Origin of the sequence: Streptomyces sp. NRRL F-2580 (assembly GCF_000720115.1) — a bacterium.
Lineage (GTDB): Bacteria > Actinomycetota > Actinomycetes > Streptomycetales > Streptomycetaceae > Streptomyces.
The window spans coordinates 1-115,343 of the sequence record NZ_JOIR01000033.1; the positions used below are offsets into that span (position 1 = coordinate 1).

Below are 115,343 nucleotides of genomic sequence, written 5' to 3' on the forward strand. Positions count from 1 at the left end.
TCCTCCAACACCTACTCGCCACCTGGACCGGCACCTGCCCAACCTGCCGACAACCCACCTGGCAGCCCTACGACACCACCTAACAAAGCCCTACTAGAGCGTGTCCGGGCGATCTTGTAGGGCCTTGGAGATGAGGTCGTGGATGAGGTATTCGCCGGGGGCCCGGTTTTCCTTGAGGCGGGGCAGGTTGTCGGGGCCGAACCAGTCGTAGGCGGTGTGCTTGGACCATTCCAGGGCGGGGTGGTCCAGGTCGCCGTCGACCTCGATGAGGTAGTCGGCCTCGTGCCGCTTTCCGGCCCCGTCGTCGCCGGTCCAAGTGGTGATCCCGAGGAGGCGCCGGATGCGGCGCAGGCGCCAGCCGGTCTCTTCCTCGACCTCGCGGGCGAGGGTGTCCAGCAGGGACTCTCCGGGCTCGACGTGGCCGCCGACGATGTCCCAGCAGTCGGGGAAGAGCCGCCGGTGGGGGCCACGCTTCTGAGCGAAGGCTTTGCCGTCCTGGTTGAGGATGACCGCGCCGACCGCCCAGATCTCGCCGTCGGCGGGGACCGGGATCTCGACGTCGGCCTCCACGGCCACGTAGTGCTGATCGTCTGGCATGTCCTCCACTGTAGGGCCGTGTCCAGCCGCTGACCTGGAGCGTTGTCCGGAGCATGGCGGGGCGGGGAGACCTTTCGGACGGGCAGAGGGAGCGACTCGAGCCGCTGCTGCCGGTGAGCAACAACCAGTGCGGGCGGTGGCGAGACCACCGGCAGGTGATCAACGGGATACTGCACCGGGTACGGACCGGAGTGCCGTGGCGAGACCTGCCGGAACGGTTCGGCCCGTGGAAGACCGCGTATGAGAGGCACAGGCTCTGGTCAGCCGACGGCACCTGGGAACGGCTGTTCCAGCAGGTCCAGGCCGCTGCCGACGCGGACGGCGAGATCGACTGGGACATCTCGGTGGACTCCACGGTGATGCGGGCCCACCAGCACGCCGCCGGCGCCCGCCGCCGACGCCGAGTTTCCCAAAAGGGGCTACCGCAGCAGAACACCAGAGCGAGAGGCCGTGGTTGAGGCTGCTCAGCCGCCTGATGGCGGGGGCGCGGCGGGCGAGGGCCTGGGCCGCTCCCGCGGCGGGTTCACCACCAAAGTCCACCTGAGCGCCGACGGCCGCTGACGCCCGCTGTCCCTCACCGTCACCCCGGGACAGCGAGCGGACTGCACCCAGTTCGAGCCGGTCATGGACAAGATTCGCGACCCCCGGGCCGGAGTCGGCCGTCCCGCCGCACACCGGACAGCCTCAGCGCGGACAAGGCGTACAGCAACAGCACCATCCGCGCCTACCTCCGCAGACGCGGCATCCGCCACGTCATCCCCGAGAAGAAGGACCACAAGGCCGCCCGCCTGCGCCGAGGTTCACGCGGCGGACGACCACCCGGCTTCGACAAAGAACGCTACAAAAAGCGCAACACGGTCGAACGCGCCATCAATAAACTCAAGGCCCATCGAGCTGTCGCGACACGCTTCGATAAACGCGGCTACGTCTTCCTCGGCACCGTCACCGTCGCAGCCCTGGTCATCTGGCTCCGCTCATGATCGCCCGGACAGGGTCCTTTTCAAAGACCTCGTACGGTCGGAGGTGTCGTCTCATCACTAACGAATGGGAGGTGGCTGAACTGATCAAGACCAGACGGCGGGGCGCCCGCTAGTGCCGCTGGGCGGGCCCGAAGGCGGGTGGGCTCTGGTCGTCCCCGGCAGGGCCGACGTCGCCGCTCTTCCACTCCGGATCGTAGGCGCAGGGCATGCTGACGCCGCCGGTGAAGTACTCCCGGTCCGGGTACCAGGTGAAGGACATCCGCTCGTCGCCGCCGGCCCGCTGGACGAACAACTCCCAGTCCCTGCCCTGCTCGCCCTCGCCGTAGGACGTGATCTTCCAGCCGTTGTCCTTGAAGAACTCGTGCAGTCGGCGGAAGCCGGGGACCGCCTGGCTCGCCGGCACGTGGTCCAGGGCCCAGTTGTGGCTCATCGAGTAGGCGCCGTCGACGGTCTTGTCGTCCAGCCCCAGCAGGCCCCCGTCGTGGCAGAAGCTGGAGCCGAACGTGTTCTGCGTGCTGACGCCGATGTCCTCGACTCCGGGTTCTATGGTGCGCTTGAACCCCACGACCTCGTAGGCCTTCTGGGAACGCTGGAGGGCGCGGTCCGCCATCTCCTCGGGTGCGACACGTGGGAAGTCCGTGTCCGTCGAACCCCATGCGAGCGTGGCGAGCAGAACGAGTACACCGACGAGCGCCGCGCCGCCGCATCCCAGGGCGCCGAGGAGGCACGAGGAGGCCTGGGACCGGCTCGGGTCAGGGAGGGCGGCGCTTGGCACGGTCTCGTAGGGCATGCGAGGACGCTATGCGAGCGGGATGCGCGGCGGATGGGTGCGGTGACCGGTCTCGGAGTGAGTACGCGTACTCACATGACCTGCGCCATCGAGGGTGTCAGGTGGGTGTGTGGGCGGCTTTGTTCGTTGTGGTGCCGTCTTCGTCCTGGGCCTGCGAAGCCGCAGGCTGCTGCGGAGCGGGCGGGGTGCGGATCAGCAACGCGACCAGCACGGCCAGGGCGCCGAGCGCGGCGCCGACGCCGAATCCCCACCGGATGCCCGTGGCGAGGGCGCCGGTGGCGTCGGCGCCGTCGGCTGCTGCCGTGGCGGCGTGTCCCGACATGACGCTGATGACCAGGGCGGTGCCGGCGGCGGCCGCGACCTGTTGGAGCGAGCCCAGGATGGCGGAGCCGTGGGGGTAGAGGTGCGGAGGCAGTACGGACAGGCCGGAGGTGAAGACGGGGGTGAAGACGAACGCCATGCCCGCACTCAGGGCCACGTGAAGGACGAGCACCAGCCAGGGCGGGGTCTGTTCGCCCGTCAGGGCGAACAGCGCGAGGCAAAGCGCGGTGAGTACGGCTCCGGGTACGACCAGGCGTGGTGCGCCGAGCCGGTCGTAGAGCTTGCCGACCTGTGGTCCGAGCAGGCCCATGGTCAGGCCGCCGGGGATGAGGAGCAGCCCGGTCTGCAGTGAGGTCAGACCGCACACCTCCTGCAGATAGATCGGCAGCAGGATGAACGCACCCATGAGGGCCATGAAGGACAGGCACATCAGGCCCAGTGCCACGGAGAAGTGACGGAACGTCAGGGCGCGCAGGTCCAGCAGCGGTGAGGACGAGCGCTGCAGTGCCAGCTGTCGCCATACGAACAGGCCTACGAGCACGGCGCCGGCCAGGGTGGTGGCCTCCGGGGGCACGAGGGCCCGGGCCGCGTTCTCGGCACCGAGCCCGCTCAGGCCGTAGACCAGGGCACCGAAGCCCGCTGCCGCCAGGGGAACGGACATCCAGTCGATGGGGGCGGCCTGCGGCTCGCCGATGTTGACCAGTTTCCGCCGACCGAATACGGCCATGGCTCCGGCGATGGGAAGCACGGCCAGGAACAGCAGGCGCCATGACCCCAGCTGGAGCAGCACACCGGAGACGGCGGGGCCGAGGGCGGGTGCGACGGAGATGACGAGGGTGATGTTGCCCATGACACGGCCGCGGTCGTGCGGGGGCACGAGGGTCATCAGCGTCGTCATGAGCAGCGGCATCATGACGGCGGTGCCGCCGGCCTGGACGACGCGGGCTGCCAGCAGTACGGGGAAGGTGGGCGCGGCCGCGGCCAGAGCCGTGCCGGCGAGGAACAGCGCCATGGCGAGACCGAAGGCGGTTCGGGTCGTCACGCGCTGGAGGAACCACCCTGTCACCGGGATGACGACGGCCATGGTGAGCATGAAGGCCGTGGACAGCCACCCTGCTGCGGCTGCGGTGACCTCGAACTCGCGCATGAGCCGCGGGATCGCGTTGACCATGATCGTCTCGTTGAGGAGGACGACGAACGTGGACAGCACGAGAATCCGCAGCACGGCGTTGACCCGGGCGGGCGAGGGGACGGGTGTTTCGTGTGGTGCGGGCATGGCGCCTTCCGTCATGTGAGTGTCCTCCGCGCGTGGCGGTCACACTGACAGACTGCGGCGCCGGGAAGAACTCATCGGTCTTCCCCCATCCTTTCGGTGCCGCCGCCCAAGCTCAAACCATTTTGCCGACCCGGAACGCCAAGAGCGGCTTCCGGAGCAGGCCGGCGCCGAGCCGGGCCCCCGCCGGGCGGGGAACCAGGCTCATCCGTCGTTAGTCGCAGCAGTCGCAGCAGCACTTGCACGGATTGCAGCAGCCACCACCACCACCGCAGCAGCCGTCGCCCGAGCCACCTCCGGAACCACCAGGGCCGCCGGATCCCTGACCCCCGCCCCAACCACCGGAGGAGCCGCCCGAGTTGCCGCCGCCCTGACCGCCGCCCTGGCCGCCGAACCAGCCGTCACCCCCGGAACCGTCCCGGCTCGAACCGCCGTTGCGGTTGTCGTCGCCGAACTGCCAGGGCTCTCCGTCATCCTGGCCGGAGTCTTCGTTGCAGCGGCAGCATGTGGAGCACAACCTGCAATCGCCGCACAACCGGCCCCACTCGCGGCACCGCCGACACTGCCCCTCCGACGGCCTGCCCGACGCCATCAACCCGCCCTCCGGGGCCGCGCCCGCAAGGTTCCCTATGCCGCAGGCCGTGCCCGTCCCGGTCCCCGAGGGCGTTTCCACCTCCGCACGACGTCCCAGCCAGGGCAGCATGCGCAGGCCCCGTACCCGGCGGGGGCGCTGATGGTGACGATGCCGAGGGTCGAAGACCCGATCGACGGCACGCTCCAACTCGCCGCCCAGGAGCGCCCGCACCAGCCGACCGTCGACGAACTCGGCATCGGACAGGGCGAGCCGGATTCCACGGACGGCGTCGTCGCAGAGCCGGCGCACCTCGGCGCGGTCCGCGCCGGTCACGGCGATCGGGTTCCACGCGCCGGACGCCTCGTCCGCGTCCAGGTCCTCCACCGCGTCCAGCAGATGCGCCAGCCGACCGAACAGACGGCCGGCTTCCGCCAGCGGTTCGGCGTTGTCCGGGCGGTCCGTGAGCACCGCGGTGTACGCGAAGGCGGCTGCGGTCGCCGTCTCCGCGGGCTCCGTGACCGTCAGCAGCGAGCCACCGGGGCCGGTCGACCGCTCGATGTCCGGCTGGCGCTCGACCGCCTCGAGCAGCAGTGCGGTGTCGAAGCCGAGCCGTTCGCCGCCTGCGACGCCCGCACGGTCCCAGTTGCGGGCGATCCGGCGTGCCGCCAGCGCCACCGGGCGACGCCCCATCAGGCCGTCGCCATCGGCCACATGGTCACGCATCTTCGCTGCGGCCAGCACCAGTGACACCGCCGCCGCCAGCCGCGCACCCTCGCCCTGCGCCACGTCCGCCGACCGCATCCCGCGCAGCGGGCACGGACCGGCGCCCCGCCGCCAGTCCCCGGTACGCTCCGACTGCGCTTCGGTCAGCACCGAGACGATCAGGCCGTCATAGTTGGTGGCCACCCTCGCGAACTGCCCGTACTCGCTGCGCAAAGCCAGGCAGAGCCCGCACAGATGCGCCATCCACTCGGTACGCAAGCCCTCGCCCAGGCGATGACGGCACGGCCTGATGATTCCGAACACCGAAGTTCTCCCCCGTAGGAACAGCTGCCCGGACGCATCCGGTCGGACGGCTCACGGACGCGAAACTGCACGTGAGGCACGACCCGGCGTGACGTCAACCGCATGTGACATCAACGCGCGGCCGACATCCTAGAGGGTCCCTTCCGAGGGGCGTCCGATGGACCGCCGCGTCCTGCCACCGTGGCGTACCGAAGACGTGGCACGCCCAGTCACGGCGGCCGTGCTCCGTGGGGTTTGATGTACTCCGGTCGATCAGCGTTCTCGGTAGCGTGGTCATCCACTGCATGGAGTGACCATGCGCCCGGCTGGTCCGTACGAGGAATGCCGGCGGAGAGCAATGAGGCTGCGATGAGTGAACTGACGAAGCCCGTGGTCGAACTTCCGGAGGGCGATGCTCCCGAGGAGCTGACGGTCCGGGACCTCGTCGTCGGGGACGGGCCCGAGGCGAAGCCGGGCAGGGTGGTCCGGGTTCACTACGTCGGGGTCACCTTCGAGTCCGGAGTGGAGTTCGACGCCTCCTGGGACCGGGGCCAGCCGTTCAAGTTCGCCGTGGGCGGTGGCAGGGTCATCAAGGGCTGGGACCGGGGACTCAGGGGGATGAAGGTCGGCGGTCGGCGCGAGATCATCGTCCCCCCGCGCCTCGGCTACGGCAACCAGTCCCCCTCGCCGTTGATCCCGGCGGGTTCCACGCTCGTCTTCGTGGTGGACCTGCTCTCCGTGGTCTGAGGAAGGTGCTCAGGCCGCACCGGCACGGCGGTTCCGCTCCCGGTCCGCCAGGACGTGGCTGCGGCGGCGCGGCACCAACTGCCGAAGCCGGCCCGGTGGTCCGGGGCGGGGTGGGCCGGGCATTGGGTACGCTCTCGGTTGACTTCGGGGCGCCGGCAGGTGCTGAATCGCCGCAATCAGAGATGGATCCCATGGGCAGCGCACCTTTCGCCGACTTCTTCCAGCCGCTCAAGGCGGACGACCCGGCCGTCGTGGGCGGTTACCGCCTGGCGGCCGTGCTGGGCGCGGGCGGCATGGGCAAGGTCTACCTCTCGTACACGCCGGGCGGCCGGCCCATCGCCATCAAGGTGATCCGGCCCGAGTTCAGCGAGGACCCCGAGTTCCGGCGGCGCTTCCAACAGGAGGTGCGGGCCGCGGAGCGGGTCCAGGGGCTCTACACCGCACCCGTCATCGACTCGGACACCGAGGGCCCCCAGCCCTGGCTGGCCACGGCCTACGTTCCCGGCCCCTCGCTCGCCCACGCCGTCGCCCGGCACGGCGCGCTGCCGGTGCGCAGCGTGCTGCTGTTGACCGTCGGGGTCGCCGAGGCGCTGCACGTCATCCACGGCGCGGGCATCGTCCACCGGGACCTGAAGCCGGCCAACGTGCTGCTCGCCTCCGACGGCCCGCGCGTCATCGACTTCGGCATCGCCCGGGCCGCCGACTCCACCGCTCTGACCAGTACCGGCGTCAGCGTCGGCACCCCGGCGTTCATGGCGCCCGAACAGGCCTCGGCGGGCACGGTCACCCCGGCCACCGACGTCTTCGCCCTCGGGCAGATCGCGGCCTTCACCGCGATCGGGGCCTCCGTCTTCGGCGACGGGCCCTCGCACGCGGTGCTCTACCGGATCGTGCACGAGGACCCCGACCTCAGCGCCCTGCCCGAGGAGTTGCGGCCGGTGGTGACCCGCTGCCTCAGCCGCGATCCGGCCGACCGCCCGACCCTGACCGAGGTCATCGAGCTGTGCAACGCGGCCTCGGAGGCCCCGCTGCGCCAGGGCGAGGACTGGCTGCCGCAGGCCGTCGCCGGTTCCCTCACCGAGCGGCGGCAGCTGCCCGCGCCGGCGCCCACCCCGCCGCCGCAGCCGCCGACGGCCGCGGCGGCTCCGACTCCGACTCCGACCGAGGTCTCGCCGCAGGCACCCGCCGCCGCGCCCGGATACACGCCGACGGGTGTGGCCGCCGCGCCGACGCAGACCGCTCCGGCGCCGGGGGCTTCGGGGGCTCCAGGGGCCATGCCGCCCGGTTACCCGACGCCGCCCCCGTACGCGCAGGCTTCGTACCCACAGCCGCAGTACAACCAGCCGCAGTACAACCAGCCCCAGCACACGCAGCCCTCGTACGCCCCGGGCCACAGCGCGCCGCAGCCCTTCCACACCCAGGGCTTCGTTCCCGTTCCGCCCGCTCAGCGCCCCAAGCGGACGGGGCTGATCGTCGTCGGGGCGGTGGCGGCGGCGGTCATCGGGCTCGCGGTCATCGGGTCCCTGCTGCCGGACGGCTCCGGCAAGGGCGGGGGCGACAAGCCCTCGGGCGGCTCCAGCGCCTCGCAGAAGGCGCCCGACCCGCAGCCGGTCTCGTACCAGGGCATCGACGTGCCCCAGAACCACCAGGTGATGTTCGCCGACAATCCGCCGCGCCCGGCCGAGGAGCCGACCGGCGCCGGGGTGCTCTACGGGCACGCCGACCTCTTCTTCTACCGGGACACCCTGTTCGGGGACGAGAAGTTCGGTACCACGAACGGCAAGCTCGTCCTGCTGAACAACTCCGAGAAGGGCTCCCTGGAGACCTGCCGCGCCGTGACGCGCTTCACCGAGAAGGTCGGCCTCGACCAGCTCACGGACGGGTCGCAGGTCTGCGTGCTGAGCAAGGCCGGCCACATCGCGCTGGCGACCTTCCGCGGCAGGTCGGGCGGAAAGAACGAGACCGCCTTCATCACCCTCGACCTGACGGTCTGGCGCAACGCCGAGGCCGCGGCGAAGAACTGAGTCGCCGGGCCCCCACCTGCGCGCGCCGGACCGCCTGGCACCGCCGGCCACGGCAAGGGGCCTCTGTTTCCCATGGGTTCGGCCGGCCCGTCGCTCGCGCACTCGACGGCCTTGCGCAGCCCATGTCCTTGCAGGGGCGGTCGAACTCGTCGACGATGCTTTCAAGCCCCGGCCTTCCGGATCCCACCGGGCCCGGCTCGGGCAGGGGAGAACAGGGGAGACAGTGACAACGAACAGCAATCCGAAGAAGCCTCGCTCGATGGTCGCGGCAGCGGTCGTCCCGCTCTTCGTGCTCGCCGGGCTGCTACTGGGCCCTGCGGCAGCCGCCTCGGCAGCCGCTCCGGCCGCCCGTCAGGCTCCTGCCGCCGCGGCGCTGCCGCAGGGCGGTCTCCTCGCCGGCGCCGGCGTGGCAACCGGCCTCCAGGCACCGACGTCGTCCCAGGTCCGGGCCACCACCGGGACCAAGAAGGGCAAGAAGAAGAGCAAGAAGAAGGGCGGCCTGTTCAAGAAGCTCGTGATCGTCGTGATCGTGGTCATCGTGCTGCTCGTCGTCCTGTACGGGGTTCGCCGGGCGCTGCGCCGCAGGTCCGCCTAGGAATCGGCGCCGGGCCGGTGCGTCACCGCCCGGCCCGCCCGAGCAGTCCAGGGCGTCCTGCCCTCGCGGGGGGAGGGACGGCGCGGGCGTTCCTAGGCCGGCGGCTCGTCGGCAGGGGTGGGCAGCCGCCGGAGTTCGAGCAGAGCCACCGCGATCTTCACTCCGGTGGAAATCGTCAGGGCCTGGAGGAACGGCATACCCATCAGCCACAGGGCGACCGTCATGGCCGTGAGCACCAGGAACGCCGGTAGCAGATTGGTCCGCCTGAGCGCGGTCCGCAGGTGTCCGGCTCGGCTGCGACGCCGGGGCGCCGTGCCGATCGGACGGTCGGCGACGCCCTCCTCGTTGGCCTGTGGCATTGCCTGCTGCCCCTTCCTCGCGCTCGCCCCCGGAACCGAGCCTCGGCTGCGCCCCGGCGCAGTGCCACTGCTGCAAGCCGCCCCGCCGCCGTCCGGCGTACAGGTTCACCTCACCGGCCCCGGGTGAAGGCCGTACCGCGCTCGGAGGTGGTGGCTCGCGGCCGGGTCCTGTCCAAGGCCCGGCGGCCGAGCTGCACCGGCCGGGCCGGGCCGGTGGCTCAGGCTGCCGTCGGGGCGTCGGAGATCGGGTGCACCTCGACCGGGTCGTCACCGGGCTTCCCGCCCGGTCCGGGGCAGGCGGACGCCCGTGCGGCGATCTCCAGGGCCCGTTCCTCGCTCTTGACGTCGACGACCCAGTACCCGGCCAGGATGTCTCCCGCCCGGGCCGGCCCGTCTGTCACCTGCGGCCGTCCGTCGCTCCCGGCCCGCACCGTCTTGACCTGCGCGGGGCCTCCGAGGCCCTGCCCGTCCACCCATTCCCCGGCGGAGGTGAGTTCGTTGTTGAGGGCCTCCATGTGGGCGAACATGGCCTGCATGTCCTCGTCGGAGTACGACGACATGACGGCGTCCCACTCGGCTGCCGGTACGTTCATCTGGATCATGTACTTCATGTTCCTCACCCTTCCGGGGGGACCGTTCCGCTCGGCGTGCTGACGAAGGGGTAGACCGGCGGCCGCCGCGTAACTCATCGGTGGCGGCGGATCCGGATCGGTCCGCGGGCCGTGCCCGGATCGACGGGACGCCCGCCCTGGGTGACGTCCACCTCGCCGGCCTCGACCAGCCGCCGGGCCGCGCACCTCGCCGGTTCCATGAGCGCACGCCACCCGTCGTCCTCCCCCGGGTACGCCGCTCGCGCGGCGTCCGAGGGGCAGATCGTCGCGGCGGGCCCGCGACGATCCAGCAGCTCCAGGATGACGCGCTCCAAGCGCTGCTCCGCATGCCGTTCGCTGTCGCCCACTCCGCCAGTGTCGCCCCGGTCGCGCCGGGCCGCCCCTGAGCTACGCGGCGTCTCGCATCGCGTCCGCTTCGGGGGCCACGACGAGGAAGGCGTCCCTGTCCAGGTCCATCACCACGGTCACCCGCTGACCCCGCTCCCGGCACCGGGCCGCGTACTCCTCGGCGGGCCAACTCCCGTACGGATCACCGGCGGGAAAGGAATCCAGAACCTTCGTACCGCGCACCGCCACCACCTCCTGAGACACGAACCGTCCCTACGCCGCGTGCCCCGGCTGCCCGGTCCCCATGCCCCCTCCCCGCAGGGCCGTGCCCACAGTGCGGACGGTCACCTTGACGCCCGTGGATGCTTAGGCCAGCCTTACCTTTGCTTGCTCCTCGCCGGTGTGAGCACACCCCGCAGAAGATCTCTGGAGCAGCAATGTCCGCCGCCGACGCCACCGCGACCCCCCGAAGACCTGGGCGGGAAGCAGAGCTTCTCCGGCTCCCCTCGTGGTGTGGGACCGCGGCGGCGTCCCTCGCGGTGTGTCTCGGGTGGGCGGCCACGACGTGGATCGCCGTGCACCTGCGCGCCGACGTCACCCTGCACACCGCGGCGCTGTTCGTGCACCTCGCCTCCCTCGTCCTGGGCTTCGGCGCCGTACTCGCCATCGACTACTACGGCGCCCTGTGGCTCACGGGCCGCAAGACCCTCCGTGAGGTCCTCGACTCCACCGCTCCCCTGCACATGCCCGTGTGGGCCGGTCTGGGTGGCCTGCTGTTCAGCGGCGCCTTCCTCCACCCCGATCTCGCTTCACCGCTGACGTGCGTCAAGCTCGGTCTCGTCCTGGTGCTCTCGCTCAACGGCGTCCAGGCGTCGGCCCTGCACCACCGGCTGGCTGCCGTCGAAGGCGGCTCCGCCCCCCGCTCGCTGTTGATCCGCGGCGCCGTGACGGCCTCCGTATCGCAGGTTGCCTGGTGGGGCGCGGTCGCGATCGGCTTCTTGAACAGCCGGCACTGATCACCCCGCCGAGGCCTCTCAGCCCGCCTTCCCGCCCTTGACGCCGGACGCGGCGACTGAGCCGGGCCCGAACCCCCTGGCGATCAGCCACCCGGCCAGCCCGAGCTCCCAGGCGAACACCGGGAGCGCGGCGACCGACCCCGCCACGGAAAGCTGCGCGTAGGCCCCGAACATCACGGCGACGGCCGAGAGGCAGATCAGCGGCCCGCCGACCAGCCCGAGGACGGCGATGAAGCGCGGCACGAGCCGTGCGCGGTACGCCAGGTACGCAAGCACGACGGTGTTCAGACCGAGGGCGATGTTGGGCCCGAGCAGGAACGTCCAGTCGTGCAAGGCCGCGAGCGCGGCGTCGGCGCCGGCCGACGCCCCCGCGTCCCGCCGCAGGGTGACGAGTGCCAGGACGGCGACGATCCCCAGGGCGATGACGGCCGCCTCCAGCAGCCGCCCGAAGGCGTACCCGAGCGCCAGCCCCTCGCCGTGACGCCGCAGGACGGGGAACAGCGCCGCCCCGGTGCCGGCCACCGCCACCACCAGCACCACCTCGCAGAGCACCCCGAGCAGCGCCTGCGTGTCGGCGCCCTGCGCGAGCCGGCCGTCCACCGCGCCCAGCAGGGGGCGGTACAGAACGGCCCCGGCTATCGCGGCGACCTCGGTCAGCAGGAACAGCGACCCGGCGGCCACCGCGGTTCTCCGGTCCGGATTCATCTTCTCGGTACCCCTCACTCCATGGTGGTGTACACCGTACACCTGGCGGCAACCATAGGTGTACGACGTACACTCGTCAAGGAGAGGGTGCTGTCGAGGAGAGAAGGGGCCGAACCGGAATGACCCGGCAGGAAGCCGCGCACACGCAACGGATGCCCCTGAGCAAGGACCGCGTCCTGCGCGCCGCCGTCGCGCTCGCCGACGCCACCGGCATCGACGCGCTCAGCATGCGCAGGCTCGCGCAGGAGCTCGACGTCGTACCGATGGCCCTCTACAAGCACGTGGCCAACAAGGAGGAGCTGCTCGACGGCATGGCCGACGCCGTCGTCGGCGAGATCGACCCGCCGGCCGCGGGCCCCGACTGGCGGCACGTGGTCCGCGGGCGGATCCTCTCGGCCCGGCGGGTCCTGCTGCGCCACCCCTGGGCGGCCCGGGTCATCGAGTCCCGGACCGGGCCCACCCCGGCCGTGCTGGGGTACCTGGACTCGATGGCCGGGAGCTTCCGGGCCGGCGGCCTCTCCGCCGACCTCACGCACCACGTCATGCACGCGATGGGCAGCCGCCTGCTCGGCTTCAGCCAGGAACTGTTCGACACCTCCGGCCCCTCCGGCCCGCCGGACCCCGGGCTGGCGGCGCGCTACCCGCACATCGCGGAACTGGCCGCGACCGCGGGACACGACGGGGGCTCCACGGTCGGTGGCGGCTGCGACGACCAGTTCGAGTTCGAATTCGCCCTGGACCTCCTCCTGGACGGATTCGAGAGCCTCCGCCGCCAGGACTGGACCTCCGTGCGGAAGGCGTAGCAGGTGCGCGGGCGGTGCGCGCGGCCGCGTCAGTCGGCGGCCCGGCGCCTGCCCCGTCGGCGGCGCGGGTACGGGAACAGCCGTGGCGAGCGCTTGGCGGCCACGTCCTCGATCCAGCCGAAGGTCAGCACCAGCAGGCCGATCAGCGGGATCGCCACCAGCAGCGTGAACGACGGGCTGGCCAGCAGCCACCGGAAGTTCGTGGCGATGAAGTGGACGCTCCACAGGGGGTCGATCAGCGGGACGGCGAGCACCAGCGCGACCTCGTGCCACAGGTAGACGCTGACGGCGCGTGCGTTGAGCAGGCTGACCAGGCCGTTCCAGCGTTCCAACCGTCTGGGCCACTGCTCCCAGGACGGGCTGACGTGGAGCAGGATGGCGACGAAGCCGAGGGACCACAGGGCCTGGGCGATCGGCCAGGACTCGATGTCGGTCGATTCGGCCGGATCGGACGGCCGCGTCTGCAGGTACCAGAGGCCGGCCACCATGATCAGTGGCGCGATGGACGGCAGTACGTACTGCGGGATCTTCTTGAGCAGCCCTTCCTGGTGGGCCATGCCGAGGATCCAGCAGGCGCCGAAGGTGGCGAAGTCGTTGGCGGTCTCCCAGACCCGGCTGTAGATGAACTCCTGCTCGGCGAAGAACGCGTTCATGACGATCACCAGCGCCAGCGGCGCCGACAGCGTCACCACCGGGAATCGTCGCAGCGCCCGGAGCATCAGCGGTGAGAGCAGGACGTACCACAGGTAGGCCCGGAGGTACCAGAGCGGGACGATGAGCTGCGCGGCCCAGGTGTGTTCCACGTGATGCTGGAAGCCGGCCAGCTCGTCCGCGTACGGCGGAGTGCTCAGCGGCAGGATCCAGAACGCGAGCTTGGCCCACCACCAGGTGGGGTGGCCCTCGGAGTCCGGGCCCCAGCCGTCGAGGATCTGCAGGGCGATCATGATGGCGCCGAACAGCCACATCGGCGGCAGCAACCGGCGCAGTCGGCCGCGGATCACGCCGAGCGCGGGTCGGCTGAGCGAGCGCGCCATCAGCGAGCCGGCCAGCGCGAACATCACGCCCATCGACGGGAAGACGAGGGGCAGCCAGAACCAGCCGAAATTGTGGTAAAGCACCACACGGCCCAGTGCCAGCGCGCGCAGCAGGTCGAGATAGCGGTCCCGGCCGCCCTTGCGCTCGGGCGGCGCCTCCGGCTCCGGCTCCGGTTCCTGTCGCAGAACGGCGGGGATGCGCAGCTGGATGGTGTCCTGCGTGCGCCCGAGCTCGATGGATGCGCTCATGGTCAGGCCTCCACCGGGACAGCGACCTCGCCGGTGCGCCGGAGCTTCTGCCAGCGCAGTCGGCCACCCGTCAGCGCCGTGATCGCGGACTGCAACAGGACGATGTACATCAGCTGCCGGTAGACCAGTTGCTGGATCGGCAGGCTGATCAGATGCCAGGGCTTCTCGCGGTCGAGGCGGAAGGCGTACCAGGACAGAGCAGCCTGGAGCAGGATGAAACCACCCCAGCTGGTGAGGGTGATCGGGGCGTCCGCGAACAGCACGCCGTACAGGAAGAACATGTCGACCAGCGGCGCCAGCAGCGGGGCGACCACACCGAACAGCACGACGAGCGGCAGCCCGAGCCGGCCGAAGCGCCCGGCCGGGCCGCGGGAGGTCACCGCGCCGCGGTGCTTCCACATCGCCTGCATGCTGCCGTAGCTCCAGCGGTACCGCTGGGACCAGAGCTGCTGGAGGCTGGCGGGAGCCTCGGTCCAGGCGCGGGCGTGCTCGGCGTAGACGACCCGCCAGCCCTCGCAGAGCACCGCGATGGTGATGTCGGTGTCCTCGGCGAGGGTGTCGTCGCTCATCCCGCCGACCTGCTGCAGGGCGTCCTTGCGGAAGGCGCCGACCGCGCCGGGGATGGTCGGGATGACGCCCAGCATGTCGTACATCCGGCGGTCCAGGTTGTGGCCGAGGACGTACTCGATGTGCTGCCAGGCGCCGATGAGGCTGTCGCGGTTGCCGACCTTGGCGTTGCCCGCGACCGCGCCGATGGACGGGTCGCCGAAGGGCTGGACCAGTTCGCGCACGGTGGACGGTTCGAAGACGGTGTCGCCGTCCATCATCACGATGATGTCGTACGAGGCGGCCGCGATGCCGGTGTTGAGCGCGCTGGGCTTGCCGCCGTTGACCTGGCGGATCAGCCGGACGAACGGCAGGTCCATCTCCTCGACGATCTCCGCGGTGTCGTCCGAGGAGCCGTCGTCGATGACGATCACCTCGATCGGATGGTCACTCGCGGCGAGGGAGTTGAGGGTGTTGGCGATGCACTCGCGCTCGTTGTAGGCCGGGACCAGTACGGTGACCGGCTCGGTGACGGGCGTGCCCCAGGCGTCCCGCCGCTTGGAGCGGCGGGCGTGCATCGGTGCGAGGACGAGCATCAGCGCGAACCGGCCGAAGTTGAGGAAGCCGACGACGGCCAGCAGCCCGATCAGCACCGGCAGGGTGAGCACGGCGAACTGGGTGGCCCAGATGTATCCCTTGCCCGCCCACAGCTGGAAACCGTGCACCGGCGTGGTGGCGCTGGAGGCGCCGAGTGCCTCGGAGATGGTGGTGAAGCGGTAGCCCTGGGCCTGCAGCTTGTCGATGATCTGGACGAGCGCGGTGAGGGTCTGGCTGCGGTCGCCACCCGCGTCGTGCAGGAGGATCATCTCGCCCGCACCGGGCTCGGACGGCATCGCCGCCTTGACGATCTCCTCGACGCCGGGACGCTTCCAGTCGTCGGTGTCGCGGTCGATGAACGCGGTGAGGTAGCCGCGCGCACCCACGTACTTGATCACCGGATAGGTCCAGTCGTCCAGCGCCGCGGCGTTGGAGGAGTACGGCGGACGGAACAGCGAGCTGTGGACACCCGCGACGCCGGCCAGCGCCAGCTGCGTCTGCGCCAGCTCCCAGCTGATCCGTGCGTGGGACTGGTACACCAGGTCGGGGTGGGTGAAGGTGTGCACGCCGAGTTCGTGGCCGTCCGCGACGATCTGCCGGATCAGCTCGGGATGGCGCGCGGTCATCCCGCCGGTCACGAAGAAGGACGCACGGATGTTACGGGCCTCGAGCAGCTCCAGGATCTTCGGAGTCCACTCCGGCGATGGACCGTCGTCGAAGCTCAGCACCACGGTGCGGTCCGGGATGCGGTAGCTCACGGGGTGCTCGTTCTTGGCGCCGCGTGCGTCGATGACCGGTCCGCCCTTGAGCAGGTCGTCGGGCACGGTCGTCTTGTCGACCGAGCTCGCGACCCGGGAGTCGTGGAACGCCTCGTTGGTGGCGAGGCCGCGCAGGACGAGGAGCGCGAGCAGGCAGGCCAGCAGGGAGAGCGGCATGAAGAAGCGCAGCGGCGGCGCGGCCAGTCGGCGCGGCCTGCGCAGGGACTGCCGGCGGCGCTGGTGGCGGGACAATGACGCTCCTGAAGATGGGTGGTGCGGAAGATCAGCTGCGCTTGGCCGGCCGGCCCGAAGGCGTTGCCCCGCGCGGCGCGGTGGTCGTGGGCTTCGATGTGGTGGTCGCCGGCTTGGATGCGGCGGCTGCCGGTTTCGACGCGTCGGCCGTCGGCTTCGATGTGCCGGCCGAGGTCTTCGCCTGCGGTGCGGCAGACCGTGTGGCCGTCCGAGGTGGGGAAGACGAGGACGGCCCGGACGGCCGGGCCGGCGACAGCGACGGCACGGGTGAGGGCGGCGGGGCGGGCGACCCCGCGGGCTGCGCGGGTATGCCCATCGCCGGGGCGTCCGCCTGCCCACCGATCAGGCTGCTGCCCATGGCGACCGCCAGGATCGCGCCGACCACGGAGACCGGCCAGCCGAAGCCGCGCAGCAGACGGCCGCGCAGACCCGACTGGGAGACGAACACCGGTGCGGGAGCAGGCTCCCCGAAATGTGGCTCAGGCGTGTCGGGGTCTGCCTGGTACGCCGATCCGCGGTCGATGGAGGTGATGACTGGGCGCACCTTGCGGGGGCCTTTCAGAGCAGGGTACGTAGACCGGGGGATGGCAGGGCGAACGCTAGTGCACCGACCTGAATCGAAATTGTCTCGATGTATGCATTTAGCGTGATCTGCTCAGGTGTTGTAATCGGATCGCAATATCAATTGGACGTACCGGCCAGTAGGCGAGATCCCGGGCGCCGCGCCCGCGCACTTCGTTTCGCTAGGATGCCCACCTCGTGTGATCAGTCATTTGATCCTCATGCAAAAAAGGGCGTGTCCAGGTACCGCCTCAACGCCCCAAGGAGCCCGTGTGAGCCAGCCCCGCCGCACCTCTCGTCGCCGCGCGTGGACTGCGCTCACGCTGCCTGCTCTCCTGTGCGCACTCGCCGCGTGCTCCGGCGGCCCCGGTGACGATGCCGCCGCGCCCGGCCCCAGCGCGTCGCCGACGCCGTCCGGACCGCCGGGAACCCTGTTCGACAACTTCCACTACAGCGGGGCCGACGACCCCTCGCTCGCCGCGCACGGCTGGGAGGTCCGCACCGGGGAGGGCGGCCCGGGGATCAAGGACAGCTGGTCCGCCGCGGGTGCCGGCTTCCCCTCCGACACGACCGCCCAGGGGGGCAGGGTCCTGCAGCTGCGGTCCTCCACCGACGGCACCAAGCAGGGCACCAAGCAGGTCGAGGTGCAGAGCACCGGCAGCACCCTCTTCACGGGGACCTTCGCCGCCCGGGTCCACTTCAGCGACAAACCCACGAGCGGTCAGGGCGGCGACCACGTCGTCCAGACCTTCTTCCCGATTTCCGCCTCGGACTCCTCGGCGAACTACAGCGAACTCGACTGCGAGTACCTGCCGAACGGCGGCTGGGGTTCGGTGGGTCCGCGACTCGACAACGTCAGCTGGTACAAGGCCGATCCGCCGGACCGGGTCAGCCACACGCTCAAGCAGCACCTCGAGGGCTGGCACCTCATGATGATCACCGCCGTTGACGGAAAGGTCACTTACTCCATGGACGGCAAGGAGCTGTTCACCAGCTCCGGCAAGTACGTCCCGCGCGAGAAAATGGACGTCCATTTCAGCAATTGGCTCATCGACCTTCCCTTCGCCGGTGGTACGCGCACGTGGGACATGAAGGTCAACTGGTTCTATTACAAAGCCGACGAGGCCGTTTCCCAGGCGGATGTCCAAAAGACGGTGGACGGCTTCTACGGTGCCGGCACCGACTACATCAACACCGTGCCCAAGTCCTGAGCCGGGCTCGGGCCCGCACGTGGGCTCAGGGCCCGATCTCGAACTCGGGTGCCTCCAGGCTGTTCAGGCACGCCGTCTTCGGCGCGGCCGGGTCGTCGAAGAACGAAACGGCGATCTCCTGGGCGCACTTCGAGGTGGCGAACACCACGTGCGGCTCGTACGGGATGGTGACCACCTTGGCGTTGGGCAGCGTGCGGGCGACGTACGGCCCGTTGTCCGCCCCGGTCTGGGAGTCGAACCCGCCCGACAGGGCGAGCGTCGGGATGTCGCCGCGCGTGGCGTCCCGGATCGAGGGCGGCGCCGCGGGAACGTCCCAGGCGGCGCAGTCCGGGTGGAGGAAGGTGAGCTGCGGAGCCTGGGCCTGTACCGAGCGGGGGAACGACGGGAAGGCTTCCTGTCCGCCCTTGAGCGCTGCGGCCCGGCTCTCGTACGGTGTCCACTCGCTGCAGAAGACGCCGTAGACCAGCCCGTGCGCGACCCTTCCCATGGCCTGCGGGCTGAGCTTGCCGCCCGCCCACTGCCGGGCGATCCGCTGCGGTTTGCCGTGCGCCAGCTCGTCGAGGGCGGCGGGAACCTGGGGCGCCACGTGGGTGGCGGAGGTCATCCAGTTCACCAGGGCCCCGCCGTCCAGGACGACCTTCACCGGCTTGTCGCTGCCGGGGAGCGTGACGGTGGTGGTGACCGGCTCGGCTTCGAGTGCGCGGACGAGCCGCTCGAAGGTGGCCGACAGGTTCGGATACCGCTTGTTGCATGCCGGCTGCTCCGCGCAGGCCTTGAAAAGGCCGTCGAAGCCCTGCCGGGCGCTGCTCCAGGTCGCGGCCGACCCGGACCTGGACGGCGGCAGTATGCCGTCGAGGCCCACCGAGCGCAGCCCCTCGGGGTGCAGGCGCATGTAGACCAGCGCCAGGTGTGTGCCGTAGGAGATCCCGTACAGGTTCCACTGCCCGATGCCCAGCGCGCTGCGCAGGTCTTCGTAGTCGGCGGCGCTCTCGATGTCGTTGTAGGCGGCGAGGTCGACGCCGCGGGCCGCCAGTTGGTCGCGGCAGGCCTTCGTGGCCTCGACGTGCAGGCGTTCGGTGGAGGGTGCGTCGTGGACGAGGCCGACCGCGCGTGCGTTGAACTCGTCGATGTTGGGGCAGAGGGCGTTCGGGTCGGCCGAGTACGTACCGCGCTGGGACATGAAGATCACGTCACGGTCGCGGTTCAGGCCGCCGTCGATCGCCATCCTCGCCTCTCCCACGGCGTCGTCGCCGGGTCCGCCCGCGAGCCACACGATGGGGTCGGGTTTCGGGGTGTCGGACGCGGCGGGCACGATCGCGACGCCGAGCCTGATCATCTTGCCCGTCGCCTCGGCGCGGTTCTCGGGCACGGTGAGGGTGCCGCAGCGGGCCCCGTCCAGCTCCTCGATCGGCTCCGGCGTCTTCGGGCAGGGACCCGGTTCGAAGCGGGCGTCGCCCACCGTCCGCGCGACCGTACCGATCGGCGCTCCGGGGCCGGTGGTGGCGTCGGTGCGTGACTGCGCCCCGGCAGGCGCCGCTAGCAGGCCGGTCACGAGGACACCTGTCGCCATGGCGGCCGACGTGGCTGGGAGTCGTCGTACGGTGCGGCGGCGACGGGACGGTTGCCGGCGTGTCATCAGGCCTCCCGGTCACTTCGGGATGATCGTGAACGGTGCGGGCTCGAGGTCGTCCACGCACGCCGTGTCGGGCGCGGTCGGACGAGCGAAGAACGAGGCCAGCACGCGCTGCGCGCAAGGGGACTGCGGGACCACCCAGTGGCCGATTCCGGGAACCTGAATGGCGGTCGAACGGGACAGGTTGTGGGCCACGTCCTTCGCCCAACTCGCCCCGGTCTTCACGTCGAACGTGCCGGAGACGACGAGTGCCGGCACCGAGCTGACCGTGGCCACCCGCTGGACCTCCGCGCGGTCCGGAACGTTCCAGATCCCGCACACCGGGTACTGGAAGGGCAGCTGCGGCACCTGGGCCAGGACCGTGTCCGGCCACCCCGGGAAGGCCTTCTGCCCCGACTCCAGCACGTCGGATTCCGTGTACCCCGGAGCCCACTCGCCGCACGCTATCGAGTTCGTCAGACCGTGTGCGAACTCGCCGACCTTCTGGACCGAACCGGCCGCGCGGGCCTGCGCGAAGCGCTCCGGGTTTCCGCGGCCGAGTTCGTCGAGCGCCGCCGGGATGTCCTTGGGCCGGGGGGTGAAGGCGACGATCAGGTTCAGCAGCGCGCCCCCGTCGAGGACGACCTTGACCGGCTTTCCGCCGCTCGGCGGCGTGACGTTCAGCGTCAGGGGGTGGGCCTCCAGCTTGCGCACCTGCTCCGTCAGCATGCCGGGGAGGTCCGGGTAGCGGTCCTTGCAGGCGGGCTGCGCCGCGCACGCCTCGAAGATGTTGTGGACCCCCTCGGCGGTGCTGGTCCATGTCCACGGCAGGGTCACGACCTGGGGAGGGGTGATCGAGTCGATCGCCAACGCGCGGATTCCCTCGGGGTGCAGGCGCAGGTACGTGAGGGCCAGGTTGCTGCCGTAGGAGTACCCGTAGACGTTCCACCGGGGGATGCCCAGCGCCTTGCGCAGCTCGGCGAAGTCCGCGGCGTTCTCGGTGCTGTTGTAGGCGCTCAGATCGACGCCGTCGGCCGTCAGGCGGGCCCGGCAGTCCGTCACCGCCTTCAGCATGAGCTGCCGCGCCTGCTCCGCGTCATAGCCCAGGCCCACGGCCTGCGCGTTGAACCGGTCGACCTCCGGGCAGGCGAGGTTCGGCTGGTCGTAGAGGTTGCCGCGCTGGGCCATGACGATCAGCTCGCGGTCCTTGTTCAGGCCGGAGTCGACGAGGAAGGGGATGTCGTCGAACGTGTCGGCGCCCGGGCCGCCCGCCAGGAACACCACGGGGTCCTGTGCCGGCTTCGCCGGGTTGACGGCCGGAATGACGGCCACGGCCAGCCTGATGGTCCGGCCGCCGGGGCGGGAGCGGTTCTCGGGGACCTCCAGGAAGCCGCACCGGGCGTTCGCGAGCGCTTCGATCGGTTCGGGCGGCTTCGGACAGGGACCGGGCACGAACCGGGACGGGGCCGCGGTACCGGACCCGCCGGCGGACTGGGCGAGCGATGACGCGGCGCCGCTCGGTGCGGGGCCGAACGCCGCCAGGCAGACCAGAGCCGCCGCGGCGGTCGCCGCGTGGATGCTGTGCTTCTGCATGTGATCCCGTTCCTCTGCCGACATCGGCGGCGGCCCCACCGGGCCGGGCCGCAGCGGTATGGACGGAACGCTCCCTCTCGACGCTACTCGGTGGACCGTACGCACGCACTCGGGGCGATCAGTACCCCGTGGTCGCCGGCCGGCCGTTGGTCAGGCGGCCTCGATTCCTGCCGCGGTCCGCCCCATCGTCAGCGCCAGACGTCGTACGCGGCGCCAGTCCATCGGGGGCGCGGCGCGCGGGACGCCGGACCGGTGGCGTGGCACGCGCACGCGCAGGGCGCCGGGTTCGAGGCGGCAGCGCACCGGGGTGGCCAGCGTCAGGGCCTCGCCGTCGACGCCGACCGGGATGACGGGAGCGTCGGCGTCGACGACGACCTCTCGGGCGGTGGCCTCGGTCAGCCCGCGGCCCTGCCCGCCGCGCAACAGGAGTTCCGTGGCTTCGGCGGCGTTGGCGACGCCGACGCACAGCACCCCCAGCTCGCCGGAGTCGAGCCGCCCTCGGCGTCCCAGTCCGGCCGAGTCGCCCCGCTCGTAAGGGTTGTTGCTCACGAGCACGGCTTGGGGGCCGTCCTTGGTCAGCGCACCGGCACGGACGGTCAGCCGTGCACCGCTGTGGTGGGTCAGCAGGTCCGGCAGCATCTCCAGGATGGTGCGGGCCTTGTCGTCGCGGTAGGCGGGGCTCTGCACGACTTCCGCGTACACGCCGAACGAGGCGTTGTTGAGGAAGACGCGCCGGGCGCTCCGGTCCGCGGGATCTCCCGCGTGGAGATAGCCCACGTCGATGCGGAGTTCGACGCCGTCGGTCAGTGCCTCCAGGCACGTGGAGGGGTCCTGCCGGTCCAGGCCCAGATCCATGGCGAAGTGGTTGCGGGTGCCCGCGCTGACCACCACGAAGGGCAGGCCGTGCTCCACGGCCACACCGGCGACCAGGGCTTGCGTGCCGTCGCCGCCCGCGACGCCGAGCAGGTCGGCGCCGTCCCGTACGGCCTTGCGCGCCAGCTCGGCCACGTCCTGCCGCCGGGCCGGATCCAGTACGACGACCTCGGCGCCCAGGGCCCGGGCGCGCTGTGCCAGGTGGAACTTCTCGACCTTCCCGCCGCCCGAGCGCGGGTTCATGATCAGGAACGGCCGTTGGGCCCGGCCCGCGGAGCGTTCCGGCATGCCGGGCCGGGTGTCGTCGACCAGCGCGGCCCTGCCCGCGGACACGGCCAGCGCCCACAGGGCGAGCGAGACCAGCACGACCCAGAGAAGCCCGGCAGCCGTGTACAGGATCAGGACTCCGAGCGGCGCGGCGACCGCCAGCAGTGCGGCCAGCGCCCGGATCCAGCCGGTGTGGGTGAGCAGCCACCACCCGCCGGCCGCCGTGAGCACCAGCCCCGCCCACCCCACGCCCATGAGCACGAGGCTGCCGAGCCCGGCGAAGACCACCAGCACCGCGATGGCCGCCGTGCCCGCCGCCAGGGCCAGTCGCGCGGCCCAGCGCCTGCTCATGGGGCAACCTCCCACCGCTCGACGGCTGCCGGACAGGACATTCGACGTCCTCTTCAGGCTACGGGCGGTCACCCTGCGCAGCACCTCCGCCCGGGGCGCCCCGGCGCCGACCCGGTGAGGCGGCTGCGGCTTTCTCGTACCAGCGGCCGTACCGCTCGGCGAGGGGTACGTCGGAGACGTCGTGCAGGAGGACGCTGAGGCCGACGGTGATCGCGACCACCCGCCCCAGCAGGCCCACCCCCGGAACGTGTTCCTCCAGCACGAGCAGCGCCAGCACCACGGACGCGAGACCGCGTGGCCCGAACCAGCCGATGTACGCCACCGTGCCGGGGCGCAGTCCGCTGCCGGCGAGCGAGAGGACCACCGGCAGCATCCTGACGACGGGGGGGCTCAGCACCGCGACAGGCAGATCCGCCGGCTCAGGTGCGAGCGCCGCGGGGCGCTAGAAGGCGGAGTGGGCGAACCACTGGGTGAGCAGGTCCTGGTCGCCGTGCAGCCGGAAGGCGTCGTCCCGGCGGTCGAGGCGGCCGTAGAGGAGGAGCAGGAGGTCGGCGGCGGTTCCCCGGACCGTGGCGTCCGCCGCGCGGGGCCCGGCGTCGTCGGACACCAGGGCGAAGCCGTCGGGGCGCAGGCCGACCAGCCAGTCGCCTTCACCGTCGCCGTCGCCCTCCGTGCAGCTGAAGCGGATGGTCCGGTCGGCGGCGCGCAGTTGGGCGGTCAGCGGCGCGAAGGAGGACGCGAACGGCAGGTTGGTCAGGAACTCGTCGATGCCGTCGACGGCCAGCGCGTGGTCGACCTGCGGCGGGAGCCCGAGCGCGAGTTGGGCGTCGACCCGGTGGACGAGGGTCTCGAAGAGCATGCGCCGGACCCAGAACCGGGCGTGCTGGTCCACTCCCCAGGCCCACATGGGCGTGTCCAGGTCGGTGGCGGCGAACACCCCGGCGGCCTCCGCCGCGCTCGCGGCCAGCCAGTCGGGCAGGCCGTCGGGCCGCTCCGGCAGCCGCAGGTCCACCTCGCGGCTGGTCGGCGGCTGCTGGATGCGCCGGCGCAGCAGCTCGGTGAACCAGCGGTGCACGCTGCCGACGTGCCGTGTGAGGTCTTCGAGGGTCCAGCCGGGGCAGGTGGGCACCGGGGTGGAGAGGTCGGCCGCCTTGACCGCGGCGACGAATGCGGCGGTCTCGGCTGCGACGGCCGCTCCGTGCTGGGCGGGGTTCATGTCCGTGCCCTTCCTCTGCTGGTGCTGCCCCACGCGGCAATGCTTAAGGGGGTGGATGGTTTATCTCTTCAAGTAACAGGCGACGGTAATTCTCAACCCTTGAGGATGTCAACTTTCCGCACCCCGGGCCGCACCCCCGCCCGTCAGCGCAGTTGGCGGCGGACCAGGTCGTGGAAGAGGCCGGCCGGGTCGGCGAGCAGTTCGCCCGGTGGGCCCTGCTGGACGACGCGGCCGTCCTTCATGGCGATCACGCGGTCGGCGTCCATGATCGTGCTGAGCCGGTGGGCGATCACGACGCGGGTGGCGTGCAGGGCCCTGGTGGATTCGATGACCACGCGCTGGGCTTCGTTGTCCAGCGCGCTGGTGGCCTCGTCGAAGAACAGGATGCGCGGCTTGCGGATGAGCGCCTGGGCGATCATCAGCCGTTGCCGCTGGCCGCCCGAGACGGTGCCTCCGCCGTCGGACAGCATGGTGTGCATGCCCATCGGCATGGCCTTGATGTCCTCCGCCAGGCCCGCCATCGCGGCAGCCTCCCACGCCTCCTCCGGCGAGAACGTCCCGGCGCCGCAGATGCAGTCGAGGATCGAGCCGGTGAAGGGCTGGGCGTTCTGCAGGACGACACCGCACTGGCGGCGCACGGCCGCCTGGTCGAGCGCGGCCAGGTCCTGCCCGTCGTAGAGCACGCTGCCGGAGAGAGGCTTGTCGAAGCCGATGAGCAGCCGCAGCAGTGTCGACTTGCCGCAGCCACTGGCGCCGACGATCGCGACGAACTCCCCCGGGCGGATGCGGAAGTCGACGCCGTCGAGCACGAGCGGGCCGTCGTCGGCATAGCGGTACGACAGGTTCCTGGCCTCGATGGCGCCGGTCAGCTCCCCCGGCGGCGTGCTGGAGCCGCCCACCTCAGGGATCTCCCGCAGGACCGGCTGGATCTGCTCGAACATCGGCAGCACGGCGGCCGCCGAAATCAGCGCACCGGTCAGCTGCGTGACCGACGACAGCAGCATCGTCAGCGCGGTGCTGAAGGTCAGGAACTCGCCGGCGGACATGGCGCCACGGGCCGGTCCGGCGAGCAGCACGAACATCACCAGCGTGCACAGCGGCAGGTAGACGGCGCCCAGGACCGTGATGACGTTCTGGATCCGGCCGGTGCGCTGGTGCAGGTCGCGGGTACGGGCGAACTCCCGTGCCCAGGCGGCGTACGCGAAGCTCTCGGCCGCGGCGACCCGCAGCTTGGGCAGGCCGCGCAGGGTCTGGAAGGCCTGGTTGTTCAGCCGGTGGCCGAGCTTGATCAGCCGGCGTTCGTAGCGCAGCTGCCACAGTCCCAGGCCGAGGAAGACCCCCGCGATGACGACCAGCATGGCGAGCGCGGCCATCGCCAGCGGCACGCTGTAGACGAGCAGCAGCACGAGGTTCATCGCGCCGACCGCGCCCGCCTGGACGCAGACCGGGCCGATGCCGGACAGGACGCGGCGCATCGCGCTGATGCCCATCGCCGCGCCGGCCAGTTCGCCGGTGGAGCGCCCGGCGAAGAACGTCGCCGGCAGCCGCAGCAGCCGGTCCCACACGGCCGGCTGCAAGGTGGCCTCGATACGGCCCTCCATGCGCAGCAGGGAGGTGTTCTGCAGCAGCATGAACACGGCCGAGACGATGCCGGTCGCGATCAGTGCCAGCCCGGTCTGCACGATGAGGCCGTTCTCGGCCTGCGGGACGTACCGGCCGAGGACCTGTCCGGTGGCGATCGGCACCAGGGCGCCGAGGACCACCGCGACCAGCCCGCCCAGGAGGAGGCTGCGCAGCTCGGGGAAGGTGCCGCGCACGCTGAAGCGGAGCAGGGCCACCAGGCCCACCGGCCCGTCGGGCAGGGGGCGGTAGAGCATGACGCCGTGCGGTTCGAAGGCGGCCTCGTTGGTCTTCGAGACGCGCTCGCGCGTTCCGGTGGCGGGGTCGACCGCCTCGTAGCGACCGCGCCGCCACAGGAGGGCGACGGGCGTGCCGTCCTTCTCCCGCCGGCCCACCAGCGGACCGCTGTTCTCCCGCCACCAGCGCCCGCTGAGCCTGACCACACGGGTGCGGATCCGCGAGGCGAGCGCGATGCGTTCGACGGGATCGAGCTGCCCGGCCGCGGCGCCGGCCCCGCTCGGCTCGGACAGGGTGATGCGGGCCGCGGCGGCGACGGTGCGGCACACGGCGAAGGTCGCGTCGGCGCTCCCGCTCCGGTGGGGGTGCCGGCCGGAGCGGACGATGGACGCCAGCAGCGTGCGGTCCGCCTGGGTGCGCGCGGCCCGGCCCGCCTCGATGCCCGCGGCCGTGCGGTCCTCGTGCGTGCGCTCGAGCTGCTCGATCCAGCCGTCGAGGGCGTACAGCAGCCGGTGCTGCTGGTCGACCATGCCCTGCCACATCGCCGCGTCGACGAGGAGGGTGCCCACCGCCTCCGCCTCGTACACGGCCCCGTACTGGACGCTGCCCGGGGTGATCTGCATCCACAGGATGTCGTCGTCGGCCCCGCCGTGCCCGGTGGTGGCGCTGCCGTCGAGCGGGGCCTGGTAGAGCACGCGCAGGCCGCGGCCGATGCCGCGCGCGAAGGCGTCCTCGAGCGGGCTCAGCCGGCCTCCGTCGGCGGCCCCGTACGGCACGTGGTCGGCGTACCACGTCCCGCCGTCGAACCGGCCGGCCTGGAACTGGTCACCGGGGAACCGGTCCGCGTGGAACGGGTCGCCGTGCTCCGGGCGGTACAGCTCCCGCAGTTCGATGCGGCGCAGCCAACACCCCTCCAGGGGGCGGCCGACCAGGGTGTGGTCGGGGCCGTCGGCCGGGCCCAGCAGCAGCGTGCCCGGCTCCAGCCGGCCCAGGAAGTGCCAGGGGCCGGCCTGCGCCGCGTCGACGGCGAACAGGTCCAGCTCGCCCTGTACGACGAGCCACAGGACGAGCGGGCCCTCCAGGGCCAGGCTGCGCAGGCCCGTACAGTCGACCGGCGAGCCCAGTCCGCCCAGGGCCGCGACCACCGGGTCAGGGGTCCCGCCCCCCTGCCCGGCGCCCGCGAAGCCGACGGTGCCGTGGTGTGCGTACGTCACCTCAGTGCTCCTTGACCAATGCGGCGTACGGGCCCCGGGCGGCGAGCAGCCGCTCGTGCCGGCCGCGTTCCACGACCGTGCCCCGGTCGAGTACGAGGATCTCGTCGCTGTCGCGCACGGTGCTCAGCCGGTGCGCGATGACCACGCAGGCACAGCCACGACGGCGCAGGTTGTCGATGATGACCTGCTCGGTCACCGCGTCCAGGGCGCTGGTCACCTCGTCGAGGACCATGACGCTGGGGCGGCGCACCAGCGCCCGTGCGATCTCCAGCCGTTGGCGCTGGCCGCCGGAGAAGTTGCGGCCGTCCTGTTCGACGCGGCTGTGGATGCCGCCCGGGCGGCGGGCGACCACGTCGTGCACGGCGGCGTCCTGGAGGGCGGCGATGACGGCCTCGTCCTCGATGGTGGGATCCCACAGGGTGACGTTGTCGCGGACGGTGCCCTCGAACAGGAAGACGTCCTGGTCGACGAAGGAGACGGAAGCGGCCAGCGCGCCGCGCGGGATGTCCGCCAGCCGCATCCCGTCGATGCGGACGGCCCCCTCCCAGGGGGTGTAGAGGCCGGAGATCAGCCGGGAGACGGTGGACTTGCCGCTGCCGGAGCCGCCGACGAGCGCGACCTGCTGACCGGGGCCGACCGAGAGCGAGAAGTCCTTGAGCAGCGGGGCGTCCAGCGGGCTGTAGCCGAAGGTGACGTGGTCCAGTTCCACATGGCCCTTGAGACGCCGGGTGCCGCCGGCGGGCTCGCGCCGCGCGTGGACCGGCGCGACGGGAAAGTTCTCCACGTCCTTGAGCCGGGCGACGTCGGCCGCGAAGTCCTGGATCCGGCCGGCGACTGCGCCCAGCCGGGAGATCGGCGCGGTGAAGCTGGTCACCAGGGCCTGGAAGGCGACGAGCAGGCCCACGGTGAGGTGTCCCTCGACCGCCCGCAGGCCGCCGATCATCAGGATCAGCGCGCTGTTGAACGCCGCCAGCGTGGGCGCGACGATCGCCAGCCACGCGCTGGGCACGCCGAGCCGCTGCTGCACGTCGAGGGTGACGGCGTGCTGTCCGGCCCAGCGGCGGAAGAAGCCGTTCTCGGCGCCCGTCGCCTTCATTGTCTCGATGAGCTGGAGACCGCTGTAGGAGGTGTTGGTCAGCCGGGCGCTCTCGGCGCGCAGCTTCTGGGTGCCGGTGGCCCTCAGCCGGATCACGACGCGCATCGCCACGACGTTGAGCAGCGCCACGGCCACGCCGACGAGGGTGAGCTGCGGATCGTACGTCCACAGCAGCACCGCGTAGAGCACGACCACCACGGCGTCCACGCCCGCGGCGGCCAGGTCCCGGGCGAGGGTCTCGGCGACCGCGTCGTTGGACTGCAGGCGCTGGACCAGGTCGGCCGGGTTGCGCTGGGAGTAGAAGGTGACGGGAAGTCTGAGCAGGTGCCGGAAGAAGCGGGCGCTGCCGAGGGTGGAGGAGATGATGCGCCCGCGCAGCAGATTGGCCTGTTGCAGCGCGGTGAGCGTCGCGGTGAGGACGAGGGCGACGGCCATCGAGGCGAACAGCACCCCCAGCAGGGAGGTCTGCTCCCCGATGAGGAACATGTCGATGTACGTGCGGCTCAGCGCCGGCACCGACGCCCCGACGGCGACCAGGAGCAGACTGGAGAGCACGGCGGCGGCCATGGTGCCCGAAGTGCCCCGCAGGCGGGCCGGCATGGCGCCCAGGACGCCCGGCTTGCGGCCGCCGCGCCGGAATCCCTCGCCGGGCTCGAAGGTGAGGACGACACCGGTGAAGCTGGTGTCGAACTCGTCCATGGGGACGAACCGGCGGCCCTTGCCGGGGTCGTTGACGTACACGCCCCGGCGGCCGAGCCGGCGGCCCGTGCCGTCGTAGACGACGTAGTGGTTGAACTCCCAGAAGAGGACGGCCGGGGCGCTCACCTCGGCGAGCGCGGCCAGGTCCATCTGCATGCCCTTGGCCGTCAGCCCGTAACCGCGGGCGGCCTTGAGGAGGTTGCTGGCGCGGGAGCCGTCGCGGGAGACGCCGCAGGCGATGCGCAGTTCTTCGAGGGGGACGAAGCGGCCGTAGTGGCCGAGCACCATGGCCAAGGCGGCGGCGCCGCACTCCACCGCCTCCATCTGCAGCACGGTGGGGGTGCGTACGGGGCGGGGCGTCCTGCCCCTGGGGGTCGCGGGGGCGGTCCTGCGGCGGCTGCCGCCCTTGGGCTCGGGGCGGTGGCGCCGGCGCCCGGGCGGCGGGAGCTGCGGCGGTGCTCCGGTCTGCGGCGCGCTCATGGCAGCAGCCAGTCGACGGGGCGGCGGGCGGCGAGGTGGACGGCCCCGGTGAGCGGCGTCCGCGAGTCGAGGGCGTACGGGGGCCCGCCCGGGGAGGACCACCGGTAGCCGGACTTGGCGGAGGGCGAGCGTTCGAGCCGTACGAGCACGGCGACCGGGTTGCCGTGGCCGGCGAACTGTTCGGCGAGCGCGCTGTCGCCGAGGAAGCCGCCGATCTGCGCCTGGGTCTGGGGTGTACGGCCCACCTCCTGGACGCGGCCGCGCAGCGTGCCGAACTGCTGCCGCGGCACGGACTGGACGCTCAGGTCGACCGCGGCGCCCACGGGGATCGCCGAGCCGTTGTCGGCCGGCACGTACAGAACGGCCACCAACGGGTCCTCCGGACTCTTCACGCGTTCCACGGTCGCCACGTCCGCACCCGTGGCGACGACCGAGCCGACCTTGGCCGCCAGCGCCGCCAGCCGGCCGCCGGTCACCACGCGCACGGGGCGGTCCCCCTGCTCCGTACGGACGTTGAGCAGGGGCGCGCCGGCGTCCAGCAGCTGGCCCTCCTCGGCGAGGACTCCGGTCACCTGTCCCGCGACCGGGGTCTGCAGCACGTAACTGCCCTCGGCCTGGGTGAGGATGCCGGGTGCGCTCAGCTTGGAGGAGACGGTGCCCGTGAAGGCCCAGAAGCCGGCGGCGGCCATGACGACGACCGTGACGGCCAGGACGAGCCGTCCCTGCGGGCGCGCGAAACGGACGGGCAAATCCAGTTCTTCGGGCGATTGCAGCTTGGAAAGAGCCTTTTGGCGAAACTGCACGAACCATTCCTTCCACTGCATTCGCATCGTTCGGGTACGCGGGCAGCCATGAACCCCGGAGCCGCGGGAGGCGCTCCGGGGTTCATGGGGATATCCGGATCAGAGACCGGCGCGCCCGGCGTTCACCGAAACGCCGGTGATGCCCGTGACGAGACCGGGGACGTGGGACACGATGCCCGTCGCGGCCTGGACGGTGTGGAGGGAGCCCACGACGCCCACGACGCCGCTGACATCGCTGGTCACGGCGCCGGCCAGGCCGCCGGAGACGCTGATGATGCCGCCGGAGACGGCGTCCAGCTCGGTGTCGGCGATCTCACGGGTCTCGATGTCGTTACGCATGACGCGCACCTTTCATTGGGGGGAGGAATTCACAGCTGCGGCGGCTGGGCGAGCGAAACTCGACCGCCTTTCCCGGCTGCCGCAATGCGCCGATGAAAGCACGCGAACGGGTCACCCAGCCAATCCCGTTGACCCCCCGTCACGTGCGGATGATCACCTCTGGCGACGAACGTGCAGCTTGATTCACCGAATGGTGACGACTTCTTCACAGGATCGAGTAACAGATATGGGCCGCCCCCTGCTTACACAGAACCAATCGGGACAACCACCCACTAATCGACAGGGGCACATCCCTCACACCGTGAAGCGGAGGAGGTCGGCGGAAGCGCTCGCGAACACGATGTGTAGGTTTCCGTGAGACGCGCGGGGTGACGGACCCGTCACACCCGGTGCGGACGGGGCGTTCCGACCTTCGCGTTCTTCCCTGCGAGGCGCATCCGGTCGGGGTGAAACCGGGGACCCCGCCAGGGAATGGCGCGCAGCGGGAACCGGGCCTGGATGCGTTCGTACGCACCGGGGACCCCAACCGCCCGGCCATGCCGCGCTGGGACCGGTACGACCAGCGGTCGCGCACCACCATGCGGCTTCGACACCGTCACCACGGCCGTTTCACGTCTCACGCCGTACTGAGGGGACCGGCGATGGGCTGCTCCGTCCAGATCGTCTTCCCGGTGCCGGTGAACCGGCAGCCCCAGCGGTCGGTGAGCTGGGCGACGAGGAACAGGCCGCGCCCGCCCTCGTCGGTCTCCCGTGCCCGGCGCAGGCGCGGCTGCGTGCTGCTGGGGTCGGACACCTCGCAGACGAGTACCCGGTCGCGGATCAGCCGGAGCCCGACCGGGCCGCCCGCGTAGCGGATCGCGTTCGTGACGAGCTCGCTGACGACGAGCTCGGTCACGAAGCTCAGTTCGTCCAGCTCCCAGCCGGACAGTCGGCCCACCACCAGTTCACGGGCGTGCGCGACGAGGGACAGGTCGGCTTCGAACTCCCACTCGGCGACCCGGTCCGGCGGGAGGGCGTGGGTGCGGGCGAGCAGCAGGGCGACGTCGTCGGCGGGCTCCTGGGGCAGCACCTTGTCGAACACGCTCTGGCTGACCTCGCCCAGGGGCCGGCCCGATCCGGCGCCGACGAGCGAGCTCCGCAGTCTCTCCATGCCTTCCTCGATGTCGCCGCCGCGGCGCGCCACGAGTCCGTCCGTGAAGAAGGCCAGCGTGCTGTCGGGCCGTACGCCGAACTCCGTCACCTCGAAGGGCATTCCGCCGACGCCGAGCGGCGGTCCCGGCACCATGCCGAGGAAGTGCGGCTCCTCCCCCGGGGGCAGCACGGCCGGCGGCGGATGTCCGGCGGTGGCGGCGACGCACCGGCTCGTCACCGGGTCGTAGACGGCGTACAGGCACGTCGCTCCGAGCACCGCGGGTTCCGTGCGGGATTCGCCGGTCATCTGCTCGCTGGAGAATCCGAGCACCAGGTCGTCCAGGTGCGTGAGCAGCTCGCCGGGGTCCAGGTCGAGGTCGGCCAGGGTCTGCACCGCGGTCCGCAGTCGTGCCATGGCCGCGGTGGCCTCCAGTCCGTGGCCGACGACGTCCCCGACGACGAACGCCACGCGCAACGAGGGCAGGGGGATGACGTCGAACCAGTCCCCGCCGACCCCGGCGCCGCCGCCCGCCGGCTGGTAGATCCCCGACGTGTCCGCGGCCGCCGTGTTCAGGACGGACTGCGGCAGCAGGCTTCGCTGGAGGGCCACCACCGACCGGTGTTCCTTCGTGTAGCGGCGCGCGTTGTCCACGCCGAGTGCGGCCCTGGAAGCGACGTCCTGGAGGAGGGCGGCGTCCTCCTCGCCGAAGGCGGACGGCAGCTGGCTGCGCCAGACCGTGACGCAGCCGAGGATCAGGCCGCGTGCGTACAGGGGTACCGCGACGGTGGAGTGCGCCCCGCTGGGGACGAACAGGCGCAAGGTGTCGGTGTCCACGCCGAGTGCGGCGCGCAGGACGTCGACGTCGGACACGAGCACGGGCCGTCCCGCCATGAGCGGGCGCATCACGTCGGTGTCCGGTACGGGAGGCAGCGCCTCGCCGACCGGCAGGAGGTCCTCCGCGGAGACCCCCGGGCTCTGCACCGCGGCGGTACGGCGCAGGCGGACCTCACCGCTGGTGTCGAGCCGCAGCGGTTCGTCGCCCACCAGCACCGGCTCGGCGAGGTCCACGGTGGCCAGGTCCGCGAAGTCGGGGACGAGCAGGTTCACGAGGACCTGGGCCATGTCCGTGACGTCCAGGGAGGCCCCGATGCTCTCGGCGGCGGTGTGGGACAGCCTCCTCCGGCGTCGCTCCGAGTCGGGCTCGACCGCCTCCACGACGGTCTCCGCCGGGGTGACCAGGACGAGCCACTGGGCTTCGGCGTCGCGATCGCCCGGAGCGCGGGCCGCGAGCCGGACGACCGTGCAGACCAGAGGCACCTTCGTGCCCACATGCTCGCCTGCGGGAAGGGTCACCAGGCGCCGGGCCGGTCCCGCCTCCGCCCCGGCGCTCGGCAGCATCCCCAGCAAGGGGGCACAGGTCTGACCCGGCGGGCAGTCCAGCAGCTTCGCGGCCCACTCGGAACGGGCGACGACCACGCCCGCGTCGTCCAGTACGACCGCTGCCGTCTCGGTCACGGGCACCGAGGCCGACCTCGGGCCACGATGCTCCGGTTCACGCATGTCGCCTCCACGCACCGCAACCTTCAGTATCGACCCCGACGCCGACCCCGGCGACCCGCGGCGGGCGCCCACCGGGCGGCTCCTGCGACCACGGCCGGGTCGCAGCGGTGGGCGCGCTCGCGGGTCGCGGCGTCGTACATGCGCCGCAGCGGCGTCTCGGCCCCGGCCGGCCCGACCTGCAGCGCGCCCGAAAGGCCGGTCCGGTGGTGACCGCGACGGCGTCGATGTCGGAGATCCGCAGGGCGGCCTGGTCCGGGGGCCCGTACGACGGGGTCGAAGGCGTGCAGGTGGGCGCGGGCGGCGATCTCCGGCTCCACCCCGCCGAACCGCGCGTGTTCGTCCATGCTCGACGCCACCACGTGCGCGAGCAGCCGCCCGTCGGACACGATCCCGGCACCGGTCTCGTCACACGACCACTCGATGCCCAATTGCGAACTGGTCGCAATAAGGTACGCCGCCGAACGGATTCCCCGCGTACGGGTCGGGCGGGAACTCGTACCGCACCGCGTACGACTACCTCCCCGGCGGCTCCCGCGCGGACGACCACGACGGGCGCAGCGCCGTACACGTACCCAGGATCTGGAGAGCCGATGACCGGTAGGCAACCCGAGACCCGCACCGACGGCGGCCGGCGGCGTGGGGCGCCGCCACCGGCCCTGGTCGGCTTCGTCGTGCTTCTGGCGGCCCTGTTCGCCCTCTCCTACGGGGTGGGTTCGGCCGCCGGGCCGGTCGCCCCCGGCCTGCACCGCACCGGCACCGGATCCACCGGCGGTTCGCACGGTGGCGGCGGCACGGGCGGCATGAGCGGCACGCATCCGGGGAGCGGCCGATGACCGCGGACACGGCGGGCGGCACCCTGACGACGACCGATCTGATCGTCGGCGGAATGACGTGCGCGGCCTGTGTGAACCGGGTGGAGAAGCGGCTGGCCCGGCTCGACGGGGTGAGCGCGACGGTCAACCTCGCCACCGGGAAGGCGCGGGTGAGCCATCCGCCGGCCGTCACCCCCCAGGACCTGGTCGCGGCGGTGGAACGCGCCGGTTACACCGCCGAACCGCCCCCGCCGGCCGCCGCACCGCGTACGCAGGACCCGCCCGCGGAGCCGTCGGCGGACGGTGAACACCCGGAGCGCGAGCGGCTGTTGATCACCGCTCTGCTCTGCCTGCCGGTCCTCGTGCTGTCGATGGTGCCCGCCCTGCAGTTCCGCAACTGGCAGTGGCTGTGCCTCACTCTGGCCGCTCCGGTCGTCGTGTGGAGCGCCCTGCCGTTCCACCGGCGGGCGGTACGCGGGCTGCGTCATTCGGCGGCCACCATGGACACCCTGGTCTCCCTCGGGGTCCTCGCCTCGTTCTCCTGGTCCCTGTACGCGCTGTTCCTCGGCGGCGCCGGCGATCCGGACATGCGGATGCCGTTCACCTTCCTCCCCTCGGCGGGCGGGGAGGTCGCGCACGTCTACCTGGAAGCAGCCGTCGGAGTTCCCCTGTTCGTCCTGGCCGGCCGTCATCTGGAGGGGAGGGCCCGGCGGAGCACCGGCGCGGCCCTGCGCTCACTGGCCGGGCTCGCCGTCAAGGACGTGACCGTGCGCGAGGACGGCAGGGAGAGGCTGATCCCCGTGGAACAGCTGCGCGTGGGGCAGGAGTTCCTCGTGCGGCCCGGTGAACGGGTCGCCACCGACGGCGTGGTGGTCTCCGGCAGCTCGGCCCTGGACCTGTCCCTGGTCACCGGCGAGAGCGATCCCGTGGAAGTGGGGCCGGGCCGCAAGGTGGTGGGCGCCGCCGTCAACGCCGGTGGACTGCTGCTCGTACGGGCCACCGCGGTCGGTGCGGACACCCAGCTCGCCCGGATCACCCGCATGGTCACCGAAGCCCAGGCGGGCAAGGCCCGGGCCCAGCGGCTCGCCGACCGCGTGGCGGGCGTCTTCGTCCCCGTCATCCTGGCTCTGGCGGTCACCGTGCTCGGTTTCTGGCTCGGCGCCGGGGCGGACCCGCAGGCGGCCGTGACCGCGGCGGTGGCGATCCTCGTCGTCGCCTGTCCGTGCGCGCTGGGGCTGGCGACGCCCACCGCGCTGCTGGCCGCGACCGGCCGGGGAGCGCAGCTCGGCGTGCTGGTCAGCGGTCCGCAGGCGCTGGAAGCCCTGCGGCACGTCGACACCGTGGTCCTGGACAAGACCGGCACCCTCACCACCGGACACATGAGCGTCGTCGAGGTCACCGCGGTCAGCGGCGGCATCGGGCGCGAGGCGGCCCTGCGCCTGGCCGGGGCCGTGGAGCAGGGCTCGGAGCATCCGCTGGGCCGCGCCCTGGCCGCGTACGCGCAGCGCGCGCTGCCCGGGGGCACGCTGCCCCCGGTCACCGACTTCCAGGCGACGGCCGGGACGGGCGTCACGGGGCTCGTGGAGGGCCGGCGCATCGACCTGCTCTCTCCCGACGACGGACTGCCGAAGTCGTTGGCGCAGGCCCTGGCCGAGGCGGAGGCGTCCGTGCTCACGCCCGTCCTGGTCCGGGTGGACGGCTTCGACGAGGCCCTGATCACCCTCGGGGACGTGCTGCGGCCCGGGAGCTACCGGGCCGTGGACCGGATGCGCCGGCTGGGAGTGGAACCGGTGCTGGCCACCGGTGACCGCGATGCCACGGCCCTGGCGGTCGCCGCGCAGCTCGGCATCTCCGCGGTCCACGCCCGCTGCACTCCGGAGGGGAAGGCCGAGCTGGTGGCGCGCCTGAAGGAGGAGGGCCGCCGGGTGGCGGTCATCGGCGACGGGGTGAACGACGCCGCCGCCCTGGCCCGCGCCGATCTCGGCATCGCGATGGGCAGCGGTACGGACGTGGCGATCGGCGCCGCCGACGTGACGCTGGTGCGCGGTGACATCGAGGCGGTGGCCGACGCGATCCGGCTGGCCCGTCGCACTCTGGGGACGATCCGCGCCAACCTCGTGTGGGCGTTCGGCTACAACGCGGTCACCGTGCCCCTGGCCGCGGTCGGCTGGCTCAACCCGATGGTCGCCGCCGCCGCGATGTCCGCCAGCTCCCTGCTGGTGGTCGGCAACAGCCTGCGCCTGCGGGCCTGGGAGCCCGCGCCGAAGCGCCACGGCGGTATGTCACCCCGTCCCCGCCGAAAGGGTTTTCAGCGATGACCGATCCCCTCTCCCCCACGTCCTCGGCCGCGCAGTCGCCCGGCGGCCGCCGGCTGCGCGAAGGGCTGATCGCCGTGCTCGCGCCGGTGACCGCCTGCCTCACGGCCCTGGTCGGGCTGACCGCGTGGACCACGGCGGGGGCCGCCGGCACTCCGGCCCGGATCGAGGTCGGCATCGGGCGGGTCTTCCTGCCGTACGCCGACAGGGAGCGCACCGCCGCGTTCTTCCGGATCACCAACACCGGTGGGTCCGGAGACCAGTTGGTCTCCGTGACCTCCCCCGTCGTCGAGTCGGTGATGCTGAGCCGGCACGAGAGGGGCGCCGGGGCGGATTCCATGCGCATGGCCCCCTCGGCGGAGATCCCTGCCGGCTCGACGCTGGAGATGACCCCGAGCACGCTGGACGTGATGATGACGGTCAAGGGCCGCTGGCGGGTGGGGGACGCCGTGCCCTTCGTCCTGCACTTCCGCCACAGCGGGCCCGTCCAGGCCGTGGCGTTCGTCGTGCGGCCCGGCAGCTGAGCCGTCCCTCGTCGCGGATCGCGTCGATCTCGCCTGTCTGGTCGATCTCGCCTGTCTCGCCGATTTCGTCCATCTCGCCGATCGCGGGAACCCGGAGCCCGCCCCGGCCGACTACTCCCCCGTACGAGGCGGACACTGCGCCGAAGTCATCCTGCTGCAGAGGATCGAGGGACGAGAGATGGGCGGGCTGGACGTCCACATGCGCGAAGTGGCCTGCCGGCACGGCCGGGTGGAGGCCGTCGCCGATGTGGATCTGGAGATCGCGGCCGGTGAGCGGGTGGCCCTGACCGGAACGAACGGTTCGGGCAAGACCACGCTGCTGCGCGCCGTGCTCGGCCTCCACCGGCAGGTGTCGGGCGCGATCACGGTCGGCGGACGCGGCACCGGTTCGGCCGCGGAGTGGGCCTGGCGGCGCCGGGCCTGCGCCTGGATCCCGCAGAAGCCGGCCGCGGGGCGCTTCCCGCTGCTCGGCGCCGAGCTGCTGGCCAGCAGCGGCGCTGCGGCGGACGCGGCCGAGGCCGCGGACCGGCTCGGGGTGGGTCCGCTGACCGGGCGGCCGCTGCACACCCTCTCCGGGGGGCAGTTGCAGCGCATGTACCTGGCCCGGGCGATCGGCTGCGTCGCCGCAGGGGCGCAGGTGCTCCTGGCCGACGAGCCCACCGCCGCCCTCGATTTCGACGGCCAGGAGGAGGCGGCGGACGTCCTCACCTCCCTGCCGGTGACCCTCGTCGTGGTGACGCACGACCGCGCGCTGGCGCAGCGCTGCGACCGGGTACTGGAGATGGCCGCGGGCCGACTGCGGGAGGTCCGATGACGCTCGCCACCGCCGACCTGGGCGCACTCCTGCAACTCCTGCCCGTGCAGCGGGCGGGCATCGCCCTGCTGCTGGCCGCCGTCGGGCTGCCCGTGATCGGGGTGGTCATCGTCGGGCTCGACATCATGCCGGTCCGGTTCGCGATGATGCACGTCGCCCTGCTCGGCATCGCGGTCGGCCTCCTCACCGGCCTCGACCCCATGCTGTGCGCGCTGGTGGCCTGCGCCCTGGCCGGCGCGGGCGTCGCACCGCTCGCCCGCACCCCGGACGGGCTGTCCGGGGCGATGGGGCTGCTGATGAGCCTGGCCATCGCGGCGGCCCTCCTGCTGCTCGCCGTGTCGGGCGTCAACGCCTCCGGAGCGTTCGCCCTGCTCTGGGGGTCGATCCTGTCGGTGGGCACCGCCGATCTCGTGGTCCTCGGGGTGCTCGCCGTCGTGGTTCCCGGCCTGTTCTGGTGGCGGCGCCGCGAGATCGGCCTGCTCCTCTACGACCGCGAACTCGCCCAGTGCTCCGGGGTGCCCGTGCGGGCGCTGACCGCGGTCCTCCTGGTCCTCGTCGCCGTCGCGGTCGCCGGCGCCATCAAACTCACCGGCGCCCTGCTCGTCGACGCGCTGACGCTGCTGCCCGCGCTCGCGGCCCGCCGCCTCGGCAGCTCGCTGCGGTCGATCACCCTCTGGGCGGTCGGCATCGGCATCGTCGTCAACCTGACGGGGTTCCTGCTGGCCCTGTGGCTGGACTGGCCTCCCGGCCCGGTCCTCGTCCTGACGGCGGGGGCACTCGTCCTCGCCGTGCACTTCATACCCGAACGGAGAATCAGCACATGGCGCGCACCCGCGGCCGTATCCCTTCCCTCCTCGCACTGAGCGCGGCGGTCCTCCTCACGGCCGGCTGCGGAGACGAGGGCGGCGCCGGCTCCGGTGCGGCCGGCGACAGCCCGGCGCCGGCCGGCGCCGAGGCCGCCAAGGACAAGCCCGTGGTGGTCGTGACCACCACCTGGGAGGGTGCCTTCGCCCGGGCCGCCGGTGCCCAGGACGTCAAGGTCATCGTCCCGCAGTCCGTGCACCACGCCCCCGACTACGACCCGAAGCCCTCGGACCTCGCCGCCGTCGCCAAGGCCGACTTCGTGCTCTACGCGCCCTTCGAGCCGTACGCGGCGAAGATCAAGGAGGCCGCGGGCTCCAAGGCGAAGCTGGTCGAGGTCAACCTCGACAACGACCCCGACAAGGTCAAGGCCGAGGTCGCCAAGCTGGGCGCCCTCTTCGGCACGGCGGACGCCGCCACGCAGTGGAAGACCGGCTTCGACACCGAGTACGCGCAGCTGAACAAGGACGTGCAGGCGGCCTGGCCCGGCGGCAAGAGCCCCTCCGTCGTCTCCCAGGTCTTCACCGCCTGGGCCGCGAAGCTCGCCGGGGCCACGCCCGTGGGCACGTTCGGGCCGGAGGCCGTCACCCCGTCGCAGCTCGCGGACCTGTCCGCGAAGAAGCCGGCGCTCGTCCTGGACAACGCCCACATGTCCACCGGCACGGTCCTGCCCGATTCCGGCGCCAAGCAGGTCAAGATCGTCAACTACCCGGGCGACGACCTCGACCTCCTGCCGGTCTACCGCAATGCGGCGGCCGAGCTGAAGAAGGCCATGGGCGCCCCCTGACCCGGCGCCGCAAGGCGTGGCACACACACGGCAGGGCACGCGTGGCACGCGTGCCCTGCCGTGCTGCGGTGTGCGGGGCCCGGCGGCGAGGCGCCGCCGGGCCCCGCCCGCTCATCCCGCCTGGGCGAGCGGGACGCTTCCGGTCTCCGGCAACGGGCGTACGTCGGCCAGGCACGCGCGCAGGGCGGCCCGGTCGGGCTTGCCCGCCGGGGTCAGCGGGAGTTCGGCGACGATCATGAGCCGCTCGGGGAACTTGCGCTGTTCGAGCCCGCGCTCCGCGAGGTGCGCGCCGAGCTCCTCCAGGGAGGGCGCCTGAGCCGTGCGGGGTACGACGCAGGCCGCCAGCCTCTCCCCCATCACCGGGTCCGGAACGCCCACGCACACCACGTCGCGCACCAGCGGGTGGGAGGCCAGCTGGCGTTCGACCTCGGCGGGGCTGATGTTGGCGCCGCCCCGGATGACGATGTCCTTGAGCCGTCCGACGATGTGGAGGGTGCCCGCCTCGTCGAGGAAGCCGAGGTCTCCGGTGCGGACCCAGCCGTCGGGGGTGCGGTAACGGGCGTCGAGGTCCGGGGAGGCCACGTAGCACAGCGGGGTCATCGGGCCGCGCGCGATGATCTCCCCGACCCGGCCGTCCGGCAGCGGCTCGTGCGTCTCGGTGTCGGCGATGCGGATCTCGGCGACCCGGGGGTCGGGGCGCCCGGCCACGACTCCCCGGCCGTCGGCGGGCGGGGTGCCGTGGTGCAGGCCGGTGTGGCAGTTGACGCCGTCGGCCGATCCGTAGAGGTTGACGACCGGGCAGCCGAAGGCGCGGGCGGCGTCCTTGGCCGTGCGCTCGTCGAGCGCGGAGCCGCCCAGGACGAGGGCGGTGGGGGCGGGCAGCGGGTCGTCGTCGCCTTCGAGCCGGTCCAGCATCATCCGCACCATGGTCGGTACGCCGAGGACGTGCGTGGGCGCGTGCTCACGTACCGCGGCGAGGGCCGCTTCCGGGGTGAAGTGGTCGAGGAGGACGAGCGTGCCGCCGTGCCGGGCCAGGGTGACGGCCGTCCCGTTGGAGCCGAAGGCGGAGCCGAGCGGCACCAGGAACAGGCAGCGCGGCGCGGTCCCGTCGGGCATCAGCGAGGCGAGGAAGTTGCCACGACCGCCGGCGAGGGCGTTGTGCGAGTACGCGACCATCTTCGGCTCGGCCTCGGAACCGGAGGAGACGAGGATGCGGGCCGCGCTGTCCGGGTCGGGCCGGGCCGGTACGAAGGCGCTCGCGTCGGAGCGCAGCAGGGCGGAGAAGGCGATCGTTCCCTCGGGGGCCGGTCCGGTTCCGGCGGCGATCACGTGCCGGAGCGCGGGCAGGGCCGGTGCCAGGGTGTGCAGGTCGGCGGCGTGCCGGCTGCCGCGGTGCTCGGTCGCGGCGATGACGGCGACGGCCTCGGCGCGGCGCAGCAGGCATTCCGCTTCCAGGCTGCCGCGGCCGACGGGGAAGGGCAGGGCCACCGCGCCGAGGGCGGCCAGGGCCAGGTCGGCGATGACGGCGTTCCGGTTGTTCGGGAGCTGGACGGCGACCACGTCGCCGGGTCGTATGCCGAGGTCCCGCAGGCCGCTGGCCAGACATCGCACCTTGCGGTCGAGCGCGGTGTAACAGAGGGGGCCCTTGGCGTCGATGACGGCGGTGGCGTGCAGGTCGGCGATCTGCCGGGCCCGGAACAGGCTGTAGAGGTCGAGGTCGGGGCAGGTGCCGTCGACCACCCAGGAGCGACGGAGGTCGGCGGGCAGCAGGTCGTTCAGTACGAGCCTGTTGGCGGTCATGTGAAGCTCCAGGGGTCGGGAACGGCAGGGGCGCCGAGCGCGTCGCGGCTGATCGAGCCGGTGAAGCGCTGGTCGTGGTGCAGGCCGGCCAGTTCGGTGGTGACGGCGGTGGCCGTCAGGCCGTGCTCCCGCAGCTGCTTGAGGGCGTCCGCGGTGGGCAGTTCGCGCAGGTCGTACGCTCCCGCCGCGGGGGCCGCCTCGTCGGTCGGCGCGATCCAGCCGTCGGCCGTGGGCAGGGGGCGCCGGAATCCGGCCGGCCGCCGGGGGTTCTCGCCGCGTGCCGCGCGGCGCAGGGCGGGGGCGGTCAGGGTGTCGGCGGCGCCGAGCAGGGAGGAGTCCACGCGGACGCCGTGGCCGGTGCGTTCGCGCAGGAGGAGGCCGGCGAGGACCGCCTCGGTGCCGTGCAGTCCGCCGAGGACGTCGAGCAGGGTCATCAGTGAGGGGGCCGGGGCCTCGTCCTGGGGGCGGACGGCCTCGCCGACCGCGGTGCGGGCCTGGACCATGAAGTCGGTGCCCATGGGGGCGTCGTCGAGCCGATCGGCCCAGCCGCTGGTGTACGCGTAGACCAGCGCGGGGTTCACCGCCGCGAGGTCGTCGTGGTCCAGGCCGAGTTCGGCGGCCTTGCCCGGGGCCCAGTTGTGCAGGAAGACGTCGGCCTCCGCGGCCATCTCGCGCAGGCGGCGCCGGTCCGCGTCGGCCTTGATGTCGATCTCCACGGCCCGCTTGCCCCGGTTGAGGGCGAGCCAGCGCGCGGAGATCCCGGAGCAGGCGGGCGGCATGCCGCGCAGCGGGTCGCCGCCCGGCGGCTCGATCCGGATCACCTCGGCGCCCAGCAGGCCCAACAGGTGTGCGGCGAGCGGGGCCTGGATGCGCCGGCCGGCCTCCAGCACGGTCAGTCCGGCCAGCGGCCGGGCCGCGGAAGGCCGGCCGCCCCGCCCGTTTCGGCGCCCGTCTTCGCGCCCGGCGCCCCGCCCGTTCCCGCGCTCGGCTGCGGGCACCGGACAGCCCGCTTCCGGCCCGAGGAGCCGGAGCGCCCACGGGGCGGCGCCGTCGTTCTCCAGCGCCCTTTCCCCGAGCGTGCGCAGGACGCACACCTCGGCGCCGGAGAGGGCGGCAGCCCGCCGGATGGCCGTCATGGGGGTGGCCCGGGTGATCTCGTGGAGGGCTGCCGGGAAGGGCGCGCAGGCGGTGGCGTACCGGAACTGGAAGGGCCGCCAGCCTGCCCGCATCGCGTCGGCGGGCGCCTCCAGCACACGCCAGAAGGCGGCCCAGGCACCCGGGTCGAGGGTCTCCAGTTCGAAGAGGACGCCCTCGGCGGAGCGGAAGGGCGGTCCGCCGGCGGCGAGTTCGGCGGCTTCACCCTCGTCGGCTCCGGCGGCGGCGAGGTACTGGGACACCGTCAGCAGGCCCGCCCGGTCCGCGCGGGTGGCGACCTGGGCGGCGGCCCCTCCGCGGGCCTGGCCGATGAGGCCGGCGAGCAGCCCCTGCACGGTCAGGACGGCGGTGGCCGTGGCCGCGTAGTCGGCGGCGAGTCCCCGCGGGGCGCCGTCCCGGCGGCCGTGCACGGCCATGATGCCGGTGGCGGCCTGCACGGTCGCCTCGTCGACGAGCCCGCTCGCGGGGCCCGCCCACGTGGCGACCGCGTGCGCCGGTGCGAAGCCGCCGCCGGTGAGCGTGATGCGGTCCGGCGGAGCCTCCTGGCCGCGATGACCGCCGCTCGCGCCGAGCATGCCGAGGTGGTCGGCGACCACACCTGTGATCTGCGGGGGCCCCGAGGTGTCGAAGCGCAGTGTGTCGAGCGGCCGGACCGTCTGCGTGGTGGCTGGTGACGCCATGCCTCTCCTCTCCCGGCGCGGCGGTGGCCGTCGCCCGGTTCGTGCGATACGCGGGGAACCGGGGGGCGTCCGCGCCCGACCAGTTCCACGGACAGACAGTCGGACAACCGTTCCCACGAGTTCCCGGGAATGAGGAGGAAAACAGTGACGGATCCAGACACGGCCACCCAACCTGCGTTCCACAGAGGCGAGTTGAGGGACCGAATAGCCGCGTTCGTCCGCGGCCGGGTGATCCCTCGGGAGGGCGTGCTGGACGCCGGCGGCCCGGCGGCGGCCGAGGCACTCGCCGAGTTGGGGCGGCAGGCCCGCAAGGACGGGCTCTGGGCGCTCCCGCTCCCGGCCGAACTGGGCGGTGGCGGGCTGTCCTTCGCCGCGTACGCCGCACTGGCCGAGGACGAGGGCGCCAGTGACCACGGCCCCGCCGCGCTCGGCTCCGCTCCCCTGCTCGACGTCACCATGCTGGCCCGCCACGGCACGCCCCCGGTCCGCGAGGAGTACCTGGAACGGCTGGTCGCCGGGGAGATGCGTACCTGCTACGCGATGACGGAGCCGGACGTGCCCGGCACCGACCCGTTCTCGACCGCCACCGGCGCCGAGCGCCTGGCGGACGGCACTTGGCGCGTGAGCGGCCGCAAGTGGTTCACCTCCGGCGCCGCGGGCGCCGACCTGGTGACCGTCATGGCCCGCACCAGCGGAACCACCGGGGACCGCGCGGGCCTCTCCCTGCTGCTGGTGCCGACCTCCTCCCCCGGCTTCCGGGTGGTCCGCGAACTCCCCGTGCTCGGCGGGGCGGGCCAATACGAGATCGCGCTCGACCGGGTCCGGGTGCCCGCCGACCACCTCCTCGGCGAGCCGGGCGACGCCCTCGCCATCGCGGGTGAGCGGCTGCTGCTCGGCCGTACGCTGCGCTGCCTGCGCTGGCTGGGCCAGGCCCGGCGCGCCTTCGACCTCATGTGCGAACGGGCCGCCACCCGCAACGGGTCCCGTGGGCCCCTCGCCGACCAGCAGCTGGTCCAGCAGCACGTCTTCGACGCCCTGCTAGCGCTGCGCACCACCCGGTCCCTCGTCCACGAGGCGGTGGACCTGATCGCATCCGGGCGGGACGCCCGTACGGAGGTCGGGCTCGCCAAGGTCGCCGCCGCGCGGATGCTCCAGCAGGTCACGGACTCGGCCATCCAGGTCCACGGCGCCGCGGGGCTCGGTCCGGACACTCCACTGCCCGCTCTCTTCCGTACGGGCCGCGCCGCCCGCATCCTCGACGGCCCCGACGAACTCCACATCACCACCGTGGCCCGCCGCGTCCTGCGCGACTACGCCCCGGCGCCCACTACGCGCGGGTGATGTCGACGAGGCCGTCCAGGGCGGCCAGGCCGAGCGCCAGGAAGAAGTCGCCCCAGATCAGCTCGTGCCGGACCGCCAGCCCCTTCGCCGCGTCGTAGCAGCCGTCCAGGAGCATCCCCGGCGGGCGGCCGGAGCACGCGCCGGTGAGGTGGGCCCGCGCCAGGCGGTTCAGGATGGCCACGGCCCGGTCCGAGCACGCCTGCGCCCGGGGGCCCGGGGCCCGTGCGAGCTTCAGCAGGGCCACCGCGGTGATCGCGGCGGCCGACGTGTCCAGGGGGCCGGCGGGCCGGGAGGCGTCGGCCGGCGGGACCAGCCGTCCGGCCAGCACCTCCCCCTGCGCCAGCAGCTGTCCGGTCGCCTCGTCGAGCCGGGCGCGGGCACCGCCCACGACGTCGGGCCGCACCAGTGCGTCGGCCACGGCCAGGAGCAGCCAGGCCTGACCGCGGCTCCAGCCCGGCGCGGGATCGTCGCAGGGCTGCCATCCGGTGCTCTCGTCGAACAGCCGGGCCGGCCACAGCCAGGGGTGCCGCTCGGCGCCCGCGCCGAGGCAGAGGTCGAGGTGCCGGTGGAGGTGGGCGGCCGCGGCGGCCGTTCCCCGCGCGTCGGCGTCCGCCAACAGGGGCACCATCCCCGGTACCCCGTCCACGCGGGCCAGCAGGCGGGGCCCGCCGAGCGCGTCGCCCCAGGGAACCAGGCCGAGTTCGGGATCGTAGGCCGACAGGCAGGCCCGGGCGGCCCGTTCCCGCAGCCGGGCGGCTTCGCCGTCGTCTCCGGCGAGCGAGGTCCCGTACCAGAAGATCAGTCCCCGGGTGGCGGTGTCGGCGTCGGCCCACGGAGCGAGCCGGGCCGTGCACGCGGCGGCGGCCCGCCGGTCGGCGTCGGTACCGGTGTGGCGGGCCCGCAGCCACAGCAGCCCCGCCCAGAAGCCTCCGGTCCAGGAACCGCGGCCGGTGGTCGTCCACCGCCCGTCGTCGGGCTGCGCGTAGAGCGGGAAGCGTTCGCCGACCTGGGCCTCGGTCACGCTCACGCGCCCGATGACGGCCGCCAGGGCGTTTTCGGCCCAATCCGTGGGCGCCGCGCCGTTCACGAGGCGGCCTTCCGCCGGTCCCGCGAGGCCCACGCGAAGGCGACCGCTCCCGCCGCCGCGAACTCCGCGGCGACCAGCAGCCACCCGTGGCCGTACCGGCCGCTCCCGGCCAGCAGCCCGAACAGCGGCGGCCCCAGGGCGAATCCGCCGAAGAACCCGGCCGCGACGAGCGCCGAGTCCTGTCCGGCCCGGCCCGGAGCGGCCCGCTGCATGACGAGCACCATGGACACGGCGTTCCCGGACACGGCGAACAATCCGACGGCGACGGCCCCGAGCCACACCAACGGGTTCGCGATGAGCGCGGCGCCCAGGAGGAGAGCCGCCCCCAGCGCGCCACAGGCGAGCCATCCCGGCAGCCACTCGGCCCGCCCGGGCCGGGCCGCCTTCGACCAGCCGATCCGGCCGGCGATCCCGGCCACGCCCAGGACGGCGACCAAGGCGCCGGCCGCGGTCGGACCCATCCCCAGGCGCTGCGCCCCGAAGAGGGCCAGGTAGGTGTTGACCGAGGCGATCCCGGCCCCGAGGAACAGGGAGAAGGCCGCCAGCCAGGCGACCATTCCGCGGGGGACGAGTGAGCCGCGAGGGCCTGTCGGGGGCGGCGCGGGATCGTCGGGCAGCGCCCGCAGCGCCCACCCCCCGGCGAGCAGGGCCGCGCCCGCCGCCGTCCACACCGCGCCCCGCCAGCCGATCCCGCCCGCCAGCAGCACCAGGGGCAGCCCGGCGACGAAGGCGCCCAGCTGGACGCCGGACTGCTTGAGTCCGGTCACCGCGCCCCGCCGGGCCGGCGGGACGACGCGCATGATGGCCTTGTTGGTGGCGGGGTTGGCCAGCGCCTGCGGTACGCCGCCCAGCGCGACGGCGCCCAGCAGCACACCGGTGCCGGATGCGGCGCCGATCAGGGCGAGCGCCACGGCCGAAACCAACAGCAGGACGACCAGTGAGCGGCGCGGACCGATCCGGTCCACGATCCGGCCGCCGGCCGGGGACAGCAGGGCCGCCGTTCCGAAGCCGAGCGTCGTCGTCAGCCCGAGGACCGCGGGCGAGACCCCCAGCTCGTCCACCAGCCGCGGGCCCAGGGCCCCGAGGAGGAACAGCTGGAGCATCGAGAACGCCATGGCGCACGTGAGCAGCGCCGTCAGCGATCTTCCCGTGCCCGCGTCGGCACGCGCCGGCACGGTCCCGGGTTCCTCCACCGCCACTGATGGCTCCCTTCCCCACGCTGCGCGCACATCGCTTCGACCGGCCAGTCAGTCGGCCCGCAAGGGCCTCCGGTTCCCTGCGTGTTGTGTGGTCCGGCTCACACGGGGCGGCCGCTCAAGGTGCGGCCGGGTCGGCCACCAGAACTTGTCCAGAAGTGCGCAGCCTTCTTCGAAGTCCCGGACGCCGGTGCGAGGATGAGCCCCGCCATGAACCCGGGCCGATGTTCACGAGTCGTACGGGCTGCGATGTTCGCAGCCCTCTGCGTGCTGCTCGCGGCCACCGGCCACATCCTCATGTCGGGTACGGCGGTGCCCTGGTGGGCCCTGTCCGCCGCGTTCGCCGGCACGGCGGGAGCGGCCTGGGCCTTCGCCGGCCGCGAGCGCGGGCTGCTCGCCGTCACCGCCGCGGTCGTCACCGTCCAGGCCGGGCTCCACGCGGGGTTCTCCCTGGCCCAGTCCCTGGTCCACCCGTCCCTGCCCACCGGCACCTCGTTCGCCCGCCAGTGGGCGGAGTACCTGACCTGCGGAGACGGGGCGACTTCGGCCGTCTCCCCGCGCGAGGCGCCGAAGGTGGTCAGCGAGGCCGGGGTCGGCGGGCTGGTCTTGCGGCCACCGCCCGGCACCGCGCTCTCCGATGCCGGCGCCCACGGCCACCACGCCCTGCACGAGATGGCCGGCTCCGTGTCCGCGGGGACTCCGATGCCGGGCGCGGGCCACGACATGGGAGGCATGTCGCCGACGGCGATGCTCGCCGCCCACCTCGTGGCCGCGGTGCTGTGCGGCCTGTGGCTCGCCTACGGAGAGCGAGCCGCCTTCCGCATCCTGCGCGCCGTCGCCGGATGGCTCTGGACACCGCTGCGCCTGCTCCTTCGCCCGGCCGGGGCGGCGCACCCGCCGCGCGTCCTCGTACGCCGTGCCCGCCGACGCCACGCGCTGCGCCGGCTCCTCCTCGTCCACGCCATCACCTCACGGGGTCCCCCGACGGGAGCCGCTGTCCTCTGACAGCCGGCTCCCCGAGCACGCGTCGGCACCCGCGTTCGCGCCCGCCCTCCGCGCCTCGGGCCTCGGCCCTGCCCTCCGGCAGGCCGTACACCCTTCACCGGCCCCGCCCCCGCGCGGCGCCGGTCCCCCTTCCCCGAAGGACCTGTGGCGATGACTCCTGCCCTGCCCACCCAGAACCGTCCCGCCGTCGAGCGGCCGGACCGGCACACCGCCGACGCGGCGGTGACCCGACTGGCCCTGGACGCCCGCGACGGCGACCCCGCGAAGGCCGACCGCTTCGTCCGCGCACTGCACCGCGACGTGTGGCGCTACGTCGCCTACCTCAGCGCCGACACCCAGGCCGCCGACGACCTCACCCAGGACGTGTTCCTGCGGGCCCTCGCCGCTCTTCCCCGCTTCGAGGGCCGCTCCTCGGCGCGCACCTGGCTGCTGTCCATCGCCCGGCGCACCGTCGTCGACAGCCTCCGCCACGCCGCGGCCCGGCCCAGGCTCTCGGACCGGTACGACTGGCAGACCGCCGCCGAGCAGACACAGCCGCACGACGTGCCGGGCTTCGACGAGGGCGTCGCGCTGGCCGAACTCCTGGCCACGATCCCGTCCGAACGCCGGGAGGCCTTCGTCCTCACCCAGCTCCTGGGCCTGCCGTACGCCGACGCGGCCGAAGCCATCGGCTGTCCCATCGGCACCGTCCGCTCCCGCGTCGCCCGCGCCCGCACGTCCCTCATCGAACTGCTGACGGGCACCGCCACGGCCGCGCCCGCACGGGAGCACCCGCTGCCGGACCGGGAAATCCGGTTCGTCACACCGGCCGTGCGCGAGGGTGCGCTCACGACGACGCCCGCCTGATCCGGCCGGGGCGCACGGGAGGGGCCGGCGTGAGCGCCGCCCTCCCGCGCCCCGCGCCGGCCGTGTCCGTACGGGGACTCCGCAATCGCGGGCCCGCGCGCTACCCTCCGCCCATGATTGACATGAGCATGTTAAATCGCTGGGTGCGCGGGCGCCGTCGAGGGCGTACCGGCCGGCACGCCTTCGTCGGCCTCGTGCTGCTGGCCCTCCTCGGCACGGCGACCGCCACGGCCGCCTCGGCCCCGGCCCGCGCCCCCTCCCCCGCCGCCGTTGCGGTGGGCACGAGCGCGGCCGACGCCGCGGCCGCCCGCTGGGGCGACCGGCGCCTGGACGAGGCCGCCTTCCTGACCACCCACAACGCCTTCACCAACTACGAGGACTCCCGGTGGAGTTCGGTGAACCAGGCCGAGTCGGTGCGCGCCCAGCTCGACAACGGCGTCCGCGGCCTGAGCCTGGACACGCACTGGTACGAGCGCAGCACCTGGCTGTGCGTCATCAGCTTCGGCAGCGACTGCTACCCCAGCGACGTCTACCTGTGCCACGGCGACTGCAAGACCTTCGCCGGTGCCACGTACGCGCTCCCCCGGCAGTCCTTCCACGGCACGATGCAGACCGTGGTGGACTTCCTCGCCGCCCATCCGCAGGAGGTCGTGACCGTCTTCCTCGAGGACTACGTCAGCGCCGAGCAGCTGGGACAGTCCCTCGGCCGGGTCAGGGGGCTGCCCGAGATGGTGTTCCGGCCCGACGAGTGGGGGGTGCGCGAGCACGGTTGGCCGAAGGTGGCCGATCTCGTCACCGCCGGCAAGCGGCTGCTGATCTTCTCCGACCGCTCCGACCGCGAGCACCTGGGCGTCATGTACGACAAGTCCTGGACGGTGAGCAACTACTGGAGCCTCGGCGACCTGGGCAACGACCTCGGCTGCGTCAGCCGCTGGTCCGACCTGCCCCTGGACCGTCAGGAGCCGGGATTCCGGCGCCTGTTCACCATGAGCCACCACCGCAACGTGCCCACCGTCATGACGGCGGCGCTGGACAACGGCGCCAAACTGAGGGACCGCATCGCCGGGCAGTGCCGGACGGCCACCGGGGGCCGCGATCCGAACTTCGTCTCCGTCGACTTCCACAGGCTGTCGGACGGAAGCGGCCACACCCCCGCCTCGATCGTCGCGGAACTCAACGCGCGCCCCTGAGGGGCGCGCACGCACGACGAAGCGGCCCTCCACGATGTGGGGGGCCGCTCCCGGTCACCGCGCTACCGCAGGGACGCGTTACCGCGTTACGGCGCCACCTTCAGCAGCTTGTTCGCGGTGCCGGAGGACGGGTTCTTGATGGCACCCGTCGTCGCGGCCCCGGTCAGCGCGGCGGCCGTGTCGGCGGGCGTCGCCGACGGGTGGGCCGCCAGGTAGAGAGCGGCGGCGCCCGCCACGTGCGGGGAGGCCATCGACGTCCCGGAGATCGTCTTGACTGCGGTGTCGCTGTCCTTCCAGGCCGACGTGATCTCCGAGCCGGGTGCGTACAGGTCCACGACCGAGCCGAAGTTCGAGAAGTCCGACTGCTGGTCGCCCTCGGTGCTCGACGCCACCGTGAGGGCCTCGGGCACCCGGGCGGGCGAACCCTGGCCGGCGTCCGAGGACTCGTTGCCGGCCGCCACGGCGAAGGTCACGCCGGAGGCGACGGCCCGCTTGACAGCCGCGTCCAGCGCCTCGTCGGCGCCGCCGCCGAGGCTCATGTTGGCGACCGACGGCCCGGAGTGGTTCTTCGTCACCCAGTCGATGCCCGCCACGACCTGCTCGGTGGTGCCGGATCCGTTGGCGTCCAGCACCCGCACCGCGACGACCTTGGCCTTCTTGGCGACGCCGTGTGAGGTGCCGGCGATGGTGCCCGCCACGTGCGTGCCGTGGCCGTTGCCGTCGTCGGCGGTGTCGTCGTTGTCGACCGCGTCGAAACCGTGAGCGGCGCGGCCACCGAAGTCCTTGTGCGAGATCCTGACGCCGGTGTCGATGACGTACGCCGTCACCCCCTCGCCGCCGCCGTCCGGGTACGTGTACTTCTGGTCACCGGCCGTGGCCGCCTGGTCGATCCGGTCCAGGCCCCAGGACGGGGGCTTCTCCTGGGTCTCGTTGATGTGGAAGCGCTTGTTCTGCACGACCGTGCCGACGGCGGGGTCCGCGGCGAGCCGCTTCGCCTCCTTCGGCGTCATACCGGACGCGGAGAATCCGTTGACCTGGGAGCCGTAGGAGCGCTCCAGCTTGCCGCCGTACTTCTTCGCCAAGTCCTCCTTGTTCGCGGATGCGTCGAGGATGACGACGAAGCTGCCGTCCACGGCGTCCGGGGCGCCGAGTCCGTGCACCGTGCCTTCGGCCGGTGTGGCCGCCCCGGCGAGGGGGCTCGCAAACAGGGCCGCCGCAACCGCAGTTGCTGCGCCCGCGGCTATGCCCGTGTTGCGAAGGGCGTTGGATCGCTTGTGAGTTGCCATGTAGAGGGTTCTCCTCGTGTTGACGTGTGGGGCGTCAAACGTTCTGGAGAACCCTGTTCCGATTGACAGGAGCAAATCAAGGGCGAACCAGGGGTAAGGGCTTCTTCAACAAGGTTTCTTAATGATCCCTCCGCACCGCCTCCATCTCGCACACATGTTCTCGTGAGCCTCTTCACCGAATGGCCACATGATCGTTCCCGTGACGGAAGCCGGGGCGCGGTGCGCGTTTGGCGGGGGCCTGAGGGGTTAGGCGCCGGTTGCGGGGAAATCCCGTGAGGAGTGTGAACCGTCATGGGCGCAGACAAGCACCAGACCCCGGACGCGGGCCGCGGGGAGCGGATCCGCGGGCGGCCGCCGGCACCGGACCAGCTGAAGACGGGCGGCCGGCCGCGCAGCCCCGACGAGATCGCGCACGAGCGCGGCCGCGAGGACGCGACGATGCGTGACGTGATGCACGACCTGCATGAGGAGGACCTGGACGACATGCGCGACGACCGCTGACGACCGCTGCCTCGGGCGCCACCGCGGGGACAGGGGGACCGGGGGCCGCGGACAAGTGCGGCTGCGATCGACCAGCCCCGGAGCATCTGCCGGCGCACGACGAGTACGGCCAGGCGGACTCGCCGGTTGATCTCCGCTCGGTACTGGCGCGCGTACTGCCTGCTCCGCGCGTACTGTCGGCTCGCGTACTGCTCCAGCGTCGCGGAGGCGGGCGTCGCGAAGGCCGCGCCGAACCGATGCGGGTGTCCGGCCTCGGTCAGCCGCTCCAGACACGGGATTCGGCCGGAAGCTGTGCAGGTGGCGCGTCGTCATGTCGATGACCATCACCTGCCGGCGTGCCGTTCGCGGCCGATCACTGATGACACGGTCGCTTCCCCGGCCCCAGTGCACACGGGCCACGGCGGCCACCCCATCCGGGCCCGGTGATCAGCAGGCGGGCTTTTTTCAGCCGCTGATCGTGGCCGCATAGGAGGCCAGGCCCTCCGCGGTCGTCCCGGCCCAGCCGACATAGCCGTCGGGGCGGATCAGGAACACCCCGTCCCCGTACGCCTCGTACGAGGGGATCCGGACGGTGCGGACGTCCGCGAGTCCGGGGAGTGCGGACGGGTCCGGCGGACCCGGCACCTCGGCACCGGCACCGGCACCGGCACCGACCGTCAGCAGCGTCCAGTGCGTTCCACGGAGCTCGTCGAAGAGCCGGAGGCCGCCGCGCACCCCGTCCGGTGCGCGGTCACCCGCCCGCAGGGCCTCCTCGGCCAGGCCGTGACGGGTCTCCACCGCGAGGGTCGAGGTCCGGTAGCCGATGCCGAGCTGCCGGGTGGCCTCGCCGCGCCGGGCCTCGCCGCGGTGGATGCGGGTGGACAGGCCGAGCATGGCGGCGGCGACCGGCATGCGCTCCTCCTCGTAGGAGTCGAGCAGCGATGCGCGCGCTTCCCCGCTCAGTACGGCGGCCAGCTTCCAGCCCAGGTTGTACGCGTCCTGGACGCTGGTGTTGAGTCCCTGTCCGCCCGCGGGCGAGTGCACGTGCGCGCTGTCTCCGGCGAGGAACACCCGCCCGTCGCGGAAGCGGTCGGCCATCGCGGCCCGCGGCCGGAAGTCCGAGGCCCACCGCACCTCCGTCACGTCGCCGGGCGCGAGGTGTGAGCGGGCGCCGACGACCTTGCGGATCCCGTCGAGCGAGAGGTCCGGCTCGGTGCCCTCCGGGAACCCCGCCACCACCTGGAACTCGTCGGTCGAGGCCAGGGGCCAGATGGCGAGGTAGCCCCCGCCCTCGGCCGGAGGGAAGACGTGCATGTGGTCGCGGTCGAGGCCCTCTATCCGGACGTCGGCGACCAGCATCGGGCTCGGGTCCACGGTCTCGCCGGTCATGCCGATGCCCAGCGCCCGCCGGACGGTGGACCGGCCGCCGTCCGCTGCCACGGCGTACCGCGCCCGGACGGGCGGCCCGGAGACGAAGGCGGCCGTCACTCCCTCCGGGTCCTGCTCGATGCCGGCCAGCTCCCGGCCGAAGGTGATCTCCCCGCCCAGCTCCGCGAGCCGCGCGGCGAGGATCTCCTGCGTCCGCCACTGCGGCACCATCCAGGGCTCGGCGTACGGGGCGCCCTCGGTCGGCTCGGCCGCGTCGAACATCCGGTGCTCGCCGGTGCGGACGCCGTCCTGCCAGATCACGCCGACCGGGTACGAGGCTCCGGCCGCCCGGATCGCGTCGTGCACGCCGAGGTCGTCGAGCACCTCCAGGGTGCGGGGCTGCAACCCTTTGCCGCGCGATCCTGGGAAGAGGGCACCGGCCCGCTCGACGACGAGGGCATCGACTCCGCGCCGGGCGAGGTCGATGGCCAGCGCGAGCCCGGTGGGGCCGGCTCCGACGATGAGCACGTCGGTGTGCTGTGCGGGGGCATGCGTGTTCACGGCATTCTCCTTAACGTTGTTAAGTGGTGCGATCACCAGCTTGCATTTAACGGTGTTAAACTGTCAAGCGTGGCAACCCGGAAACCCCCCAAGCTGGACAAGAAGCAGGCCGTCGACACCGCGCTGCGGCTGCTGAACGAGGTCGGCCTCGACGGACTGACCCTGCGCGCGATCGCCAAGGAGCTGGACGTCCAGGCGCCCGCCCTCTACTGGCACTTCAAGAACAAGCAGGAACTCCTCGACGAGATGGCCACCGAGATGTACCGCCGGATGGTCGCCGGGCAGCGGATCCCCTCCGGCACCACCTGGCAGGAACAGCTGATGGTCTTCAACGCGGGGCTGCGGGCCGCCCTGCTCGGCTACCGCGACGGCGCCAAGGTCTACAGCGGCTCCCGCTTCACCGGCACCGAGCACGCGGTCCAGCTGGAGGAGAACCTCCGCGCCTTCGTCGAAGCCGGCTTCGAGCCCACCCAGGCCGTACGGGCCCTCACCACGGCCTACTACTTCACGCTGGGCTTCGTCACCGAGGAACAAGGGGTCGAACCCCTGCCGGGTGACCGCCGCGACGGCTTCGACGTCGACGAACGCGCCGCGCGCATGGCGGACTTCCCCCTGGCCGCCGCCGCGGGAGCCGAACTCTTCCAGGACTTCACCACGGGGTTCGAGGAGGGCATGCGCCTGCTCATCGCGGGCATCGAGGCGCGCTACGGCATCGCCTGACCCGTCGTCACGGCCGACGCCGCCCGCACGCGCCGGGGCGGTCCCCGGCGTTCACGCCCCCATCAGACGTCCGTGCCCGGATCCGGGTCCGGGTCCGTGCCTGTGCCTGTACCTGTGTCCGTGCCCGGGGGCGGTGCGGCGACGGCGCCCAGGGCCCGACTGGCGTCCAGCCACACCCCCTCGAACGCCTCGGCCGAGAGCGTCCCGGCGTGCGGAGCCTCCTCCCAACCCGCGAGTCCGGCCTCGGTGACACGGCCGTACCGCTGCTCGTAGCGGCTCACGGTGGCGATGTCCGCGCGCTCCTGGAAGCGGAGGACCTCGTCCAGGGAGGCGGCGGTCACCGGGGTGCCGTCATCGCCCCGCACCTCCACCTGTCGGAGCACGCGCCCCTCGTCGTCACCCTCGAAGTACTGCCACAGACCGCGGCTTTCGTCGTAGGTGCGGATCCACATCACCATGGCACCACGCTCGCACAGGTGCGGGCGTAGGCTTCGCCCATCGGCACGGCGGGGCGGAGCACATGACGATGGAAACGGCAGACACGGCGGGGACGGCAGGGATCTGGGGGGCGACCCTCGATTCGGTCGTGGTCTACGCGCAGGGGGCCCTCTGCCGTCGCCTGGCCCGGGGCAGCGTGCCGCCCGACGGCCGGGTACGGGTGCCGGGGCTGCCCCGCTCGCTGGATCCGGGCTCGCTGCGGGCCCGCGTCCTGGGCGCTCCCGGGGTGCGCGTCACCGAGGCCCGGGTGGAGGTCGAGGCCGAACCGCTCGGCGCGGGCACGCCCGACGCCCTGCGGCGCGAGGTCGAGCGGCTGGCCGACGCGCACGCCGCGGCGCAGGGACGCCGGAACCGGCAGCTCAGCCTGATCGAAGAGGTCCGGTCGCTCCACCCCGTGCCGCCTCCCCGCAAGCGTGACGACCCGCACCGCCGCACCCCCGTCGACGCGTGGCTGGAGCTGGCCGACTTCGTCGACGAGCGGCTGGCGGGACTGCACGCCCGCCTCGCGGAGCTGGAGGAGGCACTGCGCACCGCCGAGCACGAGTTCTCCGTCGCCGCCGACCGGCTCGCGCGCGCCTCCACCGACGCGCCCTCCTCGCACGTGCAGACCACGCTCTGCGCGGCCTTGGCCCTCGTGGGCGCCGGCGAGGACGAGGTGGAACTGGAGCTGGAGTACGGGGTGCCGGGCGCCGTCTGGGTGCCGGCCTACCGGCTCACCCACCGTCAGGGCGACGACAGCGGGCACCTGGTGCTGCGCGCCTCGGTCGCCCAGCGGACCGGCGAGGACTGGACCGGGGTGCGCATCGCCCTGGCCACCGCCGACCTCCGGCGCCGCACCGACCTGCCGAAGCTCCGCTCGGTCCGGATCGGACGCCGTCAGCCCGCCCCCGCGCCCTCCGGCTGGCGTGAGCCTCCCGCGGGGCTCGCCGGCCTGTTCGCCGGGTACGAGGCGGCCGGCCCGCGCCCGGTCACGGCCGCCGGCGGCGCGACTGCCGGGGCCGGTTCCGACCTCCTGGCCGCCGCGGCCCGCCTGCCTTCGGGGGCTTCCACGACTTCGGTGACTTCGGTGACCTCCGTGGGCGGCTCCGCGTACGGTCCCGTTCCGCCACCGCCGCCTCCCCCACCGCCGCCCGCACCGCAGGGCTACGGCGGCGCGATGCCCGACTTCGCGCTGCCGGCCCCCTCGCAGCCCGCCGCCTCGCGGCCGGGCGGCAGGGCACGTTCCGCCGCCCGTTCCTTCGCCGGGGCCCCCGCCGCCATGCCACCCGCCGCCATGGCACCCGCGGCTCCCGCGGCCCCGGGCGGAGCCCCGCCGCCGCCCCGTCCGGAGCCGGTGGCCGGTCCGCCGCAGCCGAGCGGCGCCGAGCTCGACTACGCCGCCCTCGTCCTGTGCGGCCCCGACGAGCCGGGCGGCCGCCGGGGCCGGCTCTTCCCGGCCTCGCCCGTCGACCCGGTGGCGGCCGAGTGCCGACGCCGCGCCGAAACGGTGGCCTCGCTGCCGCTGCCCGGACAGTCCGTGCGGCCCCGCGAGTCGGCGGGGTCCTTCGACCACCGCTTCGACGCCACCGCACGCGCCGACGTCCCGTCGGACGGCACCTGGCACACCGTCACCGTCGCCGAGGTCCCGGTCGGCCTGCGCACCGAGTACCTCTGCGTGCCGTCCGTGGAGCAGACCGTGTACGCCACGCTGGTGCTCTCCAACGCCACCGACCAGGCACTGCTGGCCGGCCCGGTCGAGGTCGTCGTCGACGACGCGTTCCTGCTGACCGCCGCGCTGCCCACGCTCGCCCCCGGCGGGGTCCGCCGGGTCGGGCTCGGGGCCGCCGAAGGCATCCGGGTCACCCGCCGTACGAACCTGCGCGAGTCGACCTCGGGCCTGCGCAACAACACCACCGTGCTCGATCACCGCGTGCACGTGGAGCTGGCCAACCGGCTGGCGCGGCCCGTCGCGGTCGAAGTCCGCGAGCGGGTCCCGGTCACCTCCGAGCCGGACGTCCGCATCGAGGAACGGGCCGACTGGACGGCGCCCGAGGAGGGCACGGGGCCCGAACACCACGCTCCGGGCACCCGCGTCTGGCGGCTGGACCTGCCCGCAGGCGCCACCGCCGCCCTCGACGGCGGCTACGAGATCCGCATCCCGACCGGCAAGGCCCTGGCCGGCGGCAACCGCAGGAGCTGACGCACCCCATGTCCACGGCCCCGAAGCCGATCGCCCTCCCCGTCACCGCCGTCACCTGTCTCGAGGACCGCGCCCATGTCGAGCGCACCGCCGTGCTCGACCTGGAGGCCGGGGTCCAGCGACTGCGGCTCGGCCCGGTCAGTGCGCTGGCCGTCGACCGCACCCTCCATGCCGAGCTGACCGCCGAACACCCGGCGACCGTGCTCGACGTGCGGATCGTCCGCGGCTGGACCCCGCGCGGACCGCTGCCGTCCGCCGACGAGGACTCCGCGCTGCGCCACCGCGTACACGCCCTCGAAGAGGAGCGGCTGGCCGAGGAGCAGCGGCGCGACCGGCTGCGCGCCCGCCTCGACCTGCTCGGCCGCCTCACCGCCGACCTGCTGCGGGACATCGGCGAGGGCGCCGGCTCGGGGGAGGCCGAACGGCCCCGCTGGGCCCGCGAACTGGACCGGCTGGACGCCGAGCGCGACACGTACGGCGAGCGACTGCGCACCGTGGAGGCCCGCCTGGCCGCCCTCGGCACCGAACTCGGGGCCGTTCAGCGGGCCATGGACCTCTCCGAGGAGGAGCCCGCCGAGCTGCTCGGCCATGTCGAGCTGACGGTGGAGACGGCGGCCGCCGGGCCGGTCGGGCTGCGTCTGAGCCACCTCACGCCGTGCGCGCTGTGGCGGCCCGCCTACCGGGCCGTGCTCGAAGGGGACGCCCTCACCCTGGAGACGGACGCGGTCGTCTGGCAGCGCACCGGCGAGGACTGGTCGGACGTCCGGCTGACCCTGTCGACGGCACGTTCCGCGCTGGCCACCGACCCGCCGCGGCTGGACGAGGACCGGCTGACCCTCAAGGACCGCTCCGCGGCGGAGCGCCGCACGGTCGACGTCGAGCTGCGCGAGGAGGAGATCGGGGCCCTCGGCCCGGCCCCGGTGCTCGGCCTGCCCGGGGTGGACGACGGCGGCGAGGCGCGCGTACTGCACTCCCCCGCGCCGGTCTCCGTACCCGGGGACGGCCGCGCCCACCGGGTGCCGGTCTCCGTCTTCACCACGGCCGCGAGCAGCGAGTACGCCTGCTCACCGGAGGTGTCGCCGCTGGTCACCCAGGTGGTGCGGTTCGACAACCTGTCCGGGCACGCGCTGCTCGCCGGGCCGGTGGACCTGGTCCGCGGCAGCGGTTTCAGCGGCCGCGGCACGCTGGACTTCACCACTCCGGGCACCCCCGTCGAGCTCGCCTTCGGCAGCCGCGACGACCACGGGGTGGTGCGGGAGGCCGAGGAGACCCGCGATTCGGCCGGGATCATGCAGCGGACCGTGGTCACCCGCACGGTCCGGCTGCACCTGTCCCGGTTCTCCGCCCCCGGCGAGCGCGGTGACCGGGTGGTCGTGGTCCGGGAGCGGATCCCGGTCTCCGAGGTCTCGGCGGTGGAGGTGCGGCTGCGGAAGGAGGCCTGTTCCCCGCCGCCCGAGGTGGTCGACGCCGACGGGATCGTCCGCTGGGACGTCGCCCTCCCGCCCGGCGGCCGGCGCACGGTCACCCTGGTCTACGAGCTGTCGGCGAGCTCCAAGGTCGCCGGGCTCTGAGCTCACGCGTGCGGCGTGCCTGAAGCGCAGGAGGGGCACAGCCCGCGGTAGGTGACCTCGGCCTCGGACACCGTGTAGCCGAAGCGTTCCTCCGCGGGAAGGCCGACCAGGGGGTCACCGGTCGGGTGGACGTCGCGGATGAGGCCGCAGCCGGAGCACACCAGGTGCTGGTGCGGATGGTGGGCGTTGGGGTCGTAGCGTTTGGCTCGGCCGTGCACGGAGACCTCCACGACCTCACCGAGCGCCACCAGTTCGCCCAGCGTGTTGTAGACGGTGGCCCGGGAGATCTCGGGCAGCCGCTCCGCCGCGCGGACGTGCACCTCGTCGGCCGTGAGGTGCACGTGCTCCCCGTCGAGGACCTCCGCCACGACACGCCGCTGGGACGTCATGCGCCGGCCGCGTCCTCGCAGCCGCTCCGTCAGGTCACTCATGCCGGTCCACCTCTCCCTTGCGCGCCGGGCCGGAAAACAATTCCCGTTCCACTTCCGCTTCCGTCACCCTCTGCGTGTTCTCGTGGCTGCGCGGTCTGCGGTGCGCGACCATACGGACGCCGATACACGCTCGATTATCGGCGCCGTTCGTGAGCAGAGGGAAACACCGAGACAGGAAGAAGGACTGACGTGTCCGGCAGCGAAAGCGAGAACCCGGTCATCCCCGCCCCGACCCCCACGCCGACTCGCCCCCGGGCGAACCGGGACTGGTGGCCGAATCAGCTGGACCTTCAGGTTCTCCACCAGAACTCGCCACTGTCCGATCCGATGGGTGAGGACTTCGACTACGCGGAAGAGTTCGCCTCCCTGGACCTCGACGCGCTGAAGCAGGACGTGTTCGAGCTGATGACGGCCTCGCAGGACTGGTGGCCCGCCGACTACGGCCACTACGGGCCGCTCTTCATCCGGATGAGCTGGCATGCCGCGGGCACCTACCGCATCGAGGACGGCCGGGGCGGTGGCGGCTCCGGCGCCCAGCGCTTCGCCCCGCTCAACAGCTGGCCGGACAACGCGAGCCTCGACAAGGCGCGCCGTCTGCTCTGGCCGGTGAAGCAGAAGTACGGCCGGAAGATCTCATGGGCCGATCTTCTGGTTTTCGCCGGTAACTGCGCGATGGAATCGATGGGGTTCAAGACGTTCGGTTTCGGATTCGGACGAGAGGACATCTGGGAGCCCGAGGAGGTTTTCTGGGGGCCCGAGGACACGTGGCTCGGGGACGAGCGCTACAGCGGCGACCGGGAACTCACCGGTCCTTTCGGCGCCGTGCAGATGGGACTGATCTACGTCAATCCGGAAGGGCCCAACGGCAATCCGGATCCGCTCGCCGCCGCCAGGGACATCCGCGAGACGTTCAAGCGCATGGCGATGAACGACGAGGAGACGGTCGCGCTCATCATCGGCGGCCACACGTTCGGCAAGTGCCACGGCGCGGTCGGTCCCGACTACATCGGTCCGGAACCCGAGGCCTGCCCGATCGAGCAGCAGGGCCTCGGCTGGAAGAACTCGTACGGCAGCGGCAAGGGCGTCGACACGCTCACGAGCGGGCTGGAGGGCGCCTGGACCTCCGAGCCGACGAAGTGGGACAACGGGTACCTGGACAACCTGTACCGCTACGACTGGGAGCTGACGACGAGCCCGGCCGGTGCGCAGCAGTGGACCCCGAAGGACCCCTCGGCCCAGGGCACGGTGCCCGACGCCCACGACCCGTCGAAGCGGCACGCTCCCATGATGCTGACGACGGACCTCTCGCTGAAGCTGGATCCGGTCTACGGACCGATCTCGAAGGCCTTCCACGAGAACCCGGACCGGCTCGCGGAGGCGTTCGCCAAGGCCTGGTACAAGCTGCTGCACCGCGACATGGGCCCTCTCTCGCGTTACCTCGGCCCGTGGATCCCGGAGCCGCAGCTGTGGCAGGACCCCGTACCGGGGGTCGATCACCCGCTGGTCGGGGACGCGGAGATCGCCGACCTCAAGGCCCGGATCCTCGCCTCCGGGCTGTCCGTCGCCCAGCTGGTCACCACCGCCTGGGCGGCGGCTGCGAGCTTCCGCGGCACCGACAAGCGGGGCGGGGCCAACGGCGCCCGGATCCGGCTCGCTCCGCAGAAGGACTGGGAGTCCAACGCCCTGCCGGAGGTGACCGAGACGCTGCGCGCCCTGGAGCGGATCCAGCAGGAGTTCAACGGGTCGCAGGCCGGGGCGGCGAGGGTGTCGCTCGCCGACCTGATCGTCCTGGGCGGGTGCGCGGCCGTGGAGCAGGCCGCGAAGAAGGCCGGGCACACCATCACGGTCCCGTTCGCACCGGGGCGCACGGACGCCTCGCAGGAGCAGACCGACGTGGAGGCGTTCGCCGTACTCGAGCCCAAGGCGGACGGGTTCCGCAACTACCTCCGGGCGGGAGAGAAGCTCGCACCGGAGACCCTGCTGCTGGACCGCGCCAACCTGCTGACTCTGACCGCCCCCGAGATGACGGTCCTGGTCGGCGGCATGCGGGCCCTGAACACCGGCTTCGGCGGGTCCTCCCACGGCGTCCTCACCCAGCGGCCGGAGACGTTGACCAACGACTTCTTCGTCAACCTGCTCGACATGGGTACGGAGTGGAAGGCGTCGGCCACGGCGGAGAACGTGTTCGAGGGCCAGGACGTCGTCACGGGCAAGCCCAAGTGGACCGCCACCGCCGTCGACCTCGTGTTCGGTTCGCACGCCCAGCTCCGGGCCCTCGCGGAGGTCTACGCCTCCAAGGACGCGGGAGAGAAGTTCGTACGCGACTTCGTGGCGGCCTGGGACAAGGTGATGAACCTCGACCGGTTCGACCTCGCCTGAGCCCGAGGTCCCGGCCGGCCCGCACCGGCCGGCCGGGACCTCGCGATCCGACCGGTGCGCGTGGTGGCGCCCGGGCACCGCGCGGTCGCAGGGCTAGGCTCGGCGCATGGCACTGGAGTGGGAGCAGCTCGTCGTCGACGCCGGGGACCCGGCCACCCTCGGACACTGGTGGGCGCAGGCCCTGGGGTGGGTCGTCGTGAACGACGATCCGGACGAGTACGAGATCCGGCCGGCCCCCGACCGGCTGCCGGGGCTGGTCTTCGTACCGGTGCCGGACGCCAAGACGGTGAAGAACCGCCTCCACCTCGACTTCCGCCCCGACGACCAGGAGGCGGAGGTACGCCGCCTGCTGGCGCACGGCGCGCGCCCGGCCGACGTCGGGCAGGGCCCCGACGTGACGTGGGTCGTGCTCGCCGACCCGGAGGGCAACGAGTTCTGCGTCCTGGCCCCACGCCGCACCTGACCGGGCGGACCCACCGCCCGATCAGGCGGGTTTCGGGGCAGGGTTGCGCCCCTGGTCAGACGGACCAGGGGGAGAGAACGCGCGGGTCGCGGACGTACGCGCAGTAGCTTCCCGTGCGGATCGTGCGGTCGAGGCGGTCGGGAGCTCGCGGGCCGCATCCCGTGCCGTCTCCACGTCGCCGCGGGCCAGGGCGATCCGCACCTGGGCGTCCAGCAGTGGTGCCCGGCGCAGCCCGGTGGTGGGGGGCAGCTCCTTCGACGGCACGGGCAGCGGCCGCGCCAGTGCCTCCCGGATCGAGGCGGCCGCCGTGTCGATGTCGTCGGCGGCGGGCCGGACGAGCGAGAGCCCGGGTTCGGGATCCCATCCGAGGCGGTGCGCGGCGAGCAGCGCCTCCTCGGCACCGCTCAGGTCGCCGCCCCGCAGCCGGATCCGGCCCAGGAGCTGTCGGTCAGCGGCCAGCCCAGCTCTCGGCGGAGGTAAGGGCGCAGCTCGTCGCAGGCCCGCAGCACCTGCTGCTCGGCGCCGGCGCACTGGCCGCGCGGGCGCAGAATCTCGGCCCGGTGCACCCGGCACCGGCCGTGCAGGCTGCCGATCGCGTCCCGACCGCCGCGCCCGGCAGGCGGCGTGCCTGCCGGGCGCCGGGGCCGGGCACCGCGGACCGGCTACGGACCGGCTACTGCCAGTCCTCCCACGGCGGTTCCTCGTCCAGGTCGAAGGGCGGCTCTTCGTCGACCAGGCCGGCCGGGACCGGCCGGGCGGATCCGGCCGGCCGCGCGGCGGCGGCAAGCCCGAGCCCGGCGGTGGCGGCAGCGGGGACAGGGGCAGGGGCGGTGGCGGGGGCGGCGGCATCGCACTCCGCCAGGGTGTCCAGGACTCCCTGGGCGTACTTGGCGAGCTTGGCCTCGCCGACCCCGCCGATGGTGCCCAACTCCGCCTCGGTGGCCGGAAGTCGCGTGGCGATCTCCCGCAGCGTCGCGTCGTGGAAGACGACGTACGCCGGTACGCCCTGCTCCCGCGCCGTCGCGGCCCGCCAGGCGCGCAGCGCCAGGAAGAACGGCTCGGCCCCGGCCGGCAGGTCGACCGGGACGCGGGCGCCCTTCCCGGAGCGCGACCCGGACTCCTTCTTCGCCGGGCCGGCCGGCGCCTTCTCCTTGCGCATCGGGACGCTGCGGCGCCCGCCCAACACCTCGCCGCTGTCGTCCGTCAGCACGAGCGTCCCGTAGTCGCCCTCCACCGCCAGCAGCCGCGACGCCAGCAGCTGGCGCACGACCCCGCGCCACTCGGCGGTGCTCAGGTCGGCTCCGATGCCGAACACCGAGAGCGCGTCGTGGTCGAACTGGATGACCTTGGCCGTCTTCTTGCCCTGCAGGATGTCGATGATCTGGCCGGCGCCGAACTTCTGGCGCCGCTCCCGCGCGAGCCGCCACACCGTGGACAGCAGCTTCTGCGCCGGGACCGTCCCGTCCCAGGACTCGGCCGGCGTCAGGCAGGTGTCGCAGTTGCCGCACGGTTCGCCCGACTGCCCGAAGTACTCCAGCAGCCGCGTCCGGCGGCAGTCGACCGTCTCGCAGAGCGCCAGCATGGCGTCCAGGTGCATGCCGAGGGACCGGCGGTGGGCCTCGTCGCCCTCGGAGCCCTCGATGAGCTTGCGCTGCTGGACCACGTCCTGCAGGCCGTAGGCCAGCCACGCCGTGGCCGGCTCTCCGTCGCGGCCTGCGCGGCCGGTCTCCTGGTAGTAGCCCTCGACCGACTTCGGCAGGTCCAGGTGCGCGACGAAGCGCACGTCCGGCTTGTCGATGCCCATGCCGAAGGCGATCGTGGCCACCACCACGACCCCGTCCTCCCGCAGGAAGCGCGCCTGGTTCGCCGCGCGCGCACGGGCGTCCATTCCGGCGTGGTACGCCACGGCGTCGATGCCCTGCTCCGCCAGGAAGGCCGCGGTCTTCTCCACCGAGGCCCGCGAGAGGCAGTAGACGACTCCGGCGTCCCCCTCGTGCTCGGTCCTGATCAGGTCCAGCAGCTGCCGCTGCGGGTTGCTCTTCGGGACGATCCGGTACTGGATGTTCGGCCGGTCGAAGCTGGCGACGAAGTGCCGGGCGTCCTCCAGACCGAGCCGGGCGACGATCTCGGCGTGGGTGGCCTCGGTGGCCGTCGCGGTGAGCGCGATCCGCGGCACCTTCGGCCAGCGCTCGTGCAGCATGGACAGCGCGAGGTAGTCGGGCCGGAAGTCGTGGCCCCACTGGGCGACGCAGTGCGCCTCGTCGATCGCGAAGAGCGACACCTTGCCGCGGTCGAGCAGCCGCTGGGTGCCCTCGGAGCGCAGCCGCTCGGGGGCCAGGTAGAGGAGGTCCAGCTCGTCGGCGAGGAAGGCCTGCTCGACGGCCTGCCGCTCGTGTGGGTCCTGCGTGGAGTTGAGGAACCCGGCCCGCACCCCGAGGGCGGTGAGCGCGTTCACCTGGTCCTGCATCAGTGCGATGAGCGGCGAGATCACCACGCCCGTGCCGTCTCTGACGAGCGCCGGGATCTGGTAGCAGAGCGATTTGCCGCCGCCGGTGGGCATCAGGACGAGGGCGTCGCCGCCGCCGACGACCTGGTCGATGATCTCCTGCTGCTCACCGCGGAAGGAGCTGTAACCGAAGACGCGGTGCAGCACCTGCAGAGCATCGGAGATTTCGTGGGAGGTGTCGGGAGCGGCCATTCGAGAAGCCTAGCGGCACGCGCCGACACCCCTGCTCCGCTCACCGGAACCTGTGGACAACCGGCCGGTCCGGCGACGGGCAGACGGCCGTCGCGCCGACGCTCGGGCCGGCGCCGCCCCCGCCACGCCGGGCCTCCCACCAGGGCCGAGGCGGCTTCGGCGGCCTCCGCGTCAGGGAGGCGTCAAGAGATCCCGTGCCGCCGTATGGAGGCCGTCAAGGCGTGTGAACGCCGTGGTGAAGAGGGGGTTGTCTGGTCATCGGCCATCTGGCCGATTCACTTCACCCACTTCATCCAGGAGCTCACGATGGCCGATCTGGCCTTCGTCGTCACCACGGTCGCGGTGTTCGCGCTGGTGGCTCTCATCGCCCGAGGGGTGACCAAGCCGTGACCGTCGAAAACATCGTCGGCCTCGCGGTCGCCGTCTCCCTGCTCGGCTACCTCGTCCTCGCCCTCGTGTACCCGGAGAGGTTCTGAGCACTGCCATGAGCCCCGTAACCGCTGGTGTGCTCCAGCTGCTCGCCCTGATCGCCGCACTCGCACTGGCCTACCGCCCGCTCGGCGACCACATGGCCCGCGTCTACTCCTCCGAGAAGCACTACACACCGGAGAAGTGGATCTACGAGGCCATCGGCGCGAACCCGTCGGCCGAGATGCGCTGGCCCGCCTACCTCCGCGCCGTCCTCGCCTTCTCCGCCGTCGGCGTCCTCTTCCTCTACCTGCTCCAGCGCGTGCAGGGCGGTCTGCCCGGCTCGCTCGGCTTCACCTCGATCGACCCGGACCAGGCGTTCAACACCGCCGCGTCCTTCGTGGCGAACACGAACTGGCAGTCGTACTCCGGCGAACAGGCCATGGGCCATGTCGTACAGACCGGCGGCCTCGCCGTGCAGAACTTCGTCTCCGCGGCGGTGGGCATGGCCGTCGCGGTCGCCCTCGTACGCGGCTTCTCCCGGTCCCGCACCGGTGAGCTGGGCAACTTCTGGTCCGACCTGGTCCGCGGCACCGTCCGCATCCTGCTGCCCATCTCGGTGATCGGCGCGATCGTCCTGGTCGCCTGCGGCGCCATCCAGAACTTCGCCGGCATCCACGAGGTCGGCCGGTTCCTCGGCGGCCCCCAGCAGTGGAACGGCGGTGCGGTCGCCTCCCAGGAAGTCATCAAGGAGCTCGGCACCAACGGCGGCGGCTACTTCAACGCCAACTCCGCCCACCCCTTCGAGAACCCCACCCCCTTCTCGAACCTCTTCGAGATCTTCCTGATCCTCGTCATCCCGTTCGCGATGACCCGCACCTTCGGCCGCATGGTCGGAAACCTGCGCCAGGGCTACGCGATCCTCGCCACCACGGGTGTCATCTGGATCGGGTTCACCGGCCTGATGATGTGGACCGAGTTCGCGCACCACGGCCCCGCCTTCGACGTCTCCGGCGGCGCGATGGAAGGCAAGGAGACCCGCTTCGGCATCGGCGCCTCCGCGATCTTCTCGGTCGCGACCACTCTCACCTCCACCGGTGCGGTCAACTCCTTCCACTCCTCCTACACCGGGCTCGGCGGCGGCATCCAGCTGCTCGGCATGCAGCTCGGCGAGATCGCACCCGGGGGCGTCGGCTCCGGCCTCTACGGCATGCTGATCATGGCGATCATCGCCGTGTTCATCGCCGGCCTGATGGTCGGCCGCACCCCCGAATACCTGGGCAAGAAGATCGGCACCCGCGAGATCAAGCTCGCCGCCTGCTACATCCTCATCACCCCCGCCCTCGTCCTGTGCTTCACCGCCGCCGCGATGGCCCTGCCCACTCCGGGCAACTCGATGACGAACACGGGCGCGCACGGCTTCTCGGAGATCCTCTACGCCTACACCTCGGGCGCCAACAACAACGGCTCCGCCTTCGCCGGCCTGAACGCCGACACCCAGTGGTTCAACAGCACCATCGGCATCGCCATGCTGCTCGGCCGCTTCCTGCCCATGGTCTTCGTCCTCGCGCTCGCCGGCTCGCTCGCCGAGCAGAAACCCGTACCCGAGACCGCGGGCACCCTCCGTACCGACAAGCCGCTCTACGCGGGCCTCCTCGTCGGAACGATCATCATCGTCACCGGACTCACCTACTTCCCGGCCCTGGCGCTGGGTCCGCTCGCCGAAGGGCTCGCATCATGAGCACCGCCACTCCCACCAGGGCTCCGCACCAGGACGTGCCCACCGGTCACCAGCCTGGCGCCGGGCGCGTCGGCGGGGGCCTGTTCGATCCCAGGCAGCTGCTGAAGTCCTTCCCGGACGCGGTCCGCAAGCTCGACCCCCGGATCATGATCAAGTCCCCGGTCATGTTCGTGGTCCTGATCGGCTCGGTCGTCACCACCGTCCTGGCGGTCAAGAACCCGACGGACTGGTTCGGCTGGGCGATCACCGCCTGGCTGTGGCTGACCACGATCTTCGCCAACCTCGCCGAGGCCGTCGCCGAGGGCCGCGGCAAGGCCCAGGCCGACACTCTGCGCAAGGCCAAGACCGACTCCGTCGCCCGCCGTCTGACTCGGGACGGCAGGAGGGAGGAGCAGGTTCCGGGCATCGGGCTGAAGATCGGTGACCTGGTGGCCTGCGAGGCGGGCGACATCATCCCCGGCGACGGTGACGTCGTCGAGGGTGTGGCCTCCGTCGACGAGTCCGCCATCACCGGCGAGTCCGCGCCCGTCATCCGCGAGTCCGGCGGCGACCGCTCGGCCGTGACCGGTGGTACGAAAGTGCTCTCCGACCGGATCGTCGTCAAGATCACGACGAAGCCCGGCGAGACCTTCATCGACCGCATGATCGCCCTCGTCGAGGGCGCCGCCCGGCAGAAGACGCCCAACGAGATCGCTCTCAACATCCTGCTGGCGTCCCTCACCATCGTCTTTCTGCTGGCCGTGGTGACCCTGCAGCCGTTCGCGATCCACGCGGGCGCCGAGCAGTCGATGATCGTGCTGACGGCCCTGCTGGTCTGTCTGATCCCCACCACGATCGGCGCGCTGCTGTCCGCGATCGGCATCGCCGGCATGGACCGGCTGGTCCAGCGCAACGTCCTCGCCATGTCGGGGCGCGCGGTGGAGGCCGCGGGTGACGTCTCCACGCTGCTCCTGGACAAGACGGGCACGATCACCCTCGGCAACCGCCAGGCCTCGGAGTTCGTCCCGGTCAAGGGGACGACGGAGGCGGAGCTGGCCGACGCCGCCCAGCTGTCGTCGTTGGCCGACGAGACGCCCGAGGGCCGCTCCGTCGTGGTCCTCGCGAAGGAGAAGTACGGCCTGCGCGAACGCCACCAGGGCGAACTCACCCAGGCCGACTGGATCGCCTTCACCGCCCAGACCCGCATGTCGGGCGTCGACGTGGACGGCAGGAAGACCCGCAAGGGGGCGGCCGGCTCCGTCATCACCTGGGTCAAGGAGCAGGGCGGCGAGGTCTCCGACGACGCCGACCTCGTCGCCGACAAGATCTCCGAAGCCGGCGGCACCCCGCTCCTGGTCGCCGTCCACGACGAGAAGGGCGCCCGCGTCCTGGGCGTCATCCACCTGAAGGACGTCGTCAAGGAAGGCATGCGCGAGCGGTTCGGCGAACTGCGCCGCATGGGCATCAAGACCGTCATGATCACCGGCGACAACCCCCTCACCGCCAAGGCCATCGCCGAGGAAGCGGGTGTCGACGACTTCCTCGCGGAGGCAACGCCGGAGGACAAGATGGCCCTCATCAAGCGGGAGCAGGCGGGCGGCAAGCTCGTCGCGATGACCGGCGACGGTACGAACGACGCCCCCGCCCTCGCGCAGGCCGACGTGGGCGTGGCGATGAACACGGGCACCTCGGCCGCCAAGGAGGCCGGGAACATGGTGGACCTGGACTCCAACCCCACCAAACTCATCGAGATCGTCGAGATCGGCAAGCAGCTGCTGATCACGCGCGGTGCCCTGACCACGTTCTCCATCGCCAACGACGTCGCCAAGTACTTCGCGATCATCCCGGCCATGTTCGCCGTGGTCTACCCGGGCCTCGACAAGCTCAACATCATGGGCCTGTCCTCGCCCGAGTCGGCGATCCTCTCCGCCGTCGTCTTCAACGCGCTGATCATCATCGCCCTGGTCCCGCTCGCCCTCAAGGGCGTCCAGTACCGGCCCACCAGCGCCGACAAGATGCTCCGCCGCAACCTCGGCCTCTACGGGGTGGGCGGACTGATCGCCCCGTTCATCGGCATCAAGACCATCGACATGCTCATCTCCCTCATCCCCGGGCTCTCCTGAACCAGGAACGTGCTGATCTGCCATGAACACTTCCGTATCCACCACGGCACGACTGCTCGGGGCCGGGCTGCGCGCCCTCTTCGTCCTGACCGTGATCTGCGGGGTCCTCTACCCCCTCGCCGTCACCGGCATCGCCCAGGTCCTCTTCCACGACAAGGCCAACGGCTCCGGGATCAAGGACGAGAGCGGCCGTGTCGTCGGCTCCTCCCTCATCGGCCAGACCTACCACCTCCCCAAGCAGGCTCCTTCTGATGCCTCTACGGGCGACGACCCGGAGGAAGCCGCCAAGCCGGACCTCAGGTGGTTCCAGCCGCGCCCCTCCAACGGCCTCGGCTCCAACAGCGTCAACACCCAGTACTCGCTCATCCTCTCCGGAGCCACCAACCGCTCCGCCGACAACGGCGCCGTGGGCGGCCACTGCACCAAGGACGCCGAGGAAGGCACTCTCTGCGCCCAGGTCATCGCCGCCAAGGAAGCCGTCATCGCGGACAACTCCACCACCGGCTACCACGTCAGGCCCGAGGACGTACCGGCCGACGCCGTCACCTCCTCCGGCTCCGGCCTCGACCCCGACATCTCCCCCGAGTACGCCGAGCTCCAGATCCACCGTGTCGCCGAACAGAACAAGCTCGACGTCCAGCAGGTAGAAAAGCTCGTCGCCGACCACACCACCGGCCGCACCCTCGGCTTCATGGGCGAACCCCGCGTCAACGTCCTCGCACTCAACATCGCGCTCGCGGCACTGACCCGGAGCTGATGCTCCACGTCGCCCCGACCTGCGGACCGGCGGGCGCGCACTGCGCGCCCTGGTCGAGGACCCGGGCGGCCCGCGGGGTCTACGCCACGCAGATCGTGCTGGGTGTGAGCCGCCGACGCTCCTGGCAGTACGCCTTCAGTCCCGGCGTCAGCGCCACCGTGGCCCGCGAGTCCGGACCCGACCTCGACGTCCGCATCGTCAGCCGAGGACACTCCCGGCGGCGGTCTCACCATGGTGCTCACCCTCCCCGTGGGCCCCGGGCCGGCCACCGGGCGGCTCTGACCGGCCGCCCGCCCACCCGCGTCCCTTTTTGACGGGACATGGTCAAGATGTCGTAGTCGTCGCCTCAGCAGTGCGTCAAGGCGCACGGACCGCGCCGCCGCCCGCCCTAGCGTCGCTCCCATGGACGGACTCGCCGAGGACATCCACTGGGCCGGTGCGCGACGCTCCGCGATCTGCACGGCCGCGCTGTTCCTCGCGGCCCTTCTCGTGCTGGACGCGGGTGCCGGCGAGCTCTGCGTGCTCCGTTGCGCCCTCTGGGGTGGCCTGGCCGCCCTCCTGTTCGTGATCCTGCTGCCACCCCGGATCTCCGTACGCGCCGGCCGGCTGAGCACTCGCGGCGTACTGGTGGGGCACAGCGTCCGTACCGACTCCCTGGCCTCCCTGCAGTGGTGCGACGGCGTGGCCCAGCGCCTGCTGCTCCGGGACACCGACGGAAGCAGCGTCGAGATCGACCCGACCGTGCTGACCCGCAACCCCGCGATGTGGCACCGGCTGGACGCCGACACCCGTACCTCGGTCGAACGCGGCACCCTGCTGCGGGGCGCCACCGCGCTGCGCGAGCTGGCGGAGCACATCGACCGGGAGACCGCCCACACCGTCTTCAGGGTGTCCGGCCTGCGCTGACGCCCGCGGCGACGGCCTCCGCCGGACGCGAAAGCGGGCCCGGCGGCTCCTGTCAAGGTACGAACAGCCGGGGCTACGGCCCCGCCCCTCCTCCGGGCACGGTGGAAATCGACCGTCCTGCGCCAGTGCAGGACCGACACACCACCCGGATCGGAGCCTTCCGTGTCCCGTCGCGCAGGGGTCTTCGTGACCCGTCGCCCCCGACTCGTGCTCTTCGGCGCGCTCGTGTTCCTCGTCCTGTCCGCCGTTTTCGGCGGACAGGCGACCGGCCGGCTGAAGACGCAGGGATACGACGACCCGCGCTCCGAATCCAGCCGCGCCGCCCACCTGGCGGCCGAGGGCCTGGGGGCGTCCCCGAACCTGGTCGTCGTCGCGCAGGCCCGCGGCGGGTCCGTCGACGACGCCGCGGCCCGGAGCGAGGGCGAGGCCCTCACCGGCCGCCTCGCCGCCCGGCCGCACGTCAGCGCCGTGACCTCGTACTGGACGGGCGGCGCCGCCGAACTGCGCGGCCGTGACGGCGACGCCGCCATGCTGGTCGCGCACGTCGACGGCGAGGGGGAGCGACTCGGAGCCCGGGTCAAGGAGCTGAAGCGGGAACTGACCGCCCCGGGCGCCCCCGAGAAGGCCCTGACCCTGCACGTGGGAGGGACGGCGCTCGTCGACGCCGAGCTCCAGGACCTCTCGGAATCCGACCTCAAGCGGGCCGAGTCCGTGGTCCTGCCGGGAACCCTGATCCTGCTGGTCCTGGTCTTCGGCAGTGTCGTGGCCGCCGCGCTGCCGCTGCTGATCGGCGTGCTGGCGATCGCCGGGACGCTGCTGGTCCTGAGCGTCCTCGGCTCCGTCACCGACGTGTCCGTGTTCGCGCTGAACCTCACCACGGCGCTCGGCCTGGGGCTGGGCATCGACTACGGGCTGCTGATCGTCTCGCGGTTCCGCGAGGAGCTCGCCCACGGGTACCGGCCGCGCAACGCCGCCATCCGGACCGTGCGCACCGCCGGCCACACGATCGTCTTCAGTGCCGCCACGGTCTCCGCCGCGCTCGCGACGCTGCTGGTGTTCCCGCCGTACTTCCTGCGTTCCTTCGCCTACGCGGGCATCGCCGTGGTGGTGATCGCGGCGGTGAGCGCCCTGACCGTACTGCCGGCCCTGCTCGCGCTGCTCGGCAAGCGGGTGAACGCCTGGGCCGTGCCGTGGCGCCGCCGGGTCCACGGCGGCTCGCGGTCGCGTCTCTGGGAGAGGCTGGCGCGGATCGTCGTACGCCGCCCGCTGGTCGCGGCGCTGCCGGTGATCGGCCTGCTGCTGGTGCTCGCGGCGCCGTTCGCGCACGCCGGTTTCGCCACTCCCGACGACCGGGCGCTGCCGGTGGGCGCGTCCAGCCGGCAGACCGGGGACCTGGTGCGCGGCTCGTTCGACATGAAGGGCGCCAGCGCGCTCACGGTCGTCGTCACGGGTACGGCGTCCCCGTCGGCGCGGGAGGACTATGCCCGTCGGCTGTCGGCGCTCCCGCAGGTCGCGCAGGTCGTGGGTGCCGAGGGCAGCTTCCGGTCCGGCGAGAGGGCGGCGGTGTCCGGCTCCGCGGCCGGGTCCGCCGGTGCCACGGGTACCTCCGGCGGCGGACCGGTGCGGCTCTCCGTGGTGCCGCTGGCCGACCCCCAGTCACGCGCGGCCCAGCAGCTCGTGCGTGACATCCGCTCCGCTCCCGTCCCGGCGGGCGCCGAGGTCCTCGTCGGCGGACCGAGCGCGGTGCTGGTCGACGCCAAGTCCGCCGTCGGAGACCGGATCCCGCTGGCGCTCGCCTTGATCACCCTGACCACCTTCGCGCTGCTGTTCGGCTTCACGCGCAGTCTGCTCCTGCCGATCAAGGCGATCGCACTGAACGCCCTGAGCCTGGCGGCCGTCCTCGGGGCCATGGTGTGGATCTTCCAGTCGGGCCATCTGCACCACCTGCTCGGTTTCACGCCCGGACCGCTCAGCACGACCATGCCGGTGCTGCTGTTCTGCATCGTCTTCGGCCTGTCGGTGGACTACGAGGTGTTCGTCCTCGCCCGGATCAAGGAGGCGCACGACGCCGGGCAGGACGATGCGACATCGATCGTCTCCGGCATCGCCCGCACGGGCGGGATCGTCACGACCGCCGGCGCCCTGCTCGCCTTCACCCTGCTGAGCTTCGGCACCTCCCAGGTGTCCCTCCTGCAGTTCTTCGGGATCGGCGCGGGCCTCGGCGTCCTGCTCGACGCCACGCTCGTCCGCGGAGTCCTCGTACCGGCGCTCATGCGTCTGGCGGGCGGCCTGAACTGGTGGGCGCCGCGGCTGCCGAGGCCCGGGGCGCCGCGCCCGGTGGCCGCTGCGCCCCCGCCCCGGAGGTGCCCGCCGGGGCGGTGTCCCCCACCCGGCCGTGCCGCGGTCCGTACGCCCGTCCGCCCGCACGCCCGCGCACCCGCGGGCCGCTGACCGAGCGGGGCACAGACCCCGTCCCGCACGTCCCGTTCCCGTACATCCCGTTCCCGCAGACCCCGTTCCCACAGACCCCACCCCCGCCCAGGGGATCACGACAAGGAAGGCCCGTCATGACCGACATCGCCATCACCGGACTCGGCTGCCGCTTCCCCGGCGCCCCCGACATCCGCGCCTACTGGAAGCTCCTGCTGAGCGGGGAACGCCAGTTCACCGCCGTCCCGGCCGAGCGCTGGAACCACGAGACCTTCCACCGGCCCGGCGACCGATCGGCCCCCAACGCCGCGTACACCGACCAGGTCGCGTTCCTGGACGACGTGGACCGCTTCGACGCCCTGCACTACGGGGTGCCGCCCGCACGCGCCCGGTCCATGGACCCCCAGCACCGGCTGATGCTCGACATCGCCCGCGAGGCCCTCGACGACGCGGGGATGGGCCGCGGCGACTTCGACCGGGAGAACACCGGGGTCTTCTTCGCCGTGTCGGTGTCCGACTACAAGGACCTCATGGCGGCCCCCCTGCGGGCCATCACCCTGGCGGAAGAGTCGCAGGGGGCGGACCGCCCCGACACCGAGGCCATCCGGGAGCGTGCCGCCGAGCTCGGCAACATCCACTCCTTCACCCTGCCCGGGAGCCTGCTCAACATGGCGGCCGGCACGGTCAGCCGGCACTTCGGCCTCGGCGGCCCCAGCTTCGCCGTCGACGCCGCCTGCTCCGGTTCGCTGGTCGCCCTCGACCAGGCGATCGCCCAGCTCCGCCAGGGCACCTGCCGGATCGCCGTCGTCGGCGGCGCGTACCTCAACCTGACCCCGGACAGCCTGGTCGGCTTCTCCAGGCTCCGCGCGCTGTCCGCGAGCGGCGTGTGCCGGCCGTTCGACGAGGCGGCCGACGGGTTCGTCCTGGGCGAGGGGGCCGGCGCCGTCGTCGTACGGCCGCTCGCCGACGCCCTCGCCGCCGGCGACCGCGTCTACGCGGTGATCAAGGGCATCGGCTCGGCCAACGACGGAGCCTCCCCCGGCCCGCTGGTCCCCACCGCCGAAGGCCAGCTGCGCGCCATGCGCCGGGCCTACGACGACGCCGGGGTCGCCCCGTCCTCCGTGGGCTTCATCGAGGCCCACGGCACCGGCACCACCACCGGCGACCGTGCCGAGGTGGAGGCACTGTGCAGGCTGCGCACCGAGTACCCCGACGACGACCCCTCGCTGTGCTACCTCGGCTCCGGCAAGGCCCTCATCGGGCACTCGCTGTCCGCGGCGGGCATCGCCGGTCTGATCAAGTCGGCCCTGGTCGTCCACCAGCGCACGATCGTGCCGCAGCCGGTCACCACGCCCCATCCGGACCTGGGCGTCTCCGCCGCGGGCCTGCGCTTCGCCGACACCGTCCGGCCCTGGCCGGGCGCGGCCACGCCTCGGCGGGCCGCCGTCAGCTCCTTCGGTTTCGGCGGCACGAACGTGCACGTGGTGCTCGAGGAGCAGCCGGCCCCCGCCCACGGCGACGTCCCGGCGCGCGCCGAAGGCCCCCGGCCCCAGCTGCTCCTCCTCTCGGCCGGCAGCCCCGAGCTGCTGGAACGGCACATCGACGAGGTGCTCGACATGGTGGAGCAGGCCGCCCCCGTGCCGATCGCGGCGCTGGCCCACACCCTGGGCTCGCGCGAACCGCTGAAGACGCGGCTCGCCGTCGTGGCCGCCGACACGGAGGAGTTCACCCGGCGGCTGCGCCACGCCCGCGGCCAGCTCGCCGAAGGCGCCCGGGGCGACCTCGGCGACGGCGCCTACGCCGCCGACGCCCCCCTGCCGGAGGCCGAGCGCCGCATCGCGTTCCTCTTCCCCGGTCAGGGCAGCCAGCGGCCGCGCATGATGCAGGACCTCTACGAACGGTTCACGGGCTTCCGCACGGACGTCAACGTCCTCAGCGCCGTCGCCCGCCGCGACGCCGGCTTCGACCTCGCGGACCTGCTGTACGGCGAGGCCCCGACCGCTCACGGCGACCCCGAGGAGCTCGGTCGGCGGCTCGCCGGCACCGACGTGTGCCAGCCGCTGCTCGGCACCGTACAGATCGCCGCGACCCGGCTGCTGGGCCACTGCGGCATCGCCCCCGGCCTCGCCCTCGGCCACAGCGTCGGGGAGTTCGCCGCCGCCGCGGCGGCCGGAGCGCTCACCGACGAGGACACCGTCCGGCTGCTGGTCCACCGGGGCGCCGCCCTCCGCCGGGCCGAGACCGGCGCAGGGGGCGGGATGCTCGCCGTACAGACCGACAAGGACACCTGCCACCGGCTCATGTCCGGCATCGACGACGTGTGGCTCGCCTGCTTCAACCAGCCGCGTCAGGTCGTGGTGAGCGGTTCGCCCGAGGGGCTCGCCGCGGTGCGGCAGGCCTGCGCCGGCGCCGGGGTGGTCACGGTGGCGCTCGACGTGTCCAACGCCTTCCACTCGCCGCGGGTGGCCGACGCCGAGAAGGGCGTGCGCGCGGACCTCGCCGCCCTCCGCATCGCCGGCCCGGTCCTGCCGTTCGTCTCGTCCGTGAACGCCGAGGTCTGCACCGACCCCGAGGGGCTGCGCGACGTGTGGGCCCGGCACGCGTCCGCCCCGGTCCGGTTCGGCGACGCCGTCCGGACCGCCTACGACCAGGGGGCGCGCGTCTTTCTCCAGGTGACCGGCGGCAGCTCGCTCCTGGCCTCCGTCCGCCGCAACCTCACCGGCCACGGCGACGTGCACGTCGTACCCGCCGGCGAGGTGGAGCCGGACGGCGGGCGCGGCTTCGTCCGGGCCCTCGCCCGGCTCGCGGTCCTGGGCGTCCCGGTCGACCCGCGCGCCCTGGTGCCCGAGGAGGACCGTCGCCTGCTGGACCTGCCGGTGGCGAAGCTCGACACCCAGTCCTACTGGGTGCCGCGCGGGCGCCCCGCCAAGAACGGGCGCCCCGCCGAGAAGAGGGACGCCTGCGCCACCGTCCTGCCGCCCCGGCCCGTAACCCCCGAGGAGACCTCGATGAACGCCCCGATCGACGCCCCCGTGACCGGCGCCGTGACCGGCGCCGTGGACGCCCCGGCGAACGACCCGATGGGTGAGCTGCTCCAGCTGGTCCGGCAGCAGGTGACGCTGCTCGCCCGGCTCGCCGAGACGCTGCCCGTACGGGACCCGGCCGCCGAGGCGGCCGAGCCGGCCGAGCCGGCGCCGGTGCACGTCGTACCCGCCGCCCCCGCCGCCCCCCCCCCCCCCCCCCACCCCCCCCCTTCCCGTTCGGCGAGGAAGCCGCCGACCGGCCGACCGTCCGGAGGATCGCGGCGATGATCGCGAACGACTGCGGCACGGGCACGGCACCGGCCGCCGTACCCGCCACCGCGCCCGAGGGCTTCCCCGTACAGCGGGCCGGCCACCGCGAGGAGACCCCGCCGACGCCGCCGCCGGCGGCCGACCCGCCCACCACGCCGCTGCCCGAGGAACACACGCGGATCGAGTGCTTCCCGGAAGTCACCGCCCACGGCGAGCGCATCTCCGCCCTCGACGGGCTGGGGCTGCCCAATCCGTACTTCCTCGTCCACGAACGCGGTATGACGGACACGACCGTCATCGACGGCCGGGAACTCCTCTCCTTCTCCAGCTACAACTACCTGGGCCTGGCGACGCACCCCGAGGTGAACGAGGCGGCCCGGGACGCGATCGAGCGCTGCGGCACCTCGGTGTCCGCCAGCCGGCTGCTGTCCGGCAGCCGTCCGCTCCACCTGGAACTCGAGGCGGAGCTCGCCGGCCGGCTCGCGTGCGAGGCCGCGGTCACCCTGGCCAACGGGCACGCCACCAACGTCACCGTGATCGGTCACCTCGTCGGCCCCGGGGACCTCGTCATCCACGACGCGCTCGCCCACGACAGCATCCTCCAGGGATGCAAGCTCTCCGGCGCGACCCGGCGGCCCTTCCCGCACAACGACGCGGCCGCCCTGGACGCGATCCTCACGCAGGTCCGCCACCAGTACCGGCGGGTCCTCGTCGTCGTCGAGGGCGTCTACAGCATGGACGGCGACATCGCCGACCTGCCCGCGCTCATCGAGGTCAAGCGCCGGCACGGCGCGCTGCTGATGATCGACGAGGCACACAGCATGGGGACGATCGGTGCGACGGGACGCGGCATCGGCGAGTACTTCGACATCGACCGCTCGGCGGTCGACCTGTGGTCGGGCACGCTGTCCAAGGCGCTGGCGAGCTGTGGCGGCTACGTCGCCGGGAAGCGCTCGGTCGTCGAGTACCTGCGCTACACCGTTCCGGGCTTCGTCTTCAGCGCCGGCATGACCCCGGCCGACACCGCGGCCTCCCTGGCCGCGCTGCGCCTGCTGCGTGCCGAGCCGCAGCGCGTGGCACGGCTCGCGGAGAACGCCGCGCTGTTCGTCCGCCTCGCCCGCGATGCGGGGATCGACGTCGGGGACAGCCACGACACGCCGGTCGTCCCGTGCATCGTCGGGGACTCGCTGAAGACGCTGCGGCTCGCCGACGCCCTGTTCCAGCAGGGCATCAGCGTCAACCCGATCCTCTATCCGGCCGTACCGGAGGAACTGGCCCGACTGCGCTTCTTCATCACCTGCGAGCACACGCCCGACCAGATCCGGCACGCGGTGACCGCGCTGGAGCACGAGCTGCGGCACCTGACCACGGCCCGCGCGGCCTGACCCGCGGCCGCGAACACCACCGCCGTGGACCCCGCCGTGGACACCGCCTTCCAGCCGATCGCACCGGGTCGCATCCACCGATGGGGCGGCGCCCGCCTCCTCGTGGCCCCGTTCACCGGCCTCCACCGGGCGCCCTTCCTCTCTCCGGCCGAACGGCGGGTGGTCCGGGCGCTGCCGGTCCGGCGGCGGGCCGAGTGGACGGCCGGCCGGCTGCTCGCCAAACGCCTGGTCGCCGACGCCCTCGCCGCGCCGGCCGACGAGGTGGAGGTACTCCCCCGGGACGACGGCAGCCCGTACGTCGTCCTCAGCGGCAGCCCGGTGCCGGCCGTGCACGTCTCCATCAGCCACACCGCCCGCCACGTCGCCGCGGCCCTCGCACCCGAAGCGGTCGGAGTGGACCTGTGCGAGACCGCCTCGGCCGCCGCGGTACGCCGTGTCGCGGGCCACGTCTTCTCCCCCGGGGAGCTCGCCCGCATCGGGACGGACCGGCCCGATGCCCTGGCCGGCGCCTGGGCGCTCAAGGAGGCCGCGGTCAAGGCCGACCGGACCGGCGTCTTCGGCGCCGCCCCGCGCCTCGTCGAAATCCTCGGCCTCCGGCCGCCGGTGCTCAGCGGGCGGCGCCACGCGGCGGTGTGGCGCGCGGGAGACGCGGTTCTCGCCCTCGTCCTCGCGCACTCCCCGGGTCCGACGGGCTGAGCGCACCCCCTCGGCAGCACTGCGTTGGTGCTCCTTGCCCCGCCGGATGATGCTTGTCAGTGGAGCCCCTGGCCGTGCGGGTTGCCGTGGAACCGCGGCGAGGGAACTAGCGAGGGCGAGATGAGCGGCGATGGAGCAACTTCCCACCTCTCCTGGTGAGCGGCCGGCGGAGCCGAACGACCCCGGCGGATCGACCTACACGGCCACGGCCACCCTCAGTGAGCAGGGCATCGTGACCGAGTGGAGCGAGGACGCCCGTCGGCTGCTCGGCTACGCGCCCGCCGAGATCGTGGGACAACCCGCCGCCCGCCTGCTCGCCGACGGCGCCGGGAACGCCGAGGACGTCGACGAGAGCGCGGGGCGGATCCCGTCCGGGCAGGACCGGTGGAGCGGCACCGTGGCACTGCGGCACCGGGACGGCCGGCGGGTGGAGCTGAGGCTGCTCGCACACCGCTGGACGTCCACCGGCGGGAACACCAAGTGGTTCGTGGTGTCCGCCGTGCCGGGTGAGCCCCGTACGCCCTGGGACGAATCGCTGAAGGAGTGGACGTTCACCCAGTCCCCCTGCTTCCTCGCGGTCTTCGACGGGGACCTGCGGCTGGTGCGGGCGAACGCCGGCATGGAGCGCGCGCTGTCCCTCACGGAGGGCGAGATGCGGGGGCTGCGGCTGCCCGAGATCGCCCCGGATCCCGTGAGCGACGAGACCGAGCGCAGGATGCGCCTCGTGGTGGAGACGGGGGAGCCGCAGCACGTCGACGTCTTCGTCCGTCCCACGGGCGCGCCGACCCAGCAGGGCCTGGCGGCCTCGCTGGCCCCGTTGCGGGACGCTGACGGGCAGGTGCGCGCCGTGTGTCTGGCCGCGCACGAGAAGACCGGAACCGCGGGTGAGCGGCCGCAGCTGCTCCTGTCGGACGTCGACACCCCCGGCATCGGCACCACCATGGACAGCTCCCGCACCGCGGAGGAGCTCGCCGACGCGACCGTGCCCCGGATCGCCGACTTCGCGGTCGTCGACCTGCTGGAGCCGCCTCCGCGCGCGGGCGAGGGCTCCTCCAGGCCGGCGGCGGGGCCGGTCACCGTGTCCCACACGGCCGTGCGCTCGCTCCTGGAGGGAAGCCTGGAGTCCCAGGTCCCGGTCGGCGGGACGGCTGTCTATCCGGCGCTGTCACCTCCCGTGGAGTGTCTGGCCGCGGGCCGCGGCGCCGTGTACGCGACCTCGGACCCGGCGGTCGCCCGATGGGTGGCCGAGGACCCCGGGGCCGCCTGGATCGCCCACTCCGGCACCCACTCGATGATGATGGTGCCGCTGCGCGCCGGAGGCACCACGCTGGGTCTGGCCGTCTTCAGCCGGCACCAGCGGCAGGATCCCTTCCACCCGGAGGACCTGTGGCTGGCCGAGGAGCTGACGTCCAAGGCGGCCGTCAGCATCCACAACGCGCGCCGGCAGACCCGCGAGCACACCACCACCATGACGCTGCAGCGCAGCCTGCTCCCGCATTCGCTGCCCGACCACCCGGCCCTGGAGATCGCCTCCCGCTACCTGCCCGCCGGTACCGATGCCGGCGTGGGCGGTGACTGGTTCGACGTGATCCCGCTGTCCGGCGCACGGGTGGCCCTCGTCGTGGGCGACGTCGTCGGCCACGGCATCCGCGCCTCCGCCACCATGGGCCGGCTGCGCACCGCGGTGCGGACGCTGGCCGACGTCGACCTGCCGCCCGACGAGCTGCTGACCCACCTCGACGACCTGATCATCCACCTGTCGGACGACGAGGGCGATGAAGGGGCCGCCGCGGAGGCCGCCGGCGGCATCGGCACCACCTGCCTGTACGTGGTCTACGACCCGGTCACCCGCCGCTGCACGGTCGCCCGGGCCGGTCACCCCCCGCCCGCCGTGGTCTCCCCGGAGGGCTCCGCGTACCTCCTCGACGTCCCGGCGGGACCGCCGCTGGGCCTGGGCGGCCTGCCCTTCGAGACCATCGAGGCCGAGATTCCCGAGGGCAGCCTCCTCGCCCTGTACACCGACGGCCTGCTGCAACCCCGCGAGCGTGACATCGACGAGTCCCTGGACAGCATGTTCGCGGCCCTCGTACGTCCCGCCTCCAGCCTGGACACGGTCTGCGACCGCGTACTGGCGGCCCTGCTGACCCACCGTCCCGACGACGACGTCGCCCTGCTCGTCGCCCGGACCCGGGCCCTGCACGCCGACAAGGTCGTCGTCTGGGAGCTGCCGTCCGATCCGTCCATCGTCGCCCGGGCCCGCCGGTACGCCACCGAGCAGCTGACGGCCTGGGGGCTGGACGAGGCCGCCTTCGTCACCGAGCTCGTGGTGAGCGAACTGGTGACCAACGCCATCCGCTACGGGTCGCCCCCGATCGAGCTGCGGCTGATCCACGACGACAGCACCCTGCTCTGCGAGGTCTCCGACGCGAGCAGTACCGCTCCGCACATGCGGCGGGCCCGGACGTTCGACGAGGGAGGGCGGGGCCTGCTGCTGGTCGCCCAGCTCGCCCAGCGCTGGGGCACCCGGCACTCCACCCTCGGCAAGACCATCTGGGCCGAGCAGTCGCTCATCGGGTTCTGAGGACCGGCGCGTCCGAGGACCACGGTCCCTACGGTCCGCCGGACGGGGCGTGGAAGACCGGCCGGGCCCAGATCGGCGGGTCCGGCGGCGGCTCCAGGGCTTCCACCCGGTGCGACGGGCCGTCCTCCCGTCTGGTGCCGCCGCCGGCGGCGGCGCGCAGGGCCCCCACGAACTCCAGGCAGGAGTCGTAGCGGTCCTCCGGAACCTTCGCCAGGGCCTTGGCCAGGACTTCGTCGGCGGCGGGCGGGATCTCGGGCCGCCGCTCCGTCAGGGGAGTCGGCTGGTCGTACTGGTGCGCCCACAGCAGCGCCACGTCCTCGTCGCGCACGAAGGGGGGCCCGCCGGCGAGGGTTTCGTAGACGACGCAGGCGAGGCTGTAGAGGTCGCACCTGCCGTCGACCGGCCGGCCCGTGATCTGTTCCGGCGCCATGTAGTCGAGGGTGCCCACGAACTCCCCCGCCGTGGTGAACCCGCTGAGCGACAGGGACTTCTTCGTCAGTCCGAAGTCCGTGAGGTAGATGTGTTCCGGGTGGTCGCTGTCGGTGCCCGCGGCGACCAGGATGTTGCCGGGCTTGACGTCCCGGTGGACCAGGTCGTGTTCGTGGGCCGCGTCGAGGGCGGATGCCACCTGGGAGGCGATGCGCAGGGCCTTCGCGACGGGGAGGGGGCCCTCCCGGTCCAGCAGGGCCCGCAGGTCGAGCCCGGAGACGTACCGCATGGCGATGTAGAGGACGCCGTCGGTCTCGCCGGCTTCGAAGATCGGCACGATGTGCGGGTGGTCGATCTTCGCGGCGACCCGCGACTCGTGCGTGAAGCGGCGCCGGAAGGTGTCGTCGCGGGCGCGCTCGGGGGCGATCAGCTTGAGCGCGACCGTACGGTCCAGGCGCAGGTCCTTGGCGGAGTAGACGACGGCCATGCCGCCGCGGCCGATCAGGCGCTCCACCCGGTAGCCCGCGATCTGCTTGCCGATCAGGCCGGAGGGCCGGCCCTTGTACACGCTCAGGTCGGATGCCGAGGCCATCAGGGGCCCGCCTCAGCCGGCCGGCCGGACGACGGCGGGGCGCCGACGCGGTGTCCGTGGGCGAAAGTGCCGATCATGCCGACCCCGTCCTCGATGGAGCGTCGCCCGAAGGACGACATGGCTGAACGGGTCGCGCTCGACGCGACGGTGTCGGCTCCGGCGCGAACGTGACGCGCCAGGCCGCTCTTCCATAGCTCAAGTCTATCCAGTGATCCATACGAGTGCCCCTTCGAAACGGAACGGGTCCCCGGCACGTGGTGCCGGGGACCCGTGGCGTGGCGCCGTTGGTGGGGGTCAGCCCATGCCGCCGGTACCGCCGCGGCCGCCGAACCCGCTGGTCTCGCAGCCGACGCCGACGCAGAGGCCGCCGTCGCCGCCGAAGCCGCCCTCGCCGCCGTCGCCGCCGGGCGACGCCGCCCCGCCGGTGCCGCCGTCGCCGCCGTTGACACTGCCGTGGCAGACGCCGGCGCAGACGCCGCCGTTGCCGCCCGTTCCGCCGGTGCCGCCGCCGGGCCGGCCCGTCACGCCGGTGCCGCCGTTGGCGCTGCCGTTGCAGAGGCCGGCGCAGATGCCGCCCTTGCCGCCCTCGGTGCCGTTGACCGAGCCGTTGCACTTGCCCGCGCAGACCTTGTCGCCGACGCGGACGCTGTCCTTGTCGACCTTGACCTTGCCGACGAGCTGGTCACCGTACTTGCCGATCGCTCCGCCGCGGCCGAACCGGTTCCCGTCCGCCTGGGTGTCACCACCGCCGGGTGCGGGCCCGTGCTGCTGGGTGACGGCCGCCTCGACGGGCTGGCTCGGCAGCGCCGGCGCCGCCGTGGCGGCCGTCGTCATCGCACCGGCGCCGAGCAGGGTCGTCGAGACGAGAAGACCGAGACGGAACTTCCAAGATCGCACGCGCATGAGATTCTCCTTTGCCTGGGAACTGATGTCCGTTGAGCGGTTCGGTTGGTCGGATTCCTCGCCGTGGGCCATTCCGCCGGCGTAAAACGATCGGGGCGCTCCGGCCGCATCGGGCCGGAGCGCCCCGAGGGGGATCGGTGTCTCAGGTCGAGGAGGAGAATCCTTCTCCCATCAGGGCGAACCAGTTGCCCTCCAGGTAGTCGTCCTTCAGGTTGTCGAGCTGCTCCTCGGAGAGGTCGTACTTCTTGGCGATCTTCTCCTTCATCTCGTCCGAGTCGTCGACCAGCAGGATCATCACGATGTGGACCTTGTCGACCATCGAGAGGTCGGACTTCGACTTGTCGGGCAGGTCGTCGAACCGGAAGCAGCCCACTCCGCCGGGCTTGCCGGGCTCGCCCGGCTTACCGGGCTCGCCGCCCCTGCCACCCGCTCCGCCCTTGCCGCCCTTGCCGCCTTCGCCGCCACGGCCACCCAGCGCACAGTGCGAGGGCTGCTCGGCCGCGGCCGAGGAGCTGGTGCCCGTCGGGGCCTTGGACTCCGACGCTTGCGCGGCGCAGGCCGTGCCGGTGACGAGGGCCAGAGAGGCCGCCGCCAGGATGAGCGGACGCTGCCAGGTGCACGTGAACATGGGGTTCTCCGTTTCCAAAGGACAAGAAGGTGTGGATGGGGGGTTGGGGGTGGTGGGGTGGAGGCCCGGAGGCCTCCACCCCGTCGGATCGGTGCGCCTTCTAGAAGATGGAGCCACCACCGGCTCCGGCGTCGCCGCCGAGGCCACCGATCAGGCCGCCGAAGCCACCGTCTCCGGCGTCACCGCCGGCACCGCCCTGGAAGAAGCTGAAGCCGCCCTTCCCGCCGCTGCCGCCCTTGCCGCCGATGAGCCGGCCGTCACCGCCGCCACCGCCGGCGCCACCGCCGCCGCCTTCGAGGATGCCGAAGCCGCCCTTGCCGCCGTCGCCGCCGGCGCCACCGATGCGGCCTTCACCGCCACCGCCGCCGCCACCGCCGCCACCGCCGACGAGGAACCCGTCCCCGCCGTCGCCGCCGAGGCCGCCCTTGCCACCGGTACCGGTGACGCTGCCGCCACCGGCACCGCCGGAACCGCCACCGCCTCCGACGAGGCCGCCGCTCCCGCCCTTGCCGCCCTTTCCTCCGGCGCCTCCGTCGGTCGGGAGGAGGATGGAGTGCACGTGGTCGGGCATCGGGGCCGCCGTCGCGGCGGACGCCGGCAGCAGGATCCCTCCGGTCACCACGGCGGCCGAGGCGATCAGCGTCGCCAGGCGGAAGCCCTTGCGGGTGGGGCGGGCGGTGCTGTTGGTGTGCATCTTGCGGTTCATGACTTTCTCCTACCGATGAAGAGGAATATTGACCCGCCCGGATTTCCGAGACGGTGCGGTGATACTGGCGAGAGGCGGAATCCCTTTTGCGAGGTGTTCCGTCTGTACCTTTCGCTTCGTTTCCTTTCCGCTCCTCAAGTAAGCCCCGGACGGAACCCCCGGGTCATGTTCCGGAATCTCGGGACTTGACACCCCTCTAAGGACCGGGTAAAAGTCCACGCGGCCGGGGATCGAGGGGCAGCCTGTCGGCGACGGACGGGGCCGACCGAGTACCGGGGGGACGACGGTGGTGGTGTCAGCTCCCCCGTGACCGTCCCGGCCCCGGTGCACGCGCACCGGACGCCGGCCGGCGCCCTTCGGCTCCCTCTTGGGGAGCGGCTACGAGTGGCTCGGCCAGCGCACCGTTTCGCGCTCCCGGCCTGTCGGCCCTCCGGCAGCGGAGGATCACGGCGCTGTGGAGCGGGCCGGCGGACCTGGCCTCCCTGAAGCGGGCCGGGGAGCGCCGGCTGGCCGCCGTGGTCCCGGATCCGGAGCTGGACGTGCCCTGCCGGTGCTGCGACCACGCGGCGCTCGCGCGCGAGATGCCGGCGTGGGCCACGGCGGTGGCCGGCAGCGTGGCCCCGGGCGACCCGAATCAGCTCGGAGTCGCCCTCCTCCTCGATGCGCGCGGGATCAACGCCTGCGCCCTGTGGCACCGAAGCGTCCTCGACCGGTGTCCGTCGCTCGGCGCGCGCCACGAGGTGCTGTTCCGCCGCCTCGCGGCCCGGCCGGGGACGTTCACCGCGGGGCTGGACGCCTTCGACGCCCATGTGGCCGGTGGCGACCCGCCGAGTACCACGGCAGACTGCCGCGCCATCAGGGTGAAGGCGAGGGCGCGGGAGACTCCTGGAGGTAGGCGGCGATCATGGCGAGGTCGTTGGCGATGGTCAGCACCCCCGCGGGATCGGTGGTCGGCGTGGCGGCGCCGTTGACCCCCGCGTAGAAGGTGTCGTAGCGGCCGCCGCCCTTGTCCAGGTAGCCGGCGATCGTGATGGCGCCGACGGCCAGCCGGTCGTTGAGCGCGTCTCCTCCGACGGCCGCACCGGTCTTGGCGAAGACCTTCCCGCGCGCCGGGCAGCTGCGGCAGTTGTCGGCCAGCAGCCCGTCGACGCCCAGGATCGGCAGCGCCTCCCGGAAGAGCCGTGCGTCAGGGGTGCGCTGCCAGTACGCCAGCATCTGCACCAGCGCCTGCGGGGTCACGCGGTCGGCGGGGTTGCCGCCCCGGCCGTCCATGAGCTGGGCCTGCTCGCGGTCTACGCCCGCCCGGTCCAGGAAGGCGGCGAGCACCGGAAAGCCGTCCTCGCACTGGCGGCTGCCGGTCGTGACGGCCATCAGGCAGATGCCGAGGTTGGCGCCGAGGTTGTGGCTGACCTTGAGGATCAGCTTGGCGTACTGGGCGTAGGGCGGGGAGGTGTACGCGGCCACCCGCGGCCGCCCCGCGTAGTCGCGCGGCAGCCGGGCGACCGCGTTGGGGCCGGCCGGGTCGGCGGTGACCCGTACGCCGGCCCGGCCGAGCGCCTCGATCAGCGCGGTGCGGCCGAAGGCGGCCGGATCGGTGATCGGCGAGGTGCGCAGCAGGGGCTCGGCGTCCGCCGCGATGGTTCCGGACAGCCGGATCCGGGTGCCGCCGTCGGTGGCGGTCACCGTGACGGCGGTCGGCTTGCCGGCCGCGACGGTCTTCACGGTGGAGGTGACCTGGTAGGGGGCGACCTTCGGCCGCCAGTCCAGCCGGGCGGCCGCGCCGGCCTCGTCCCCGGGGGTGGTCATCAGGTCGATCAGGTTGTCGTTGATGATCAGCGGCGTCGGGGTGGGGTCGAGGACGGGGTCGGGGAGGAAGAGCCGGCTGTCGACGATCACGTCGCCGTCGACGCGGGTGATGCCGGAGTCCCGGACCTGCCGGGCGAGCTGGTCGATCCCGGCGAGGGGGTTCTCCGGGGTGAGGGTCGCGCCGGGGAAGTCGTTGGCGTAGGTGTGGTCGAGGTCGGTGTACGCGACCGTGCCGTCGGGCCTGGTCCTGCCGCCCATGGTGAGGTCGCCCTGGGCGACGAGGTCGAGGTCGCCGGTGAGCGTAGCGCCGCTGCGCTCCCCGACCGCGTGGAGGGGAGTCACGAAGCGGTGGTCCGCGCCGAGCGTCTGCCACGGGCCCGAAACGCTGATCAGCTTGGCGGTGGAGCCGGGGATGAAGAACTGGCCGGGGAACATGCTGTGCACCACGTGCCCGGCGTCCGGTCCGGTCTGCAGCAGGCCCCACTGGGCGTGGCCGTACTGCGGCTTCCGCATGATCTCGGTGATGCGCGGATCGAGCCGGCCCTGCTCCGCGTCGTCCGACGGCCACGGCGACGGCGATGGAGAGGGATCCGCCGCGGCCGCCGTACCCGGGGCCAGTGCCACGAGGAGCAGGGCGGCGCAGGCGGCGGCCAGGCCCCGCCGCAGCGGTGCGGAGCGGACGGAGTGGATCGGACTGCTCACAGCGCGCTCCGTTCGTCGCGGCTGCCTGGTCCCCGAGGCCGTGTGAACAGCGTGGCACGGCCGGATTCGACCCGCATGTCACGGCCTCCCAGGGCCTCGGATGCCGCGCCGTGGCCGGATCTCGGCGCTGGGCCGGGGTGCTCCGGAGGCAGCGCTGACGGGTGTTGCCGGCGGCGGGTACGGTTCCGGCATGAAATCCGCAGCAAGTTCGAACGGCGCCGACGGGGCGCCGTCGAAGGTGATGAAGGTGATCAAGGACTCCGCGCGCCGGCAGTTGGCGGAGCTGGGAGCCGCGGGGCTGTCCCCGGAGGCGGTGGCCCGCGCGGGCGGTCTCGCCGTCAGCGAGGTCGAGGCCGTGTTCCCGCACCGGGACGACCTGTTGACCGCGCTGGTCATCGATGCCTACGACGCGTCCGGCGCCGCGATGGAGGAGGCCGACGAGGCCGCCGTCAAAGCCGGCGCCGCGGCGGGTGCCCGGCTCCTGGCGGTGACGCGCGCGCTGCGCCGGTGGTCCTTCGCCAACCCCGCCGAGTTCACCCTGATCTACGGCTCCCCCGTACCGGGCTACCACGCACCGCAGGACACGGTCCCGCCCGCCTCACGGACCCCCGGGGTGCTCGCCGGCATCGTGCGGTCGGCGCTGCTGGGCGGTGAACTGACCCCGCCCCGGCGGGCGGTGCCCGGTCCGCCGCTGCTCCTGCCCGCCGCCGTAGAGGCGTTCGGCGGCGTGCCCGAGGCTCCGTTCTCGGACATCATCGAGCGGGGCATCGTCCTGTGGAGCAACCTCATCGGGCTCCTGGTGTTCCAGGTCTTCAGCCGTACCCACGACAGCGTCCGGGACGAGGCCGCGTTCTTCGACTACTCCATCGCCGTGGCGGCCGAGAGCATCGGGCTCGTGGTCCCCTCTGGCGAGACCACCGACTGAACCCCCGTCCGCCGCAAGCGCGGCACGTGCAGAAAAGCGGGACGTGAACACCACCAGAACCCTCTGCTTCGTCATAGCCGCGCTGTCCTCGTACGCGGCGCTGGTCTACCGGCTGTGCCAGGCACGCCGCAGTTGGCGGGACAGCGCCTACCGCACGCTGATCGCCACTCTGCTGCTCCAGTGCCTCACCTTCACCATGGGCGCCTTCGCCATGGGCGGCAAGAGCCTCCTGGGCGTCGGCAACCTCGCCATCCTCGTCATGCACCTGGCCGCGGTCGCCTTCTGCGTCAGCGCGCAGATCATCCTGCTCCGGTGGGCGGCCGCGGACGAGGCGACGGTGCGCAGGACGCGCTACTGGCTGGTCTCCGGCATCGTCCTCGACGTGCTGCTGACGGTCCTGTTCTTCGTCGCCGACGGCCCGGGCCGGCCCACCGCGGACTTCGACGGAACCGGCGAGCCGTTGATGCTCACGTACCTCCTGGTCTTCATCGTCTCCCAGGCGGTTCCGTGCGTCACCATCTACCGGCAGTGCGGCCCCTACGCCCGGATGACCGACAACGCCACGCTGCGCCAGGCCCTGCGGCTGCTCTCGGTGGCCGCCGTGGTCCTCTTCCTCTACTGCCTGGCCAGGACGGTCAACATCCTCACGGCCGCGGGCGGTGTCGACATCGGTGCCTGGAAGGTCGCCGCTTCGGTCTTCAGCGCCGCCGGCATCGTCCTGCTCTCGCTCAGCCTGACCAACTCCTCCTGGGGGCCCTCGGCCACCCGGCTCCTGGAGTGGTCCCGGACCTACCGGACCTACCGGGCCCTGTACCCGCTCTGGCGGGACCTGTACGAGGCCTCCCCGGACATCGCCCTGGAGCCGCCGGGCGCTTCGGTCTCGGACCTCGACTACCGCCTCCACCGGCGCGTGGTCGAAATACGCGACGGCTGGCGGGACTTGCGCCCGTACATCGACCGCACGGCCGGCGGGGCGGACCGGGCCGACGGGCCGGGCGGGGAGGCGAGCGAGGAGCTGCGGCAGGCGTTCACGGAGGCGGCGCAGATCAAACAGGCTCTGCTCGCCAAGCGGACCGGTACCGTCCCGCACGACAACAAGGACGCGGGCGACTTCGACGACCGCGACACGGACAACTTCAGTGCGGAAGTGGCCTGGCTCACCCAAGTCGCGGCCGCCTACAGTAAACTCGGCACCGCGAGTTGAGAGCTCCCGCCCGGTTTGCATCCCCCGTCAAACCGGGCGGGCATGCCCGTTCCGCCCGATTCACATCGGGCCGGACGGGTGGACTCCCACCCGGACTGGCCCGGCCCATCCCCCGAGGGCCGGGCCAGTCCGATGTCGCCGGCAGCCGACTCCGTGAAGCCCCCGTGAGTCGACTTAGCTGACAGCTATCGGCGAGACCCCAACGGTGGCGGATTCCCGGCCAATTGTCAACTGACTGCTAATCTGTGAGACTGACAGATAGCCAAGGGCTATGCCGAGGAGGTGACGGGAGGAAGATTCACCATGACCGGGACGGAAAGCGGGTCCGATGACCGGCCCCTGCTCGCAGTGCGCCTCGATGACCTGTTCAAGACGGTTCGCCCCAAGGGCAAGCACTGGACCAATGCCGAGGTGGCGGAGGAGCTGAAGCGCGCCAATCCCGAACTCAAGGTCGGGGGCGTGTACTTGTCGCAGCTGCGGACGGGCAAGCGCTCCAACCCCTCACCCGACCTCCTGGCGGCCCTGGCCCGCTTCTTCGGCGTTTCGGTGGCCTACTTCTTCGACGACAAGGTCGCCGAGTCGGTGCTCAGCCAGATCGCCGCCATCGAGGCGCTGCGCCAGTCCGGGGTCCGCGCGGTGGCGATGCGCGCGGCCGGGATGAAGAAGGAAAACCTCCAGGCCATCACGGCCATCATGGACCAGTACCGGCAGATGCAGGGCCTGCCGCCCGTCACCGACTCCTCCCAGCCCGAATGAGGGCCTCGCGGAAGGAGCGGTCGGCGGACCAGGACCGGCGCAGCGGGCTCAAGAAGCTCCGCAAGGCCGGCGCCCGGCGCATCGCCGAACTCGACCTCCCCGAGGTGACCGACGTGGCCGAACTGTGCCGCCACCTCGGCGAAGTGCGCGACCGTCCGATCACGCTCGTCCCGATGCAGATGCCCTCCACGCATCCGTGCGGCATGTGGGTCGCCGCACGCGACGAGGACCTCATCTTCTACGACGCCAACACGACCAGCGCGCATCAGGAGCACATCATCTTGCACGAGCTGGGCCACATCATCTGCTGCCATCGGGGGGCGGGCGGGCTGGACGAGGCGGCCGCGCGCCTCCTCTTTCCCAACCTCGACCCCCAACTCGTACGGGACATGCTCCTGCGCGCGACGTACGACGACGTCCAGGAGCAGGAGGCGGAGATCATCGCCTATCTGCTCTCCCAGCGCATGGGCGGCGCCGAACAACGGCACGGTGCTCCCCCGGCGGCGGACACGGACGAGGGCGGCGACCCCGGCAGGAGCGCCGTGCTCAGCCGGATCGAGCGCACCCTGTTCTGAGGGAGGCGCTCAGTGCCCGGTGGCGGCCACCTCCTCGGCGAGGACCGAGACGGCCCGCCTGATGTCGTCCTCGCGGTGTTCGCTGGTGAGGAAGAACCGCAGCCTCGACAGCCCGTCCTCCACGGCGGGGTGCACGATCGGGTCCGCGATGATCCCGCGGTCGAACAGAGCGCCCGCGACGCGCAGGGTCCGCGCCGAGTCACCGAGGACGCACGGCACGATCGGGGTGTCGGCGCTGGATCCCGTGGCCAGACCGGCCGAGGCGGCCAGGCCGAGGAAGAGCCGGGCGTTCGCGCGCAGCGCGCGGACCCGGTGCGGCTCCGCCGCGATCAGCTCGGTGGCGGCCAGCGCCGCGGCCGCGTTGGCCGGGGTCAGGCCCACGCTGTAGACGAAGCCCGGGAGCGTGTGGCGCAGCCAGCGCACCATCCGGGCCGAGCCGCCGAGGTAGCCGCCGCAGCTGGCGAAGGCCTTGGAGAGGGTGCCCATCCACAGGTCCACGTCGGACCGCTCGACGCCGAAGAACTCCCCCACGCCCCGGCCGCGTTCGCCGACCGTGCCGATGCTGTGCGCCTCGTCCACCATCAGCAGGGCGCCGTAACGCTTCTTCAGCTCGATCACGGCGGGCAGGTCGACGAGGTCGCCGTCCATGCTGTAGGCGCCCTCGACGGCGATCAGCACCCGGCGGAAGCGGGACCGGTTGAGCCGCAGCATGTGTTCCAGCTGCCCGATGTCGTTGTGGGCGAAAGGGCGTCGCGCCGCCCCGGACAGGGCGCAGCCCTGGAGGATGCTGTCGTGGGCGAGTGCGTCGTGCACCACCAGGTCCTGGGCGCCGACGAGGTGCCCTATGGCGGTGACGTTGGTGGCGTGGCCGCTCACCAGCGTCAGGCAGTCCCCGACGCCGAGGAACTCCGCCAGTGCCCGCTCCAGCCGGATCGTCAGCTCCCGTTCGCCCGACAGCACCCGGCTCGCGGAGACCGAGGTCCCGTACCTGTCGACCGCCCGGTGCGCGGCCTCGTTGACCGCGGGATGTCCGGAGATCCCCAGGTAGTTGTAGCTTCCGAAGGACAGGTACGCACGCCCTCCGATCACCGTGGTGTCGCGGATGTTGCCCTCGTGGACGCGGAAGTACGGGTACTGCGCCCCGCTGTCGGCGATCGCGCCCAGGCGCTGCTCGAAGCGGCCCACCTCGGGGAACTCGTCGACGCTCGCCGTCCCGGCACCCCACTGCGGCGGCGTCTCGCGGGGCGAGGGCCGCGCGGGGGGCGCCGGCTGGGCGCGGTCCGGGTCGACCAGCGTGATCAGCCGGCCGACGGTGAGTCCGGGAGCGAAGAGCTCTTCGGTGCGGAAGCCCGGTACGCGCTTGGCTATGTTGACCTCCAGCTCCTGGAGCATCAGGGAGTCGAAGCCGAGATCGGTCACCAGCGTCATCCGCTCGCTCACGTCGGAGAGGGGGAAGACACCGGTCCGCGACACCTCTTCGAGCACGACGGCGGCGGCGGACGGGCCCTCGGGCCACGGCGAGCGCGCGGGCTCCGCCTCCCCGGGCCGCTCCACCGGTGCGGCGGGGTCCGGCAGGTCGCGCGCCGAGTCGTCCACGACCCAGTGTCGGCGCGGGGCGAGCGGACTCGGCGGGAGGGTGCACGGGGGCATGCGCTCCGTCCCGGTACGGGGCTCCGGTGCGGCCTCCCGGCCCGGGCCGGGGTCTCCGGCGCCGCCCGCCTCGACGGCCGCGGCCGCCGCGGTCAGCCGGGCCACGGCGTCGGCGGCGTCCCGCGCCACGAGGGCGAGGTGTTCCGTGAGGGGGGTCCGGCGGGCCAGGGTGTCCGCCACCGCGGCGAGCGGTGGCCGGTCCTCGGTGAGGGTCCGCGCCAGTTCCCGGGCGTAGCGGGCCAGCCCGGCCCGGTCACGGGCGCTGAGGACGAGCCGGTGCGGCCCCTCGGCGGGCGCGGGGCGGGCGGGCGGGGCGCATTCCTCGACCACCATGTGCACGCCCGTGCCGCCGAAGCCGAAGGCGCTCACCCCCGCCCGGCGCGGCAGGCCGTCGTCCGGCCACGGGGTCGGCGCCGTGGGCACGGTCAGCCGTGCCGCGTCCAGCGCGGAGCGGTCGGCCGGGTCGAACTCCGGCTGGGGCGGTATCACCCCCCGCTGCACGGCCAGGACGGACTTGATGAGCCCGGCCATTCCCGCGGAGTTGAGCGAGTGGCCGATCACCGCCTTCACCGCCCCGAGGTAGGCGGGTGCGGCCCCCTCACCGCGCAGTTCGCGCAGGACGCCGAGCTCGACGGGGTCGCCGACCGTGGTCCCGGTGCCGTGGGCCTCCAGGTAGCCCACCGCGTCGGGGGGCAGGTCCGCGTCCCGGTACGCCCGCCGCAGGGCCCGGAGCTGGCCGGCCGCACGGGGGTACATGCCGCCCTGCACGGTCCCGTCGTTGGCCGTTCCCACACCGCGGATCACCGCGTAGACCCGGTCGCCGGCCGCCCGGGCGTCGGCCAGGGGCCGCAGCACCAGGACGCCGGCTCCCTCTCCCAGGACGAAGCCGTCGGCCCCCGCGCCGAAGGGCAGGCACCTGCCGCTGCGGGAGAGGGCGCCGATCCGGCACAGCCCCACCAGGAGATCGGGCGCGAGTATCAGCTGGGCGCCGCCGGCGAGTGCGATGCGGGACCGGCCCGCGCGCAGGGCGTGCACGGCGTTGGCCACGGCCATGAGGCCACCGGAGCACGCCGAGTCGAGCGCGTAGCTCTCGCCGTGCAGGTCGAAGACCGAACTGATCGTGTTCGGCCCCATGTTGAGCAGCAGTCCGGCCACGGACGTGCCGTGCAGTCCGTCGACCGCGCGGACGGTCTCCGGCCACCGGAGGTCGGCCGCCCGCGCCCCGAACTCGCCGCCGGCCAGCTGGCGCATCCGGATCTGCAGGGTGCTGAGCTCGCGGTAGCCGCTCTCGGTGAGCGCGGTGATCACCGAGGTCTCCTCGCGGTCGAAGCCGTCGGCCTCCCACCCCGCGTCCTGGATCGCCTCGCGGGCGAGGTCGATCAGCAGCCGGTGCTGGGGGTCCATCGCCCTGGCCCGCCGCGGCGGGATGCCGTAGTGCGCGGCGTCGAAGTGGCCCACGTCCGGGAGCAGCGCCATGGTGTCCGTGTAGGCCGACGAGGTGTCACGGGCGTTGTCGCCCAGGAAGGCGGCGGTGCGCCAGCGCGAGTCCGGGATGGCGGAGAACTGCGCCCGAGGGGCCGTCAGGAGCCGCCAGTACTGGTTCACGTCGAGCGCCCCGGGGAACCTGCACGCCATTCCCACGACGGCTATGTCGTCGCGCGCCACGCGCCTCGGGTCCACGGCGGGATCCGTCCCTGTCGCAGCGGTCACCCGGTGGCCGCCAGGCGCTCGCGCCACCAGTCCACGGTCTCCTTGACCTGTTCGTCGAGGGGCGTGGCCCGTCCCCCGAACGCCGCCTCGTACGCATGCGCGTCGACGGTGAACGGGCGGTCGAACTGGTAGCGGACCTCCTTCAGTTCGCGGATCAGCGGGGAGAAGAGCGAGGCCAGGCCCAGCGCGGCCGGCGGGATCCGGCGCACCGCGACCGGCCCCGTACCCGCCTGGGCGGCCAGCCTGTCGACCATCGCCCGGACCGACAGCGCGGGCTCGGTCGGAACGTGCCACGGCCGCCCCCAGGCCCGCTCCTCCCCCGCGACCTCGACCAGGGTCCTCGCCACGTCGGGGAGGTAGGTCCAGCTGTGCGGCACGTCCGGGTCCCCGAGGGTGGAGACCGGCTTGCCCCGCAGCAGCGGTGGCAGGACCCGCCCGGCCAGGTGGCCGCCCTCGGTCACACCGGGCCCGAAGAAGTCCGAGGCCCGTACCTCGACCGCCCTGACCCGGCCCTGCTCGTGCAGCTTCCGCGCCTGCTCCCACACGGCGGCACGCACCCGCCCCTTGGTGCCGGTGGCCGCGAGCGGCAGCTCCTCGGTGAGGGGGCCGTCCACCGGGCCGTAGCCGTAGAGGTTGCCCAGCAGTACCAGGACGGCCCCGGTCGCCTCGGCCGCGGCCAGGACCGAATCGGCCAGGGGCGGCCAGGCGCGGGCCCAGTGGTGGTAGGGAGGCGCGGCGCAGTTGTGGATCGCGGCGGCGCCCCGCGCGGTCTCGGTCAGCCGCGCGCTGTCGGTCGCGTCGAACGCGAAGTGCTGGATTCCGGGTTCCGGTCGTCTGCCCGACGTGGTGACCACCCTTACGGAATGGCCCTGTTCGACCAGAAGCCGGGCGGTGGCCGCGCCGGCAGGTCCAAAACCGATGACGACATGAAAGCTCACGTACGCACACTAGCGCGAGCCGCCCGCGTCACACGGCGTACGGCGGCATCCCCCCTGCCATCCGCCCGGACCGGGCCGATAGTCGCCTACGGGCTGCCGGATCACGACGTTCCGCCCGCCGGAGGCAGGACCCGCGCCCCTCGCCGCCGACCCTCCACATTGTCATTCGTATGACTATTCCGTTTCCCTGGTATCGGCCGTTCGGGCGCGGCACCATGGCTGCTCTCAATGGGCGGGCACGCGGGGGAGCACATGAGGTTCACGGCGTACGACCGCGCTCTCGTCCTGGCGGGGCGCATGGCCCGGGAGCGGAGACTCCCGCTGCGCGGAGGCCTCTCCACCCGCGTCACCCGGTGGACGGCGTCGCGCATCGACGCCTGCCTGGCGCGGCCCGAGGGCCTGCCGGCCCGTCGCCACCGCGAGCTGCTCGAACTCGACGGTTTCCTCGGCGGGCTGAGCATCGCGGACTCGAAGGACCCGGGGAACGCCGGGCATTCCTGGGTACGCGCGATGCTGATCAGGACGACCGACCGCCCCTGGGAGCGGGGCGAACTGCCGCCCGGGGACCGCCATCTCGCCCGGCTCTACGAACTTCTGGGGCGCGAGTACGTGCGCTGTGCGGACTGGTCGACCGCGTCCGAGTGCTTCATCGGCGCCGCCCTCCACTGGGGCGCACCCCGCCACAAGCGGCGCACGTACGCCCAGATGGTCGTCCTCACGATGAAGCAGGGAGACCACGCCGCCGCCCTGGACGGCCTTGAGGTCCTCCAGGGCGCGACGCACCGCCCGTCCGCCGCCTTCCACCGGATCGCGGCCCGGATCCTGGACCCGGCGCCCCTGCTCGACGCGAGCGCGACCGAGGGCATCGAGCGGGTGCGCGAGCTGGGGATCATCCCCTACACCTACCTCGTCTCCTGCCTCGCGCAGCGTCTCGCCGCCGACGCGCAGCCGGAACGCGCCCTCGGCCTCCTCACCACCGCCCTCGCCCGGCTCGCCGCGGACCGGGCCGACGACTGGCTGGTCGGGGAGCTGGAACAGGCCGCCGCGGGCATCTGGACCTCGCTGGAACGGTACGAGGAGGGCCTCTCCCTCGCGCTGGCCGCCTGGGCGAAGCTGGACGCGCAGCGGTACCGGGCGTGTTCGCACACCCAACGCCTGTCCCTCTGGAAGAACTTCGGGCCCACCCGGCGCGCCGGCCTCGTCTCGGCGGTCGCCCTGGGAGACGAACGGACGGTCGCCGAGCTGATCGAGTCGTGCCGGCTCCAGTCGCTGCTCGGCGCCGAGGTCGAGATCGATGACGACGAGAAGCTCGCCGAGAGCGGGATCGAGGCCCGTACGGGCCCCGCGGACGACGGGACGGCGGACCCGGACGGCGGGGGCGCCGGGAGGGCCGTGACGCCCGCCCCGGCCGCGGCGGGCGCGCCCGGCACGGCCGGCGGCAAGGACCTGGTCGTGTCCTCGGCCGTCTTCACCGCGTACGAAGACGCCCTGAACTCGACGCTCCTGCACTTCCCGGAGCCCGTCTCCTACCAGGGCGAGGCCCGCCTCCTGCCCCACTACCGCACCGCACTGCCGCCGAAGGAGGCGCGGCGCCTCACGGCCCAGCCACTGGACGACGCGCTGCCCGAGGGTGTCTTCTGGGCGACCCACATCGAGGACGGTCTCCTCTTCTGGTTCCTCGCACGGGACGGGCGGCCCGCCGGGTTCGGTGTCCAGGACCTGCGGGAGTTCGACCGGATCAAGCCGGTCCTGCTGGGCCTGGCCGGGCACTCCCAGTCCTCCGAACGCAAGACGTGGAGCCTGTTCCCCTACAAGCGCGGCCCCGGGGACTTCTACGAGCCGTTCACGCAGCTCAGGAGCTGGCGGTCGGCCGAGGAGCAGATCATCACCCGCACGATCGGGCAGCTGCTGCCGCCGCCGCTCGTCGACGCGCTGCAGCGGTCCGGCGCGGACGAACCGCTCCGGCTCACGATCTCCGCGGCCCGCGAACTCACCTGTGTGCCCTGGGCGATCACGATGGTCCCCGGCACGGAGGAGCGGCTGATCGAGAAGGCGGTCCTGCGGATGTGGACCTCCACGGCGACCCAGCTCAGGCGCGCGTCCCGCGACCTGCGGCTGCCGCCCGGCGCCCCCGTGCCCTTCCTGCTGGCCTGCGACAACCCGGACGGGTCGCTGCGCGAGCGGAGGGCGGACTCCGTGGTGAACGGGGCGGCCGCGCTCCTGACCGTCTCCGGACCCGACGGCCCCGGGACCAAGGACGCCCTGCTGGCGGCCCTGCACGAGATCGGCCCCTCCACCCACGGGGTCTTCTTCTACCGCGGTCACGGGGTGCACGACAGCGACCCGGCCTGGTCGGCCCTGCCCCTGGCCGAGGAGACGTACGTACAGTCGGGCGAGCTCTTCGGGGCCTTCGACGACGGCACGCCCTTCCTGCCGATGCCCACACGGGTGATCCTGTCGTGCTGTTCCAGCTCCAGCGCATCGGCCCTCGGCGGCGAGGGCATGGGGCTCGCGGCGGGCGTCATCCACTCCGGCGCCGACCAGGTGATCGCCACCTCGCTCGACATCCGCGACGCCTCCTTCACCGAGGCCTTCGAGGACCTCCTCGTCCGCGGGATGCTCGACGGGCAGCGGGCCGGCGACCACGCGGACCTGCTGAGGCGGTTGCAGCTGCGGATGCTCACCGAGTGGAAGGTGTTCTCGGTGCGCGGGGAAGACCTCGACGGCGAGGAGATCCGCGATCCCCACCCCATCATCTGGGCCTCGTTCCAGGCGTACTGAAACCACCGAGAGGACCACCTTCATGATTGCCGTTTCCATGCCGTCGGACATCGCCGATCTGCTGGTCGCCGAGGGGCTGGCCATCCGGCCGGGGGGCCGGGGCAGTGCGGCCGAGTTCACCGTCGTGGGCATCTCGGCCCTGTCCGCCACCGTCAGCCTCCTCCAGGCGCCCGACACCTTCCTGCGGCTCACGGAGCTCGTTCGCACCAACTTCGGGCGGCGGTCCACCGCCGGGGTCACGGTCGAGATCAAGGGGAACGGCGGCAGCGTGACCATCCCGATTCCGGGGGACGCGGACATCGTGACCGTCGCCCGCCGGGTCCAAGAGGCCCTGCTCGGTGACGACGAATAGCGCGGCTTCACGCCGTTGCCGCGGCCGGGAACCTTCTGCAACCATATGACTGCAAGCGGTATCGAACGGGGCGGGGGCTTCGCCGTGGATCCGGCACTCTTGGAACTGGCCAGCATCAGCAGCACGGCCATCTTGGCGGCGGCGGCCACCGACGCCTGGCAGACCATGCGCTCCGGGGTCGCCGGACTCCTGAGGCGGCACGACGAAGGCCGCGACGAGAACGGTGAGCCGCCTCTGCTGGCGGAGCTCGACCAGGACGCGGCCGCCCTGGAAGCCGTCGCCGAGGACGGCCGCCAGGCGGCCCGCGACGAGCTGGCGAACGCCTGGCAGACCCGGTTGGAGGGCTGGCTCGCGGAGCATCCGCAAGCCGCCGCGGACCTGGAAGCCCTCACCACGCGGCGCGCCGGGCAGGCGACGAAGAACGTCATGCAGGTCAACGGCCACGGCCCGGCCCCCACTTACGGCGTGATGTTCGGAACGATGAACATCGACAACCGCAGGCACGACGGAACCGACCGGAGCGACAGGAACGAAGCTTCGTGACGGGGCCACAGGACGCCCCGCACCCGCCCCCGCACACGGATTGAGGCCCCGGAGACGTGTCGGCCGCCGACGAGCCTCGCATGGAGGCGTCCCAGCACATCCATGCCGAGCCGGGCAGTTCCGTGTACGCCGTCCTCCACGGGGACATCCACGTGCGCAACGGCCGGCCCGTCTACCAAGTGGCGCCCTTCGACCTCACGCGCCGGTCCGTGCCGGTGGAGGCCGCGCTTCGACAGCCCAGCAGGCTGCTGGCCGCCGAGAACCGCATTGTGCCCTTCCACGGCCGGGGCGGCGAACTCGATGCCCTGGGCCGGTGGGGGGAGGGCGACACGGCGCGCTCGGTGGCGCTCGTGCACGCCGGCGGCGGCCAGGGCAAGACCCGGCTGGCGGCGCGGCTCGCCGCCGATTCCGCGAAGCGGGGCTGGACGGTGTGGGCCGCCCACCACCGAAGCGACCCCATCGCCGAGCAGGTCGTCGCCCCCGGAGACCCGGGCCGCACCCTGCTGCTGATCGTGGACTACGCCGACCGCTGGCCGGCCGACGACCTGCTGATGCTGTTGTCGAACCCCCTGCTGAACCGCCCCGGGCGGTGCCGCGTGCTGCTCGTCGCCCGTTCGGCGAACCTGTGGTGGCCCGCCCTGCAGAACCGCCTGAGCAAGGCCGGCCTGGACACCGGCCCCACCCTCGAGCTGCCTGCGCTGGCCGGGAGCCACACGGACCGGCAGATCTCCTACCGGGTCGCCCACCGGGCCTTCGCGGACGCGCTCGGGGTCGATGACCCGCCCCTGCCCGCAGTGCCGGCCGGCCTGGACGGCACCGCGTACGACGTGGCCCTCACCCTGCACATGGCCGCGCTCGTCGCGATCGACAGCTTCCGCCTCGACCTCACGGCGCCGCGCGATCCCGTGGGCCTCTCCCGCTACCTGCTGGACCGCGAACACGACTTCTGGCTGAGTCTGCACGACAACGGCCGCGTGTCCACCGGGCCGTCGATCATGCGCCGGGCCGTCTACACGGCCGCGCTGACCGGGACCCTGCCGCACGCCGAGGCCGCCACGGCCCTGGACCGCATCGGCCTGTCCGGCAGTTCTCCGTCGGTCGTCGTCGACGACCACGCCGTGTGCTACCCGCCGCGCGATCCGGCGGCCGGCGCCGTACTCGAACCGCTGTACCCGGACCGGCTCGCGGAGGACTTCCTCGCCCTGTCCACGCCCGGGCACATGTGCGCCGGCTACGTACCGGACCCGTGGGCGGCCAGAGCGGCCGAACGGCTGCTCCGGCCGGAGCAGGCACCGTCCCCGCCCGCCGGGGGCCCGCACTGGTTTCGCCGGAGGGCGCAGCCGCCGCCACCGGAGGCGGTGCCGTACACCCGATCCGCGCTGGCGGTCCTGACGGACACCGCCCGCCGCTGGCCGCACGTCGCCGAGCGCGAGCTGTGGCCGCTCCTGCGGGCGAGGCCGCAGCTGGCCGTCGAAGGCGGCGGCTCCGTGGTGGCCGCCCTGACCGAGATCGGACACGTCGACCTTCCCGCGCTGGAGGCGGTGGAGAAGTGTCTGCCCCGGCATCAGGACATCGACCTCGCACCCGGTGCGGCCGCGCTCAGCCGCGTTCTGACGGAACACCGGCTGCGCCTCAGCGACAGCCCGGCCGAACGCGCCAAGCTCCACGAGGCGCTGGGCACCAGGCTGCTCCAGGCCGGACTCTGGAAGGAGGCGGTGGCCTCGTTCCGTTCCGCGGTGAGCATCCGGAAGAGCCTGCCCGACGGGGGCCCCTCGTCGAACAGGCTGAGCCTCGCCAGTGCGCTGAGCGATCTCGGCATGGCGATGCACCGGATGGGCCGTCAACAACGAGCCGTCGAGCTCATGGGCGAGGGAATCCTGCTCTTTCGCGAGCTGCAGCAGTCCGGGGTCGCCCTGCCCGTCCACGACTTCGCCATGGCCCTCAGCAATCTCGGCATGGCGCTCATGGAAATGGGGAGGGGGCGGGAGGCCGAACCCTACACCGCCGAGGGTCTGCGGCTGCGCCGGCGCACGGCCCGCTCGGGCCGCCCGGAGGCCGAGGCCGAACTCGCGGCGTCCCTGGACAACTACGGCCTCCTCCTCTATCAGCGCGGCCGGCCACGGGAAGCGCTGCCGTACGTCCGTGACGCGGCCGAGCGGTACACGAAGCTGCACGGAACCCACCCGGGCAGGTTCGACGAGGACGTGTCCATCGCCCTCAAGAACCTGGGCATGGTGCTCGACGCGACCGGTGACGCCCCGGGCGCCCTGGACGCGGCCAGGAAGGCGTGCGCCATCGCGGAAGGGCTCGCGCGGCGCAACCCCTCGGCGTACAAGCGCCTGCACGCATACAACCTGCACGGACTGGCGATCCGCCTGCACCACCAGGACCAATTCGAGGAATCCCTGTCGGCGGCCCTCCAGGCCCACGAGATCCGCTCCGCACTGGCCCAGGACGGCACGGCTCCCCACGTGCTGCACCTGGCGGAGACGGCCGGTTTCGTCGACACCGCCCTGGCGACACTCGACCGCCCCGCGGAGGCCGTTCCGTACGCCGGGGAAGCGGTGGGCCTCCTGCGCACGCTGTACGAAGCCGAGGGCCGGATCTACCGCGCGTACTTCGCCGGCCAGCTCGTCGCCCTGGCACAACGGCTGTCCCAGGTGGACGATCCGCGCGCCGCGTGGCCGGTCGCGGCGGAGGCGGCCGGTCATCTCCGCGCCGAACTGCGGGTGGCCCCGGACTCGCCCGTCCGGTCCGTCCTCCTCATGTGTCTCGTCGTGTGGGCCGGCCTCTCGAAGGACCTGGAGTTGTGGTCCGAAGCCCTCGATCAGATCACGGAGGCCGTCGACCTGTACGCGGACCTGCCGGACGGCGGTGAAGACGACGACGCCTGGGGGCAGCTCCTGAGCGCCACACGTGCCGAGATCCTGGACGCCCTGAACGGCGGCGCCCAGGACGCCTAGGCGATCGTCACAACTCCTCGCCCAGTGGCAGCCGGTGGATGCCCGGCAGGTACTCGTCGAGCTCCCCCGGGGTGAACCGGGACATGCCCACGACGTGCCAGAACTCGCCGGCCACATCGCCCTCGTACTTGTAGCCGCCGGAGGGTGTCAGCGCCGCCCAGCCGCCCGCCATGCCCATCAGGGTCGCGCGCGGTGACGGCGGGCTCCCGTCCGCCGGGAGGTTCCACAGCCGTACGGTGCCGTCCTCGGCGCCGCTCGCCAGCGTCGTGCCGTCCGGGGAGAAGGCGAGGGAGAGCACCCGGCCGGTGTGGCCGACGAGGTCGGTGATGTGCTCGCCCGTCCCGGCGTTCCACAGGCAGACGGACCGGTCGTCGCCCCCGACGGCCAGCAGGGGGCGGCTGGGGTGCGCGGCCACGGCCCACAGCCGTCCGCCGCGGCCGCGCAGGCGCGGGCCCGCCTGCCCGTCCCGCCAGACGATGGCGCTGCCGTCCCAGCTCGCGCTGGCCAGCCAGGCGCTCCCGGGTCCGTACGCGACGCCGTACACCCGGTCCGCGTGCCCGCTGCTCCCGCCGAGCTCCTCCATGAGCCGGCCGCTCCTGGCGTCCCACACCCGGACGACGCTGTCGTCGCAGCCGGTGGCCAGGACGTCGGCGTCCGAGCGGAAGGCGATCGAGCGGACCCGGCCCCGGTGGCCGGTCAGGCTCGAGACGGGGGAACCGGTGGGGCGGAACCAGACGCGCACGGAGTCGTCGTCGTTGGCGGTGGCGAGCAGGGAGCCGTCGGTGTTGAAGGCCTCCGCCCAGACGTGCTCGGTCTCGGCGTCGAGCTCCCGCAGGTACTCGCCGCCCGCCGGGTCCCACAGGTACATGTCGCCGTCGTTGCTGGCGGTGGCCAGGAGGGGCCCGACGGGGCTGAACGCCGCCGAGACCAGCCGGTCCCCGCGCCCGGAGAGCTCGTCCGTACGGCGTCCCGTGCGCGTCTCCCAGAGCCGTACGACGCCGTCGTTGCCGGCGGCCGCCAGCTGTGTGCCGTCCGCGCTGAACGCGACGCCGCTGATGCGGCGGCCGTGGCCGCGCAGGATGCGCTTGCCCTGGCCGGTGGCGGAATCCCAGATCTGCGCGCCGCCGTCGTTGCCGACGGTGAGCAGCTGGCTGTCGCCGGGCCGGAAGGCGCACGCCCAGGCGGTGCCCCGGTGCTCGGCGGGCTGCTGGGGGTGGAGGGCGACCGTGTAGCCGTGGGGCCGCCCGGTGGTGACCGTCCACAGCCGGACCGCGCCGTTGCTGTCGCAGGCGGCGAGGAGCCTGCCCTCGTCGCCGAACAGCACCTGGTAGACGGCGCCCGTGCCCCGTTCGAGGATTCCGGCGGGGGTGCCGACGACGGGGTCCCAGAGGCGTACCTGGCCGTCGGTGCAGCCGCTGGCGAGGAGGTTCCCCTCGGGGTGGAAGTCGAGGACGTACACGCGGCCGGTGTGTCCGGTGAACTCGTGGAGCAGCCGTGCGTCGGCCGTGCGCCAGATCCGCACGGTGCCGCCGTTCCCCCCCTCGCCGCGGTCGGCGGTCGCGAAGAGCGTGCCGTCGGGGCTGAACCGGGCGCGGTACACGGCGCCTTGATGGCCGTCCATCTCCCGGACGCAGTGCCCGGTGGCCAGGTCCCAGAGGCGTACCTTCGCGGTGGCGTCGCCGGTGAGCAGTATGCCGCCCGGGCCGTAGACCGCGGTGTAGACGGGCGCGGTGTGGCCCGGCAGCCGGTGCACGGGCGCGCCGGTGGCCACGTCCCACACCGTGACCAGGCCCTCGCGGTCGCCGGTGGCGAGCAGGGTGCCGGCCGCGTCGAACGAGACCGGCCAGACCCCGTCGGGATGGACCTCCAGGCTGTGCCGGCAGGCGCCGGTCACCGGGTCCCAGAGCCGCACCGCGCCGTCGGAGCCGCCGGTGGCGATCACGTCGGGCCGGAACTTCACGGCGTACACGCGTCCTTCGTGCCCCTGGAGGGTGCGGACGGCCCGGCCGTCGTCGGCGCCGCAGACCAGGATGGAGCCGTCCTCGCTGCCGACGGCGAGGAGTTCACCGTCGGCGCTGTACGCGATGGGCTCGGGCAGGCGGCTGGTGCGCATGCCGAAGCCGTACGGGACCCCGACCGCCGACGGCCGGAACCCCGCGTCCACGGGCATTCCGGGGGCGATCGAGGCGGTCCTGAGCTCCGGGGCCGAGCGCACCGTGTCGTCCATCGTCACGTCGATGAGCGCGGCCCGGTGCCAGCGGCTTCCGGTCAGGGACGCGCCGCGCAGGTCGGCCCGGATCAGCCGGGCCCGGCTCAGGTTCGCGCCGGTGAGGTCGGCGCGGCTGAGGTCCGCCCGGTCGAGGCGGGCGCCGGTCAGCCGGGTGCCGCGCAGGCGGGCGCCCGAAAGGTTGGCGCCGATCAGCCGGGCGTCCGTCAGATCGGCGTCGCTGAGGTCGACCCCGGAGAAGTCGCGGTGCGAGAGGTCCTCACCGGCCAGTCGGGCGCCCCGCAGGACGGCGTTGGCGGGCACCCGGAGCCGGTCGCTGATCCGGACGGCGTTGGCGCGGGCGGCGTCGTTGATCCCGCGCCCGGGTGAGTCGAGGGCGTCGCGCACCCATCGGGCGCACTGTTCGTGGTCGGCGAGGTCGCAGAAGAACTCGACGGCGAGCTGGCTGAACGGGCGGGCGTGGAGCAGGGTGTGCCGGCCCCGGGCGAGCTGGCGTGCGGCCTCCCGCGCCACCAGCCATTCGATGACGGAGCCGTGGATGAACTGGAAGACCCCGTCGTCGCTGCGCACCAGCAGGCTGCCCGCGCCGACGGCCTGGGCCCGTTCGGACGGGGTGAGCGGGGACTCGGTGAGCTCGCTGAGGGTGGTGGCCACGGTTTCGGTGAGCTCGTCGAGCCGCAGGGCGCTGCGGCCGCTCTCCCACAGCCGCCAGGCCAGCGCGGTCACCGCGGCCCACAGCTCGTCGACGGTGAGTCCGGGCGGGGCGCCGGGGCCGCCCTGGCCGCGGAGCTCCTCGTAGCCGAGCCAGGAGGTGAACACGTCCTCGTACAGCCGGGCCGGACTGAGGGCGCGGCCCGCTCCGGCGACCGCCCGCAGCTGGTCCTGGCTGAGGTCGGCGACGAAGGAGAGCAGCCGGGGGTTGCGGCAGAGCATCAGCAGGTCGGGGATGTTGCGCAGGAGCTGGAAACGCTGGTCGGCCGCGCGCTCGTCGCCGTAGCCGCGGACCAGGTAGGAGCGGATCTGCGCGGGGGTGAAGCCCTCGACGGACAGGATGCGGCGCTGCGGCAGCAGGCCGACGCGCTCGCCGAGCGCGGTGAGGACCTGGGCGTGCGACTTGAAGTGCTGGGTGCGGCTGCTGACCACGATCTTGGCGTTGTCGACGGCGGCGTCGAGGAGGACTTGGAGGTGGTCGGCGGCCCGGTCGTAGCTGACCCGGTGGACGAGTTCGTCGAAGCCGTCGAAGAGCAGGACCACGCGGCCCTGGGCGAGCATGTAGCGCAGGGCCCGCAGGTCGATGGTGTCGACGTCGTGGCTCGCGAGGTGGGCGGCGACGAGGCCTTCGAGGCTGTGCGCCCGGTCGAGGGTGTTGAGCGGGATCAGCAGCGGCGTCAGGTGCGGGAGCTGCTCGGGGATGCGGCGGGCCAGCTCGCGCAGGGCGAAGGTCTTGCCGTGTCCGAAGTCGCCGAGGAGCAGGACGAAGCGGCCGTGGTCGGACTCCAGCAGTTCCAGCAGCTCCTCGACCAGTCCGTCACGTTCCTGGCCGTCGCTGCGGTCGGCGTCCCGGTAGCGCTGGGGGAGGTAGAGGCCCGGCGGGTACTGTTCGCCGGCCGCGAGCCGGGCGGTCTGCGCGGCGACGTAACCGCGCAGGTCGAGCAGGCCCTGGAACTCGATGAAACTGCGCACCCGTACGCGTACGCCGTGGCCGGCCGCCCGCTGCCGCAGCCCGCTCGCGGGGGCTTCGCCCGCGTACACCAGGACGGCCTCGGAACCGGTGTCGGTCGCGTGCACCTGGGCGATGAAGCGGTCGATCTCGTCCTCGGTGGGGGTGCCGGGGTGGACGGCGATGCGCTGCTGCCGGACGACTCCGTCCTCCTGCTCCCGCCAGGTGGCCATGATCTGCGCCATGTCGGCCGGCTCGCGGCGCGGGACGTCGCGCAGCCGTACGCCCTCCCTGCGCACCCGGCAGATCTCCTTGACCCGCTCGATGAGCGCAGCGGCCGGATCCTCCAGCTGGGCCCTCCCCTGGGTGTGCTCGACGGTGATGACGGCGGGCAGTTCGGGGACGGGGAAGACCCGGCGGGTCTGCCTCCAGTCGCCGGGGAAGTGCTCGCTCGCGGCCGTGATCCGGTCGTCCCAGCGGGTGGCTCCGTCCGCGGTGACCCGCAGGAGCTGGAAACGGGCGGGGGCGGCCGAACCGAAGAGCGGCAGTTCGCCGGCGGCGCCGGGCAGCCGGGTGTGGCTGGGGACCCCGGTGAGGGTGCGCGGGCCGCCGGTCGGGCCGTGCAGCAGCAGGTGCAGCCGCGGGGCGGCGAGCCGGGCGAAGGTGTCGGCGTCCCGGAGGCCGCCGGGGCCGCCGACCGCGTCGCCGGGGCGGCGGCCGTCGGTGAGCGGATGGCGGAGCGCTCCGATGCGCAGCCAGCCCTCCTCCTCGTAGCGGCGCATGGCCTCGGCGAACCAGGCGGCCTGGTCGCGGCCGATGTACCCGTACTGCTCCTCCGGGCGGTGGCTGTAGGCCATGGAGGAGTTGAAGCCGGCGACGACCGTGCTCAGTTCCGGCACCGGGAAGAGGGTCCAGGGCTGATCGCTGTCGAAGACGGTGTCCAGCCCCTGGTAAAGGCCGCGGAAGAGCCGGGTGTAGTGGCGCCACTTGGGCCAGTACGGCGGCTGGGGCGCGACCTCGTCGGCCTCACAGGTGTGGAAGTAGGCCTGGGACGCGGCCTGGTTCACGTCCTGGGCGCCCGGTACCACCATCACGCGCTGGGGCGACAGGTCGAGCTGGGACCGCAGGGCGGTCAGGAAGCTGAGGGCCTGGTCGCACTCGCGCGGACTGCCGGAGGCGGTGAGGTCGCCGGTCACCACCATCAGGTCGGGGGCGGGAGCGCCCGCGTCCCTGAGCATGATCAGGTCGCCGCGGATCTGCCGGCTGAGCGCGTCGGGCTCGCGCCCGCGCCCGAAGTCGGGCCCGGCCAGGTGCAGCACGGTGACCGCGTCCTGGGCCCGGCCGCCGTCGGCCGGGGAGGCCTGCGGGTAGAGCGGCGCCCGGGCGGGGCGCCGGCGGCCCGCCCAGCCGGGGCCGGCGAGGACGCTCGGCTGCGGCCGGGCCGGGTTCGGCTGCTCGGGGTGGCGGACGGGGACGGGGCCGCCACCGGGGTAGCCGGGCCGCCGGCCCGGGCGGGCGTGTCCGTCGACGGCCTGCTCGACGCGGGTCAACAGCAGGGAGCGGGCGGCGTCGATGTCGGCCACGCCCACCAGGTCGACGTAGGTGATGGTGGCGAGCAGTCCCTCGATCGGCATCTCGTCGACGCGTACGGTCAGCAGGCGCCTTTCGGGGGACTCCGGCGATGCGCGGAGCGCGGCCTGCCATTCCATGCGGCCGTAGGTGGAGCGTTCGTAATGGCGGGACAGCACGGCGATCACGGCCCGGGACTCGCTGACACCGCGGTCCATGAAGTCTATGAAATTGGTACCCGGTACGAAGTCCCAGGCCTGCACGACCGTGCGGTAGCCGGCTTCCTCCAGGGTCCAGGCGATCCATGCGGCCCATGGTTCATCGGCCGGCGAGTAGCTGATGAAGAAGTCGAACTCTCTTGCGGGAGCGCCGAATTGCCCATCCGTCATCATGGGAACCATGGTAGGAGTCACCCCGCCCGAACGGGCCTGTCCGGATCCGTCCGGGCCGCCTGACGGCCGACCGCGCGTACGTGCGAATCTGTTCGACGTGTCCCTCCTCAAACGGCTGCATCCACTGGACTGGCTGGCCGGCGGCCTGCTGACCCTCGGCGTCCTGTGCGTCGCCACGGGTCTGCTGCCCGCCGCGCCCGCCGGCGACGTGATGGAGCGCATCGGTCCGCTGCTGGTGTTCCTCGCGACGGTCATCGTCCTCGCCGAGCTGACCGGCAAGGCGGAGGTCTTCGACGTGGTCGCCACGTGGGTGGCGCGGGCGGGCCGGGGGAACTATCCCCTCCTGTTCGGGCTGTGCGTGCTGTTCGCGTCCGTCACCACCATCGCCCTCAACCTGGACACCACGGCGGTGCTGCTCACCCCGGTGATGCTGTCGCTGGCGACCCGGGTGGGCATCGCGGCCGTACCGCTGGCCATGACCACGGTCTGGCTGGCCAACACGGCGAGCCTGCTGCTGCCCGTGTCGAACCTGACGAACCTCCTGGCCGCGGACCGGGTGGCCCTGTCCCCGGCGGAGATGGCCGCCACCATGTGGGCCCCGCAGCTGGCGGCCATCGCGGTCACGATGGCCTGCCTGTGGGGCTTCTACTGGCGCCTGGGACGCCGTGGCGAGCTCCGCTACGAGCCGCCGTCGGCGCCGCGCCCCGCGGACCGGGTCCTGTTCCGGGTGTGCGCGGTGGCGTGTACCGGCTTCCTGCTGGCGATCCTCGCCGACGTGCCGTTGTGGTCGGCCTCGATGACGGCCGCCCTGATCGTGGTGGTGGCCTTCGCGGTGCGCAGCCGGGAGACGCTGCGCCTCTCCCTGGTCCCCTGGCGGCTCCTCGTCCTCGTCCCGGGGATGTTCCTGGTGGTGGAGACCGTCAACGCGCACGGACTGCACGAGATGCTGGCGACCGCGGTGGGGTCCGACAACGGGTTCTTCGGAATGCTGAGGTCCGCGGCGGTCGGAGCGGGCTTCTCCAACGCGCTGAACAACCTTCCGGCCTACATGGCGGCCGAGGCGGCCATCCCCGAGGCCAACCACCACCAGCTGCTCGCACAGCTCATAGGCGTCAACGTGGGACCGGTGATCACCCCGTGGGCCTCCCTGGCCACCCTGCTGTGGTTCGAGCGGTGCCGCTGGCACGGCACGCGGATCGAGCTGGGCCGCTTCCTCGGTACCGGGCTGGTCCTGGCGGTGACGGGCACGCTGGCGGCCACGGTGGCACTCGCGGCCGCCACCTGAGCCGTGCCCGGCGTACCACCCGTAGGTCACGCCACGTGCCGGGACCCGTAGGTCACGCCACGTGCCGGGTCGCCTCGCCCACCTCCCGCAGCAGGTACGCGAGGGTCTCGCCGCGCGCCGCCACATAGCTGCGCCCGCTGTCGTCCCCGGCGAAACCGGGCCGGAACCGCGCCCCGGACAGCGTGCGCAGCTCCACCCCCGTCTCGGCCGCGAGCAGCGCCCCGGTCGGCAGGTCCACGCCCTCGGCCCGGTAGCCGACGAACGCGTCGATCGTGCCGCGCGCCAGCAGGCTCCAGCCGAGCAGCGGTGCCCACAGCTGCAGCACGCGCCGGCAGCTCAGTTCGAGCACGGCCCGCAGCGCCACCGCCGTCGCGTCGCCGCGCCGCACGGCGTACCCCTGGGTCCAGGCGACGACGGGCCCGGGGCGCGGGAGCTCGGGGGCGGGGCCGGGCAGCGCGCCGGACGCCCCGTGGGCCCCGCGGCCCCTGACCGCGTGCCAGGTCTGCCCGGTGACCGGCTCGTGCACCACGCCCATCACCGGGGCGCCGTCCAGGCACAGCCCGATGCCCACGACGTACGCGGGCAGCCCGATCGCGACGTTGTTGCTGCCGTCCAACGGGTCCACCAGCCAGGTGCGTTCGCCCGCCGCGTCGAGCAGCCCCGCCTCCTCGGACAGGATCCGGTCGTGCGGGAAGTGCCCCCGGATCCGGCCGAGCACGAGCCTCTCGGCGGCGAGGTCGAGGTCGACCTGCACGTCCCCGGACTCGTCCTTCGTCCGCACGCAGTGCGCCGTGCCGAAGCGTCGGCGCAGCAGCCCGCCCGCCTCCTCCGCCGCGGCGACGGCGACCCGCCTCTCGCGGTCGAAATCAGGCCCGCTGTTCGGCATCGATCCTCCTGAGGACGGTGTGGACGCTGCGTACGGTCTGCACGGTGTCGCACAGCCGGCGGGTCGTGCGCCGCGGGCGGCCGTCGAGCGGCCCGAGCGAGAGGTCGGCCTGCCCGGGGATCGAGAGCCCGTGCACGAGGGTGGCGGCGGGTTCGGGGCCCTCCAGGGCGGTGGCGTGGAACTCTCCCGCGGCCAGGGAGTAGGTCTCCCCGCCGGAGCTGACCTGCGCGGGTCCGGGCTCGCTGCGCACCACCCGGGGGGTGGGGCGGATCTCGTCGACACCGTCGCTCCCGCTCCACACCTCGAACACGCGGTGGGTCGCGCCCGCTTCGCCGTCGCGCATCGCGGTCGTCCGTACAGGCAGGTTCGCCACCCGCCCGTACAGCACGCGGCTGCGCAGCTCCCAGCTGTGGGCGTGCATGGGCGAGGCGTCCGGCTCGGCCCGGTTGCCGGCGTCGAAAAGATGGACGCAGATCCCGCGCCGGCCCTCTCTCAGCAGCGGCAGGCAGAGGAATCCGAGCGGATGGCGAACGGCACGCAACTCCCTTTCACCGGAGGCGATTTCCTCCAGGGTGACCAGGGTCCTTTCCAACTCGCGGTCCATGGCACGCGCCGCAGCGCATCACCTCCTGTAAGGGTCCTCCGCGTGCAGCGCCTTCTCGATGATCTTGCCGATGTCGCTGTCGGTGAAGAAGCGCGGCAGCGGAAGCCGCAGGTCGTCGAAGAGCGTGCGCACCTCGTCGACGGTTGGCTCCTGGCCGAGGGGCGACGCGACGCGCAGATCGAGCACGGTTGCCTGCTCTCGGCTCTGGTGCAGCTCGGTGACGTAGTAGTCGTAGAGCGGCTGGCCCCGTTCCACGAGCAGGTTCACCCGGGACTGGTCGTCCTGGGTGATGACGAGGCAGGTCTCGGAAAGGTCGAAGCGCAGCGTCGGCACGGCGGACGACAGGTGCACGCTGATCTCGAGCGTCGTCAGCTGCCGCTGGTACCAGCAGGCGGCGAGGACCGTCGCGTACGACTCCCGGCGGACCCGGTCGGTGGTCCACGGGTCGTCGCCGGGGCGCTGCGCGCCGAACATCTGGCGGAAGCGGGCGTAGGCGGCGCAGGCCCGCTCGTCGGCCGGGTTCACGATGTCGATCTTCACGTTGAGCTGTGAGCGCTGTTCCTTCGCCGCGCGCACGCACAGCGGCAGGGTGACGGCCCGCAGGTAGGTGCCGGTACCGCCTTTGAAGTACCAGAGGTTGGTGTGCTGGCGGGCCTTGCGCAGGGCCTCGCCGACCTCGTTGCCCGAGAGCGAGCGCACCATGGCGAGGTCTTCCAGGGCCCGGCGGGTCCCGCTCATCGCCTCCTGGATGCTCGCGGGCCGGCGCACGCGCTCCACGATCGAGCCGGTGGCGAGCAGACCGAGGACGACCAGGGTGGCGCCGGAGGCCACGTCGTCGCTGACGACGTCACCGAAGATGTCCAGGAAGCCGACCGCCATCGCGACCAGCAGGGCCACGACGACATCGGCATTGCGCAGTACCCAGGCCACGAAACGTTCCAGCCGCCCGACGTGCGCCGCCATCCACGCACCCCCCTCCCCACCCCTGCCCCGATGGTAGGAGATGCCCCGGCGGCGCCACCAGAGCGCACTCGGGACGGACGGAGCACCGGAGCGGGCACCGGACGCGCGGGGCCGTGGCCGGACGCCCGTTACGATCTTCCCTCTTGATCAACGAGGGGATGCGAATGTCGAACGCCGACCGCGCCGTGCTGGGCCCGCTGGGACCGAACGATCCGCAGGAGATAGCCGGTTACCGGCTGCTGGCCAAGATCGGCGAAGGCGGTATGGGCTCCGTCTACTTCTCCCGGACCCGGGGGAACCAGCCGGTCGCGCTGAAGGTCATCCGGCGCGAGTTCGCCCAGGAGCCGGACTTCCGGGCCCGGTTCGAGCACGAGGTGCAGGCGGCCCGCCGGGTGCAGGGCTACCACATCGTGCCGGTCCTCGACCACGACACCAGCGGCGAACAGCCCTGGCTGGCCACGGCGTTCGTGCCGGGTCTGCCGCTCGACGAGGCCCTCGCCGCCCACGGTCCGCTGCCGCTGCCCGCCGTGTTCCAGCTGATCGGCTGCACCGCGCAGGCGCTGCACTCCGTACACGCCGCCTCGGTGGTGCACCGCGACCTCAAGCCCAGCAACATCCTGCTCGGTTCGAACGGTCCCTGGGTGATCGACTTCGGGATCGCGCGGGCCACCGACACCACCCAGCTGACCCGCAGCGGCGGGTTCATCGGGACCCCGCAGTACATGTCGCCCGAGCACGCGCTCGGCAAGCAGGTCACTCCGGCCACCGACATCTTCGCGCTGGGTCTGATCGCCGCCGTCGTGGCCACCGGTCGGCACCCGTACGGCGACGGGGCGGGCATCTCGATCGCCGCCTCGATAGCCAACACCCCGCAGCAGGCGCCGGACCTGAGCGGTTACCCGGACGCGCTGCGGCCGCTGCTGGAGCGCTGCCTGGCCGCCGATCCCGAGAAGCGGCCCCTGCCCGCCGAGATCGCCGAGTGGTGCCGGAAGTCCGCGGGCCGCGAGCTGCGCGATTTCACGGACTGGCTGCCCGCACCGGTCGCCGCGGCGATCGCGCGGCGCGAGGAGGCGGCCCGGACGCCCCCGCAGCCGGCGTACACCCCGACCCATGCCCCCGAGCCGGCCCGGCCGGCCTACGCCCCCACGCAGGCCTCCGGACCGGCCCACCCGGCGTACGCTCCGACGCAGGGGCCGGTGGGCGGTCCTGCGCGGTCCCCCGTGTACGGCGCCCCCACGAGCCCCGCCTACGCCGCGCCCGCTGCCGCCGCCCCGGCGGCCCCCGCGCCCACCGGCCGCGGCCGGCTGCCGCTGGCCGTCGGCGCGGGGGTCCTGGCGGTGGCGCTGATCGCCGGCGGCACCTGGTACCTCACGCGGGAGGACGGCGGCGGGGCGACCGCGAACGCCGGCAAGCAGAAGACGGCGGACCAGCCGAAGGACGCCGCCCCGGCCTCGCAGCCGAGCGGCTCCGCGGCGGCGCCCCAGGCCTCGGCCCCGGGTCCTGCCTACACCGCCGTCTTCAAGGACAAGCCGCTGAAGCTGCTGGCGGGCCGGGAGTTCGGCAAGGTCTACGACGTCGACCTGGACTTCCCCAAGGTCGCCTTGACCGGGGAGATCGGCTGGAAGGACCAGGAGCTGGCGATGGGCTTCAGTGACGTCAAGAGCAGCACCCCCTTCGGGAAGAGCAAGGGTGCCACGCCCGAACAGTGCGAGACCGGGGCGGCCACCAATCCGATCCCCGACAGGCTGCCGAGCTCGGACCTCTCCGGCGCGGACAGCGCCATCGTCAAGGGCGACCTGCTGTGCACGGTCACGTCCAAGGGCAACCTGGCCATGGTCAAGATCGTCGCCGTGGAGCCGTCGACCAGCACGCAGTACACCGTCCCCACCTACCTCACCGAAGTGACGCTCTGGAAGCGCCAGTCCTGAGGAGGCGGGACCGGCTACTCAGAGAAGTCTGAGTAGCCGCCCCCGGGTGTGCCGGTCGCCCTCCGCCTAGCCTGCTGCCCATGAGTTCCACGCAGCAGGCCGTCACACCGGCCCACGAGGCACAACCGCGGTCCACAGGCATGGGGTCACTGCTCCTGGGCATCGCCGCGGTCGGGGCGATCGGCTGCCCGTTCCTGCCGGAGGCCGTCCCGCCCCCGATCCGCGTCGTGCCCCTCTACCTCGTTGTGCCCCTCGGCATCTGCGCGATCGTGTGGGGTCTTCCCGACCTGTGGCGTGCGCGGCGGGACGGGGTACCGGCGCCGGTCGGGGCCCGCATCGGGGTCCCGCTCGGTGCGGTGGCCCTCGTGATCGTGGCCGTGGCGCTGGTCTGGGTCACCTTCTTCCTCCACATCGGGTGACCGCGGCCGGCCGGCCTGTCGCTCAGCCGGCCGCGTCGAGCAGCAGCCTCGCGGCGACCATCGCCCCGTCGGCGTGGAACGCGGCGGCCACGGCGGTCGCCCGCGCACGGGTCTCGGGGGCCAGGGCCGTCTTGAGCGCGGCCGAGAGGGACTCGAAGGCCGGGGTCGGACCGTCGTGTGCCGCGCCGATGCCGAGCTCGGCCACCCGGCCGGCGAAATACGGCTGGTCCGCCCCCTGGGGGACCACCACCTGGGGCGCGCCGGCCCAGGTGGCCGTCGTCGTCGTACCCGCGCCGCCGTGGTGCACGACGGCGGCCGTACGGCGGAACAGCGCCTGGTGGTTGACCTCGCCGACGACGAAGCAGTCGTCCTGGTCGTCGGTCAGGGCCAGGTCGGCCCAGCCGCGGGAGAGGACGGCGCGGCAGCCCTGCGCGCGGATCGCCTCGACGGTCGCCCGGGCGACGCCCTCCGGATCACGCATCGGAATGCTGCCGAAGCCCACGTACACCGGGGGCGTGCCGGAGTCGAGGAACGCCACCAGGTCAGCGGGGAGCGGGCGTTCGTCCGGCAGGACCCACGCGCCGGTCTGCACCACGTCGAGGTCCGCCGGCTGCTGCCAGGGGGCCAGGACCGGGTCGGCGGCGAGCCACGGGCGGTCGGTGAAGACGTGGTCGCGGACGTTGTCCACCGGCGGCAGGCCGATCGATGTCCGGTGGGCGTTGATCGCCTCGCCGAACACCGCCTGGGCGTCCTCGATGTCGCGGTCCCACAGCTCCCGGTTGTCGGTCACGTCCTCCGGGAGCGGCCGGCCGGGCCGCGGCATCGGCGGGTGGTGCGGCGACGGCAGGCTCACCGGCTGGTAACTCGCGTACACATAGGGGATGTCCAGTTTCTCGGCGACGGCCTTCACGCCGGCCACGGCGGGCACGAGCCCGGTCGCGACCAGTACGTCGCACCCCTCGGCCGCCGCGCTGACGTTGTCGTAGAACGCGGCGACCAGATCGGCCGCCCGCCGGGGCACGCCACCGGGTGACGGCGGTGTCTTCCCGGTCACCAGTGCGCGCACCGACTGGCCCGTCGGCACCATCTCCACGCCGACCCCGGCCAGCCGCTTGGCGAACTCCTCGTCCGGCGGCGCGCACACCCTCACCTCCGCGCCGAGCTCCTGCAACCGCACCGCGAGACCCACCAGCGGCTCGACGCCGCCGCGCGAATCATAGGCCGACAGCAACACGCGCATTCCGTACTCCCCGTTCCGAAGACACTGACTACGGTGGGAGATTCTGCCCTCATGTTCCGGCGAAGAGGGAAACCACGATCAGGATCCCCAGGGCGGACAGTGCGGGCACCTGCAGCCGCCGGATGCGGGCCGTGGCGACGAGTGCCGGTCCGATCGCACAGATCAGCACGAAGGGCCACGTGAGCTGCAGGCTGGGGCTTCCGGGGGCGTACAGCCAGTCGCCCGAGCGCAGCAGGACGTACGCCATCAGCACGAGGCAGACCGGGACGCTGACCTGCAGGGGGCGGACCTGGGAGATCCACAGGCCCACCGGCACGAGCACGAGGACGATCGCGACGGCCAGGCCGAGGGCGTACAGCGGGTAGTACGTGATGCAGACGCTCGGCGTGTCCTTGCACATTTTCGCGTCTTCACGGAAGCCCCAATTCCATATGCCGGAGACGGTGATTCCGGTCAGCGCCCCGGTGGCCGCCGCACCGGCCGCGCGCGCGAGTTCCCGCATGGGTCCGCCTTTCGAGGGGAAGGTGCCCGAGGCCGAGTGCGGCCCCGGGCACCGGTGGAGCGGGGGGGGCCGTCAGAACGTCACGGCTTCAGAGCGTCGTTGAGGACTCCGGCGTAGATTGCGGCGCCCGTGGTCTTGGGATGGAATCCCTGCGCTGAAACCGGATCGCCCGGCTTGTCGCTCGGCGTCTTGTCGTTGACGATACCGTGGATGGTTTCCGGGGTCCCGCAGATTCCCTTTCCGTTGAAGGCGATTCTGGGATCCGCGAACACCACCCGGACTCCGGCCGCGCGGGCGTCGGCCGCGGCATTGCCCATCTCGGTCGCCATGGTGTTGGTCACGGTCCCGAAATCCGCGTACTCGGCGCTGTTGACGAACGGGGCGCCGGCACAGTTCACACCGTTGGAGAACAACATGGGATATCCCATGAGAACGATCTTCGCGTTGGGTGCCCGCAGTGCGATCTCCTTGAGGGTGGTCACGATGGACGGGCGGACCTTCGTCGCCAGGGTCTTCGGGACGGACGTCCTCATCGCCTCGCTCTCCCCGTCGAGCGGATCGTCGAAGCAGTTGGAGGTCGGGAAGGTCAGGAGCATGCACTTCTTGATCACATCGGAGTACCCCGCGTCGTTGCCGCCGATGGACAGGGTGACGAGCGTGGTGTTGCTGTCGAGGTATCCCTTGTCCAGTTGGGGCAGCTCCCCGTACGAGGACCCGCCCTTCTTCCCCCAGGCGTTCGTGGGACCTTCACCGTTTCCGGACAGGATCTGGTGGGTTCTCGCACCGGAACAGGCGATGAACTGGAGGTCGATGCTGCCCGAGTCCCCCCAGGCGTCGGCCCGCGTCCCGAAGGTCCGCCCGATGCCGGAGTCGTAGGGTGCGCCGGCCTGACGGATCCAGGCGTTCTTCGAGCGGTGGCAGGCGTTGCGCGCCGAGCCCTGGTCGCCGCCGTAGTCGGTCTCCGGGTAGTAGTCGCCGCCACCGGTGACCGAGGCTCCTTCGCCGGAGGAGTAGGAGTCGCCCATCGCCACGATCATGTGCTCGGGCTTGGCCGCCAGCGGCTGGACGGCCACGGCGTCCCAGGCGATGTCCTCGTCCCCGGTTCCGTCCTGGGCGATGGAGTCGAGTTTGA

At 72.7% G+C, this 115,343-nt stretch carries 90 protein-coding genes and 2 pseudogenes (1 of these 92 running past the window's edge); 45 read left to right on the forward strand and 47 right to left on the reverse strand.

What is annotated here, in order from left to right:
• Window positions 1-93 precede the first annotated feature (93 nt).
• Entirely contained in the window at window positions 94-597 is a 504-nt protein-coding gene (locus tag IF88_RS0129285) for an NUDIX hydrolase (protein WP_030719004.1), read from the reverse strand.
• Between the two features lie 53 nt (window positions 598-650).
• Here IF88_RS0129285 and IF88_RS45770 point away from each other — a divergent pair.
• A pseudogene (locus IF88_RS45770) lies at window positions 651-1,577 on the forward strand (IS5 family transposase).
• A gap of 109 nt (window positions 1,578-1,686) precedes the next feature.
• Here the strand turns inward: IF88_RS45770 and IF88_RS0129295 are convergent.
• From IF88_RS0129295 to IF88_RS48380, 3 genes are all read right to left on the reverse strand, one after another.
• Complete coding sequence (locus IF88_RS0129295; RefSeq protein ID WP_030719007.1) at window positions 1,687-2,367, reverse strand: hypothetical protein; 681 nt, start codon at window positions 2,365-2,367, stop codon at window positions 1,687-1,689.
• A 97-nt stretch (window positions 2,368-2,464) separates the two neighbouring features.
• Window positions 2,465-3,964: a DHA2 family efflux MFS transporter permease subunit gene (locus IF88_RS0129300; protein ID WP_030719010.1), complete on the reverse strand. Its 1,500-nt coding sequence runs from the start codon at window positions 3,962-3,964 to the stop codon at window positions 2,465-2,467.
• 211 nt (window positions 3,965-4,175) lie between these two features.
• Window positions 4,176-5,561 carry a DUF5685 family protein gene (locus tag IF88_RS48380; protein WP_030719013.1) on the reverse strand — a complete coding sequence of 462 codons (1,386 nt, stop codon included), beginning with the start codon at window positions 5,559-5,561 and terminating at the stop codon, window positions 4,176-4,178.
• 348 nt (window positions 5,562-5,909) lie between these two features.
• Here IF88_RS48380 and IF88_RS0129310 point away from each other — a divergent pair, with 348 nt between their 5' ends.
• The 3 genes from IF88_RS0129310 to IF88_RS0129320 all read left to right on the forward strand — a co-directional run bounded on the left by IF88_RS0129310 (window position 5,910) and on the right by IF88_RS0129320 (window position 8,906).
• Complete coding sequence (locus IF88_RS0129310; protein WP_030719016.1) at window positions 5,910-6,287, forward strand: FKBP-type peptidyl-prolyl cis-trans isomerase; 378 nt, start codon at window positions 5,910-5,912, stop codon at window positions 6,285-6,287.
• Window positions 6,288-6,478: 191 nt separating this feature from the next.
• Window positions 6,479-8,311 carry a protein kinase domain-containing protein gene (locus IF88_RS0129315; RefSeq protein ID WP_030719019.1) on the forward strand — a complete coding sequence of 611 codons (1,833 nt, stop codon included), beginning with the start codon at window positions 6,479-6,481 and terminating at the stop codon, window positions 8,309-8,311.
• Window positions 8,312-8,570: 259 nt separating this feature from the next.
• The gene (locus IF88_RS0129320; RefSeq protein ID WP_030719021.1) at window positions 8,571-8,906 is read left to right on the forward strand and encodes a hypothetical protein; all 336 of its coding nucleotides are present in this window, start codon (window positions 8,571-8,573) and stop codon (window positions 8,904-8,906) included.
• A 92-nt stretch (window positions 8,907-8,998) separates the two neighbouring features.
• Here the strand turns inward: IF88_RS0129320 and IF88_RS0129325 are convergent, their stop codons facing one another.
• The 4 genes from IF88_RS0129325 to IF88_RS0129340 form a co-directional block, all read right to left on the reverse strand.
• Window positions 8,999-9,265 (reverse strand): hypothetical protein, encoded by a 267-nt coding sequence (locus IF88_RS0129325; RefSeq protein WP_030719025.1) that lies wholly within the window; start codon window positions 9,263-9,265, stop codon window positions 8,999-9,001.
• A 218-nt stretch (window positions 9,266-9,483) separates the two neighbouring features.
• Window positions 9,484-9,876 carry a YciI family protein gene (locus IF88_RS0129330; protein ID WP_030719029.1) on the reverse strand — a complete coding sequence of 131 codons (393 nt, stop codon included), beginning with the start codon at window positions 9,874-9,876 and terminating at the stop codon, window positions 9,484-9,486.
• Between the two features lie 74 nt (window positions 9,877-9,950).
• Complete coding sequence (locus IF88_RS0129335; protein ID WP_030719033.1) at window positions 9,951-10,223, reverse strand: DUF3253 domain-containing protein; 273 nt, start codon at window positions 10,221-10,223, stop codon at window positions 9,951-9,953.
• Between the two features lie 40 nt (window positions 10,224-10,263).
• Window positions 10,264-10,467 (reverse strand): hypothetical protein, encoded by a 204-nt coding sequence (locus IF88_RS0129340; RefSeq protein ID WP_199808154.1) that lies wholly within the window; start codon window positions 10,465-10,467, stop codon window positions 10,264-10,266.
• 311 nt (window positions 10,468-10,778) lie between these two features.
• On the opposite strand from IF88_RS0129340, the gene IF88_RS0129345 reads away from it, so the two are divergent.
• Window positions 10,779-11,219, forward strand: coding sequence for a hypothetical protein (locus IF88_RS0129345; protein ID WP_199808155.1), 441 nt, complete (start codon window positions 10,779-10,781; stop codon window positions 11,217-11,219).
• Window positions 11,220-11,237: 18 nt separating this feature from the next.
• On the opposite strand, the gene IF88_RS0129350 is transcribed toward IF88_RS0129345, so the two are convergent.
• A complete protein-coding gene (locus IF88_RS0129350; RefSeq protein WP_234323739.1) occupies window positions 11,238-11,942 on the reverse strand; it encodes a DUF4386 domain-containing protein in 705 nt (234 codons plus the stop codon).
• Between the two features lie 101 nt (window positions 11,943-12,043).
• Here IF88_RS0129350 and IF88_RS0129355 point away from each other — a divergent pair, with 101 nt between their 5' ends.
• Window positions 12,044-12,727 (forward strand): TetR/AcrR family transcriptional regulator, encoded by a 684-nt coding sequence (locus IF88_RS0129355; protein WP_030719052.1) that lies wholly within the window; start codon window positions 12,044-12,046, stop codon window positions 12,725-12,727.
• A gap of 29 nt (window positions 12,728-12,756) precedes the next feature.
• On the opposite strand, the gene IF88_RS0129360 is transcribed toward IF88_RS0129355, so the two are convergent.
• From IF88_RS0129360 to IF88_RS46790, 3 genes are all read right to left on the reverse strand, one after another.
• Window positions 12,757-14,010 carry an acyltransferase family protein gene (locus IF88_RS0129360; RefSeq protein ID WP_078893215.1) on the reverse strand — a complete coding sequence of 418 codons (1,254 nt, stop codon included), beginning with the start codon at window positions 14,008-14,010 and terminating at the stop codon, window positions 12,757-12,759.
• Window positions 14,011-14,012: 2 nt separating this feature from the next.
• A complete protein-coding gene (locus IF88_RS0129365; protein ID WP_078893222.1) occupies window positions 14,013-16,088 on the reverse strand; it encodes a bifunctional polysaccharide deacetylase/glycosyltransferase family 2 protein in 2,076 nt (691 codons plus the stop codon).
• A gap of 106 nt (window positions 16,089-16,194) precedes the next feature.
• Window positions 16,195-16,707 carry a hypothetical protein gene (locus IF88_RS46790; RefSeq protein ID WP_158754634.1) on the reverse strand — a complete coding sequence of 171 codons (513 nt, stop codon included), beginning with the start codon at window positions 16,705-16,707 and terminating at the stop codon, window positions 16,195-16,197.
• Window positions 16,708-16,996: 289 nt separating this feature from the next.
• On the opposite strand from IF88_RS46790, the gene IF88_RS0129375 reads away from it, so the two are divergent.
• Entirely contained in the window at window positions 16,997-17,935 is a 939-nt protein-coding gene (locus IF88_RS0129375) for a glycoside hydrolase family 16 protein (RefSeq protein ID WP_051837756.1), read from the forward strand.
• A gap of 25 nt (window positions 17,936-17,960) precedes the next feature.
• On the opposite strand, the gene IF88_RS0129380 is transcribed toward IF88_RS0129375, so the two are convergent.
• The 11 genes and pseudogenes from IF88_RS0129380 to IF88_RS0129430 form a co-directional block, all read right to left on the reverse strand.
• Window positions 17,961-19,571 (reverse strand): alpha/beta fold hydrolase, encoded by a 1,611-nt coding sequence (locus IF88_RS0129380; RefSeq protein ID WP_030719073.1) that lies wholly within the window; start codon window positions 19,569-19,571, stop codon window positions 17,961-17,963.
• A gap of 12 nt (window positions 19,572-19,583) precedes the next feature.
• A complete protein-coding gene (locus IF88_RS0129385) occupies window positions 19,584-21,140 on the reverse strand; it encodes an alpha/beta fold hydrolase (RefSeq protein ID WP_030719075.1) in 1,557 nt (518 codons plus the stop codon).
• Between the two features lie 150 nt (window positions 21,141-21,290).
• The gene (locus IF88_RS0129390; RefSeq protein ID WP_037807430.1) at window positions 21,291-22,631 is read right to left on the reverse strand and encodes a diacylglycerol/lipid kinase family protein; all 1,341 of its coding nucleotides are present in this window, start codon (window positions 22,629-22,631) and stop codon (window positions 21,291-21,293) included.
• A 58-nt stretch (window positions 22,632-22,689) separates the two neighbouring features.
• Window positions 22,690-23,028: a hypothetical protein gene (locus tag IF88_RS0129395; protein ID WP_158754635.1), complete on the reverse strand. Its 339-nt coding sequence runs from the start codon at window positions 23,026-23,028 to the stop codon at window positions 22,690-22,692.
• A gap of 45 nt (window positions 23,029-23,073) precedes the next feature.
• The gene (locus tag IF88_RS0129400) at window positions 23,074-23,847 is read right to left on the reverse strand and encodes a maleylpyruvate isomerase family mycothiol-dependent enzyme (protein WP_030719084.1); all 774 of its coding nucleotides are present in this window, start codon (window positions 23,845-23,847) and stop codon (window positions 23,074-23,076) included.
• A 143-nt stretch (window positions 23,848-23,990) separates the two neighbouring features.
• Window positions 23,991-26,918 carry an NHLP bacteriocin export ABC transporter permease/ATPase subunit gene (locus tag IF88_RS0129405; RefSeq protein ID WP_037807432.1) on the reverse strand — a complete coding sequence of 976 codons (2,928 nt, stop codon included), beginning with the start codon at window positions 26,916-26,918 and terminating at the stop codon, window positions 23,991-23,993.
• Between the two features lies 1 nt (window position 26,919).
• Window positions 26,920-29,193, reverse strand: a complete 2,274-nt coding sequence (locus IF88_RS0129410; protein ID WP_030719089.1) for an NHLP family bacteriocin export ABC transporter peptidase/permease/ATPase subunit — start codon at window positions 29,191-29,193, stop codon at window positions 26,920-26,922.
• Window positions 29,190-29,996, reverse strand: a complete 807-nt coding sequence (locus tag IF88_RS0129415; protein WP_030719091.1) for an HlyD family efflux transporter periplasmic adaptor subunit — start codon at window positions 29,994-29,996, stop codon at window positions 29,190-29,192. The genes IF88_RS0129410 and IF88_RS0129415 overlap by 4 nt, the downstream gene beginning before the upstream one ends.
• Before the next feature lie 99 nt (window positions 29,997-30,095).
• Window positions 30,096-30,335: a hypothetical protein gene (locus IF88_RS0129420; protein ID WP_030719094.1), complete on the reverse strand. Its 240-nt coding sequence runs from the start codon at window positions 30,333-30,335 to the stop codon at window positions 30,096-30,098.
• A 616-nt stretch (window positions 30,336-30,951) separates the two neighbouring features.
• A complete protein-coding gene (locus IF88_RS0129425) occupies window positions 30,952-32,982 on the reverse strand; it encodes an ATP-binding SpoIIE family protein phosphatase (protein ID WP_051837759.1) in 2,031 nt (676 codons plus the stop codon).
• 197 nt (window positions 32,983-33,179) lie between these two features.
• Window positions 33,180-33,473 (reverse strand): annotated as a pseudogene (locus IF88_RS0129430) (tRNA (adenosine(37)-N6)-threonylcarbamoyltransferase complex transferase subunit TsaD); the annotation flags it as partial.
• 144 nt (window positions 33,474-33,617) lie between these two features.
• Between IF88_RS0129430 and IF88_RS0129435 the strand changes: the two are divergent.
• The 6 genes from IF88_RS0129435 (at window position 33,618) to IF88_RS0129460 (ending at window position 39,140) form a co-directional block, all read left to right on the forward strand.
• Window positions 33,618-33,860, forward strand: a complete 243-nt coding sequence (locus IF88_RS0129435; protein ID WP_030719101.1) for a hypothetical protein — start codon at window positions 33,618-33,620, stop codon at window positions 33,858-33,860.
• Window positions 33,857-36,157 (forward strand): heavy metal translocating P-type ATPase, encoded by a 2,301-nt coding sequence (locus IF88_RS0129440; RefSeq protein WP_030719104.1) that lies wholly within the window; start codon window positions 33,857-33,859, stop codon window positions 36,155-36,157. The genes IF88_RS0129435 and IF88_RS0129440 overlap by 4 nt, the downstream gene beginning before the upstream one ends.
• Window positions 36,154-36,678, forward strand: coding sequence for a copper chaperone PCu(A)C (locus tag IF88_RS0129445; RefSeq protein ID WP_030719109.1), 525 nt, complete (start codon window positions 36,154-36,156; stop codon window positions 36,676-36,678). Before IF88_RS0129440 ends, IF88_RS0129445 begins: the two co-directional genes overlap by 4 nt.
• Before the next feature lie 178 nt (window positions 36,679-36,856).
• A complete protein-coding gene (locus tag IF88_RS0129450) occupies window positions 36,857-37,492 on the forward strand; it encodes an ABC transporter ATP-binding protein (protein ID WP_030719112.1) in 636 nt (211 codons plus the stop codon).
• Window positions 37,489-38,355, forward strand: a complete 867-nt coding sequence (locus IF88_RS0129455; protein ID WP_030719115.1) for a metal ABC transporter permease — start codon at window positions 37,489-37,491, stop codon at window positions 38,353-38,355. Before IF88_RS0129450 ends, IF88_RS0129455 begins: the two co-directional genes overlap by 4 nt.
• Window positions 38,313-39,140 (forward strand): metal ABC transporter solute-binding protein, Zn/Mn family, encoded by an 828-nt coding sequence (locus IF88_RS0129460; RefSeq protein ID WP_030719117.1) that lies wholly within the window; start codon window positions 38,313-38,315, stop codon window positions 39,138-39,140. Before IF88_RS0129455 ends, IF88_RS0129460 begins: the two co-directional genes overlap by 43 nt.
• Before the next feature lie 111 nt (window positions 39,141-39,251).
• On the opposite strand, the gene IF88_RS0129465 is transcribed toward IF88_RS0129460, so the two are convergent.
• Together IF88_RS0129465 and IF88_RS0129470 are read right to left on the reverse strand one after the other, a co-directional pair.
• The gene (locus IF88_RS0129465) at window positions 39,252-40,940 is read right to left on the reverse strand and encodes a class I adenylate-forming enzyme family protein (protein WP_030719118.1); all 1,689 of its coding nucleotides are present in this window, start codon (window positions 40,938-40,940) and stop codon (window positions 39,252-39,254) included.
• On the reverse strand, window positions 40,937-42,775 hold the full coding sequence (locus tag IF88_RS0129470; RefSeq protein ID WP_030719119.1) for a CoA transferase: 1,839 nt from the start codon (window positions 42,773-42,775) through the stop codon (window positions 40,937-40,939). The genes IF88_RS0129465 and IF88_RS0129470 overlap by 4 nt, the downstream gene beginning before the upstream one ends.
• Window positions 42,776-42,967: 192 nt before the next feature.
• Here IF88_RS0129470 and IF88_RS0129475 point away from each other — a divergent pair, with 192 nt between their 5' ends.
• A complete protein-coding gene (locus IF88_RS0129475) occupies window positions 42,968-44,116 on the forward strand; it encodes an acyl-CoA dehydrogenase family protein (protein ID WP_037807436.1) in 1,149 nt (382 codons plus the stop codon).
• On the opposite strand, the gene IF88_RS0129480 is transcribed toward IF88_RS0129475, so the two are convergent.
• Window positions 44,103-45,143: a sugar ABC transporter permease gene (locus tag IF88_RS0129480; RefSeq protein WP_324617215.1), complete on the reverse strand. Its 1,041-nt coding sequence runs from the start codon at window positions 45,141-45,143 to the stop codon at window positions 44,103-44,105. The genes IF88_RS0129475 and IF88_RS0129480 overlap by 14 nt on opposite strands.
• Before the next feature lie 56 nt (window positions 45,144-45,199).
• Window positions 45,200-46,402 carry an MFS transporter gene (locus IF88_RS0129485; protein WP_030719123.1) on the reverse strand — a complete coding sequence of 401 codons (1,203 nt, stop codon included), beginning with the start codon at window positions 46,400-46,402 and terminating at the stop codon, window positions 45,200-45,202.
• 246 nt (window positions 46,403-46,648) lie between these two features.
• On the opposite strand from IF88_RS0129485, the gene IF88_RS0129490 reads away from it, so the two are divergent.
• The 3 genes from IF88_RS0129490 to IF88_RS0129500 all read left to right on the forward strand — a co-directional run bounded on the left by IF88_RS0129490 (window position 46,649) and on the right by IF88_RS0129500 (window position 49,440).
• Window positions 46,649-47,404 carry a hypothetical protein gene (locus tag IF88_RS0129490; protein ID WP_037807439.1) on the forward strand — a complete coding sequence of 252 codons (756 nt, stop codon included), beginning with the start codon at window positions 46,649-46,651 and terminating at the stop codon, window positions 47,402-47,404.
• Window positions 47,405-47,554: 150 nt separating this feature from the next.
• Complete coding sequence (locus IF88_RS0129495) at window positions 47,555-48,250, forward strand: sigma-70 family RNA polymerase sigma factor (protein ID WP_107050658.1); 696 nt, start codon at window positions 47,555-47,557, stop codon at window positions 48,248-48,250.
• 113 nt (window positions 48,251-48,363) lie between these two features.
• Entirely contained in the window at window positions 48,364-49,440 is a 1,077-nt protein-coding gene (locus IF88_RS0129500) for a PI-PLC domain-containing protein (RefSeq protein ID WP_158754637.1), read from the forward strand.
• A gap of 86 nt (window positions 49,441-49,526) precedes the next feature.
• On the opposite strand, the gene IF88_RS0129505 is transcribed toward IF88_RS0129500, so the two are convergent.
• A complete protein-coding gene (locus tag IF88_RS0129505; protein WP_030719131.1) occupies window positions 49,527-50,726 on the reverse strand; it encodes a S8 family peptidase in 1,200 nt (399 codons plus the stop codon).
• Between the two features lie 291 nt (window positions 50,727-51,017).
• Between IF88_RS0129505 and IF88_RS0129510 the strand changes: the two genes are divergently transcribed.
• Window positions 51,018-51,227, forward strand: coding sequence for a hypothetical protein (locus tag IF88_RS0129510; RefSeq protein WP_030719134.1), 210 nt, complete (start codon window positions 51,018-51,020; stop codon window positions 51,225-51,227).
• 444 nt (window positions 51,228-51,671) lie between these two features.
• Here the strand turns inward: IF88_RS0129510 and IF88_RS0129515 are convergent, their stop codons facing one another.
• Window positions 51,672-53,135 (reverse strand): FAD-dependent oxidoreductase, encoded by a 1,464-nt coding sequence (locus IF88_RS0129515; protein WP_030719137.1) that lies wholly within the window; start codon window positions 53,133-53,135, stop codon window positions 51,672-51,674.
• A 69-nt stretch (window positions 53,136-53,204) separates the two neighbouring features.
• Between IF88_RS0129515 and IF88_RS0129520 the strand changes: the two genes are divergently transcribed.
• Window positions 53,205-53,855, forward strand: coding sequence for a TetR/AcrR family transcriptional regulator C-terminal domain-containing protein (locus IF88_RS0129520; protein WP_030719140.1), 651 nt, complete (start codon window positions 53,205-53,207; stop codon window positions 53,853-53,855).
• A 62-nt stretch (window positions 53,856-53,917) separates the two neighbouring features.
• Here the strand turns inward: IF88_RS0129520 and IF88_RS0129525 are convergent, their stop codons facing one another.
• On the reverse strand, window positions 53,918-54,313 hold the full coding sequence (locus tag IF88_RS0129525; protein ID WP_063754857.1) for a hypothetical protein: 396 nt from the start codon (window positions 54,311-54,313) through the stop codon (window positions 53,918-53,920).
• Window positions 54,314-54,381: 68 nt separating this feature from the next.
• Here IF88_RS0129525 and IF88_RS0129530 point away from each other — a divergent pair, with 68 nt between their 5' ends.
• Window positions 54,382-56,532: a DUF4139 domain-containing protein gene (locus IF88_RS0129530; RefSeq protein WP_051837775.1), complete on the forward strand. Its 2,151-nt coding sequence runs from the start codon at window positions 54,382-54,384 to the stop codon at window positions 56,530-56,532.
• Between the two features lie 8 nt (window positions 56,533-56,540).
• Window positions 56,541-58,103 carry a DUF4139 domain-containing protein gene (locus tag IF88_RS0129535; RefSeq protein ID WP_030719146.1) on the forward strand — a complete coding sequence of 521 codons (1,563 nt, stop codon included), beginning with the start codon at window positions 56,541-56,543 and terminating at the stop codon, window positions 58,101-58,103.
• A gap of 2 nt (window positions 58,104-58,105) precedes the next feature.
• On the opposite strand, the gene IF88_RS0129540 is transcribed toward IF88_RS0129535, so the two are convergent.
• Window positions 58,106-58,534 (reverse strand): Fur family transcriptional regulator, encoded by a 429-nt coding sequence (locus IF88_RS0129540; protein ID WP_030719147.1) that lies wholly within the window; start codon window positions 58,532-58,534, stop codon window positions 58,106-58,108.
• Window positions 58,535-58,723: 189 nt separating this feature from the next.
• Between IF88_RS0129540 and katG the strand changes: the two genes are divergently transcribed.
• Window positions 58,724-60,913 (forward strand): catalase/peroxidase HPI, encoded by a 2,190-nt coding sequence (gene katG / locus IF88_RS0129545; protein WP_030719148.1) that lies wholly within the window; start codon window positions 58,724-58,726, stop codon window positions 60,911-60,913.
• Between the two features lie 106 nt (window positions 60,914-61,019).
• Complete coding sequence (locus tag IF88_RS0129550; protein ID WP_030719150.1) at window positions 61,020-61,376, forward strand: VOC family protein; 357 nt, start codon at window positions 61,020-61,022, stop codon at window positions 61,374-61,376.
• A gap of 21 nt (window positions 61,377-61,397) precedes the next feature.
• Here the strand turns inward: IF88_RS0129550 and IF88_RS44265 are convergent, their stop codons facing one another.
• Together IF88_RS44265 and recQ are read right to left on the reverse strand one after the other, a co-directional pair.
• Window positions 61,398-61,907, reverse strand: a complete 510-nt coding sequence (locus IF88_RS44265; RefSeq protein ID WP_199808156.1) for a hypothetical protein — start codon at window positions 61,905-61,907, stop codon at window positions 61,398-61,400.
• 142 nt (window positions 61,908-62,049) lie between these two features.
• The gene (gene recQ / locus IF88_RS0129560; protein WP_030719152.1) at window positions 62,050-64,074 is read right to left on the reverse strand and encodes a DNA helicase RecQ; all 2,025 of its coding nucleotides are present in this window, start codon (window positions 64,072-64,074) and stop codon (window positions 62,050-62,052) included.
• Between the two features lie 204 nt (window positions 64,075-64,278).
• On the opposite strand from recQ, the gene IF88_RS0129565 reads away from it, so the two are divergent.
• The 11 genes from IF88_RS0129565 (at window position 64,279) to IF88_RS0129615 (ending at window position 80,373) form a co-directional block, all read left to right on the forward strand.
• The gene (locus IF88_RS0129565) at window positions 64,279-64,464 is read left to right on the forward strand and encodes a hypothetical protein (protein WP_030719154.1); all 186 of its coding nucleotides are present in this window, start codon (window positions 64,279-64,281) and stop codon (window positions 64,462-64,464) included.
• Entirely contained in the window at window positions 64,461-64,550 is a 90-nt protein-coding gene (kdpF, locus tag IF88_RS42905) for a K(+)-transporting ATPase subunit F (RefSeq protein ID WP_037807443.1), read from the forward strand. The genes IF88_RS0129565 and kdpF overlap by 4 nt, the downstream gene beginning before the upstream one ends.
• A gap of 8 nt (window positions 64,551-64,558) precedes the next feature.
• Complete coding sequence (kdpA, locus tag IF88_RS0129575) at window positions 64,559-66,223, forward strand: potassium-transporting ATPase subunit KdpA (protein WP_030719156.1); 1,665 nt, start codon at window positions 64,559-64,561, stop codon at window positions 66,221-66,223.
• Window positions 66,220-68,325, forward strand: a complete 2,106-nt coding sequence (gene kdpB / locus IF88_RS0129580) for a potassium-transporting ATPase subunit KdpB (protein ID WP_030719158.1) — start codon at window positions 66,220-66,222, stop codon at window positions 68,323-68,325. The genes kdpA and kdpB overlap by 4 nt, the downstream gene beginning before the upstream one ends.
• A 22-nt stretch (window positions 68,326-68,347) precedes the next feature.
• Window positions 68,348-69,082: a potassium-transporting ATPase subunit C gene (locus IF88_RS0129585; protein ID WP_030719161.1), complete on the forward strand. Its 735-nt coding sequence runs from the start codon at window positions 68,348-68,350 to the stop codon at window positions 69,080-69,082.
• A gap of 402 nt (window positions 69,083-69,484) precedes the next feature.
• Window positions 69,485-69,988 carry a hypothetical protein gene (locus tag IF88_RS0129590; RefSeq protein ID WP_030719164.1) on the forward strand — a complete coding sequence of 168 codons (504 nt, stop codon included), beginning with the start codon at window positions 69,485-69,487 and terminating at the stop codon, window positions 69,986-69,988.
• A 162-nt stretch (window positions 69,989-70,150) separates the two neighbouring features.
• Window positions 70,151-72,439: an MMPL family transporter gene (locus IF88_RS44275; RefSeq protein ID WP_078893217.1), complete on the forward strand. Its 2,289-nt coding sequence runs from the start codon at window positions 70,151-70,153 to the stop codon at window positions 72,437-72,439.
• A gap of 116 nt (window positions 72,440-72,555) precedes the next feature.
• On the forward strand, window positions 72,556-75,729 hold the full coding sequence (locus IF88_RS0129600) for a type I polyketide synthase (protein WP_158754639.1): 3,174 nt from the start codon (window positions 72,556-72,558) through the stop codon (window positions 75,727-75,729).
• Window positions 75,726-77,096, forward strand: coding sequence for an aminotransferase class I/II-fold pyridoxal phosphate-dependent enzyme (locus IF88_RS0129605; RefSeq protein WP_030719174.1), 1,371 nt, complete (start codon window positions 75,726-75,728; stop codon window positions 77,094-77,096). Before IF88_RS0129600 ends, IF88_RS0129605 begins: the two co-directional genes overlap by 4 nt.
• A 24-nt stretch (window positions 77,097-77,120) precedes the next feature.
• Window positions 77,121-77,792, forward strand: coding sequence for a 4'-phosphopantetheinyl transferase superfamily protein (locus IF88_RS42430; RefSeq protein WP_030719177.1), 672 nt, complete (start codon window positions 77,121-77,123; stop codon window positions 77,790-77,792).
• A gap of 130 nt (window positions 77,793-77,922) precedes the next feature.
• Window positions 77,923-80,373, forward strand: a complete 2,451-nt coding sequence (locus IF88_RS0129615; protein ID WP_030719180.1) for a SpoIIE family protein phosphatase — start codon at window positions 77,923-77,925, stop codon at window positions 80,371-80,373.
• Between the two features lie 28 nt (window positions 80,374-80,401).
• On the opposite strand, the gene IF88_RS0129620 is transcribed toward IF88_RS0129615, so the two are convergent.
• The 5 genes from IF88_RS0129620 to dacB form a co-directional block, all read right to left on the reverse strand.
• Window positions 80,402-81,394, reverse strand: coding sequence for a serine/threonine-protein kinase (locus IF88_RS0129620; protein ID WP_030719183.1), 993 nt, complete (start codon window positions 81,392-81,394; stop codon window positions 80,402-80,404).
• Between the two features lie 294 nt (window positions 81,395-81,688).
• A complete protein-coding gene (locus IF88_RS49160; RefSeq protein ID WP_030719185.1) occupies window positions 81,689-82,297 on the reverse strand; it encodes a hypothetical protein in 609 nt (202 codons plus the stop codon).
• Window positions 82,298-82,439: 142 nt separating this feature from the next.
• Window positions 82,440-82,925, reverse strand: coding sequence for a hypothetical protein (locus IF88_RS41055; protein ID WP_037807447.1), 486 nt, complete (start codon window positions 82,923-82,925; stop codon window positions 82,440-82,442).
• A gap of 100 nt (window positions 82,926-83,025) precedes the next feature.
• Window positions 83,026-83,631 carry a hypothetical protein gene (locus IF88_RS46795; protein ID WP_030719188.1) on the reverse strand — a complete coding sequence of 202 codons (606 nt, stop codon included), beginning with the start codon at window positions 83,629-83,631 and terminating at the stop codon, window positions 83,026-83,028.
• Window positions 83,632-84,486: 855 nt separating this feature from the next.
• A complete protein-coding gene (gene dacB / locus IF88_RS0129645; protein ID WP_234323740.1) occupies window positions 84,487-86,139 on the reverse strand; it encodes a D-alanyl-D-alanine carboxypeptidase/D-alanyl-D-alanine-endopeptidase in 1,653 nt (550 codons plus the stop codon).
• Window positions 86,140-86,329: 190 nt separating this feature from the next.
• Between dacB and IF88_RS0129650 the strand changes: the two genes are divergently transcribed.
• The 4 genes from IF88_RS0129650 to IF88_RS0129665 all read left to right on the forward strand — a co-directional run bounded on the left by IF88_RS0129650 (window position 86,330) and on the right by IF88_RS0129665 (window position 89,599).
• Window positions 86,330-87,064: a TetR-like C-terminal domain-containing protein gene (locus IF88_RS0129650; protein ID WP_037807494.1), complete on the forward strand. Its 735-nt coding sequence runs from the start codon at window positions 86,330-86,332 to the stop codon at window positions 87,062-87,064.
• A 43-nt stretch (window positions 87,065-87,107) separates the two neighbouring features.
• Window positions 87,108-88,268, forward strand: a complete 1,161-nt coding sequence (locus IF88_RS0129655) for an MAB_1171c family putative transporter (protein WP_030719197.1) — start codon at window positions 87,108-87,110, stop codon at window positions 88,266-88,268.
• 303 nt (window positions 88,269-88,571) lie between these two features.
• Window positions 88,572-89,024, forward strand: a complete 453-nt coding sequence (locus IF88_RS0129660) for a helix-turn-helix domain-containing protein (protein ID WP_030719199.1) — start codon at window positions 88,572-88,574, stop codon at window positions 89,022-89,024.
• Window positions 89,021-89,599, forward strand: coding sequence for a toxin (locus IF88_RS0129665; protein ID WP_030719201.1), 579 nt, complete (start codon window positions 89,021-89,023; stop codon window positions 89,597-89,599). The genes IF88_RS0129660 and IF88_RS0129665 overlap by 4 nt, the downstream gene beginning before the upstream one ends.
• 9 nt (window positions 89,600-89,608) lie before the next feature.
• Here the strand turns inward: IF88_RS0129665 and IF88_RS0129670 are convergent, their stop codons facing one another.
• The gene (locus IF88_RS0129670) at window positions 89,609-92,884 is read right to left on the reverse strand and encodes an aminotransferase class I/II-fold pyridoxal phosphate-dependent enzyme (protein ID WP_030719208.1); all 3,276 of its coding nucleotides are present in this window, start codon (window positions 92,882-92,884) and stop codon (window positions 89,609-89,611) included.
• Between the two features lie 71 nt (window positions 92,885-92,955).
• On the reverse strand, window positions 92,956-93,897 hold the full coding sequence (locus IF88_RS0129675) for an NAD-dependent epimerase/dehydratase family protein (protein WP_030719209.1): 942 nt from the start codon (window positions 93,895-93,897) through the stop codon (window positions 92,956-92,958).
• Between the two features lie 252 nt (window positions 93,898-94,149).
• Between IF88_RS0129675 and IF88_RS0129680 the strand changes: the two genes are divergently transcribed.
• The 4 genes from IF88_RS0129680 to IF88_RS0129695 all read left to right on the forward strand — a co-directional run bounded on the left by IF88_RS0129680 (window position 94,150) and on the right by IF88_RS0129695 (window position 100,536).
• Window positions 94,150-96,678 carry a CHAT domain-containing protein gene (locus IF88_RS0129680; protein ID WP_030719212.1) on the forward strand — a complete coding sequence of 843 codons (2,529 nt, stop codon included), beginning with the start codon at window positions 94,150-94,152 and terminating at the stop codon, window positions 96,676-96,678.
• Between the two features lie 22 nt (window positions 96,679-96,700).
• Window positions 96,701-97,030: a hypothetical protein gene (locus tag IF88_RS0129685; protein ID WP_158754641.1), complete on the forward strand. Its 330-nt coding sequence runs from the start codon at window positions 96,701-96,703 to the stop codon at window positions 97,028-97,030.
• 45 nt (window positions 97,031-97,075) lie between these two features.
• The gene (locus IF88_RS42440; protein WP_158754643.1) at window positions 97,076-97,573 is read left to right on the forward strand and encodes a hypothetical protein; all 498 of its coding nucleotides are present in this window, start codon (window positions 97,076-97,078) and stop codon (window positions 97,571-97,573) included.
• A gap of 80 nt (window positions 97,574-97,653) precedes the next feature.
• Window positions 97,654-100,536: a tetratricopeptide repeat protein gene (locus tag IF88_RS0129695; protein WP_030719219.1), complete on the forward strand. Its 2,883-nt coding sequence runs from the start codon at window positions 97,654-97,656 to the stop codon at window positions 100,534-100,536.
• A gap of 7 nt (window positions 100,537-100,543) precedes the next feature.
• Here IF88_RS0129695 and IF88_RS0129700 read toward each other — a convergent pair whose 3' ends face one another.
• Window positions 100,544-106,381 carry a TIR domain-containing protein gene (locus tag IF88_RS0129700; RefSeq protein WP_037807451.1) on the reverse strand — a complete coding sequence of 1,946 codons (5,838 nt, stop codon included), beginning with the start codon at window positions 106,379-106,381 and terminating at the stop codon, window positions 100,544-100,546.
• A gap of 100 nt (window positions 106,382-106,481) precedes the next feature.
• On the opposite strand from IF88_RS0129700, the gene IF88_RS0129705 reads away from it, so the two are divergent.
• On the forward strand, window positions 106,482-107,669 hold the full coding sequence (locus IF88_RS0129705; protein WP_030719223.1) for an SLC13 family permease: 1,188 nt from the start codon (window positions 106,482-106,484) through the stop codon (window positions 107,667-107,669).
• Window positions 107,670-107,721: 52 nt separating this feature from the next.
• Here IF88_RS0129705 and IF88_RS0129710 read toward each other — a convergent pair whose 3' ends face one another.
• Genes IF88_RS0129710 through IF88_RS0129720 form a run of 3 tightly spaced genes read right to left on the reverse strand, consistent with a single transcriptional unit; the run spans window position 107,722 to window position 110,122 of the window.
• Entirely contained in the window at window positions 107,722-108,555 is an 834-nt protein-coding gene (locus IF88_RS0129710; protein ID WP_037807453.1) for an inositol monophosphatase family protein, read from the reverse strand.
• Window positions 108,536-109,159 carry a hypothetical protein gene (locus IF88_RS0129715; RefSeq protein WP_051837767.1) on the reverse strand — a complete coding sequence of 208 codons (624 nt, stop codon included), beginning with the start codon at window positions 109,157-109,159 and terminating at the stop codon, window positions 108,536-108,538. The genes IF88_RS0129710 and IF88_RS0129715 overlap by 20 nt, the downstream gene beginning before the upstream one ends.
• An 18-nt stretch (window positions 109,160-109,177) precedes the next feature.
• Window positions 109,178-110,122, reverse strand: coding sequence for a hypothetical protein (locus IF88_RS0129720; protein WP_030719227.1), 945 nt, complete (start codon window positions 110,120-110,122; stop codon window positions 109,178-109,180).
• A 164-nt stretch (window positions 110,123-110,286) separates the two neighbouring features.
• On the opposite strand from IF88_RS0129720, the gene IF88_RS0129725 reads away from it, so the two are divergent.
• Together IF88_RS0129725 and IF88_RS0129730 are read left to right on the forward strand one after the other, a co-directional pair.
• Window positions 110,287-112,050 carry a serine/threonine-protein kinase gene (locus IF88_RS0129725; protein ID WP_078893218.1) on the forward strand — a complete coding sequence of 588 codons (1,764 nt, stop codon included), beginning with the start codon at window positions 110,287-110,289 and terminating at the stop codon, window positions 112,048-112,050.
• Between the two features lie 80 nt (window positions 112,051-112,130).
• The gene (locus IF88_RS0129730) at window positions 112,131-112,469 is read left to right on the forward strand and encodes a hypothetical protein (protein ID WP_158754645.1); all 339 of its coding nucleotides are present in this window, start codon (window positions 112,131-112,133) and stop codon (window positions 112,467-112,469) included.
• A 22-nt stretch (window positions 112,470-112,491) separates the two neighbouring features.
• Here IF88_RS0129730 and IF88_RS0129735 read toward each other — a convergent pair whose 3' ends face one another.
• From IF88_RS0129735 to IF88_RS0129745, 3 genes are all read right to left on the reverse strand, one after another.
• Window positions 112,492-113,709, reverse strand: a complete 1,218-nt coding sequence (locus tag IF88_RS0129735; protein ID WP_030719236.1) for a glycosyltransferase — start codon at window positions 113,707-113,709, stop codon at window positions 112,492-112,494.
• A 49-nt stretch (window positions 113,710-113,758) separates the two neighbouring features.
• Complete coding sequence (locus IF88_RS0129740; RefSeq protein ID WP_030719239.1) at window positions 113,759-114,211, reverse strand: hypothetical protein; 453 nt, start codon at window positions 114,209-114,211, stop codon at window positions 113,759-113,761.
• Window positions 114,212-114,291: 80 nt separating this feature from the next.
• Window positions 114,292-115,343, reverse strand: partial view of an SGNH/GDSL hydrolase family protein gene (locus IF88_RS0129745; RefSeq protein WP_158754647.1) — the 3' end only. 2,923 nt of this gene lie beyond the right edge of the window; only the last 1,052 of its 3,975 coding nucleotides appear in the window; its start codon lies off the right edge, out of view; it ends in the stop codon at window positions 114,292-114,294.

What these genes read in the sequence shown, in the direction of transcription:
- IF88_RS0129285 (WP_030719004.1), bottom strand. Translation starts at nt 597, where the DNA reads ATGCCAGACGATCAGCACTACGTGGCCGTGGAGGCCGACGTCGAGATC.
- IF88_RS0129295 (WP_030719007.1), bottom strand. Translation starts at nt 2,367, where the DNA reads ATGCCCTACGAGACCGTGCCAAGCGCCGCCCTCCCTGACCCGAGCCGG.
- IF88_RS0129300 (WP_030719010.1), bottom strand. Translation starts at nt 3,964, where the DNA reads ATGCCCGCACCACACGAAACACCCGTCCCCTCGCCCGCCCGGGTCAAC.
- IF88_RS0129310 (WP_030719016.1), top strand. Translation starts at nt 5,910, where the DNA reads ATGAGTGAACTGACGAAGCCCGTGGTCGAACTTCCGGAGGGCGATGCT.
- IF88_RS0129315 (WP_030719019.1), top strand. Translation starts at nt 6,479, where the DNA reads ATGGGCAGCGCACCTTTCGCCGACTTCTTCCAGCCGCTCAAGGCGGAC.
- IF88_RS0129320 (WP_030719021.1), top strand. Translation starts at nt 8,571, where the DNA reads ATGGTCGCGGCAGCGGTCGTCCCGCTCTTCGTGCTCGCCGGGCTGCTA.
- IF88_RS0129325 (WP_030719025.1), bottom strand. Translation starts at nt 9,265, where the DNA reads ATGCCACAGGCCAACGAGGAGGGCGTCGCCGACCGTCCGATCGGCACG.
- IF88_RS0129330 (WP_030719029.1), bottom strand. Translation starts at nt 9,876, where the DNA reads ATGAAGTACATGATCCAGATGAACGTACCGGCAGCCGAGTGGGACGCC.
- IF88_RS0129355 (WP_030719052.1), top strand. Translation starts at nt 12,044, where the DNA reads ATGACCCGGCAGGAAGCCGCGCACACGCAACGGATGCCCCTGAGCAAG.
- IF88_RS0129360 (WP_078893215.1), bottom strand. Translation starts at nt 14,010, where the DNA reads ATGAGCGCATCCATCGAGCTCGGGCGCACGCAGGACACCATCCAGCTG.
- IF88_RS0129365 (WP_078893222.1), bottom strand. Translation starts at nt 16,088, where the DNA reads ATGCCGCTCTCCCTGCTGGCCTGCCTGCTCGCGCTCCTCGTCCTGCGC.
- IF88_RS0129380 (WP_030719073.1), bottom strand. Translation starts at nt 19,571, where the DNA reads ATGACACGCCGGCAACCGTCCCGTCGCCGCCGCACCGTACGACGACTC.
- IF88_RS0129385 (WP_030719075.1), bottom strand. Translation starts at nt 21,140, where the DNA reads ATGCAGAAGCACAGCATCCACGCGGCGACCGCCGCGGCGGCTCTGGTC.
- IF88_RS0129390 (WP_037807430.1), bottom strand. Translation starts at nt 22,631, where the DNA reads ATGAGCAGGCGCTGGGCCGCGCGACTGGCCCTGGCGGCGGGCACGGCG.
- IF88_RS0129400 (WP_030719084.1), bottom strand. Translation starts at nt 23,847, where the DNA reads ATGAACCCCGCCCAGCACGGAGCGGCCGTCGCAGCCGAGACCGCCGCA.
- IF88_RS0129410 (WP_030719089.1), bottom strand. Translation starts at nt 29,193, where the DNA reads ATGAGCGCGCCGCAGACCGGAGCACCGCCGCAGCTCCCGCCGCCCGGG.
- IF88_RS0129420 (WP_030719094.1), bottom strand. Translation starts at nt 30,335, where the DNA reads ATGCGTAACGACATCGAGACCCGTGAGATCGCCGACACCGAGCTGGAC.
- IF88_RS0129435 (WP_030719101.1), top strand. Translation starts at nt 33,618, where the DNA reads ATGACCGGTAGGCAACCCGAGACCCGCACCGACGGCGGCCGGCGGCGT.
- IF88_RS0129440 (WP_030719104.1), top strand. Translation starts at nt 33,857, where the DNA reads ATGACCGCGGACACGGCGGGCGGCACCCTGACGACGACCGATCTGATC.
- IF88_RS0129445 (WP_030719109.1), top strand. Translation starts at nt 36,154, where the DNA reads ATGACCGATCCCCTCTCCCCCACGTCCTCGGCCGCGCAGTCGCCCGGC.
- IF88_RS0129450 (WP_030719112.1), top strand. Translation starts at nt 36,857, where the DNA reads ATGGGCGGGCTGGACGTCCACATGCGCGAAGTGGCCTGCCGGCACGGC.
- IF88_RS0129455 (WP_030719115.1), top strand. Translation starts at nt 37,489, where the DNA reads ATGACGCTCGCCACCGCCGACCTGGGCGCACTCCTGCAACTCCTGCCC.
- IF88_RS0129460 (WP_030719117.1), top strand. Translation starts at nt 38,313, where the DNA reads ATGGCGCGCACCCGCGGCCGTATCCCTTCCCTCCTCGCACTGAGCGCG.
- IF88_RS0129465 (WP_030719118.1), bottom strand. Translation starts at nt 40,940, where the DNA reads ATGACCGCCAACAGGCTCGTACTGAACGACCTGCTGCCCGCCGACCTC.
- IF88_RS0129470 (WP_030719119.1), bottom strand. Translation starts at nt 42,775, where the DNA reads ATGGCGTCACCAGCCACCACGCAGACGGTCCGGCCGCTCGACACACTG.
- IF88_RS0129490 (WP_037807439.1), top strand. Translation starts at nt 46,649, where the DNA reads ATGTTCGCAGCCCTCTGCGTGCTGCTCGCGGCCACCGGCCACATCCTC.
- IF88_RS0129495 (WP_107050658.1), top strand. Translation starts at nt 47,555, where the DNA reads ATGACTCCTGCCCTGCCCACCCAGAACCGTCCCGCCGTCGAGCGGCCG.
- IF88_RS0129500 (WP_158754637.1), top strand. Translation starts at nt 48,364, where the DNA reads ATGATTGACATGAGCATGTTAAATCGCTGGGTGCGCGGGCGCCGTCGA.
- IF88_RS0129505 (WP_030719131.1), bottom strand. Translation starts at nt 50,726, where the DNA reads ATGGCAACTCACAAGCGATCCAACGCCCTTCGCAACACGGGCATAGCC.
- IF88_RS0129510 (WP_030719134.1), top strand. Translation starts at nt 51,018, where the DNA reads ATGGGCGCAGACAAGCACCAGACCCCGGACGCGGGCCGCGGGGAGCGG.
- IF88_RS0129525 (WP_063754857.1), bottom strand. Translation starts at nt 54,313, where the DNA reads ATGGTGATGTGGATCCGCACCTACGACGAAAGCCGCGGTCTGTGGCAG.
- IF88_RS0129530 (WP_051837775.1), top strand. Translation starts at nt 54,382, where the DNA reads ATGGAAACGGCAGACACGGCGGGGACGGCAGGGATCTGGGGGGCGACC.
- IF88_RS0129535 (WP_030719146.1), top strand. Translation starts at nt 56,541, where the DNA reads ATGTCCACGGCCCCGAAGCCGATCGCCCTCCCCGTCACCGCCGTCACC.
- IF88_RS0129540 (WP_030719147.1), bottom strand. Translation starts at nt 58,534, where the DNA reads ATGAGTGACCTGACGGAGCGGCTGCGAGGACGCGGCCGGCGCATGACG.
- IF88_RS0129550 (WP_030719150.1), top strand. Translation starts at nt 61,020, where the DNA reads ATGGCACTGGAGTGGGAGCAGCTCGTCGTCGACGCCGGGGACCCGGCC.
- recQ (WP_030719152.1), bottom strand. Translation starts at nt 64,074, where the DNA reads ATGGCCGCTCCCGACACCTCCCACGAAATCTCCGATGCTCTGCAGGTG.
- IF88_RS0129565 (WP_030719154.1), top strand. Translation starts at nt 64,279, where the DNA reads ATGGAGGCCGTCAAGGCGTGTGAACGCCGTGGTGAAGAGGGGGTTGTC.
- kdpA (WP_030719156.1), top strand. Translation starts at nt 64,559, where the DNA reads ATGAGCCCCGTAACCGCTGGTGTGCTCCAGCTGCTCGCCCTGATCGCC.
- kdpB (WP_030719158.1), top strand. Translation starts at nt 66,220, where the DNA reads ATGAGCACCGCCACTCCCACCAGGGCTCCGCACCAGGACGTGCCCACC.
- IF88_RS0129585 (WP_030719161.1), top strand. Translation starts at nt 68,348, where the DNA reads ATGAACACTTCCGTATCCACCACGGCACGACTGCTCGGGGCCGGGCTG.
- IF88_RS0129590 (WP_030719164.1), top strand. Translation starts at nt 69,485, where the DNA reads ATGGACGGACTCGCCGAGGACATCCACTGGGCCGGTGCGCGACGCTCC.
- IF88_RS0129600 (WP_158754639.1), top strand. Translation starts at nt 72,556, where the DNA reads ATGACCGACATCGCCATCACCGGACTCGGCTGCCGCTTCCCCGGCGCC.
- IF88_RS0129605 (WP_030719174.1), top strand. Translation starts at nt 75,726, where the DNA reads ATGATCGCGAACGACTGCGGCACGGGCACGGCACCGGCCGCCGTACCC.
- IF88_RS0129615 (WP_030719180.1), top strand. Translation starts at nt 77,923, where the DNA reads ATGGAGCAACTTCCCACCTCTCCTGGTGAGCGGCCGGCGGAGCCGAAC.
- IF88_RS0129620 (WP_030719183.1), bottom strand. Translation starts at nt 81,394, where the DNA reads ATGGCCTCGGCATCCGACCTGAGCGTGTACAAGGGCCGGCCCTCCGGC.
- IF88_RS49160 (WP_030719185.1), bottom strand. Translation starts at nt 82,297, where the DNA reads ATGCGCGTGCGATCTTGGAAGTTCCGTCTCGGTCTTCTCGTCTCGACG.
- IF88_RS41055 (WP_037807447.1), bottom strand. Translation starts at nt 82,925, where the DNA reads ATGTTCACGTGCACCTGGCAGCGTCCGCTCATCCTGGCGGCGGCCTCT.
- IF88_RS46795 (WP_030719188.1), bottom strand. Translation starts at nt 83,631, where the DNA reads ATGAACCGCAAGATGCACACCAACAGCACCGCCCGCCCCACCCGCAAG.
- IF88_RS0129650 (WP_037807494.1), top strand. Translation starts at nt 86,330, where the DNA reads ATGAAATCCGCAGCAAGTTCGAACGGCGCCGACGGGGCGCCGTCGAAG.
- IF88_RS0129660 (WP_030719199.1), top strand. Translation starts at nt 88,572, where the DNA reads ATGACCGGGACGGAAAGCGGGTCCGATGACCGGCCCCTGCTCGCAGTG.
- IF88_RS0129665 (WP_030719201.1), top strand. Translation starts at nt 89,021, where the DNA reads ATGAGGGCCTCGCGGAAGGAGCGGTCGGCGGACCAGGACCGGCGCAGC.
- IF88_RS0129670 (WP_030719208.1), bottom strand. Translation starts at nt 92,884, where the DNA reads ATGGCGTGCAGGTTCCCCGGGGCGCTCGACGTGAACCAGTACTGGCGG.
- IF88_RS0129680 (WP_030719212.1), top strand. Translation starts at nt 94,150, where the DNA reads ATGAGGTTCACGGCGTACGACCGCGCTCTCGTCCTGGCGGGGCGCATG.
- IF88_RS0129685 (WP_158754641.1), top strand. Translation starts at nt 96,701, where the DNA reads ATGATTGCCGTTTCCATGCCGTCGGACATCGCCGATCTGCTGGTCGCC.
- IF88_RS42440 (WP_158754643.1), top strand. Translation starts at nt 97,076, where the DNA reads ATGACTGCAAGCGGTATCGAACGGGGCGGGGGCTTCGCCGTGGATCCG.
- IF88_RS0129695 (WP_030719219.1), top strand. Translation starts at nt 97,654, where the DNA reads ATGGAGGCGTCCCAGCACATCCATGCCGAGCCGGGCAGTTCCGTGTAC.
- IF88_RS0129700 (WP_037807451.1), bottom strand. Translation starts at nt 106,381, where the DNA reads ATGACGGATGGGCAATTCGGCGCTCCCGCAAGAGAGTTCGACTTCTTC.
- IF88_RS0129710 (WP_037807453.1), bottom strand. Translation starts at nt 108,555, where the DNA reads ATGCCGAACAGCGGGCCTGATTTCGACCGCGAGAGGCGGGTCGCCGTC.
- IF88_RS0129715 (WP_051837767.1), bottom strand. Translation starts at nt 109,159, where the DNA reads ATGGACCGCGAGTTGGAAAGGACCCTGGTCACCCTGGAGGAAATCGCC.
- IF88_RS0129720 (WP_030719227.1), bottom strand. Translation starts at nt 110,122, where the DNA reads ATGGCGGCGCACGTCGGGCGGCTGGAACGTTTCGTGGCCTGGGTACTG.
- IF88_RS0129725 (WP_078893218.1), top strand. Translation starts at nt 110,287, where the DNA reads ATGTCGAACGCCGACCGCGCCGTGCTGGGCCCGCTGGGACCGAACGAT.
- IF88_RS0129730 (WP_158754645.1), top strand. Translation starts at nt 112,131, where the DNA reads ATGAGTTCCACGCAGCAGGCCGTCACACCGGCCCACGAGGCACAACCG.
- IF88_RS0129735 (WP_030719236.1), bottom strand. Translation starts at nt 113,709, where the DNA reads ATGCGCGTGTTGCTGTCGGCCTATGATTCGCGCGGCGGCGTCGAGCCG.
- IF88_RS0129740 (WP_030719239.1), bottom strand. Translation starts at nt 114,211, where the DNA reads ATGCGGGAACTCGCGCGCGCGGCCGGTGCGGCGGCCACCGGGGCGCTG.